This is a genomic window from Pseudorhodoferax aquiterrae, from assembly GCF_014652235.1.
Classification (GTDB): Bacteria; Pseudomonadota; Gammaproteobacteria; order Burkholderiales; family Burkholderiaceae_C; genus Pseudorhodoferax; species Pseudorhodoferax aquiterrae.
This window is the reverse complement of the sequence record NZ_BMYK01000009.1, coordinates 56480-168212: the sequence shown is the minus strand read 5'-3', so window position 1 is coordinate 168212 and position 111733 is coordinate 56480. Positions and strand designations below refer to the sequence as shown.

Here is a 111733-nt window from a genome sequence, read left to right as displayed (position 1 = left end):
GCTCTCGCGCAACGCCTCGGTCAAGCTCATGACCGACGGCATCCTGCTGGCCGAGACGCAGACCGACCCGCTGCTCAGGGCCTACGACACGCTGATCATCGACGAGGCGCACGAGCGCAGCCTCAACATCGATTTCCTGCTCGGCTATCTGCGCCAGATCCTGCCGCGCCGGCCCGACCTCAAGGTGATTGTCACGTCAGCCACGATCGATGCGGACCGCTTCGCCCAGCATTTCAAGAGCGAGCAGGGCCCGGCGCCCGTGCTGTACGTGTCCGGCCGCATGTTCCCGGTGGAGCAGCGTTACCGGCCTTACGAGGAATCGCGCGACTATGGCTTGAACGAGGCCATCGCCGACGCCGTGGACGAGTTGTGGCGCGACCCGCGCCAGGGCGGCGACATCCTGATCTTCCTGCCCGGCGAGCGCGAGATCCGCGAGGCCGCGGATCATTTGCGCGGCCACCTGCAGCACCAGCCCGTGCTGCGCGACGCCCAGGTGCTGCCGCTGTTCGCGCGCCTCTCGCAGGCCGAGCAAGACGAGATCTTCGTGCTGCGCGGCAAGCGCCGCATCGTGCTGGCCACCAACGTGGCCGAGACCTCGCTGACCGTGCCCGGCATCCGCTACGTGATCGACGCGGGCACGGCCCGCGTCAAGCGCTACAGCCTGCGCAGCAAGGTCGAGCAGTTGCTGGTCGAGCCCATCAGTCAGGCGGCCGCCAACCAGCGTGCCGGCCGCTGCGGCCGCGTGGCCGACGGCATCTGCATCCGGCTCTATGGCGAGGACGACTTCAACGGCCGGCCGCGCTTCACCGACCCCGAGATCCTGCGCAGCTCGCTGGCCGGCGTGATCCTGCGCATGAAGTCGCTGCACCTGGGCGAGGTGGAAGACTTCCCGTTCGTCGAAGCACCATCGAAGCGCGCCATCACCGACGGCTACCAGCTGCTCAACGAACTCGGCGCGGTGGACGACAACCACGTGCTGACGCCCGTCGGGGCCGAACTGGCCCGGCTGCCGCTGGACCCGCGCGTGGGCCGCATCATCCTGGCCGGCCGCGAGCGCCAGGCCTTGAGCGAGGTGCTGGTCATCGCCTCGGCCCTGTCGGTGCAGGACGTGCGCGACCGGCCCATGGACCAGCAGACCCAGGCCGACCAGCAGCACGCCAAGTTCGACGACGAGAAGAGCGAGTTCAGCGGCTACCTGCGGCTGTGGGACTGGCTGGCGCAAGCGCGCGGCGGGCATGCGGGGCCGGATGGCGCGGCCGTGCACAAGCTCAGCAACCGCCAGTACGAGCAGCTGCTGCGCCAGAACTTCATCAGCATGCGCCGCGTGCGCGAATGGCGCGACATCCACAGCCAGCTGCTGACCGTGGTGACCGAGCACCGCTGGAAGCTCAACGACCAGCCCGCCAGCTACGAGCAGCTGCACAAGGCCATGCTCGCGGGCCTGCTCGGCAACATCGGCTTCAAGCCCGAGGACGAAGACCTCTACCTGGGCGCGCGCGGCATCAAGTTCCACCGCCACCCGGGCGCCCACCTCAAGAAGAAGCCGGGCCGCTGGATCGCCGTGGCCGAACTCGTGGAGACCACGCGCCTGTTCGGCCGCGGCATCGCCAACATCGAGCCCCAATGGCTGGAAGAGGTCGGCGCCCACCTCCTCAAGAAGCAGCTGCTGGACCCGCACTGGGAGAAGAAGGCCGCCGAGGTCGTGGCGCTGGAGCGCGCCACGCTGTATGGCCTGGTCATCTACAACAACCGCCGCGTGCCCTACAGCCGCGTGGACGCGGCCGGTGCGCGCGAGATCTTCATCCGCCAGGGCCTGGTGGCCGGCGAGTGGGAGACCAAGCTGCCGTTCGCGGCCGCCAATGCGCGCACCATCGCCCAGGTCGAGGCGCTGGAGCACAAGTCGCGCCGGCAGGACGTGCTGGTCGACGAAGAGCTCATCTACGCCTTCTACGACGCGCAGATCCCGGCCGAGGTGCACAGTGGCCGCCTGTTCGAGGCCTGGTGGCGCGACGCCTCGCGCACACACCCCAAGCTGCTGCAGCTCACGCGCGAGGAGCTCATGCGGCACGAGGCCGCCGGCATCACCACCGAGACCTTCCCGCGCACGGTGCGCCTGGGCGGCGTGGACTGCGCGGCCAATTACCTGCACGAGCCCGGCAACCCGCGCGATGGGGTCACCGTCACCGTGCCGCTGTTCGTGCTGAACCAGGTGGCCGAGGAGCGCTGCGAGTGGCTGGTGCCGGGCATGCTCAAGGACAAGATCCAGGCCCTGCTCAAGAGCCTGCCGCAGCGCCCGCGCTCGCGCTTCGTGCCGCTTCCCGAATCGGCCGCGCGCCTCGCGGCCGAGCTGCCGTTCGGCCAGGGCGGCCTGGTCGACGTGCTGCTCAAGGCCGTGCGCGACCAGACCGGGCTGGACGTCAAGAAGGCCGACTTCAAGCTCGACATGCTGAGCCCGCATTTGTTCATGAACCTGCAGGTGGTGGACGAGCACGGCCGCCAGCGCGGCATGGGCCGCAACCTGGGTGCGCTCAAGGCCGAACTCGGCACGCAGGCGCGCGGCGCCTTCCAGGCCCTGGCCGCGCTGAAAACCACCGCAGCGTCCGCGCCGGCCCCCGCCGCCGCCAAGGCCGCACCGGCCCAGAAGGCCGCCCCCGCCGCGCCGGCGGCGCCCACGCTGCCCGCCAACCAGCGCCACACGCAGTGGGACTTCGGCGAGCTGCCCGAACTGCTGGAGATCCGCAAGGGCGGCCAGAGCGTGGTCGGCTTCCCGGCCTTGGTCGACGATGGCGATGCCGTGCGCATCGAGGTCTTCGACGAGCCCGACGTCGCGGCGGCAAAACACCGCGCCGGCCTGCGCCGGCTGTTCGCGCTGCAGATCCGCGACGCGCTCAAGTACCTGGAAAAGAACATCCCCGACCTGCAGAAGATGGCCGTGGCCTACATGCCGCTGGGCACGCAGGAGATGCTGCGCACGCAGATCATCGACGTGGCGCTGGACCGCGCCTTCCTGCTGGATCCCTTGCCCACCGACGCCCAGGCCTTCAAGCGCCGCATCGACGAGGGCCGTGGCCGGCTGACGCTGATCGCCAACGAGGTGGCGCGGCTGTCCGGCGCCATCCTCGTCGAGTACGCCGCCGCGCTGCGCAAGCTCAAGGACGCGCGCCCCAACGCCGACGTGGCCGCCGACGTGCAGCAGCAGCTGCAGCGCCTGGTGCCCAAGGACTTCCTGGCCACGACGCCCTGGGCGCAGCTGCAGCACTTCGCGCGCTACCTCAAGGCCGTGGTGCTGCGGCTGGACAAGCTGCGCGCCGACCCCGCGCGCGACGCCACGCGCCTGGCGGAACTGAGGCCCCAGGAGCAGCGCTATTGGCGTCTGGTGGCCGAGCGCAAGGGCCAGGTCGACAGCCGCATGCAGGAACTGCGCTGGCTGCTGGAGGAACTGCGCGTGAGCTTCTTCGCCCAAGAGCTGCGCACGCCGCAGCCGGTCAGCGTGAAGCGGCTGGACAAGACCTGGGCGCAGCTGAACCAGTAAGGCCTACAGGTCCGCCAGCGCCTGCTGCCACGTGGCCCGTTGCCGGGCCCGCCGCGCCGGCAGGTCCTTGGGTTTGCTGAGCACCAGCTTGTAGGGCGAGCCTTCGCGCAGTGTCGTGGCAGCGATGGGCGCGGCCGCGGCCTCCAGCCTTAGTTGCACATGGGTCCGGCGTTGCTCGGCCATGGCCAGCGCCAGGGGCTGGGCGGACGCGCTGGCGGCCCAGCGGATCACCGGGCTGCAATCGGCGCAACGGCAGGTCCATTCGATCTCGAAGGCGCCCAGGCTGTGGTCGTCCGCGCCCGGCTCCGCGCGGCCCAGGGCCTGCTTGAGCGCCTGCCGCGCCGCTTCGCGCAGGCTGTCGATCTCGGGCGCGGCCGCCCGGCCCCGCGGCAGCAACTTCCACAACGCCGTGAGCGCGCGCAGCGGGTAGAGCGAGGGGTGTTTGGCGACATGGCCAAGCAGCTGCAGCTGCAGGCTGGTGGCACTTTGGGTCCAGGGTTGCAGGGCCTGCACCAGTTCGCACACCGCCGCCAGTCTGGCGGCCAGCAGGCCCTGCCGCTCGCGCGGGCTGGCATTGCCGACCGGGGCGTCGGCGCGCACCAGCAGCGCGAGCCCATGCGCGACCATGGCTGCGCGCAGGGCCGGCGTGGTGCCCGCGGCGTCACAGGCAGCGAGGAAGGCGGGCAAGGGCGCCGGCCAGAACGTCGGGGCAGGCGATCCGGCATCCGAATGCCTCCACCAGGTCGCCCGCGGTACCGGCGCCCAGGCCTCCTGCAGCAGCGCAAGCACCCAGTCGGTGCCACGGCAGGCCTCCAGCCGGGCCAGGGCGGGTGCATCCTCGGACTGCAGGGCGGCCCACGCGAAGCCCTCGCACAGGCTGCGCGCCTGCGCTGCAGCGGGCACGGCGCAGGCCAGCTCCGCGCAGGCCTGGAACAGCGCACGCCCCTGCGCGCGGCAGGCGGACTGCAACGCCGGCATGGCGGCGGCCAGCAGGCGGCCCAACGCCACGCCGCTGCCGGGGCGGCGGGCCAGTGCCAGTGCGTCGGCCAACGCCGCGTCGAAGTCGGTGACGAAGCGGCTGGCCTCTGCGGCTGCCGGCGTCTGCAGCACCAGGGCCGCGCGCCGGTACCAGAAGTCCAGCGTCTCGCCGTAGTTGCCCATGTAGCCTTCGTACTCCTCGTCGACGAGGTAGCGCTCGCCGGTGTCGGCGAAGCCTTCGGCGCGGTCCAGCGGCACGGCGAGCGTGCGGCCGCGCTGGGGCTGGTCGTCGGCGTCGACCCAGAAGTCCAGCACCATGCCCTCGTCGATCAATTCGTCCGCCTCCGGTGCCTCGGCGCGCCCGCGCCGCCCGGGCCGCTGCACCGCGGTCCAGCTCTCGTGGATCTCCGCGAGTGCGAGGTGCATGCGCAGCCCCAGCGCCTGCGCTGCGGCGCGCAAGGCCTGGACGTGCAAACGGTCCTCGCCCTTGAGCAGGCCCCAGCGCAGCCCATGCTCCGTGTACTCGTGCTCCAGCAGAAACATCCAGGGCCGGGTGTCGGCCGATGGCGCGAAGAGTCGCGTCAACGCTTCCACCACGGGCGCGCGCGCCTGTGGCGGTGCCGCGTCCAGCGCAGTGGGCTGCAGCACCAGGTCCAGCGTCAGCACCACGCGCCAGCCTTCGGAGACGGGCAGCACCTCGTGCCGGCAGTCGGCATAGAAGGCGAACCAGCGCAGGCCGCCGGCCTGCAGGTGCTGCGAGGCGAACTGCGCCTGCGCATCGCCATGGCGCACCTGCAGCGTGCCGCCGATGTGGGCCGATGGCCAGACCAGCACCAGGGTCGCCACCATGCCGGGGTGCTTCTCGGTGTCCTGGTGGGGCTTGAAGAACTGTCCCGGGCCATAGACCAGCAGCTTGTGCGCATGGGCCTGCAAAGGCCCCAGGCCGAGCCGGCTCGCTGCATCGGCCAGCAGCCGGGGCAGGGCGCCCTTGCGCCAGTGCAGCGTCAGGGCGTGGGCGTCGATCTGGCCGGTGTCGCGCACGGTCTTGTCGACCTGCGTGCGCTCGCGCCGCCCGTACGGTGCCGGTGCGCAGGCTGCGTGCAAGGCCTGGGCCGATGCGGCATCGAGCGGCTGTGCGAGCGGCCCCAGCTTGCGCACTTCCACGGCGAGCGCGTCCAGGGCCAGGCTGCCCTCGGCGCTGAAGCCGGGTGCCGCGGTTCGACGGGTCTTGCCCCGCACGCCGCTGAACGCACTTGGCATGTCGTGCAGCGCCTGCAGGATGGGTGAAAGCGGGTTGTCCATGGCGGGAAGGCGGTTGGCGGTCCGGCATTGTCGTGGGGCCCAGACCGTGGCGTCCGCAGGACGGGCCCTGCGCCGACCGGCAGCAGCAGGTACCGCATGCGATCATCCGCCCCCACGCGGCGCATGGCCGCGGTCGTCCACGCTCCATGCGCTCACTGCGTTTTCAGCTCAGCCTCTTCGCTGCCTTGCTTGCCGTCCTGTGCGCCGCGCTCGCGGTGGCCATGGTGGTGATGTACCGCAGCAGCGCCGGCGCCCAGGTCGAGGCCGCGCGCGCCGTGGCCGAGCAGTCCTGCCGCGCCATCGCCGCGCGCTACGCGCAGTCCGTGCCGGCACCGGTGGCCGCCGCGCCACAGCTGGACCTGCTGCAGGTGCTGCTGCAACTCGTGCTGCGCGAGGCGCCGCATGTGGAGGGCGGCATCTGGCAGGCCCGGGGCGGCATGCTGGCCTACGCCTATCCCACCTACGAGGGCAGCGGTGTCAAGCGCGACGTGCCCGAGGCAGAACAGCCATTGATCGTGGAACTCGCGCAGCGCGCCGCCCGCACCCAGCAGCCGCAGGCCGACGTGCTGCGCGGCAGCCGCGAGGCGCTGATCGTCGCGGCCTGCCCGCTGGCCGCGCCGGCCCAGGACCTGGCCGCCTGGACCATGACGCGCACGCACGCTGGTGCGCTGGCCGCGCTCGGCAGCCTGTACACGGGCCTGGCCGTGCTGCTGGCCGTGGTGCTGGTCTCGGCCGTCTGGCTGGGCCTGATCCTGCGCCGCGGCATGCGCCATGTGGCGCAGCTGGAAGCCCAGCTCGTGCAGGCCGACGGCGAGCATGTGCCGGAACTCGCGCGCACCGGCGTGCTGGAACTGGACCGCATCGTCGACAGCTTCAACCGCTACCGCGCCCGCTTCGAACAGGCCCGCGCGCAGCTGCAGCAGGCCGCGCAGCAACGCAGCCGCGACCAGCGCCTGGCCGCGCTGGGCCGCATGACGGGTGGCATCGCGCACGAGATCCGCAACCCCATCGCCGCCATGCGGCTCAAGGCCGAGAACGCGCTGGCCGCCGCGCCTGCGCGCCACGGCGAGGCGCTAGAGGCCATCGTCGGCCAGATCGACCGGCTCGACGGCCTGGTGCAAAGCCTGATCGCGCTGGTGCAGCCCGTGCAGCTGGCGCCTCAGTGCGTGGACCTGCAGCCCTGGCTGGCCGAGCGGCTGGCCGGCGTGGAGCGCCAAGCGGCCCAAGGTGGCGTGCGGCTGGTGCTGGAATGCACTGCGCCGGGCGCGGCCCGCTTCGATCCCGTGCACCTGGCGCGCGCGGTCGACAACCTGCTGGACAACGCGCTGCGCCACGCACCCGCCGGCAGCGCGGTGCAGCTCTCGGCCCGGCGCACGCCCGCCGGCACGCTGCTGATCGCCGTGGACGACGCCGGCCCCGGCGTGCCCGAGGCGCTGCTGCCCCAGCTGTTCGAGCCCTTCGCCACCGGCCGCGCCGATGGCACCGGCCTGGGCCTGGCGCTGGCGCGCGAGGTGGCGCTGGCCCACGGTGGCGAGTTGCGCCATGTGGCCCGCACGCCCGGTGCGCGCTTCGAATTGGAGATGCCATGGCACGCCTGCTGATCGTCGACGACGACGATGCCTTCCGCGAAACCCTGGCCGAGACATTGCAGGGCCTGGGCCACGAGCCGGCCCAGGCCGCCGGCGGCGAGCAGGCGCTGGCGCTGGCCGCGCGCAGCCGTTTCGCCGCCGTGTTCCTGGACCACCGCATGCCCGGCATGGACGGGCTGCAGGTGCTGGCCGCGCTGCGCGCGCGGCTTGCGCATCTGCCGCCGGTCGTCGTGCTGACGGCCTACGCCAGCAGCGGCAACACCATCGAGGCCATGCGCCTGGGCGCCTTCGACCACCTGGCCAAGCCCATCAAGCGGCAGGACGTGGCCGAGGTCCTGGCCCGCGCGCTGCGCAGCGCCGATGCGCTGCAAGCCGTGCCCGCCACCGCGCCGGACAGCGAGGATGACGAACTCGTCGGCCCCAGCGAGGCCATGCGCGAGGTGCACAAGCGCATCGGCCTGGCCGCCGCCAGCGCGGCGCCCGTCCTGGTGCTCGGCGAGACCGGCAGCGGCAAGGAGATGGTGGCGCGCGCGCTGCACCGCCATTCGGACCGGGCCGGCGGCCCCTTCGTAGCCATCAATTGCGCCGCCATTCCCAAGGAACTGCTCGAAAGCGAGCTGTTCGGCCACGTGCGCGGCGCCTTCACGGGCGCCACGTCCGACCGGCCCGGCTGCTTCCGCGCGGCGGACGGCGGCGTGCTGCTGCTCGACGAGATCGGCGACATGGCCGCCGGCGTGCAGGCCAAGATCCTGCGCGTGCTGCAGGAGGGCGAGGTCACGCCGCTGGGCGGCCACCGCACGCACAAGGTGGATGTGCGCGTGGTCGCCGCCACCCACCGCGACCTGGCCCAGGCCGTGCGCGAGGGCAGCTTCCGCGAAGACCTGTTCTACCGGCTCGACGTGCTGACCGTGCGGCTGCCGCCGCTGCGCGAGCGCCTGGCCGACATCATTCCGCTGGCCGAGCACTTCCTGCGCCGCGCCGCGGCGCGGCAGGAGGGCGGGGCGCCCAAGGCCTTGTCGGCCTGCGCCGCCCAGGCCCTGGTGCGCCAGCGCTGGCCCGGCAACGTGCGCGAACTGCGCAACCTCATGGAGCGCTGCCAGGCCCTGGTGCGACACCGCGTGCTCGACGCCGCCGACCTGGGGCTCGATGGCGCCGCGCCCGTGGCGGCCGAGAACGCCGCCGCGCTGCCGGCCGACTGGCTGCAGGCCAGCCTGCCCGAGGCGGTGGAGCGGCTGGAACGCCAATTGATCGCCCACGCGCTCGCGCGCAGCCAGGGCAACCGGGCCGAGGCGGCGCGCGCGCTGGGCATCCATCGGCAGCTGCTGTACCGCAAGATGGCGCAGTACGGCCTGGAATGAGCGTCCGTTTCGCAGACACACGGCTGTCCGCCATGCATCCACCATGCCCACCGGCCCTGCGCCAAGTCCTTGATCTGCCAGGCCGGCCGGCTGGCACGGAAATCGAATCATCCCGGGCTTGCACTGCCATGCGCCCATTTCATTGACCATGTCCGACGCTTCTTCCGCTTCCCCGCCCTCGACCACCGCCGATGCACCGGCCGGCAACACGCTGCTCTGGATCCTGCTGGCCCTGGCCGCCATGTTCGCCGTGTGGCATCCGCGTGCGCCCATGGCCACGCTGGCGCTCGTGGACTGGCAGACCATCGGCGCGCTGGCCGGGCTGCTCGCCGTCACCCAGGCCGTGGAGCGCAGCGGCATGCTGCAGGCCACGGCCCAGCGCTTGCTCGCGCGCGTGCACACCTTGCGCGGCCTGGGGCTGCTGCTGACGGCGGCGGCCGCGCTGCTGTCGGCCCTGATCACCAACGACGTGAGCCTGTTCCTGCTGGTTCCGCTCACGCGCGTGCTGGCCACGCAGGCGCACCTGCCGCTGGCCCGGCTGGTGGTGCTGCAGGCGCTGGCGGTGAACGCGGGCTCGGCCCTCACGCCCATCGGCAACCCGCAGAACCTGTACCTGTGGCACCGCTCGGGCGAGAGCTTCGTGGGCTTCATGGGCATGATGGGCCCCACCGTGGCCGTGATGCTGTTCTGGCTGTTCGCAGCGGCCTGGTGGCTGGTGCCGCGCACGCCCATCGCGCTCAAGCCCGCCGCCGGGACGCAGCCCGTGCAACCGCGCCTGCTGGCCATGGCGGCCGTGCTGTTCGTGGCCTTCGTCGTGGCGCTGGACCGGCATTGGTTGCTGCCGGGCCTGGCCCTGGTCTACGGCGTGTTCCTGCTGGCCGCGCCGCGCGTGCTCAAAGGCGTGGACTGGGCACTGCTCGCCACCATCGCGCTAATGTTCGTGGTGCTGCGCCAGGTGGCCGAGCTGCCGGCCGTCGCCGCGCTGCTGCAGCAGTGGCCCATCGCCGAGGGCTGGCGCGCCTACCTGGCGGCCATCCTGGCCTCGCAGGTCATCAGCAACGTGCCCGCCACCATCCTGCTGGACGGCACGGTGCGCGACCTGCCGGCCCTGGCTGCTGGCGTGAGCGTGGGCGGCTTCGGCTGCGTGCTGGGCTCGCTCGCCAACCTGATCGCGCTGCGGCTCGCGCGCCTGCCGGACGGTCTGCGCGAATTCCACCGCATCAGCATCCCGTTCCTGCTGGTGTGCGCGGCGTCGGCCGCGCTGCTGCGCCTGGGCTGAGAGCCTGTCCCCAAAGCGGACAGGCCCTGTCCCGCCGGCATCCAGGCCGGGCCGGCAGGGCATTCGCAAGTCCTTGTTTTTGAAGGAAGGACGCGCTGGCACGCGGCTTGAGATGCACAAGACATCCCCACCAGGAGTCTTGCCATGCGACCGCTTCACCGTCCCCTCGTCCTCGCCACGCTGCTGATCGGCGCCACAGCGTTCGCCCAGCCGGCGCCCCAGCCGCCTGTCGTGCATCCCTGGGCTGCGGCCCAGTCCAACGCGCCCACCAGCACCGGCCGCCTGCAGCAGTGGCTGGTCAATCCCAACGGCGAGGTCGACGGCTTCCTGCTGGCCGACGGCACGCAGGTGGCGTTCCCGCCCCATCTCTCGGCCGGGCTGCTGCAGGCCGCCAGGCCCGGCGACAGCGTGCAGGTCAGCGGCTGGCGGGCGCCGGGCCTGCCGGTGCTGCGTGCCACCCGCATCACCGCCGGCGGCCGCAGCCTGGAAGACACGCCGCCCGCACCGGGTGCCCGTACGCCCCGTGAGCCGGGTGCACTCACGGCCATGAGCGCCAGCGGGCGCGTGGCGCGCGTGCTCTACAGCGGCCGGGGCGACGCCAACGGCGTGCTGCTCGACGGCGGCAGCATCGTTCGCTTTCCACCGCATGTCGGTGCGGTGCTCATGGCCTGGCTGCAGCCCGGCATGCCGCTGAACGCGCGCGGCTGGGGCAGCCGCAGCGCGCAGGGCATGGCGCTGGAGGCCACGGCCATGGGGCCGACGGCCGAGTCCATGCAGGAGCTGTTCGCCGGCCCCGCGGGCGGGCCCGGCCCCAAAGGCGGCCCGCGCGGCCCCCTGCCGCCCGCGCCCGTGGCCCGCGAGCCGCTGCCGCCGGCGCCGCCTGCTTCGTGAAGCCCCACGATCCGCCCCGAGAACACCATGCCCCGTGCCCAACCCCACCATGCCGCCGACGACCACATCTGGTCCGTCGAAGGCCGCTTCCAGCACCCCGTCCACAGCCCCAGGGGCGGCGTCCAGGGCTTGCTGATCACCAGCGCAGGGCTGACGCGGCCATGCACGGCGTGACTTCCAGCGCGTCCAGCACCTCGCTGCTGGCCCTGACCTGGCTGGCCTTCTTCATGGCCGATGTGCGCGACGGCCTGGGGCCGTTCCTCGCCACCTACCTGCAGGAGAGCGGGCTGCGCCAGGAACTGATCGGCGCCACCATGACGGCCGGTGGCCTGGCCGCCGTCGCCATGACACCGCTGGCCGGCGCCTGGGTCGACAACAGCCAGGCCAAGCGCGCGATGACGCTGGTGGCGGCGCTGGCCGTCACGCTCGCCAGCGCGCTGGCCTTCACCACACTCTCGCCGTCGCTGCTGGTCGCTTCGCAGGTCGTCACCGGCATCGCCGGGGCCGTGCTGGGTGCGACCATGGCCGGGCTCACGCTGGGTCTGGCGCGGGCCGACGGCTTCAAGCACCAGATAGGCCGCAACGAGGCCTTCAGCCACGCCGGCAACATGCTGTCGGCCGTGGCGGCGGGCCTGGCCGCGCACTGGTTCGGCGCGCCCTGGATCCTGGCCGTCATGGCGGCCATGGCCGCGGGCATGCTGCTGTCCGTGGGCGCCATCCGCGCGGCGGACATCGACCACGCCGCAGCCCGGGGCGACGAATCGTCCGATGCGGCGCCGCGCGCGGCCGACGACCCCGATGCCGGCGGCGTCAACGCGCTGCTGCGCAACCGGCCGCTGCTGCTGTTCGCGCTGGCCTGCGCGCTGTTCCACCTGGGCAATGCCGCCATGCTGCCCATGCTGAACCAGAGGCTGGCCGCCACCGTGGCGGATTCGGCACCGCTGCTGTGGACGGGCATCGCCATCGTGGTGGCGCAGGCCACCATGGTGCCGGTGGCGCTGTGGGTCTCGCGCAGCCGGCGGTTCGACATCGCCTGGTTCGTCTACGCCGCCATCCTCGTGCTGCCGCTGCGCGGCCTGCTGGCCTACGCGTTCACGAGTGCCTGGAACAACATCCCCGTGCAGGTGCTGGACGGCCTGGCGGCCGGCGCGATGGGCGTGGCCACGCCGCTGCTGGTGCAGCGCTACAGCGCGGGCAGCGGGCGCTTCAACACTGCGCTGGGCTTCGTCATGGCGCTGCAAGGCGTGGGCGCGGCGCTGAGCCCCGGCGTGGCGAACTGGGTGGTCGGGCCGCAGCTGCGTTTCGGCACCGCCTTCGTGGTGTTGGCGGGAGCGGCGCTGCTGGCGCTGCCGCTGTTCTGGGCGGCGCAGCAGGGCGGCCGGCGCAGCGTGCTGCCGGCCACCGCGTGAGGGCTACAGCGCGGCGACGAGCCCCGGCACGGCGTGGAACAGGTCCGCCTCCAGGCCGTAGTCGGCCACCGAGAAGATCGGTGCCTCGGGGTCCTTGTTGATCGCCACGATGACCTTGCTGTCCTTCATGCCGGCCAGGTGCTGGATCGCACCCGAGATGCCGGCCGCGATGTACAGCTGCGGCGCCACGATCTTGCCGGTCTGGCCGACCTGCAGGTCGTTCGGGGCGTAGCCTGCATCCACCGCCGCGCGGCTTGCGCCGATGGCCGCGCCCAGCTTGTCGGCCAGCGGGGTCATGACTTCGGTGAACTTCTCCGCGCTTCCGAGGGCACGGCCGCCGGAGACGATGATCTTGGCGGCGGTCAGCTCGGGGCGCTCGCTCTTGGCCAGCTCGGCACCCACGAAGCTGCTCTTGCCGCTGTCGGCCACGGCTGCCAGGCTTTCCACGGCGGCCGAGCCACCCGTGGCAGCGGCGGCGTCGAAGCCTGTGCCGCGCACGGTGATGACCTTCACCGCATCGCCGCTCTGCACGGTGGCGATCGCGTTGCCGGCGTAGATCGGGCGCTCGAAGGTGTCGGGGCCAGGCGAACGCTGGGCCGCTCCCGAGCTCGCCTGCTCCCCTTGGGGGACGGCCGAAGGCCCAGGGGCGGAAGGAATCACCTTGGTGATGTCGCTGATCTGGCACACGTCCAGCTTGGCGGCCACGCGCGGCGCGATGTTCTTGCCGCTGGCCGTGGCCGGGAACAGGATGTGGCTGTAGTTCGATGCGATGGCCAGCACCTGGGCGGCCACGTTCTCGGCCAGGCCGTGGCCCAAGCCGGCGCCGTCGGCGTGCAGCACCTTGGCGACGCCAGCGATCTGCGCGGCGGCCTTGGCGGCCTCGCCGGCGTTCTCACCGGCGACCAGCACATGGACATCACCGCCGCAGGCGAGCGCGGCGGTCACGGTGTTCAGGGTCGCGCTCTTGACGGAGGCGTTGTCGTGTTCTGCGATGACGAGGATGGACATGTTCTTGTTCTCCTTCAGATGACCTTGGCTTCGGTCTTGAGCTTGGCGACCAGCGTGGCCACGTCGGGCACCTTGATGCCGGCCGAGCGCTTGGGCGGCTCGCTGACCTTCAGCGTCTTGAGCTTGCTGGCCACGTCCACGCCCAGATCGGCCGGGGTCACGGTGTCCAGCTGCTTCTTCTTGGCCTTCATGATGTTGGGCAGCGTCACGTAGCGCGGCTCGTTCAGGCGCAGGTCGGTGGTCACGACCGCGGGCGTGGACAGCTCCAGCGTCTCCAGGCCGCCGTCGACCTCGCGCGTGACCTTGACCTTGTCACCAGCGACTTCGACCTTGCTCGCGAAGGTGGCCTGCGGCAGGTCGGCCAGGGCCGCCAGCATCTGGCCGGTCTGGTTGGCGTCGTCGTCGATGGCCTGCTTGCCCAGGATCACCAGGCCGGGCTGTTCCTTGTCGACCAGGGCCTTGAGCAGCTTGGCCACGGCCAGGGGCTGCAGCTCGGCATCGGTCTGCACGAGGATGGCGCGGTCGGCGCCGATGGCCATGGCGGTGCGCAGGGTCTCCTGGCACTGCTGCACGCCGCAGGAGACGGCGATCACCTCGGTGACCACGCCCTTTTCCTTCAGACGCACGGCCTCTTCGACGGCGATCTCGTCGAACGGGTTCATGCTCATCTTGACGTTGGCGATGTCCACACCGCTGCCGTCGGACTTCACGCGGACCTTGACGTTGTAGTCGACCACGCGCTTGGCGCACACGAGAACCTTCATGTCTGTTCCTTGTCTGTTCAGGCCGCCACGGCGGCTGCTTGCGGGGGCCGGGCCTGGCGCCGGGCCATGGAGCTGGTCATCACCGTGGCCTCGCCGTCGATGACGACCTTGCCACCGACGCGGCAGACCGTGGAAAGCACGGCCCGTGCGCGCGGCACGTCCACCGACACCACGCTCACGCAGGCGTGCACGGTGTCGCCCGGCCGCACCGGCGCGAGAAAGCGCATCTGCTGCCCCAGGTACACCGTGCCTGGGCCGGGCAGGCGGTTGGCCACGGCGGCCGAGATCACGCTGGCCGTCAGGAAGCCGTGCGCGATGCGCCCGCCGAACGGCGTGCCGGCCGCGAACTCCTCGTTGATGTGCACGGCGTTGTTGTCGCCCGAGACACCGGCGAACAGCACGATGTCGGCCTCGGTGATGGTCTTGGAGAAGGTGGCGCTCATGCCGGGGCGCAGGTCCTCGATGTCGTGGCCGTTCATGGCATTCATGGCGGCTCCTCAGAGTTGGGCGTCGTCCAGCGCCAGCGTGCTGTCCGCGCCGGCCACCACCATGTCGCGCAATGCCGGCGCCTGCACCAGCCAGTGCGTGACGAAGTGGCGCGCCGTGGCCACCTTGGCCTGCAGGAAGGCGCTGTCGCTGCTGCCCGCGGCCAGTTGCGCGGTGGCGGCCTCGGCCATGCGGGCCGACAGCCAGCCGCCCACCACGGTGCCGGCCAGGCGCAGGAAGGGCACGGCACCGGCCGCGCTGCGGGCCGGATGGGCCTGGTGGTTCTCCAGCATCCAGCGCACGCCGTCTTCCAGCGTGGCGGTGGCGCTGTGCAAGGCGTGGCCGATCTGCGTCAGCGCGGCGTCCTGCGATTCCACCAGCCGGCGCGCGTCGGCGTCCATGCGTTCGACCAGTGCCGCCATGGCCTGGCCGCCGTCGCGCGCCAGCTTGCGGCCGACCAGGTCGTTGGCCTGGATGCCGGTCGTGCCCTCGTAGATGGTGGTGATGCGGGCATCGCGCAGGTACTGCGCGGCGCCGGTCTCCTCCACATAGCCCATGCCGCCGTGCACCTGCACGCCGTCCGAGGCGATGTGCAGCGCGTTGTCGGTGCACCAGCCCTTGACGATGGGGATCAGCAGGTCCACGAGCGTGCGTGCGCAGGTGCGCTCGCCCGCGTCGGCATGGCGCGCAGCGCGGTCCATCTGGCCCGCGCAGAAGTAGGCCAGGGCGCGCATGGCCTCGGTGCGGGCCTTCATGTCCATCAGCATGCGGCGCACGTCGGGGTGGCCGGCGATGGTGCCGCTGCCGGCGCGCAGCGTCTTGCCCTGCACGCGCTCCAGCGCGTAGGCGCGCGCATGCTGCCAGGCGCGCTCGGAGATGCCCACGCCTTCCAGGCCGACGTTGAGCCGCGCGTGGTTCATCATCGTGAACATGCAGGCCAGGCCCTGGTGCGGCGCGCCGACCAGGTAGCCGATGGCGCCGTCCTTCTCGCCGAAGCCCATCGAGGCCGTGGGGCTGCCGTGGATGCCCAGCTTGTGCTCGATGGACGTGCAGGCCAGGTCGTTGCGCGCGCCCAGCGTGCCGTCGGCCTCGACCAGGAACTTGGGGCACAGGAACAGCGAGATGCCTTTCACGCCGGGCGGCGCATCGGGCAGGCGGGCCAGCACCAGGTGCACGATGTTCTCGGCCATGTCGTGCTCGCCCCAGGTGATGAAGATCTTGCTGCCGAACACGCGGTAGTGGTCACCCTCGGGCACGGCCCGGCTGCGCAGTGCCGCCAGGTCGGAGCCGGCCTGCGGCTCGGTCAGGTTCATGGTGCCGGTCCAGCGGCCCGCCACCATGTGGGGCAGAAAGCGCCGCTGCAGTTCGGGGCTGCCGTGGTGGGCGATGGCCTCGACCGCGCCCAGCGTCAGCATCTGGCACAGGCTGAAGGCCATGTTGGAGGACTTCCACATCTCCAGCACGGCGGTGGAGACCAGCGTGGGCAGGCCCTGGCCGCCCCAGGCCGTGGCGGCCGGCATGCCGTGCCAGCCGTTGTCGCAGAAGCTCGCGTAGGCGGCGGCGAAGCCGTCGGCCGCGCGCACGGCGCCGTCCTGCCAGCGCGCGCCCTGGGTGTCGCCCTGGCGGTTCAGCGGGTCCAGCACGTCGCCGGCGTAGCGCGCGGCTTCCTCCAGGATGGCCTCGACCAGGTCGGGCGTGGTGTCCTCGTGGCCGGGCAGGGCGCAGACGGCGTCCAGGCCGCCGACTTCGCGCATGGCGAACAGCATGTCGCGCAGTGGCGCGGTGTAGGTGGACATGGTGCGGTTCCTCGGGTTCAGGCGCGCACGCCGGCACCGATGGACGGTGCGGCCTGCGGCGCGGTTGCGGGGGCGGCCACCGAATCGGAGCGGCCGTGGTCGATGAAGGCCAGGGCCAGCGCACCGATCACGCCGGCGGCGCCGATGACCAGGAAGTTCTGCTCCAGCGGTAGGTTCAGCGCGACGATGAGCCCGATCAGCAGCGGCGCGGCGATGGCGCCGAGCCGGCCGATGCCGGCCGCCATGCCGATGCCGGTGGAGCGGATCGCCATCGGGTAGTACTGGCCGCAGTAGGCGTAGGCCACGATCTGCGCGCCGGTGGAGCAGGCGCCCACCATCGCGATGACGAAGTACAGCACCTCGGTCGAACTCTTGTAGGTCATGAGGTACAGGAACACGCCGCCCAGCGCGTACATGCCCACCAGCACCCACTTGATGTGGAAGCGGTCGGCCAGCCAGCCGCCGCCGATGGCGCCCACCATGGCGCCCAGGTTCAGCGCGATCACGAAGGACAGCGCCGAGCCCAGGCTGTAGCCCGACATGGCCATCAGCTTGGTCAGCCAGCTGGACAGCGCATAGATCATGAACAGGCCGGTGAAGAAGGCGATCCAGAACATCACCGTGCTCAGGCCGCGGCCGTCCTGGAACAGCCGCGCCATGGAGGCGCCCTGGGCCACGTCCTTGTGCGCCACCACGAGCCGGTCGTCTGCCGTCAGGTGCAGGCCGGGCTGCATGCGGTTGAGCACCTCGCGCAGCGGCGCCTTGTCGGCGCGCGAACTCAGGAAGGCCAGCGACTCCGGCATGGTCTTGAGGATGAAGGGCAGCAGCACCACCGGCGCGCCGGCCGCGATGAACACGGCCTGCCAGCCGTACTCGCCGATCAGCTGCTTGCCCAGCACCGCGGCCAGGATGCCGCCCAGCGCGTAGCCGGAGAACATGGCGGTGGTCAGCAGGCTGCGGATCTTCCTGGGCGCGTACTCCGTCATCTGCGCCACGATGTTGGGCATCACGCCGCCGATGCCCAGGCCGGCGATGAAGCGCATGACGCTGAACGTGACGGGGTCGCTCGTGAAGCCCGCCGCCGCGGTGAACACGCTGAACAGGAACACGCAGATGGCGATGGTGGGGCGCCGGCCGATGCGGTCGGACAGCGTGCCCAGGAACACCGCGCCGAACATCATGCCGAACAGCGCAGAGCTGGCCATGAAGCCGGCGGTGGAGGCCGTCACGCCCATCTGCTGCATGATGGCCGGCAGGGCCGCGCCGGCCACGGCGATGTCGTAGCCGTCGATGATGATGATGGCCAGGCACCACAGCAGCACCCTGGCGTGGAAGCGGTTGAAGCGGGCCGCGTCGGCCACCTGGTGCACGTCGATGTTGCGCATGTTCTTGTCTCCTGGGGTCATTCGATGGCGCTGGCGGACTGCATGCGCTCGCGCAGCAGGAACTTCTGCACCTTGCCGGTGGAGGTGCGGGGCACCTCGCCGAGCACGATGCGCTTGGGCACCTTGAAGCGCGCGAGGTGTTCGCGGCAGAAGGCCAGCAGCACGGCCTCGTCCAGCTGCGCGCCGGGCTTGGGTTCGACGAAGGCGCAGGGCACCTCGCCCCATTTGGCGTCGGGCAGGGCCACCACGGCGGCCAGCAGCACGGCGGGATGGCGGTGCAGCACGTCCTCCAGCTCGATGGAGCTGATGTTCTCGCCGCCGCTGATGATGATGTCCTTGCTGCGGTCCTTGATCTTCACGTACCCGTCGGGGTGCAGCACGGCCAGGTCGCCGGTGTGGAACCAGCCGCCCGCGAAGGCTTCGGCCGTGGCCTCGGGGTTCTTGAGGTAGCCCTTCATGACCACGTTGCCGCGGAAGAAGATCTCGCCCATGGTCTCGCCGTCGGCCGGCACGGGCTGCAGCGTCAGCGGGTCCAGCACCGCCACGGCCTGCTGCAGTGGGTAGGCCACGCCCTGGCGGCCGTTGAGCCGCGCCTGCTCGTCGGCTGGCAGCGCCAGCCATTCCTCCTGCTTGGCGCAGACGGCGCCGGGGCCGTAGACCTCGGTCAGGCCGTACACATGGGTCAGCGCGATGCCGGCGGCCTCGCAGCCCTCGATCACCGCGGCCGGCGGCGCGGCACCGGCGATCAGGCCCTGCAGCGGCTGCGCCAGCCCCGCGCGCAGTTCGGCCGGCGCGTTGATCAGCATGCTGTAGACGATGGGTGCGCCGCACATGTGGGTCACGCGCTCGCGCCGCACCAGCGGCCAGATGAGGGCGGGGTCCACGCGGCGCAGGCACACGCTGGTGCCGGCGACCAGCGCCATGGTCCAGGGGAAGCACCAGCCGTTGCAGTGGAACATCGGCAGCGTCCACAGGTACACCGGGTGGTGCGGCAGGCTCCAGGCGATCACGTTGTTGGCCGCGTTCAGGTAGGCGCCGCGGTGGTGCGTGACCACGCCCTTGGGGTTGCCGGTGGTGCCCGAGGTGTAGTTCAGCGCGATCGCGTCCCACTCGTCGGCCGGCAACTGCCAGGCGAAGTCCGGGTCGCCGCGCTGCAGCAGCTGCTCGTAGCCGATCTCGCCGAGCCGCGCGCCCCCAGGTGCGCTGTCGTCCTCGACCTCGACCACCAGCGGCCGCTGCCCGCCCAGCCGCTGCAGCGCCGGGCCGACCACGCTGGCGAACTCGCGGTCGGTCAGCAGCACGCGCGCCTCGCCGTGCTGCAGCTGGAATGCGATGGCCTCGGCATCGAGCCGGGTGTTCAGCGTGTTGAGCACCGCGCCGGCCATGGGCACGCCGAAGTGCGCCTCGAACATGGCCGGCACGTTGGGCAGCATCACGGCCACCGTGTCGCCGCTGCGCACGCCCAGGCCGGCCAGCGCGCTGGCCAGGCGGCGGCAGCGCGCATAGGTCGTGCGCCAGTCCTGCACGCGCTCGCCGTAGACGATGGCGCGGCGCTGCGGATAGACGGCGGCGGCGCGCTCGAGAAAGCTCAGCGGCGACAGGGCCACGAAGTTCGCGGCGTTTCTGTCCAGGCCCTGGGCATAGGGGTTGGGTCGGTCCATCGGTCTCCTCCAGGTGGCCCGTGCGGTGGTCGCAGCGGCGCCTGGACGAAGGATGGAACAGCAGTTTTTCCGGCTCTGGCAGCGAATGTGACCAATGATTGCGCCGTTCGCAGCGCTGTTGCACCCCGCCCCCGGCCAACGGTCGGGCGCCTAGAATTTTTGACCTACATGACGACCATCGACGCCACCGAACGCCTGCAGCGCTACGCCTCGCTGCAGGCCGCCCTGGACCTGATCGACCAGGGCTTCACGCTGATGGACGAGCAGCTGCGCCTGGTGGCGTGGAACGCCGCCTTCGGGCGGCTGCTGGATTTTCCGCCGGCCATGCTGCACGCGGGCGCGCCGTTCGCGTCCTTCATCCGCTACAACGCCGAGCGCGGCGACTATGGCCCCGGCGATGTCGAGGCCCAGGTGGCCGAGCGCGTGGCCCAGGCCCGGCGCTTCGAGGCCCACGCCTTCGAGCGAACGCGCCCCGACGGCCAGGTGCTGCAGGTGAGCGGCAGGCCGGTGCCTGGTGTGGGTTTCATCACGCTGTACTCGGACGTGACGGCCCAGCGCCAGGCCGAGCGGCAGATCCGCGAGCACGCCGCCGAACTGGAGCGCCGCGTGGCCGAGCGCACCAGCGAGCTGCGGCTGTCCGAGGCGCAGATGCGGCTGATCACCGACTCGCTGCCCGCGCTGATCGCCTACTTCGACGCGCGCAAGGCCTACCGCTACATCAACCGCGGCTATGTCGAGTGGTTCGGCCTGGACCCGCAGCGGCTGGACGCCATCAGCGCGCGCCAGTACCTGGGCGACGCCGTCTACGACAGCATCCGGCCCAACGTCGCGCGGGCATTCGACGGCGAGCCGGTCAGCTTCGAATACGAGGCGCGCTGCGTCGACGGCCGCGTGCGCACGGCCCGCACCACGCTGATTCCCGAGAAGGCGGCCGACGGCACGGTGGTCGGCTGCTTCGAGCTGACCTTCGACGTGTCGGAGCTGCGCCGCGCGCAGGAGCGGCTCGCGCACACCGAGAAGATGGAGGCGCTGGGCCAGCTGACCAGCGGCATCGCGCACGATTTCAACAACATGCTGACCGTGATCGTCGGCAACCTGGGCGCGATGCGCGAGCGCGGCATCGGCGGCGCGGCGGCGGCCGAGTTCCTGGAACCGACGCTGGCCGCCGCCGGGCGCGGCACCGGGCTGATCCGCTCACTGCTGGGCTTCGCGCGGCGCCAGCCGCTGCAGGCGCAGGCGACCGACGTGGCGGCGCTGGCCGACGCCGTGGCACGCCTGCTGCGCAGCGCCTTGCCGCGCGAACTGGCCATTGCCATCGAAGCCGACGGCGCGCCCGACGCCTGGGTCGACTCGCACCGGCTGCAGGACGCGCTGGTCAACCTGGTGCTGAACGCCCGCGACGCGCGCGCCACCCGGGTGCGCCTGTGCGCGGCCGCGGCCACGCTGGACGCGGCCCGTGCCGCCGAGCTGCAGGCCGCGCCCGGCCGCTATGTGCGCGTGGACCTGCACGACGACGGCCACGGCATGGACGCGGCCACGCGCGCCCATGTCTTCGAGCCCTTCTTCACGACCAAGCGGCCGGGCGCGGGCACGGGCCTGGGCCTGGCCATGGTCTACGGCTTCGTGCGCCAGTCCGGCGGCGGCATCGACCTGGCGAGCAGACCGGGGCTGGGCACCACGGTGTCGCTGTGGCTGCCGCTGGCCGGGCAGCCCGCCGCGCCCGCCCGGGCGGCCGAGGCAGCGCCTGGCCGCATCGCCGCGCAGGCCCTGGCCTTGCTCGTGGAAGACGACGCCGAGGTGCGCCAGGTGGTGTGCCGCGCGCTGGTGGACCTGGGCTACGCGGTGCTGCAGGCCGAGAGCGGTGCGGAGGCGCTGGAGATCCTGGGCCATGCCCAGGGCATCGCGCTGGTGCTGTCCGACGTGGTGATGCCGGGCGAGGTGGACGGCCGCGCCGTGGCCCGCCAGGCCCGCGCGGCCGGCGTGCCGCGCGTGGCGCTCATGAGCGGCTATGCCCCCGCCGCGGCCACGGCCGAGGACGCCGGCTGGCCGCTGTTGCCCAAGCCCTTCACCCAGCGCGAACTGGCGCGCTTCCTGCAGGAACTGCCCGGTGTCTGAGACGGACGCCCCCCAGGTGGTGCTGGTCGAGGACGACCCCGAGGTCGTGCGCGTGGTGCTGCTGGCGCTGGAGGGCTTCGGCTTTCGGGCCGAGGTGTTCCGCGACGGCGCCTCGGCCCAGCGCTTCCTGCGCGCCGGCCGGCCGGCGCTGTGCATCGTCGACCTGGGCCTGCCCGACATGGACGGGCTGGACCTGGTGCACGAGATCGCGCGCCGGCCCGACTGCGGCCTGCTGATCCTGACCGGGCGCGGCCACACGGCCGACCGCGTGATGGGACTGGAGGGCGGCGGCGACGACTACGTGGTCAAGCCCTTCGAGCCGCGCGAACTGGTGGCACGCGTGCGCAGCATCCTGCGCCGGCGCGGCAGTGCGCCAGGTGCGGCGCAGGAGCCGCGCCGCCAGGCCCGGTTCGCCGGCTGGAACCTGGACTGCGCCGCCGGTGTGCTGCGCGGCCCCGACGGCCGCGAGCAGTTGCTGGGCACGGCGGAGAACCTGGTGCTGCAGGCCCTGCTGCGCCAGCCCAACCAGATCCTGGGCCGCGAGCAGCTCACGGGCACACCGGAGCTGGACCTGCCCGAGCGCAGCATCGACGTGCGCATCGCCAAGCTGCGCCGCCGCCTGGAGCTGGACCCGCAGCGCCCGCGCATCATCAAGACCGTGCACGGCGTGGGCTACATGCTGTTGGGGGCGGTGGAGTGGTACTGAGCGTGCATGCCGCGGTCGTCAAACCGCAGGGGCGGCTCCTGGCGTGAAGGTCAGCGCCAGGCCGTTCATGCAATAGCGCAGCCCGGTCGGCTTGGGGCCGTCGTCGAACACATGGCCCAGGTGGCCGCCGCAGCGCGCGCACAGGGTCTCGTCGCGCACCATGCCCCAGCTGCGGTCGCTTTTCTTCTCCACCGCCTCGGGCAGGGCCTGCCAGAAGCTGGGCCAGCCCGTGCCGCTGTCGAACTTGGTGGTGGAGGAGAACAGGGGCTGCTGGCAGCCCGCGCAGGCGAAGGTGCCGGCACGCTTCTCGTGGTTGAGCGGGCTGGAGAAGGGCCGCTCGGTGCCGGCCTGGCGCAGGACCTGGTACTGCGCGGGCGTGAGCTGGGCCTTCCACTCGGCGTCGGTACGCGTCACGGCGTAGGTTTTTGCGGCGCGCGCAGTGGGCGTAAGCTGCCAGCCAACGGCCAGCGCGGCGCTGCCGCCCAGGGTGCGGAGCAGGGTTCTGCGGGCGTGGTCCAAGAGGGTTCTCCAGTTCATGCGCCGGTGCCAACCAGCACCGGCTTGTCGCGGTACAGCGCAGGGAAGACGCGTTTGAGGTTCTCGCGTTTGGGCAGATCGTGGATCGCGATGTAGGGCTGGCTCGGGTGCAGCGTCATGTAGTCCTGGTGGTAGGCCTCGGCCGCGTAGAAGGGCTTGTCCATCTCGATGGTGGTGGCGATGGGCGCGCCGAAGCTGCGGGCCGCGTCGAGCTGGGCGATGTAGGCCTTGGCGATGCGGGCCTGCTCGGCGTTCTGCGCGAACACGGTGGAGCGGTACTGCGTGCCGAAGTCCGGCCCCTGGCGGTTCAGCTGGGTCGGGTCGTGCACCACCGAGAAGTAGATCTGCAGCAGCTGGCCGAAGCCGATCTGCCGCGGGTCGTAGGTGATGCGCACGGCCTCGGCGTGGCCGGTGCGGCCCGAGCCGATGGCCCCGTAGTTGGCCGTGCGCGCGTCGCCACCGGCGTAGCCCGAGACCGCGCTGGTGACGCCCTTGACATGCTGGAACACGCCCTGCACACCCCAGAAGCAGCCGCCGGCCAGCACCGCCGTCTCGGCGGTGGCGGTGGGCGCCGCGCCGGTGTCGGCAGGCGGGGGGATGGCGACCGCGCTCTCGGCGGCCAGTGCGGGCAGGGCCTTGTAGGCCAGCACGCCGCCGCCCAGCAGCAGCGCCATGGCCGTGAGCGCGCCCCGGCGCGGCAGGGCGGGGGCCCGGGGTGGGGCAGATGTCTTCATGCGGTCCTCGTCGATGGGTCGGTCCTGGAAGTGGCGGCGCATCATGGTGCGCCAGCCCGGGGCAGCGGCACCAGCCTCAGGGCTTCATCGCGTCCTTCTTCATGCCGTCCTTGGCCATGCCGTCCTTGGCCATGCCGTCCTTCTTCATGCCGTCCTTGGCCATGGAATCCTTCTTCATCCCATCCTTGGCCATGCTGTCCTTGGCCATGGAGTCCTTCTTCATCTCGTCGGCGGCCATGGCCGAGACGGAGCCGATCGCCAGGAAGGCGGCCAGCACGGTGGTGGTGAGCTTGTTCATTGCAGAGTCCCTTGGGGTCGTTGGTGGGGAATGGGGCCGGTTCGCCATGAACGCGGCCTGGCGTGTCGCAAGCACCTGGGGCGGTCGCCCTCAGCTGCCTCCGAACCAGTTGTAGCCCTGGTCTTCCCAGTAGCCGCCAGGATTCGTGTTGGTCACGAAGATCGCCTGGATGTGTTTGGGGTTCTTGTAGCCCAGCTTGGTGGGCATGCGCAGCTTCACCGGAAAGCCGTACTTCGGCGGCAGCGGCGCGCCGTCCCAGCTCAGCGCCAGCAGCGTCTGCGGGTGCAGCGCGGTCGGCATGTCGATGCTGGTGAAGTAGTCGTCGGCACACTTGAAACCGATGAACTTCGCGCTGGTGTCGGCGCCCACGCGCGCCAGGAAGTCGGAGAAACGCACGCCGCCCCACTTGCCGATGGCGCTCCAGCCCTCCACGCAGATGTGGCGCGTGACCTGGTCGGTCTGCTGCATGGCACGCAGCTCGGCCAGCGTCCAGCGGCGCTTGTCGGCCACCAGGCCCGTGACTTCGAGCCGCCAGCTGGCTTCGTCCACCTGCCGGATCTCGTCTTCGCCGTAGTAGGCGTTGAACGGAAACGGCCGCGCGATCATGGACTCCGGGTAGGTCGGCGCCAGCTGGTTCGGGTCGAAGATCCAGCCCTGCACGCGGTCGTTGAATTGCGAGACACGGGTCAGCGCAGCCTCCACACCCGCGTTGTCGCTGATGCTGCAGCCCGTGAGCATGGACAGGCCGCCCAGCGTCAGCGTGCGCTGCAGGAAGGCCCGGCGTGCCGGCTGTTCGATGCGCCGGCCGAGCAGGCGGCGGGCCTCGGCCAAGGCGGCCTCGGCACCGATGCCCGGCAGCGCGGGACGGCGGAAGATCTTCATGCGGCCTCCTGAGCGTTGGTGTGGTGGCGGCCGGTCAGCATGGCCAGCAGCGTGCGCGGCACCAGGGCCACCATCACGAGGTGCACGGCGACGAAGCCGGCCAGCCCCGCCATGGCGACGAAGTGGATGCGGCGTGCGAACTCGTAGCCGCCCAGCAGCTCGCGCAGCAGGCCGAACTGCACCGACTTCCAGAGCACCAGGCCCGACAGCACCAGCAGCACGGTGTCCAGCCACACGAACAGGTAGGCCGCGCGCTGCACGCTGTTGTAGTGGCGCGGGTCGGCGTGGGCCAGGGCGCCGCGCAACGCCGCTTTCAGATCGCGCCAGATGCCGGCGGGCGTCAGCGGGAAGAACTTGCGCGCCAGGCGCCCGGTGGCCAGGTTCAGGAGCAGGTAGACGAGGCCGTTGGCGGCCAGCAGCCACATGGCCGCGAAGTGCCATTGCAGCGCGCCGCCCAGCCAGCCGCCGAGCGTCAGTGCCTTGGGAAACTCGAACGGGAAGACGGGCGCGGCGTTGTAGATGCGCCAGCCGCTGGCCACCAGCACCAGCACCGCCAGCGCATTGAGCCAGTGGCAGGCGCGCAGCCAGCCGGGGTGGACCGGTCCGTCGGTGGGGTGCAGGTGTTTCGGCATGGGGCGCAGTGTGGGCGGCACGCGCTGGCCGTTTCATCACGGAAACTTCAATTAATCGTGACAACTCGCCGCGCCGCTTGGTCCCACAATCCAGGCCCCATGGACACCCCCAAGCGCGTACTGATCGTCGAGGACGATGCCCACATCGCCGAGCTGATGCGCATGCACCTGGCCGACGAGGGCTATGCCGTCACGCATGCGGCCGATGGCCATGCCGGCCTGCGTGCGCTGCAGGCCGGGCGCTGGGACGCGCTGGTGCTGGACCTCATGCTGCCGGGCGTGGACGGGCTGGAGATCTGCCGCGCCGCGCGCGCCGAGCACGGTGTGGGCCGCTACACGCCCATCATCATCACCAGCGCGCGCTCCAGCGAGGTGCACCGCATCCTGGGCCTGGAGCTGGGGGCGGACGACTACCTGGCCAAGCCCTTCTCGGTGCTGGAACTGGTGGCGCGCGTGCGTGCGCTGCTGCGGCGCAGCGAGGCCATGGCGCGCAGCGCGCGCGTGGAGTCGGGCCGGCTGGAGGTCGGCGCCGTCGGCCTGGACCCGGTCACGCGCGAGGTGCAGGTCGAAGGCAGACCCATCGAGCTGACGCCGCGCGAGTTCGACCTGCTGCACTTCTTTGCGCGGCACCCGGGCCGCGTGTTCTCGCGGCTGGAGCTGCTCAACAAGGTCTGGGGCTACCAGCACGACGGCTACGAGCACACCGTCAACACCCACATCAACCGGCTGCGCACCAAGATCGAGGCCGACCCGGCGCAGCCGCGCCGCATCCTCACGGTCTGGGGCCGCGGCTACCGGCTGGTCGCGGGCGACGCCGATGCGGGGGAGGCCGCGTGAGCGCCGCGCCGGGCCGCCCCAAGCCAGCTCGCTCCCGCTTGGCGGGACAGGCCGCAGGCCGAAGGGTGCACCGGTTTGCGCTGGCCGGCTGGACGCTGTCGCGCCGCCTGTCGCTGGTGTTCGCCGTGTTGCTGCTGGCCTGTTCGGCGGTGTCTGCCTGGCTGCAGATGGCCGCCAACGAACGGCACGAACGCGAGCTGACGCAGCGGCTGTCGCTGGGGCTGGCCGCGCACATCGCCGGCAACACCGAACTGATGCGGCCCGATGGCCTGGATGCCGGCGCCGTGCACCGGCTGTTCGACATGCTGATGGCCGTGAACCCCAGCGTGGAGGTCTACCTGCTCGACCGCGACGGGCGCATCGTCGGGCAGGCGGCCCCGCCGGGCCACCTGAAACTGGACCGGGTCGATCTGGCGCCGGTGCGCCGCCTGCTGGGCGGTGCGCCGCTGCCGGTGCTGGGCGAAGACCCGCGCAACCCGGGGGCCGCCAAGGTCTTCAGCGCCGCGCCGCTGCAGGTGGACGGGCGCGATGCCGGCTATGTCTACGTGGTGCTGTCGGGCGAGGACCGCGACGCGCTCAGCGCCCGCCTGGCCGCCGGCTCGGCCCTGCGCACCACGCTGGGCGCGATCGCGCTGGTGGCGCTGCTGGGCCTGCTGGCCGGGCTGGTGGCGTTCCACGTCATCACGCGGCCGTTGCGCCGGCTCACCGCCGCCGTGCAGGAGGCCGAGCGCGGCGGCGTGGATGCCCTCGGCCAGACGCCGGCGCTGGATGCGGTGGCGGCCCGCGCCGATGAGATCGGCCTGCTGGGCCAGGCCTTCGCCCGCATGGCGCAGCGCGTGCACGCCCAGTGGAAGACGCTGTCGGCCCAGGACCAGCAGCGGCGCGAGCTGTTCGCCAACATCTCGCACGACCTGCGCACGCCGCTGACCTCGCTGCACGGCTACCTGGAAACGCTGCGCATGAAGGCCGACCTGCTCGATGCCGAGGCGCGTGGCCGCTACCTGGACATCGCGCTGGGCCAGAGCCGCAAGGTCGGCCGGCTCGCGCAGGAACTGTTCGAGCTGGCGCGGCTGGAATACGGCGTGGTGCAGCCCGAGAAAGAGCGCTTCGCGCTGGCCGACCTGGTGCAGGACCTGTTCCAGAAGTTCGAGCTGGCCGCCGAGGCGCGCCGCCAGCGCCTGGTGGCCGACATCGCGCCGGGACTGCCCGTGGTGCACGCCGACCTGGCCATGATCGAGCGCGTGCTGACCAACCTGCTGGACAACGCGATCCGCCACACGCCCGAGGGCGGCGAGATCGCCGTGCGGCTGCTGCGCGGAGCGGGTGGGGACCAGGCCGGCGTGCAGGTCGAGGTGGCCGACACCGGCCCCGGCATCCCGCGCGAGCTGCAGCCCGTGCTGTTCACGCGGCCGGCCTTCGCCAGCAGCGGCGAGCGCGGCGGCGGCCTGGGGCTCATGATCGTGCGGCGCATCCTGCTGCTGCACGGCAGCGACATCCGGCTGGAGCCGCGTCCCGGCGCCGGCGCGGTGTTCCGCTTCGCGCTGGAGTAGGGCGTGGCCGCGTCCGGCTCACCGCGCCGGCGGGCGCTGGGCGGCCCACTGCCGCAGCGCGCCCAGCACCTTCTCCACATGCTTGTCCGAATTGAGGCTGGTGTACTGGTAGGCGACCTTGCCGTCCGGCGTGATCAGGTAGGAGACGCGGTTGGCGTACTCGGGCCTGAGCGTCAGCACCGCGTCGTAGGACTTCATGATGGATTGGTCGGGGTCCGCGGCGACCGGAAACTTGCCGCGGCAGGCCGAGACCGAGAAGCGCTTCTGCACGTCGATCTCGTCGCGCGAGACACCGATCACGCTCGCGCCCAGCGCCTTGAACTCGGGGATGGCCTCGGCGAAGTTGTGCGCCTCGATGGAGCAGCCCTCGGAGAAGGCCATCGGAAAGAAGTACAGCACCACGGGGCCCTTGGCCAGTTCCTGGTGCAGCGCGTACTGGAAGACCTGGCCGCCCAAGGCGGCCTGCGCGGTGAAATCGGGGGCCTTCTCGCCCAGGTCCAGCGCAGCGAAGGCGGTGGAGGCGGTGCAGGCCAGGGCCAGGCAGACGGCGAAGCGCATGGGCAGACTCCTCGTGCAGATGCTGCTTGCGCGCCACACAGCATCTGCAAGCTGCAGCGCCGGCACGCGAGCCGGCGCATGATACGGCGCCGGGCGCGGCGCCGCATGCGCCCGGTTTTCGCCGCAACCCCCGTGCTGCCATGAATCCAAGCTTCTTGCCCTGGCGTTCCCTTCTGGTCTGGCTGTGCGCCGCCTGGCTGGTCGGCTGCACCGCCTTGCCGACCAAGCGGCCCGGTGACGCGCCGGCCAGCCAGGCCATCGCCGCCAGCGGCGACACCGTGCTGGGCCGCATCGCGCTGCGCTCCATTCCTTCGCCCGAACTGTCGGGCTTTCGGCTCATGCCGCTGGGCAGTTACTCGCTGGACGCGCGGCTCACGCTGGCCGAACGCGCGCAGAAGACGCTGGACGTGCAGTACTACCACATCCGCAACGACGAGACCGGCCGCCTGCTCATGCGTGCGCTGCGCGACGCGGCCGCGCGCGGCGTGCGCGTGCGCCTGCTGCTGGACGACTGGTACACCTCGGGCGAGGACGAGCTGCTGCTCGCGCTGGCCAGCCACCCCAACGTGGAGCTGCGGCTGTTCAACCCGTTCTGCTGCCTGCGCGGGGCCGGGCAGCTCACGCGCTTCGTGCTCTCGTTCGACTGGAACCGCGTCAACCACCGCATGCACAACAAGCTCATGGTGGCCGACGGCGCGATGGCCGTGATCGGCGGACGCAACGTGGCCAACGAGTACTACCTGCGCGGCGCGCTGGACAACTTCATCGACCTGGATGCCTTCGTCGTCGGCGCGGTCGTCACCGACCTGGCCAGGATCTTCGACGGCTACTGGAACAGCGACCCGGTGTACCCCTTGCAGATGGTGGCTGCGAGCCCGCACTCGCCCGAAGCCCAGCGCAGCATGTTCGAGATCGCCACCAATGCCGCGATGACGAAGTTGCCGGACGCGCTGCCGCCCAACGACGTGCTGGGTTACGGCCCGATCCGCGAGGACCTGGACGCCGGCCAGGTCGGCCTGATCTGGGGCACGGCCATTGCGCTGGCCGACACGCCCAACAAGGTCATGGAGGCCAAGGGCATGCTGCTCATGAACAGCGTGACCTACAACGTGCTGGACGCCATGCGCATGGCGCAGCAGGAGGTGATCGTCTCCTCGCCCTACCTGGTGCCGGGCAAGCCCGGCATGGTCTGGCTGCGCGAGATGGCCGCGCGCGGGCTCAAGCTGCAGATCCTGACCAATTCGCTGGCCTCCACCGACGAGCCCGCGGTGCACATCGGCTACAGCCAGTACCGGCCCGAGATGCTGCGCCTGGGCATCGACCTGTACGAGCTCAGCTCCAGCCGGGTCATGAAGAACAAGCGCCAGTCCATGCTGTTCGGCAGCTCGCAGGCGCGCCTGCATGCCAAGCTCGTGGTGATCGACCGCAAGACCCTGTTCATCGGCTCCATGAACCTGGACCCGCGCTCGGCCCGCATCAACACCGAGATGGGCGTGATCGTGCAGAGCCCGCAGCTCGCGCGCGAACTGCTGCGCGTGATCGACATCGACAAGCTGCAAAGCGCCTACCGCGTGCGCCTGGCGGCCAGCGGCCGCTGCTGCGAATGGCTGACCGTGGACGAGGATCTGGAGGGCGAGATGGTGTTGACGACCGAGCCCGATTCCAGCTTCTCGATGCGCCTGAAGTCCTGGCTGCTGTCGCCCTTCGTGCCTGAGCAGCTGCTGTAGGCCTGCGCCGGCGCTGTGGCAGGATGCGGCGCCATCCCGCCTGCCCCCGGAGACCGTTTTGGACCTGCGCGACCTCCAGTACTTCGAAGTCATCGCCGAGCTCGAGCACATGGGCCGGGCGTCCGAGCGGCTGCACCGCACGCAGCCCGCGCTGACGAGTTGCGTGCGCCGGCTCGAGGAAGCCTGCGGCGCCGCTCTGTTCGAGAAGACCGGCCGTGGCATCAAGCTCACGGCGGCCGGCCACGCGCTGCGCCGCTGGGCCCAGCGCACGCGGCTGGACGTGGAGAGCGCGCGGCGCGAGATCGGCGACATCGGCCGCGGCCTGGTCGGCCATGTCAAGCTGGGCATCGTGCCCACGGCCGCGCAGTTCCTGCTGCCGCCCGTGGCGCGCGACCTGATCGCCGAGGCGCCCGATGTCACGCTGCGCACCCATGTCGCGCTGGTGGACGCGCTCGCGCCGCTGCTGCGCGCCGGCGACATCGACCTCATGGTCGGCACCGAGGGCCCGCGCGAGCCCGGCTTCGCCTCGCAGCTGCTGGCCGAGGACACCATCGTCGTCGCCGCGCATGCCGGCCACCCGCTGTTCGACAAGCCACGGCCCACGCTCAAGGACCTGGCACCCTGGCGCTGGGTGCTGCAGACCCCGGGCGCACCCACGCGCGACTGGCTGGACCAGACCTTCGACCGGCACAACCTGCCGCGGCCCGTGGTGCAGGTGGAGTCCACCATGCTGCTGATGCTGCCCACGCTGATCGGCGAGACCGGCCTGCTGAGCTTCATCTCGCGCCTGCACCTGCAGGCCGGCCGCGCCGGCGCCGGGCTGCGCGAGGTGGAGATTGCAGCCGCCACCATGCGGCGCCGGCTGGTCGCGACCTGGCGCGACAGCGGCTACGTGTCCCCGGCCACGCAGCGGCTCATCGCCTTGCTGGCGCGCCACGCGCAGCACGGCGGGCTTTGACACCAAAAGCAGGATTTATCAGTTCGAAGAAAGTTTCGATTGGACCATTAGGGATCGGCCGCCAATACTTGCCGCCATCGAACACCGGATGCAGCGGTTGCGTCCTGCAAGTTCGGCCACCGGAGACAAGTCCATGCCCGCCATCCGCCAAGGCGCCTCGCGCCGCCTCGTGCTCGCCGCTTCCACCTTCGTCGCCCTGGCCACCGCCTGCGCCAGCCCCATGGCTGCTGCGCAGGCCGCCTGGCCCACGCGCCCCATCCGTCTCGTGGTGCCGTTCCCGGCCGGGGGCGGCACCGACCTGATCGCCCGCGAGGTGGCCAACAAGGTCGCCACCACCCAGGGCTGGTCCATCATCATCGACAACAAGCCCGGCTCGGGCGGCAACCTGGGCGTGGACGCCGCCGCCAAGGCCCCGGCCGACGGCTACACGCTGGTGCTGGGCCAGACCAGCAACCTGGCCATCAACCCGACGCTGTACCCCAAGCTGCCCTACAAGCCCGAGAAGGACCTCGATGCCGTCGGCCTCGTGGCCCAGGCGCCGCTGGTCGTCGTGGTGGCCGCCGATTCGCCCTACAAGACCCTGGCCGACGTGATCGCGGCGGCCAAGGCCAATCCAGGCGCGCTGAACTACGCGAGCTCGGGCAACGGCACGGTGGCGCACCTGGCGGCCGAGCAGCTGCAAAAGGCCGCCGGTGTGAAGTTCACGCACGTGCCCTACAAGGGCGCAGCCCAGGGATCGACCGACCTGATCGGCGGCCAGATCCAGATGTACGTCTCGTCCGTGCCCACGCTGATCGGCTACATCAAGAACGGCAAGATGCGCGCGTTGGCCGTCACCTCGACCCAGCGCACGGATGACCTGCCCGGCGTGCCCACCGTGGCCGAGTCGGGCTACAAGGGCTTCGAGGCCGTCACCTGGTTCGGCGTGGCCGGGCCGGACGGCCTGCCCAAGGACGTCGTCGCCAAGCTCAACAACGCCTTCAACCAGGCGCTCAAGGACCCGGAGATCAAGTCCAAGCTCGCGGCCCAGGGCGCCGAGGTACGCGGCGGCACGCCCGAGCAGTTCGCGGCACTGATCCGCACCGAGATCGTGCGCTGGGGCAAGACGGTCCAGGAATCCGGCGCCAAGGTCGACTGAAGGCCGCCGCCCGCCATCCGCCCGAGCGCGCGATGTCCATCCAGCACGAAGAGACGGCCGTCGCGCCGTTCTCGGCGGGGCAGGGCCGTGCCCGCGTGGCCGTGCCGCCCGCGGCCTGCGACTGCCATGTACACGTTTACGACGCCCGTTGTCCGGCGGTGCCCGGCGCGCGGCTGACACCGTCGGACGCCAGCGTGGCCGACTACCGCGCGCTGCAGCGCCGCACCGGCACCGAGCGCGTGGTGTTCGTCACCCCCTCGACCTACGGCACCGACAACCGCCTGCTGTTGCAGGCCCTGGCCGAGGTCGGGGCGGCGGCCCGCGGCGTGGCCGTGGTCGATGCGCAGGCCAGCGACGCGACGCTGCAGGCCCTGCATGCGGCCGGCGTGCGCGGCGCGCGGCTGAACCTTTCGCTGGGCGTGGTGCACGACGCGAGCGCGCTGGAAACCCTGGCCGCGCGCATCGCGCCGCTGGGCTGGCATCTGCAGCTGCTGGCCCAGCCCGATCTGCTGGCCAGCCTGGGCGAGCGGCTGCTGAAGCTGCCCGTGCGCCTGGTGCTGGACCACTTCGGCCGCATCGCGCCGGCCATGGCCGGCCAGCACCCGGCGCATGCGCTGGTGCTGCGGCTGCTCGCAGCGGGCCGCACCTGGCTCAAGCTGTCGGGCGGCTACATCGTCAGCCCGACCGGCCGGGTCGACGAGCCCGGCGTCGCAGCCCTGGCCCGCGGCTACCTGCGCGCGGCGCCCGAGCGTCTGGTCTGGGGCAGCGACTGGCCCCATGCCTCGGCCTCGGCCGGCCACCAGCCCATGCCCGACGACGCCCAGCAGATCGAGGCGCTGGCCGCCTGGACCGGCGATGCCGCGCTGCTGCGCCGCGTGCTGGTCGACAGCCCGGCTGCGCTGTACGGCTTTCCCACCCACACCGAAGAAGACACATGACCAAGACCCCCGCCCACCTGTCGCGCCGCAGCTTGCTGGGCGCGCTCGCCACGCCCATGCTGTTCCCGGCGCTGCCCGTGCTGGCCCAGGGCGGCTGGCCCGCCGCCAAGCCCATCACCTGGGTCGTGCCGTACCCGCCGGGCGGCACCACCGACATCCTGGGCCGCGCCATCGCCGTGCGTCTGGGCCCGGCCCTGGGCGCCACGGTCATCGTGGAGAACAAGGCCGGTGCGACGGGCACCATCGGTTCGGCCTTCGTCGCCCGCGCCCCGGCGGACGGCTTCACGCTGCTGGGCACCTCCATCGGCCCGCAGGCCATCGTGCCGCACCTGATGCCGCGCATGCCCTACGACCCGGTGGCCGCCTTCGCACCGGTGACGCTGGTGGGCACCATCCCGCACCTGCTGGTGACCGCCGCGGCCCGCCCCTGGAACAGCGTGGCCGATCTGGTGGCCGACGCCAAGGCGCGGCCCGGCGCGCTCACCTTCGCCTCGGGCGGCAACGGCACCATCCTGCAGATGCAGGGCGAACTGCTGCGCCTGCAGGCCGGCGTGCAGACGACGCACGTGCCCTACAAGGGCGACACGCCGGCCATCCAGGATGTGCTGGCCGGCCACGCCGACTTCATGTTCGCGCCCGTGGCGGCGGCCCTGCCGCACGTGCAGGGCGGCAAGCTCAAGGCGCTGGCCGTGACCTCGGCGGCGCGGCTCAAGGCGCTGCCCGCCGTGCCCACCATGGAGCAGGCCGGCTTCAAGGACTTCGTCGTCGAGCAATGGCAGGCGGTCTATGCGCCGGCCGGCACGCCGGCGGCCGTGGTGCAGCGCCTGCAGGCCGAGATCGCCCACATCCTGAAAGACGCCGAAGTGCTGGCCATGGCCGACAAGCTCGGCGTCACGCTGATCGGCGGCACGCCCCAGCAACTGGCCGACACGCAGAAGTCCGACCTGGCCAAGTGGGGCCGGGTCGTCCAGCAGGCCGGCATCAAGGCCGAATGAATCCCTTTCCAACCCCTGACCGAAAGAACGCCATGTCCCTTCCTGACATCATCCGCCACTTCGACCGTGTGCCCGCCGACCTCGTGCGCGAGGCCGCGCAATACCAGCCCGCCATCTTCGCCGACGTGGCCGGCCGCCGCGGCGCGCTGCACGGCCGCATCCGTCCGCTGCACCCGCGCATGAAGCTGGCCGGCACGGCCCTGACCGTGGAAGTGCGTCCCGGCGACAACCTCATGATCCACGCCGCCATCGCGCTGGCCCAGCCCGGCGACGTGCTGGTCGTGGACGGCAAGGGCGACCAGAGCTCCGCGCTGATGGGCACCATCATGATGAACGCCTGTCGCAAGCTGGGCATCGCCGGCGTGGTGCTGGACGGCGCCGCGCGCGACAGCCTGGAGATCGACGAGATGGACTACCCGGTCTTCAGCGTCGGCACCAACCCCAACGGTCCGACCAAGAACGTGGGCGGCCGCATCGGCCACCCGGTCTCGGTCGGCGGCGTGACGGTCTACCCGGGCGACTTCGTGATCGGCGACGCCGACGGCGTGGTGGTGGTCGAGCGCGAGAAGCTGGCCGGCCTGCTGCCGCTGGCGGCCAAGAAGGTCAAGGACGAGGCCGCGCGCATCGCGGCGATCCAGGGCGGCGACACGGCAGCCAAGTGGCTGACCGCCGCGCTGCGCTCGGCCGGCGTGCTCAAGGAAGGGGAGACGCTGTGAGCGCCGTCCTCGTGACCGGCGCCGACCTGGCGCCCCAGGCGCTGGCTTTGCTGGCCGGCCATGAAGTCGTCTACGCCGGCAAGGCGCCGACCGAGGACGACCTCGTCGCGCTGTGCCGCGCCCACGACCCGGTCGCCATCATCGTGCGCTACGGCAAGGTGGGCGCCGCCGTCATGGATGCCGCGCCTTCGCTCAAGGTCATCTCCAAGCACGGCAGCGGCACCGACACCATCGACAAGGTGGCGGCCAAGGCGCGCGGGATCGAGGTCGTCGCGGCGGTGGGTGCGAATGCTGCGGCAGTCGCCGAGCAGGCGCTGGCCTTGCTGCTGGGCTGCGCGAAGTCGCTCGTGGCGCTGGACGCCCGCATGCACGCCGGCCACTGGGATAAGGCTGTTCACAAGAGCCTGGAGCTGGGCGGCCGCACGGTCGGCCTGGTGGGCCTGGGCGCCATCGGGCTGCGCTTCGCGCGCATGGCCGATGCCCTGGGCATGCGCGTGATCGGCTTCGATCCGTTCGCCAAGAACCTGCCGGCCTACGTGCAGAGCGTGGACCTCGCGACGATCTGGCGCGAGTCCGACGCCATCTCCCTGCACTGCCCGCTGACCGAGGAGAACCGCAAGCTGCTCAACGCCGACACGCTGGCGCAGTGCAAGCGCGGCGTGATCGTGGTGAACACCGCGCGCGGCGGTCTCATCGACGAGGATGCGCTGCTGGCGGCGGTGCGTTCGGGCCAGGTCGCCAGCGCCGGCCTGGACAGCTTCGCCGTCGAGCCCATGGTGGCGGGCCACCCGTTCCAGGGCGAGAAGAACATCCTGCTGAGCCCGCACATCGGTGGCGTGACCAGCGACGCCTACGTCAACATGGGCGTGGCGGCCGCGCAGAACCTGCTGGCCGTGCTGGCCAGGCATCCGGTCGCAGCATGAGCCGGCAGGCCCGCACTCTCTGGCGGCTGGGGACAGGCGCCATGCTGCTGGCCGCCGCCGCACTGGCCTCGGCCCAGTCCGCCCCGGCCGCCTGGCCCGGCAAGCCGGTGCGCATCGTGGTCGGCTTCTCGGCCGGCGGCCCGACCGACGTGGTCGCGCGCGCTTTTGCCGACCACGCAGCGCGCCAGCTCGGCCAGCCCGTCATCGTGGACAACAAGCCCGGCGCCAACACCATCCTGGCGGCGGAAGCCGTCGCGAGCGCGCCGGCCGACGGCTACACCTTGCTGCTCGGGGCGACCAACCACACCATGATCCCGGCGCTGTACGCCAGCCGCGTGAAGTTCGATGCGGTGAAGTCCTTCGCTCCGGTGTGCACGCTGGCCGTCAGTCCCACGGTGCTGGCGGTCGGGCCGGCCATGCCCGTCAAGACGCTGGCGGCCTTCTTGCAGCAGGTCAAGGCCGAACCCGGCAAGCGCACCTATGCCACGCCGGGCAGCGGCAGCTCGGGCCATTTCGCGAGCGCGCACTTCACGCGGCTCACGGGCACCAGCATGAACCACATCCCGTACAAGGGTGCGGCACAGGCCGTGACCGACCTGATCGGCGGCCAGGTGGACAGCTCGTTCGCGACGCTGGGCTCGGTGCTGCCGCAGGTGCAATCGGGCAAGCTCACCGCACTGGCCGTGGCCGCGCCGCAGCGCTCCCCCTTGCTGCCGAACGTGCCGACCTTCGAGGAAGCCGGCGTGAAGGGCTACAGCGCCGACGCCTGGTACGGCCTGCTGGCTCCGGCCGGCACGCCGCCCGCCGTGCTGGCGGCGCTGGAGCGCGTGTCGCAGGACTTCACGCGCGCCCCTGCCACCGTCGAGAAGCTGCGCGGCATGGGCATGGAAGCCCAGGGCCACTGTGGCGCGCCGTTCGCCGCCCAGCTGCAGCGCGAAGTGCGCGAGAACACCCAGCTGGCCCGCGACCTCGATCTCAAGGCCGAGTGAACGCCGTCGACCAGAACACCATCGCATCCCAAGGAGACCTCTTCATGAAAAAACTCGTCCGAAGCCTCTTCGCCGCCTGTGCCCTGGTCGCCAGCCTGGCCGCCCACGCCCAGTTCGCCGACAAGACCGTCACCATCGTCGTGCCCTACGCCCCCGGCGGCGCGGCCGATGCGCTGGCCCGCGTGCTGGCCCAGCGCCTCGCCACCAAGCTCGGCACCAGCGTGATCGTGGACAACCGCGCGGGCGCCAGCGGCACCATCGGCGAAAGCTACGTGGCCAAGTCCAAGCCGGATGGCACCACGGTGCTCTACGACGCGACGCCGTATTCCATCAACCCGCACCTGTTCCCCAAGATGCCGTATGCGGCCGATGCGCTGCAGCCGCTCACGCTGGTGGCGCTGGCACCCAACGTGCTGATCGTCAAAGGCGATTCGCCGATCAAGGACGTGAAGGATCTCGTCGCCCGCGCCAAGGCCCAGCCCGGCAAGCTGAACTACGCTTCGGGCGGCAGCGGCACGGTGCAACGCCTGGCCGCGGAACTGCTGCGCCAGCGGCTGGACCTGGACATGGTGCACGTGGGCTACAAGAGCGGTGGCCCGGCCATCGTGGACGTGACGGGCGGGCAGGTGGACTTCATGTTCGCCACCGTGGCCGCGGCCTCGCCGCTGGTGGAGTCCGGCAAGCTGCGCGCATTGGCCGTGTCCTCACCCGAGCGCAGCAAGCGCCTGCCCCATGTGCCCACCGTGGCCGAGACCGTGCTGCCCGGCTACGAGGCCTACGAGTGGCATGGCCTGTTGCTGCCTGCGGGCGTGCCGGCGGCCACCGTCGCTGCGCTCCACAAGGCCGTGGTCGAGGTCATGGCCGAGAACGAGGTCAAGCAGCGCTTCGTCGAGATGGGCACGCAGCCCGTGGGCTCCACGCCGGCCGAGTTCGGCACTTTCCTCAAGAAGGAAGACGCGAAATGGGCCGAGGTGGTGAAGAAGGGCGGCATCAAGCTGGATTGATCCGGTGGTTCCGCACTCGGCTGGCAGCAACCGGCTCGGCCGTGCCGTGCCGGCCGGCGCCTGCGACAGCCACATGCACATCTTCGATCCGCGCTTCGCGCCGTCACCGCATTGGCAGCGCACGCCGCCACGGGCCGAGGTCGGCGCCTACCGGTTGTTGCAGCAGCGTCTGGGCACGCAGCGCTGCGTGGTCGTCACACCGTCCACCTACGGCACCGACAACGCCTGCACGTTGGATGCGCTGGCGCAGCTCGGCGCCGCCGCCTGCGGGGTGGCGGTGGTGGGCGCCGGCGTGGAGGACGCCGAGCTCGACCGGCTGGCCGCGGCAGGCGTGCGCGGCCTGCGCGTGAACTTCGTCTCGCCCCAGTCCTGGGGCCGGACCACACCGCAGATGCTGCAGGCGCTGTCGGAGAAGGCGGCGCGGCTGGGCTGGCACATCCAGCTCCTGGCCGAGCCGGAACAGATCGTCGCCATGCAGGCGCTGCTGGCCGGCCTGGCCACGCCGCTGGTCGTCGACCACTTGGGCCGCATCGATCCGGCCGATGGGCCATCGAGCCCGGCCTTCGCCGTGCTGCGCCGGCTGCTGGACGCGGGCCGTACCTGGATCAAGCTGTCCGGCGTCTACATGCGCTCGCGTGCCGGGGCACCAGCCTATGACGATGTGCAATGCTTGGGTCGCGCCTTCGTGCAGGCCGCGCCCGAGCGCATGCTCTGGGGCAGCGACTGGCCGCACACGACCGAGGCGCCCTGCAGCATCAACGATGCCGACCTGCTGGACGTGCTGCACGGCTGGTGCGGCTCCGACGCTGTGGCGCACGACATCCTGGTCGCCAACCCGGCCCGGCTTTACGGTTTTCCTGGAGATTCCTGATGTTCCTGCTGCAAGCACCCCAGGTCCGCGACCTGGACGTCTTCACCACCATGCCGGCCGCGCTGCGCCGGGCCGAGCGCAGCGACTGGGCCGACGCGAACCGCGGCGGCACGGTCACCGATTCCTTCCTGGAAGGCCCGGTGTTCGACGAGGCCGGCAACCTCTATGTGAGCGACATTCCCTGGGGCCGGGTATTCCGCATCGACAGCGCGGGCCAGTGGTCGCTCGTGGCCGAGTACGACGGCGAGCCCAATGGCCTGAAGTTCCTCGATGCCCGCACGCTGCTGGTCACCGACTACAAGAACGGCCTGATGCGGGTGGACGTGACGACGGGCGCGGTGACGCCCCACCTGCAGCGGCGCAACTCCGAACGCTTCAAGGGCGTCAACGACCTGGTGTTCGACGCCGCCGGCAACCTGTACTTCACCGACCAGGGCCAGACCGGCCTGCACGACCCGACCGGCCGGCTGTACCGGCTGCGTCCGGACGGCCAGCTGGACCTGCTGCTGGCCAACGTGCCCAGCCCCAACGGCGTGGCGCTCTCGCCCGACGGCAAGCTGCTGTACCTGGCCGTCACGCGCGGCAACTGCGTCTGGCGTGTGCCGCTGCTGCCCGACGGCAGCGTGGCCAAGGTGAGTCAGTTCTTCACCTCCTACGGCCCCAGCGGCCCGGACGGCCTGGCCGTGGACGGCGAGGGCAGGGTGCTGGTCGCCAACCCCGGGCTGGGCTATGTGTGGGTGCTCAACCACCGTGCCGAGCCGGTGCAGGTGTTGCGCGGCGCCGCCGGTGCATCCACCACGAACCTGGCCTTCGGCGGGCCGGACCGGCGCACGCTGTACATCACGGATTCCACCCACGGCCAGATCCTGCGTGCGGCGATGGACGTCCCGGGATTGCCGCTGGCGAGGGCCCGGAGCGCGTAAGCTCCGGCCCGCCATGAACACGCTCGCCACCGAACTCCGCCGCCTCTACCTGCCCCGCCCAGCCGCCGACGCAGCCGCACCGCCGGACGGGCTGCTGGGGGCGGACGGCACGGTGCGCGCCCTGGTCATGGAACTGCGGCGTCCGTCCGAATGGGAGGTGCTGGCCCGCGTCTGGCAGGGCGTGCAGGCGGAGCTGGAGCTGCCGGCGCCGGCCATCGCGGTCTCGGGCGACGACGCCATGCAGCTGTGGTTCGCGCTGGCCGAGCCGGTGGCCGCCGCGCAGGGCCACGCCTTCCTGGAGGGCCTGCGGCGCCGCTTCCTGCCCGACGTGGATGCGCGGCGCCTGCGCCTGTTGCCCACGCCGGCGCTGGAACACGCGGCCCTGGTGCCGGCCGAGCAGGCCGGCAGCGGCAACTGGTCGGCCTTCGTCGCGCCGGACCTCGCACCGGTGTTCGGCGACACGCCCTGGCTGGACATCCCGCCCAACGAGGAGGGCCAGGCCAGCCTGCTGCGCGGCCTCGCCCTCGTGAAACCGGCTGCGTTCGACGCGGCCTTGCGTCAGCTGGGCACGCAGGCCCCGGCCGCCGCGCCTGCACCGGCGCCGCAGCCCGCGGCGCGCGCCGAGGCGGCCGGCGACGCCATCGGCTTCCTGCGCCGGGTCATGGACGACGAGGGTGTGCCCATGGCCCTGCGCATCGAGGCCGCCAAGGCCCTGTTGCAGTCAAACGGTTGAAGCTTCCAGCGCCCGCAGGCGCTGGTGTGCCGGGCTGTCCCAGTCGATCTTCTGCTGGTTCCTGGCCTGCAGGTAGTGGTAGCTGAACACGTCCAGCCAGGCGTCCAGCGCCTGGGCTGCTTGTTCCTCGCCCGCCAGCGCCAGGCACATGGCGGCCACCTCGCTGGTGCAGAAGTGGTCGTTGCGGCGCGAGCGGCGCAGCTTGTACTCGGAGGCGCGGTCGGGCTGCAGGCTCAGCACGGGCAGGTGGGCCAGGTAGGGGCTCTTGCCGAACATCTTGCGTGCCTCGGACCAGGTGCCGTCCAGCAGGATGAACAGCGGCCGCCTGCCTGATGCGGCCGGGGCCGGCTGCACGGCGTGCACCACGCGTTCGGGCGCCGCGTATTCGCCCGGAAACACCACGTAGGGCTGCCACTGCGGGTCGGCCAGCAGCGCGAGCAGGGCCGGATCGACGGCGGTGCGGGCCCAGGCGAAGGCGAAGGTGTCGGCCACCAGGTCGGCAATCAGCCAACCCGTGTTGCTGGGCTTGAGCGGTTCGATGTCGGCCATCAGCAGGCACATGCCGGCGTCCGTGGACACCACCGGCCGCAGGCCGCAGATGCAATGGCTGGGCAACAGGCGACAGCCAGCGCAGCGCGGGCTGCGCGAGCCGCGGCGCGCGAGAAAGGGCTTGACGCTGTGCGTGAGCCGGGCGGCGCGCAACAGGGAGACGGCATGGGGCATGCCGTCGATTGTCCCAGGAGGCTAGCGTTCGCCCTTGCGGTACGGCTTCATGAGCGCCTGCGGATAGGCCGCCTTGCGCGCCACCACGACGAGCGCGACGATGGACAACACGTAGGGCAGCATGAGGTACAGCTGGTAGGGCAGCAGCGCGTCGCCCGACTGCTGCAGGCGCAGCTGCAGCGCGTCGAAGAAGGCGAACAGCAGCGCGCCCAGCAGCGCCTTGCCGGGCCGCCAGGAGGCGAACACCACCAGCGCCACGCAGATCCAGCCGCGGCCGTTGACCATGTTGAAGAAGAAGGCGTTGAAGGCCGACAGCGTGAGGAAGCTGCCCGCGATGCCCATCAGCGCCGAACCGGCCACGATGGCGGCCGTGCGCGTGCGCGCGACCGACAGGCCCTGGCCTTCGGCAGCCTGTGGGTTCTCGCCCACCATGCGCAGCGCCAGGCCCGCCGGCGTGCGGTACAGCAGGTAGGCGATCGCAGGCACCAGCAGCAGGGCCAGCAGGGTCAGTGGCGTCTGTGCGCTCAAGATGGGCAGGGGCAGCCAGTCCATGGGCGCGAAGGGCGTGACCGTGGGCGGCGTCGTGACCTTGGGGAAGCTGACGCGGTAACCGTAGTACGACAGCGCCGTGGCCAGCATGGTGATGCCCAGGCCCGAGACGTGTTGCGACAGCGCCAGCCCCACCGTGAAGAAGGCGTGCAGCAGGCCGAAGGCCATGCCGGTCAGCGCGGCCACGGCCACGCCCATCCAGAGCGGCCAGCCCGCGTAGACGGCCAGCCAGCCCGCGAAGGCGCCCGCGACCATGATGCCCTCGATGCCCAGGTTCAGCACGCCGGCGCGTTCGCACAGCAGCACGCCCAGCGTGCCGAGGATCAGCGGCGAGGCGATGCGCAGCACCGCGACCCAAAACGCCGCGTTGCCCAGGATGTCCAGGATCTCGCTCATTTGCGCACGCGGTATTGGGTCAGCAGCGTGGCCACCAGCACCGCGAGCAGCGCGGTGGCCACGATCACGTCGGCGATGTAGGTCGGCACGCCGACGGCGCGGCTCATGCTGTCGGCGCCGACCAGCACGCCGGCCACGAACACGGCGGCGGCCACCACGCCCAGCGGGTGCAGGCCGGCCAGCATGGCGATCACGATGCCCGCGTAGCCATAGTTGGGCGACATGTCCAGCGTCACGTAGCTGGTGCGGCCCGCCACCTCGATGGCGCCGGCCAGGCCGGCCAGCGCGCCCGAGAGCAGGGCGGTGAGCACCACGGTGCGCGTGACCGGCACGCCCGCGAAGGCCGCGGCGCGGGGGCTGGCGCCCAGGGCGCGGATGTCGAAGCCCAGCACGGTGAAGCGGAAGATGGCCCAGACGATCACGGCCAGCGCCAGGCCCCACAGCAGGCCGGTGTGCACGCGGGTCTGCGCGACGAGCTTGGCCAGCTCCAGGTCCGGTTGCAGCGCCACGCTCTGCGGCCAGCCCATGGCCAGCGGGTCCTTCATGGGGCCGTCCAGCAGCGCGCCCACGGCCAGCAGCATGATGAAGTTGAACAACAGCGTGGTGACGACCTCGTCCACGCCGAGCTTGTTCTTCAAGAGGGCCGGGCCCAGCAGCAGCAGGGCGCCGGCCAGCGCGGCCGCCAGCATCATGAGCGGGAACAGCGCCCAGACCGGCCACTGCAGCCCCGTGCCGCCGTGCAGGCCGCCGACGGCCACGGCGGCGATGGCGCCGGCATAGAGCTGGCCCTCGGCGCCGATGTTGAACAGCCGGGCCTTGAAGGCCACCGTGGCGGCCAGGCCGGTGAGGACCAGCGGAATGGCGCGCGTGAGCGTCTCGCTCCAGGCGAACACCGAGCCGAAGCCGCCGGCCAGCAGCAGGCCGTAGGTCTGCAGCACGGGCGCACCGGCCCACAGCACCAGCAGCGCGGCGACCAGCAGCGTGAAGCCGACGGCGCCCAGGGGCGCCAGCAGCAGGGCGCCACGCGAAACCGCGTGGCGGCGTTCCAACCTCATGCAACTTCCTTTTCTGCGCTGCCGGCCATGGCCAGGCCGATGGCTTCGCGCGTCCATTCCTGCGCGGGCCGCGCCGGACCCAGGTGGCCGGCATGCATCACGGCCACGCGGTCGCCCAGTGTGAGCACCTCGTCCAGGTCGTCGGAGATCAGCAGCAGCGCAGCGCCTGCATCGCGCGCGGCGATCAGCTGCTGCTGCACGAAGGCCACGGCGCCGATGTCCAGGCCCCAGGTCGGCTGGTGCACGACGATGAGGGCGGGCACCGCGGTCTGCGCGTCCGCCGTCGGCAGCAGCGCCCGGCCGAGGATCAGCTTTTGCATGTTGCCGCCGGACAGCGACCGGGCGCTGGTCTGCAGGCCGCCGCCGCGCACGTCGAAGGTCTCCACGATGCGCCGGGCCTGCGCCGTGGCGGCACGCCGGCGGATCCAGCGCAGGCCGGCCAGCGCGCGCGAGAAGGCAGGCGTGCGCAGCCGTTCGGAGACGGCGTTCTCCCACTGTGCCAAGTCGCCCACCACGCCCGTGCCGTGCCGGTCCTCCGGGATGCGCGCCACGCCGCGCTGCACCAGCGCGCCCGGCGTGCGGGGCAGGGGCCGGCCCTGCAGCGTGGCGCGGCCGCCGCTGGCCGGGCGCATGCCGGTCAACAGGTCCGCCAGCGCGGCCTGGCCGTTGCCGGAGACGCCCGCGATCGCCATGATCTCGCCCGCGCGCAGGGTCAGCGAGACGTCGCGCAGGCGGTCGTTGCCGTGGCCGGCGGTGCTGACGCGGTCCAGTTCGCAGACCACGGCGCCGACCTGCCGCGCGGGCTGGCGTTCGCGCTGCTGCACGGCGTGGCCGACCATCCAGCGCGCGAGCTGGGCCTGATCGCAGTCGGCCGTGCGGCCTTCGGCCACGCGCTTGCCGTGGCGCAACACGGCCACGCGGTGCGACACGCGCAACACCTCGCCGAGCTTGTGGCTGATGAAGATGACGGCCAGGCCCTGGGCGACCATCTCGGCCAGCGTGTCGAACAGCTGCTCGCTCTCCTGCGGTGTCAGCACGGCCGTGGGCTCGTCCAGGATCAGGATGCGCGCGCCGCGGTACAGGGCCTTGAGGATCTCCACGCGCTGGCGTTCGCCGACCGACAGATCGCCCACGCGCGCGTCCGGGTCCACCGGCAGGCCGAAGCGCCGGGCCACATCGAGCAGGTGCGCGCGCGCCGCGGCACGCCGCGACAGCGGGCGCCACAGCGGCTCGGTGCCCAGGATGACGTTGTCGAGCACGCTGAGGTTGTCGGCCAGCGCAAAGTGCTGGTGCACCATGCCCACGCCGGCGGCCAGTGCCGCGCGCGGGTTGCCCGGTGCCAGCGGCCGGCCGAACACCTCGATGCGGCCCGCGTCGGCGGTGTAGTGGCCGAACAGGATGGACATCAGCGTGGACTTGCCGGCACCGTTCTCGCCCAGCAGGGCCAGCACCTCGCCTTCGCGCAAGTCCAGCGTGATGTCGTCGTTGGCGACCAGGCTGCCGAAGCGCTTGGTGATGCCCTGCAGGCGCAGCACCGTGGGCGCGTGGGCCGTCATGGCGCCACGCTCATTTGGCCGTGGACTTGGGCTGGGCGTCGTCGATCTTGACCGTGAACTTGCCGGCCAGGATCTCGGCCTCGCGTGCGCGCACCTTGGCCACCAGCTCGGCCGGGATCTTCTTCTCGAAGGTGCCGAGCGGCGACAGCGCCGAGCCCTTGTGCTGCATGTGCGAGTACACGCCGTACTCCTCGGGCTTGAACTGGCCTTCGCGCACGAGCTTGAGCGCGCGGTCGATCGAGGGCTCCATGTTCCACAGCGCCGAGACGACCACGGTGTCAGGGTACTGGGCCTGGGTGTCGATCACGTTGCCGATGGCCAGCACCTTGCGCTCCTTGGCCGCGTCGCTGACGCCGAAGCGCTCCGCGTAGAGGATGTCTGCGCCCTTGTCGACCATGGCGAAGGCGGCTTCCTTGGCCTTGGGCGGATCGAACCAGCTGTTGATGAAGCTCACGCTGAACTCCACCTTAGTGTTCACTTCCCTGGCGCCGGCCATGAAGGCGTTCATGAGGCGGTTGACCTCGGGGATCGGGAAGCCGCCGACCAGGCCGATCTTGTTGGACTTGGTCATGCCGCCGGCCACCATGCCCGTGAGGTAGGCCGGCTCCTGGATGTAGTTGTCGAAGACGCTGAAGTTGGGCGCCTGCGGCTTGCCCGAGCTGCCCATCAGGAACATGGTCTTGGGGAAGTCGCGCGCGACCTTGCGCGCTGCCGCCTCGACCGCGAAGGCCTCGCCCACGATGAGCTGGTTGCCGGCCGTGGCGTATTCGCGCAGCACGCGCTCGTAGTCGGCGTTGGCCACGTTCTCGGTGGCCTTGTATTCGATTTCGCCGCGGGCTTCGGCGGCCTTGAGCGCCTTGTGGATGCGGCCCACCCATTGCTGTTCGAAGGGCACGGTGTAGACGGCGGCCACCTTGAGTTTGGCCTGTTGGGCCGGGGCGAGAGTGGGCAGGGCCAGTGTGGCGACGGCGGCGGCAAGAATCAGGGAACGGCGTGGGTGCATGGGGGTGGACTCCTCTTGGGGCAAACGACGGCAGGGTCAGCAATATCGGTGCCACGCGCATTGTGGCGCGGTCCGTCCTGTGTACCGGCGGCGGGCCGGTCAAAAAAATGGCGGGCCAGGCTGGCCTGGCGACGGGGTGCACAGGGGCCGTGCGGTGGTGCACCAAGGCGTGCACTGCGCGCCGCCTAGAATGCCCGGCCTGTCAGGGCGCCCGTGGGGCGCTGCTTCTTGCCCGTCGCGTGAGTCCTCCCCCTTCCTCCCCCTTGGCCCCAGCGCATGTGCTGCGGCATCCCGGCATGCGCGCCTTCATGGCCGCGCGCGTGGCCGCCGTGCTGGCCACCCAGGTGCAGGCCGTGGTCGTGGCCTGGCAGGTCTACGACCTCACGCGCGCGCCGCTGGCCCTGGCCTATGTGGGCCTGGCCCAGTTCATCCCCATGCTGTGCCTGCTGCTGCCGGCTGGCGACCTCATGGACCGCTTCGCGCGCCGGCCCATCCTGGCCGCCAGCTGGGTGGTCTCGGCCCTGTGCAGCGCGCTGCTGTGGTGGCTGTCGGGCCATGGCGTGGCCGGCGTCTCGTCCATCTACGCCGTGCTGGTGTTGTACGGCTGCGCGCGGGCCTTCGCCGGCCCGGCGCTGCAGAGCCTGCTGCCGCAGATCGTGCCGCGCGAGCAGCTGGCCCAGGCCATCGCCGTCAACAGCATGCTCATGCGCAGCGCCACCATCACCGGGCCCTTCCTGGGCGGGCTGCTGTATGCGCTGGGCGGTGGCGAGCTCACTTATCTGGTGTGCCTGGGCTGCTTCGTGCTCGGCGCGCTGCTGCTGCGCTACGTGACGGTGGCCCATGCCGCGCCGCGCGCCGTGGGCGGCACGATCTGGACGCGCTTTGCCGAAGGCATCGGCTTCATCCGCTCGCGGCCCGTGATCCTGGGCTGCATCTCGCTGGACCTGTTCGCCGTGCTACTGGGCGGTGTGGTGGCGCTGCTGCCGATCTACGCGCACGAGGTGCTGCACGTGGGGCCGCAGGGCCTGGGCGCGCTGCGCAGCGCCATGGCCGTGGGGGAGGTCGGCATGGGCCTGTACCTGAGCGCGCGGCCGCTGAACCGGCGCGTGGGCGCGACCATGTTCGGCGCCGTGGCGGTGTTCGGCGTGGCCAACCTGGTGTTCGCGCTGTCCCACTGGTTCTGGCTGTCCTTCGTGGCGCTCCTGGTGGCCGGCATGGCCGACATGGTCAGCGTCTACATCCGCGGTGCGCTGGTGCAGTTCTCCACGCCGGACGCCATGCGCGGGCGCGTGCAGGCCGTCAACATGCTGTTCATCGGCTCGTCCAACGAGCTCGGCGAGTTCCGCGCCGGCACCAGCGCGGCCTGGCTGGGGCCGGTCGGCGCGGCCGTGGCGGGCGGGCTGTGCACGCTGGGCGTGGTTGGCACCTGGGCTGCGGCCTTCGGCGGCCTGCGCCGGCTGGACCGCTTCGAAGAGGCCGGCGCCGGCCCTTGAAGAACCCGGCCCGGGGCGCCAGCTATGGCATACTGTTTCGGCGCAGCAGCGGTGCATCCACCCTCTGCGAAGCCCAAGGGCCCGCCACCGGGCCAGGCAGTGCAACCGCAAGGAGGTCACATGACAGCATTCTTCATGGAAGGCGATGGCTTCGCATAAGGGCGATCCGTCGTTCTGGAGGCCCAGCTTCGTGCTGGGCCTTTTGTTTTTTGCGGCCCTGATGTCCTTGGGCGCCTTCTTCTGGTGGCATACCTGGCTGCGCCGCACGGCGCCCGGCGAGGCGCTGGAAAAGCAGCAGATCGTGGTGCTGCTGGCGGCCTGGCTGGCCGTGATCGGCTGGATCACCACGGCCTGGACCTCGATCCGCAACTCGGTCAAGCAGCACACCGTCAACACGCTGCTGCAGTCGCGCCTGTCGGCCACCTACATGGAGCGCGCCGACCGGGTCAACAAGTTCTTCGGCAGCTACGAGGCGCGCCATCCGCTCGCGACGCGCGACCCCGACGCCGACCCCACGCAGGGAATCAAGGGCGACGACGAGGAGGCGCTGCGCTACATCCTCAACTACTTCGAGTACATCGCCATCGGCGTGCGCCATGGCGACCTGCACGAGGCCATGCTGCGGGCCAGCCTGCGGTCCATCCTGACCAAGACCACCTTCTATTCGCGCGACTGGATCGAGCGGCGCGTGGGCGGCGGGCCCACGCTGGCGCCCAATCCACTGCTGTACCGCAACCTGCGCTGGCTCTACCTGCGCTGGCGCGACGTGGGGCCGGGCCACGACCTGCGCGCGTTCTCCATGGTGCGCAGTTAGCGCTCCAGCGCCTCGCGCACCGCCTGGCCGAGCTCGAGCACCGCCATCGCGTAGTAGCTGGACCAGTTGTAGCGCGTGATCACGTAGAAATTTTCGGTGCCGGCCACGTACTGCGGCGCATCCGCACCGTTCTGCAGTTCGACCAGCGCCAGCGGCCCGGCGTGTTGCAACGCCTCGCCCTGCAGCAGCGCGCCCTTGGCCGTGAAGCTCTCCACGCTGAAGCTGGGCAGGATGTCGGGCGCGAGCAGGGCGTCCATGTCGGCCTGCGGGGCCAGAGCGACCGGGTAGATGGCCGGCATGCCGGTCTTCCAGCCGAAGGCCTTGAAGTAGTTGGCCACCGAGCCGATCACGTCGTCCACGCTGGCCGCCAGGTCGATGCGCCCATCGCCGTCGAAGTCCACCGCGTAGCGCACCCAGCTCGATGGCATGAACTGTGGCATGCCCATGGCGCCCGCATAGCTGCCGCGCCAGGCGTGCGGGTCCACGCCGGTGCGCTGCGACAGGCTCAGCAGCTGCTCAAGCTCGCCAAGGAAGAAGGCGCTGCGCTCGGCCGCGCGCGGGTGGGCCTTCGGAAAGTCGAAGGCCAGTGTGGTCACGGCGTCGATGACGGGAAAGCCGCCCATCTGCTGGCCGTAGATCGACTCCACGCCGACGATGCCCACGATGATCTCGGCCGGCACGCCGTATTCGCGCTCGGCGCGCTCCAGCGCCGTGCGGTGCTCCTGCCAGAAGCGCACGCCGGCGCGGATCCGGATGGGCTCGACGAAGCGGCTGCGGTAGACGCGCCAGTTCTTGGGCGTGCCGCTGGGCGCCGGCGTCATGAGCCGCTGCACCTGGGGCAACAACCGCGCTTGGCCGATGGCCTGGCGGACCCATTCGCGGTCCAGGTCGCGGCGCACGGCGATGTCGTCGGCCATGCGCAGCACCTCGGGGCGCGTGGCGTAGAGCGGGCCGGGGGCCGGTGCGGCCTTGGCGGCGGCGGGGCGTTTCTTGGCGGGCGCAGGGGTCTGGGCGTGGGCGGCGGCGGCGAGCAGGGCGGCGGCCAGGAGTGCGAGGCGCGTGCGGTTCATGCGGACGGGACAGGGGTGGGCCAGGGCAGGCGGCGGTATTCGCGCTGCAGCGTCGCCAGTTCCAGGGCTGGCGCGCGTGCGTAGCGCTGCGCTTCCAGGCGCAGCAGCCAGTCGCGCAGCGGCGCCAGCTGCTGCGGCCCGGCCGCGGCAGCCGGCAACTGTACAAGCAGCTGGGACAGCTGCCGCGGCGCGGCCTGCGGCGGCACGGCCAGGCCGGCGGCGCGCAGGCGCTCGCGCGCCTTGTGCAGCAGGCGCAGCCAGGGATCGTGCTGGCGGCGCTCCCAGGCGGCCCAGGCCACGCCGGCCAGGCTGGCCAGTACCACCAAAGCGGCGAGCAGGCGGCCGAGGTCTTGCCAGTCCGGGCTCTCGATGCCGAGGGCGCGCAACAGGTCCAGCTGGCGGCTTTGCGTGTAGTTCAGCACCCACTGGTTCCAGCGGTTGTTGACGGCCTCCCAGGCCGCGCGCAGCTGCGCCGCGAGGTTGGGGTTGACGTTGCCCACCGCCGTGGCGAACGCGCCCTGGGGCGCGCGCAGCCGCTCCAGGCTGCCGATGCGGCCGGGCATCACGGCGCCCGTGGGGTCCACGCGCACCCAGCCCCGGCCCTCGTGCCAGACCTCGGTCCAGGCGTGGGCATCGCTCTGGCGCACGGTCCAGTAGCCGTCCACCGCATTCATCTCGCCGCCCTGGTAGCCCGTGACGATGCGCGCGGGCACGTCGAGCGCGCGCATCAGCACCACGAAGGCCGAGGCGATGTGCTCGCAGAAGCCGGCCTTGCGGTCGAACCAGAACTCGTCGGCCGTGTGTTCGCCATAGACGCCGGGCTCCAGCGTGTAGCTGTAGCCGCCCGTGCGCAGCCGCTCCAGCGCGGCCGCCACGAGCACGGCGCTGCCGGCTTCCGCGAGGCGCGGGTCGCGCCGCAGTTGCGCGGCCAGCGCCAGCGTGCGCGGGTTGCTGCCGGCGGGCAGCTGCAGCTCGGCCTGCAGTTCGGCCGTGCGGCGCAGCGGGCCGTAGCGGAAATCCGTGTGGCTCTGGGCGCGGTAGCGCACGAGGTCGGTGATGGGCCGGTTCGCCAGCCAGGACAGCTCCTGCGTCTGCAGCGCCGAGAGGCCTGCGAGTTCGGGCCGGCGCGGCGCCACGTCCAGCAGCAACAGCCAGGGGCGGTTGTGCGGCTCCAGCGTGACCTCGTAGTCCGTGGGCACGCCGCCCAGCACGAGGTTGCGCTGTGGCGCCGTGCTGAAGCTGAGGTCACCCCGGCCCTGCCGCCACTGGCGGCCGTCGAACTCGGACAGCACCGGCCCGCGGAAGTACAGCTGGTCCTGCGGCGGCGGCGGGCCGGCGAAGCGGATGCGCATGGCGATGCTGTCGTCCAGCGCCAGGCTGGCCAGGTTGCCGACCTCCATGGTGGACGACAGGCCGCTGCGCCCGCTCATCGCGTCGCTCGGGATGCCCCACAGCGGTGCCAGCCGCGGGAACAGCAGGAACAGCACCAGCATGATGGGCGCGCCGACCAGCGCCATGCGCACGGCGTGCCGGGCCGATGCGGCCAGCGGCGGCCGGCCCACGGGCATGTGGGCGTTGACCAGCGCCGTGAGCAGGCCCAGCAGACCGACCAGCATGGCGGCCGCCGTGGCCAGCGACTGCGAGAAGAAGAAGTTCGTGAGCATCGTGAAGAAGCCCAGGAAGAAGACCACGAAGGCGTCGCGTCGCGCGCGCAGTTCCAGCGTCTTGAGCGCCAGCAGCGAGACCAGCAGCGTGACGCCCGCGTCGCGGCCCAGCAGCGTGCGGTGGCTCATGAGCGTGAGACCGATGGTCAGCGCCAGCAGCGCCGCCAGCCACCAGCGCGAAGGCAGCGGACGGGCGCCCAGCGCGATCCAGCCGCGCCACAGCAGCACGCCTGCGGCCAGCAGACCGCACCACAGCGGCAGCCTTGGCACCTGGGGCAGCAGGATCCAGCCGATCACGGCCAGCAGGAACAACGTGTCGCGGCCGTCGCGCGGCAGTTGTGCCGACAGGCGGGCGGCGAAGCGGTTCAGCACAGGGCCAGGGCCTCCAGGCAACGCCGCTTGTGGGCCTCGCCGCTAGCCGGCGGCAGCTCCACGCCGCGCACGCGCAGGCCGTACTCGAGTTCCAGCCGGTCGGCCTGCAGCACCCAGGCGCACAGCCGCGCCAGGCGCTGCTCGCCATCGGGCAACTGGGCCAGGGCCGGGTCCAGCCAGAGTTCGTGGCGCTGGGCCTGCTGGCTGTCGCGGCTGACCAGCTCGCCGGCCTTGGCGGCCTTCTTCCAGACCACCAGCTTGAGCGGGTCGCCGCGGCGGTAGGCGCGCACGCCGTCGAACTCACCGGTGCTGGCGGCCTGGCGCGCCATGGCGCCTCCGGCGCGCGGCTCGCCCGCGGGCAGCGGCGGCGGATGCGCCTCGGGTTGGGGGTAGACCAGCACCTGGGCGGCCGGGCGCCACAGGGTCCAGACGCGGAAGGCACCCATCGGAAAGCGCGTCTCCAGCGTCAAGGTGGGGATGGCGTGCAGGCCGCGCCGCGCGGGCGCGAAGGCCACGTGCACCTGGCTGCGGCCGCCGGCCGGCACGTCCACGAAGGCCTGCTGCCTGGCCGTGTCCACCAGGCTCGCGGCGATGGCGTGGCGCGGCGTCTTGCGCGTGCTGGCCAGTTCCAGCGTGAGCGTGCTGCCGCTGCCCAGGAACTGCGGCTCGGGCGGCAGCAGATGCAGCTGCAGGCCGCGCAGCGTGGCATGGCCCATGTGCATGCCGACCAGCGCACAGCCGGCCAGCAGGAAGGTCAGCAGATAGCCCAGGTTGAGCTGGTAGTTGATCGAGGCGAGCAACAGCAGCAGCACGGTGGCGCCCAGCATGAGGCCGGCGCGCGTGGGCAGGATGTAGATGTTGCGCTGGGTCAGCAGCAGCTGGTCGCTGCGCGGCAGCCGGGCCTCCCACCAGCGCCGCATGCGGCCGCGCCAGCGGGGCCAGGGGTTCAGGCGCGCCAGGGCGTTCACGGCAAGGGCACGGCCTCGAGCATGGCGCGCACCTGTTCCACGGCGCCGCGGCCCGCGTCGCCCGCGGGCACCAGCCGGTGCGCCACGGTCTGCGGCAGGATGGCCTGCACGTCGTCGGGCGCCACGTAGTCGCGCCCGGCGAGCAGGGCCTGGGCCTTGGCCGCGCGCACCACGGCGATGCCCGCACGCGGCGACAGGCCCTGCAGGAACCAGCGGCCCGAGCGCGTCGCGGCGATCAGGTCCTGCACGTACTCGATCAGCGGCGGTGCCGCGTGCACCTGCAGCACCTGCTGCTGCAACTGCTGCAGCTGTTCGGCCGTCAGCAGCGCAGGAAGCGCGTCGACGAGCTCGCGCCGGTCCTCGCCGGCCAGCAGCAGGCGCTCGGCCGCGCGGTCGGGGTAGCCGATGGAGATGCGCATGAGGAAGCGGTCCAGCTGCGATTCGGGCAGCGCGAAGGTGCCGAGCTGGTCCTGCGGGTTCTGCGTGGCGATCACGAAGAAGGGGCGCGGCAGCGCCCGCGTGGCGCCCTCGACCGTGACCTGCTTTTCCTCCATGGCCTCGAGCAGCGCGCTCTGCGTCTTGGGGCTGGCGCGGTTGATCTCGTCGGCCAGCAGGATCTGCGCGAACAGCGGGCCGGGGTGGAAGACGAAGGCCTCCTTGCCGCGTTCGTAGACCGAGACGCCCGAGAGGTCCGAGGGCATCAGGTCGGAGGTGAACTGCACGCGCGAGAACTGCAGGCCGAAGGTGCGGGCCAGCGCATGGGCCAGCGTGGTCTTGCCCACGCCGGGCACGTCCTCGATGAGCAGATGGCCACCGGCCAGCAGGCAGGCCACGCAGTCCTGGACCTGGGCTTCCTTGCCCACGATGACGCCGTTGAGCTGGCGCAAAAGGTCCTTGACTTTCTCTTGTACGATCATCGCGAGACATTACCCGAAAACGATAGCAAGCGAGACGACAGCCGTGAACCAGACGGGATACTTCAGCCACCGCGATTGTTGGAAGCACGAGATGGGCCCGGGCCATCCGGAATGCCCGGAGCGGCTGGACGCCATCGAGGACCGGCTGCTGGTGTCCGGCGTGGGCGATGCGCTCGAGCGGCGCGAGGCGCCGCTGGCCACGGTCTCCGACCTGGAACTCGCGCACGGCCGCATGCACGTGGCGTCCATCCGCGGCATGACCGACAACCTGCAGGAGCAGATCATCGCGGGCGGCCCCACGCACGCGCAGATCGATCCCGACACCAGCCTGAACGTGCACACCTGGAACGCCGCCCTGCGCGCCGCCGGCGCGGCGCTCGCGGCCACCGACGCCGTGATCCGCGGCGAACTGGAGAACGCGTTCTGCGCGGTGCGCCCGCCGGGCCACCACGCCTGCCGCGACCAGGCCATGGGCTTTTGCTTCTTCAACAACGTGGCGCTGGCGGCGCGCTATGCGCTGGAGCGCCACGGCCTGTCGCGCGTGGCCATCGTCGATTTCGACGTGCACCACGGCAACGGCACCGAGGACATCGTGGCCGGCGACCCGCGCATCCTGATGGCCAGCTTCTACCAGCACCCGTTCTACCCGATGGACTGGCCGCACCGCCAGGCCGACAACCTCGTGAACCTGCCCGTGCCGGCCTACACGCGCGGCATGGACGTGCGCGAGATGATCGACATGCTCTGGCTCCCGCGGCTGGAAGCGCACAAGCCCGAGATGATCTTCATCAGCGCCGGTTTCGATGCGCACCGCGAGGACGACATGGGCCAGCTGGGCCTGGTCGAACAGGACTACGTCTGGATCACCTCCTGCATCAAGGAGGTCGCGCGGCGCCATGCCCAGGGCCGCATCGTGAGCTGCCTGGAAGGCGGCTACCACCTGGGCGCACTGGCGCGCAGCGTGGAGGCGCACATCCGCGTGCTGGCCGACCTCTGACGCGGTCCGCTGCGGCTACCATGGGCTGGTGCACCCCGCCGCGGGTGCACGACAACACAACACCCCAGGGAGTGCACGCATGGCCAACATCCATTTCATCGGCGGCGAGAAGGGCGGCGTCGGCAAGTCGCTGACCGCGCGCCTGCTCGCGCAGTACTGCATCGACCGGCAGCTGCCGTTCACCGCTTTCGACACCGACCGCTCGCACGGCGCGCTGCTGCGCTTTTACGCCGACTACGCTGCGCCCGTGGCCATGGACCGCACCGAGGCGCTGGACGCCATCGTCGAGGCCGCGGTGGAACAGCCCGAGCGCCGCGTGCTCGTGGACCTGGCCGCGCAGACGCACGAGACGCTCGCCCAGTGGATGGAAGAGGCCAGCCTGCTGGCCCTGGCCGCCGACGAAGGCATCACGCTGACCTACTGGCATGTGATGGACGCCGGCAAGGACTCGGCCGACCTGCTCGGCAAGCTGCTGGACCGCTTCGCAGAGGGGCTGCGCTACGTGCTGGTGCGCAACGAGGTGCGCGGCGGCGACTTTTCGGCGCTCGAGCAATCGGGCCAGCAGCAGCGTGCCGAGGCGCTGGGCGCCAAGGTGGTGCAGCTCAAGAAGCTCAGCGAGGGCGCGCTGCTCAAGATCGACGCCGCCAGCAGCAGCTTCTGGAAGGCCGCGACACCGGGCGGCGGCCTGGGCCTCTTGGACCGCCAGCGCGTGAAGACCTGGCTGGCGGACAGCTACCGCGCATTCGACGCGGTCGGTGTGTGATCGACATCCAGGGCCTGCGCTTCGCCTTCGCGGGAGAGGCGCCGCTGATCGCCGACTGGTCGGCCCGCATCGACCCGGGCATCACGCTGCTGTACGGCGACACCGGGGCCGGCAAGAGCGTGCTGCTGCGCCTGCTGGCTGGGGTGCAGGCGGCCGACGCCGGCCGTCTGCAGATCGGCGATGCGGTGCTGGCCGGATCGCCAGCGCGCTACCAGGCGCAGCTGTTCTTCGTCGACCCGGGCACGCAGGATTTCGACCAGATGACGGCACGGAACTGCCTGGCGCAGCTGGCCGGTGCCGATGCCGACATGGGGGTGCGCGATGCGCTGGTCGAGGGTTTCGGGCTGGCGCCGCACCTGGACAAGTCGCTCTACATGCTTTCGACGGGCTCCAAACGCAAGGTCTGGCTGACGGCCGCGCTGGCCGGTCGCCGGCCCGTGGTGCTGCTGGACGAGCCCACGGCCGCGCTGGACCAGGGGTCGGTGCGCTGCCTGTGGGAAGCGCTGACCGTGATCGGCACCGCGCGCCAGCGCACCGTGCTGCTGGCGAGCAGCGAGGCCGTCAACACGCTGCCGCTGGCCGCGCGCATCGACCTTCCGCTGAACTGATTCAGCTGCGCTCGCCCCGCCCCTGGGTGGCCAGCAGCACGCCCAGCGCCACGGCGCCGACCAGCGCCAGGCCCAGGCCGAGCGCGAGCTTGCCTTTGGGCTTGGGCTCGGGCCGAAAGCCGCCGTGCACAGCCGGATGGCGCGAGGCATGGAACAGATTGCCCTGGGAGATGGGCGTGCGTTCGGCGCGCGCCAGCGCGCGGTCGGCCACCCACTTGCCGATGCGGCCGGTGGTTTGTGGCGCGGCGGCCTGGGCCAGCCGGCCCGGCAGCGCGGCCGATCCCAGCCACAGCGTTGGCCGGGGGCGGCGCACCAGGCGAACGATGGCGGCGGCCACGGTGTCGGGGTCGACCAGCGGCGGCGGCGGCGCGAGCTTGCGGCCCGTGAAGTTGGCACCATGGCGCAGGCCCGGCGTGTCGACGAAGGTCGGGCAGACGTCGCAGACATGCACGTCCGGCAGGTCGGACAGCTCGGCGCGCAGCGCGGCCGACCAGCCGCGCAGGCCGAACTTGCTGGCCGTGTAGGCGCCCGCGTAGGGCGTGGCGACCCAGCCGCCCAGCGAGATCATGTTCACGAGCACGCCGCTGCGCTGCGCGCGGAAGTGCGGCAGCACGGCATGGGCGCCATGCATGTGGCCCAGCAAATTGGACTCCACCACGCGGCGGTGCGCCTCCATGGGCGTGGCCTCGAAGCGGCCCACGGCCCCCACGCCCACGTTGTTGATCCAGACATCGATGCCGCCGAAGCGCCGCAGCGCGGCACCGGCCAGGGCCCGCACGGCCTTGGCGTCGGTGACATCGGTGGACACGGCGATGGCCTGGGCGCCCAGGCGGGCGCACTGCGCGGCCACGCGTTCCAGCGTTTCGGCGCCGCGCGCGGCCAGCACCAGGCGCGCGCGCTGCTGTGCGAAGGCCAGCGCCGTGGCGCGGCCGATGCCGCTGGAGGCACCCGTGATGACGATGACGGGGGACGGGGGCAGGGAAGAGCGCATTCTTGTTCGGTGCTGGGTGCTCGGAATGACGGAGCGCACAGCATAGTTGCAATAGCGTCGCTGCGCGGTGAACACGCTGTGACCAAGCGCATCTTCGGCATCGGGCCGACACGCGTCCGGCGCGGCGCCCTACAGGACGCGGCATGGCTGCTGCGTGCCTGCGGGCTGCGCTGGCAGATCGGCCCATGTGCCCACTGTCCCCCCGGTGTCTTTGCGGCGGCGGGGCGGGCAGGGCGGCGCACTAGAATCCGGCAGTTTTGTTCCGGCAGCCTGCGCAAGCAGCACATGAAAGAGGAGTCGCATCAATGAAGGTCCTGGTTCCCGTCAAGCGCGTGGTCGACTACAACGTGAAGGTCCGCGTGAAGTCCGACGGCAGCGGCGTTGACATCGCCAACGTCAAGATGAGCATGAACCCGTTTGACGAAATCGCCGTCGAAGAAGCCGTGCGCCTGAAGGAAAAGGGTGCCGTGACCGAGGTGATCGCCGTCTCCTGCGGTGTGCAGCAATGCCAGGAAACCTTGCGCACGGCCATGGCGATTGGCGCCGACCGCGCCATCCTCGTGCAGACCGATGCCGAGCTGCAGCCGCTGGCCGTGGCCAAGCTTCTGAAGGCGCTGGTCGACAAGGAACAACCCGGCCTCATCATCCTCGGCAAACAGGCCATCGACGACGACGCCAACCAGACCGGCCAGATGCTGGCGGCCCTGGCCGACCTGCCGCAGGCCACCTTCGCGAGCAAGGTCGAAGTCGCTGGTGACAAGGTCAAGGTCACGCGCGAGGTCGACGGCGGCCTGGAGACGCTGGAGCTGTCCACGCCCGCGGTCGTGACCACCGACCTGCGCCTGAACGAGCCGCGCTACGTGACGCTGCCCAACATCATGAAGGCCAAGAAGAAGCAGCTGGACACCGTGACCCCGGCCGATCTGGGCGTGGACGTGGCCAGCAAGCTCAAGACGCTGAAGGTCAGCGAGCCGCCCAAGCGCAGCGCCGGCATCAAGGTGCCCGACGTGGCCACGCTGGTCGCCAAGCTCAAGACCGAAGCCAAGGTCATCTGATTCAGGGAGGAACTACGAACATGACCGCACTCGTCATCGCAGAACACGACAACGCCTCGCTCAAGAGCGCGACCCTGAACACCGTCACCGCGGCCCTGGCCTGCGGTGGTGAGGTCCACGTGCTGGTCGCCGGCGAGAACGCCGCCGAGGCTGCCAAGGCCGCCGCCCAGGTGGCCGGCGTGGCCAAGGTGCTGCACGCCGACGGCGCCGGCCTGGGCCACGGCCTGGCCGAGAACGTCGCCGCCCAGGTGCTGGCCATTGCATCGAACTACAGCCACATCCTGTTCCCGGCCACGGCCAGCGGCAAGAACGTCGCGCCGCGCGTGGCCGCCAAGCTGGACGTGAGCCAGATCAGCGACATCACCAAGGTCGACAGCCCCGACACCTTCGAACGCCCGATCTACGCCGGCAACGCGATCGCCACCGTGCAGAGCGCAGACAGCGTGAAGGTCATCACCGTGCGCGGCACCGGCTTCGACGCTGCCGCTGCCACGGGTGGCTCGGCCGCCGTCGAGAGCCTGTCGGCCGTGGCCGACAGCGGCAAGAGCAGCTTCGTCGGTGCCGAGCTGGCCAAGAGCGAGCGCCCGGAACTGACCGCCGCCAAGATCATCGTCTCCGGTGGCCGTGCCCTCGGAAGCGCCGAGAAGTTCACCGAAGTCATGACGCCGCTGGCCGACAAGCTGGGCGCGGCCATCGGCGCGAGCCGCGCCGCAGTCGACGCAGGCTACGCGCCCAACGACCTGCAGGTCGGCCAGACCGGCAAGATCGTGGCGCCGCAGCTGTACATCGCCGCCGGCATCTCGGGCGCGATCCAGCACCTGGCCGGCATGAAGGACAGCAAGGTGATCGTGGCGATCAACAAGGACCCCGAGGCGCCGATCTTCTCGGTGGCCGACTACGGCCTGGAGGCCGACCTGTTCACGGCCGTGCCGGAACTGGTCAAGGCACTGTGAGGACCTGACCCCCCCCCACGGTTCAGCCACAAGGGCATCGCGGCGCGATGCCCTTTTTCGTTACAGAAGAGAGACGACGAGGAGATTGCGATGGCCTACACCGCACCGCTCAAGGACATGCTGTTCAACATCCGCCATCTGGCGCGCATCGAGCAGATCGCGCAGATGCCGGGCTTCGAGGATGCGGGGCTGGAGACCGCGCAGGCCGTGCTGGAGGAATCCGCCCGCTTCAACCAGGACGTGGTGGCGCCGCTCAACGAGGCCGGCGACCGCAACCCCTCGTCCTGGAAGGATGGCGTGGTCACGACCACGCCGGGCTTCAAGCAGGCGTTCCAGCAGTTCGCCGCGGGCGGCTGGCAGGGGCTGCAGCACCCGGCCGATTTCGGCGGCCAGGGCCTGCCCAAGACCATCGGCGCGGCCTGTGGCGAGATGCTGAACTCGGCCAACCTCTCGTTCGCGCTGTGCCCCTTGCTCACCGACGGCGCCATCGAGGCGCTGCTGACGGCCGGCAGCGACGCGCTCAAGGCCACCTACCTGGAAAAACTCGTCAGCGGCGAGTGGACCGGCACCATGAACCTGACCGAGCCCCAGGCCGGCAGCGACCTGGCCCTGGTGCGCACGCGCGCAGAACCCTTGCCGGACGGGCGCTACAAGCTGTTCGGCACCAAGATCTTCATCACCTACGGTGAACACGACATGGCGGACAACATCGTCCACCTGGTGCTGGCCCGCGTGCAGGGCGCGCCCGAAGGCGTCAAGGGCATCAGCCTGTTCGTGGCGCCCAAGTTCCTCGTCAACGCCGATGGGTCGCTCGGCCAACGCAACGACGTGCGCTGCGTGAGCATCGAGCACAAGCTGGGCATCAAGGCCAGCCCCACGGCGGTGCTGCAGTTCGGCGACGCGGGCGAGGGCGCCATCGGCGAACTCGTGGGCGAGGAGAACCGCGGCCTGGAATACATGTTCATCATGATGAACGCGGCGCGCTACGCGGTCGGCGTGCAAGGCATCGCCGTGGCCGAGACGGCCTACCAGAAGGCCGCCGCCTTCGCCAAGGAGCGCGTGCAGAGCCGCCCCGTGGACGGCAGCGTGGCCGCCAGCGCGCCCATCGTGCACCACCCCGACGTGCGCCGCATGCTCATGACCATGCGCGCGCTGACCGAGGGCTGCCGCGCCATGGCCAGCGTGGCCGCGGCCGCCTACGACGCCGCCCACCACCATCCCGAGGCCCAGGTCCGCAAGGACAACCAGGCCTTCTACGAATTCATGGTGCCGCTCGTGAAGGGCTACAGCACCGAGATGAGCCTGGAGGTGACCTCGCTGGGCGTGCAGGTGCACGGCGGCATGGGCTTCATCGAGGAGACCGGCGCGGCGCAGTTCTACCGCGACGCGCGCATCCTGCCGATCTACGAGGGCACGACCGCGATCCAGGCCAACGACCTGGTGGGCCGCAAGACCGCGCGCGACGGCGGCAAGGGCGCCCGGGCCATCGCCGCCCAGGTCGAGGCCACCGAAGCCGAGCTGGCGAAGAGCGGCAGCGCCGACGCGCAGGCCGTGGGGCGCCGCCTGACGGCAGCGCGCCAGGCCTTCGTCGAGGTGGTGGACTTCATCGCCGGGGCCAGCCGCAGCGACCCGAACGCCGTCTACGCCGGCTCCGTGCCCTACCTGCTGCTGGCCGGCAACCTGGTGGCAGGCTGGCAGCTCGCGCGCAGCCTGCTGGCCGCCGAGCAGCACCGCGCCGAGGACCCGGCCTTCATGCAGGCCAAGATCGCCACGGCGCGCTTTTATGCCGAGCACATCCTGACGCGCGCGCCGGGCCAGCGCGACGCCATCGTCGACGGTGCCGCCAGCGTGACAGCGCTGCCGCTGGAAGCCTTCTAAAAACAGACCGAACCAACGAGGAGACTTATGTCCAGACTGCCCGGCGCCCTGGCGCACCTGCCGCTGCCCATCATCGGCTCGCCGCTGTTCATCATCAGCAACCCCAAGCTCGTCATCGCCCAGTGCACGTCCGGTGTGGTCGGCTCCATGCCGGCGCTCAACGCGCGCCCGGCCGAGCAGCTGGAAGAGTGGCTGATCGAGATCACCGAGGGGCTGGCGGCCTGGAACCGCGACCATCCGGACCAGCCGGCCGCCCCGTACGCGATCAACCAGATCGTGCACAAGTCCAACGAGCGGCTCGAGCACGACATGGCGCTGTGCGTGAAGTACAAGGTGCCCATCATCATCACCTCGCTGGGCGCGCGCGAGGACATCAACGCGGCGGCCCACAGCTACGGCGGCGTGGTGCTGCACGACATCATCAACAACAAGTTCGCGCGCAAGGCGATCGAGAAGGGCGCCGACGGCCTGATCGCGGTGGCGGCCGGCGCCGGCGGCCATGCCGGCATCAAGAGCCCGTTCGCGCTCGTGCAGGAGATCCGCCAGTGGTTCGACGGCCCCGTCGCGCTGTCGGGCAGCATCGCCACGGGCGGCGCCGTGCTGGCAGCGCAGGCCATGGGGGCCGACTTCGCCTACATCGGCTCGGCCTTCATCGCCACCGAAGAGGCGCGCGCGGCCGAGGGCTACAAGCATGCCATCGTGGCCGGCAGCTCCGACGACATCGTCTACAGCAACCTGTTCACGGGCGTGCACGGCAACTACCTGGCGGCCAGCATCCGCGCGGCCGGGCTCGACCCGGAGAACCTGCCCGTCAGCGATCCCAGCGCCATGAACTTCTCCAGCGGCAGCAGCAAGCCCAAGGCCTGGAAGGAGATCTGGGGCAGCGGCCAGGGCATCGGCGTGATCGACAAGGTGCGCCCGGCGGCCGAGTTCATCGCGCAGCTGCGCCGCGAGTACGACGAGGCGCGCCGCCGCCTGCTCGCCTGACGCGCCTGTTTTCATGAACGATCGGCTCGGGCCGGTCGACGCACTCAAGGCCCTGGCCTGCGTGCTGATCGTCTGGCACCACCTGGCCTTCTACGGGCCCATGTCCGACCTCGCCCGGCCGCTGGCGCCGGCCGTGGTCGACTGGCTGTTCGCCTATGGCCGCATGGCCGTGCAGGTGTTCCTCGTGGTCTCGGGCTTTCTGCTGGCACGCGGCATGCCGCCGGGCCGTGCACCGTCCACGCCCTGGGCCCAGCAGGTGGGCCGGCGCTACCTGCGCCTGCTGGTGCCCTACGCGGGCGCGCTGGTGCTGGCCATCCTGGTGTCCGATGCGGTGCGCGCCAGCCTGGGCCATCCCGACGCGCCGGCCACCCCGACCTGGACGCAACTGCTCGCCCATCTGCTGATGGTGCAGGACCTGCTGGGCGAGGAGTCGCTGTCGGCAGGCGTCTGGTATGTGGCGATCGACCTGCAGCTGTTCGCGCTGGCGACGCTGCTGTGCCGGCTGCCCGGCAGCTGGGCCGTGGCGGCCGTCGCGGCGCTGACGGCCTTGTCGCTGCTGTGGTGCAACCTCGAACCGCAGCTGGATGCGACCGCGCTGTATTTCTTCGGCGCCTATGGCATGGGCCTGCTGGCCGGCTGGGCGGCACGGGCCACGCGACCCTGGGCCGCTCTGGCGGGCGTGGCGCTGCTGGGTGCCGCGGCGCTGGCCGTGGGCTGGCGCGACCGCATCGCCGTGGCTTGGGCCTGCGCGCTGCTGCTGGGCCTGCTGCAGGCCACGGGGGCGATGGGCTGGCAGCCGCCGCGCTGGATGGCCTGGCTGGCGGCCGTCTCCTACCCGGTCTTCCTCGTGCATTTCGCCGTGCTGCTGGCGGTCGGCGCGCTATGGGGATGGCTGTGGCCCGACGGCGGCACCGTGCACTTATTGGGCATGGCACTCGTGTTCGTGCTGTCGCTGCTGGCCGGCGCCGGCCTGCACCGGCTCGAGCGGCGCATCGTGCGGCCGCGCACCGCGCTGGGATGGCAGGTGGCGGTGCTGGCCGCCGGCATGCTGGCGATGACCGTCTGAGCCGCCGCGTTCAGGGCTGCGGAAAAAGCTGCGGCGCGTCGCCCGGCTGCCAGGGCGCGAACTTCTGCATCGCGCGCGCGAACAGCGTCGTGGACTGCCAGTCCAGCAACCATTGCTGCAGCCGAGGCCAGGGCTGTTGCGCGAACCAGTCCGGGTCCACGCCCGCGAACTGGCGCACGAAGGGGAACAGGGCCGCATCGGCCAGCGTGGCGTGGCCTCCGCACAGGAACGGCGTCTGCGCCAGCCGCTGTTCCAGCCCTGCGAGAAAGGGCGCGCAAGCGATGCGCGGTGCCAGCGGGTCCGCGAGGCCGAAGCGCTGCGGGTACTTGGCGCGGTCCAGCAGCGGCTTGAAGCCCGTGTCGCTCTCGGTCACCAGCGCCAGCATCTGCGCCGGCGCGCCGTGCGTGGGGCGGCACCAGCCCAGCGGATCGTGGCGCGCCAGCGCCCATTGCATGATGGCCAGGCTTTCGTCGATGACCTGGCCATCGGCGAGCACCAGCACGGGCACGGTGGCCTTGGGCGAGGCCTCGCGCAGGGCCTGCGGCTTGTCGCGCAGCACCACCTCGCGCAGTTCGCAGGTCTGGCCGGCCACGAGCAGCGCCAGCCGCGCACGCATGGCATAGGGGCAGCGGCGAAAGGAATAGAGCAGCGGCAGCGTCATGCCGGGTCGGGCAGGCCCAGATGGGTGGCGCCGCGCGCGGCGGCCAGGTCCATCTGGCGCTGGCGCTCGCGGTAGCCGGCGCGCTGGCCCTCGTCGCGCCGCGCCGCGCAATGCGCGCACTGCACGCCCTCGACGAACAGCGGCGACGCCCGGTCCGCTGCCGACAGCGGCTGGCGGCAGGAGCGGCACAGGCTGTGGCTGCCGGCCGCCAGGCCATGGCCCACGGCCACGCGTTCGTCGAACACGAAGCACTCGCCCTGCCAGAGGCTCTGCGCGGGCGGCACCTGCTCCAGGTAGTTCAGGATGCCGCCTTCGAGTTGGTAGACCTCGCCGAAGCCTTGGGCACGCAGCAGGGCGGAGGCCTTCTCGCAGCGGATGCCGCCGGTGCAGAACATTGCCACGGGCGGCTGGCCTTGCAGCAGACCGCCAGGTCCGGACTGCTCCGCGATCCAGGCGGGCCAGTCGGTGAAGGCCGCGGTGTGCGGATCGACGGCGCCGGCAAAGCTGCCGATGGCCACCTCGTAGCCGTTGCGCACGTCCAGCAGCACGAGGCCGGGGAGCTCGAGCAGCGTGTTCCACTGCGCAGGCGGCACGTGCGTGCCGGTCTGGCCGACCGGATCCAGGCCCGCCACGCCCAGGGTCACGATCTCGCGCTTGCAGCGCACCTTGAGGCGGTGCAGGGGCACGCTGGTGCATTCGGCGCTGCGCACCGCCAGTCGGGCGAGCCGCGCATCGGCACGCAAATGGTCCAGCACCTGCTGCACGGCCTCGGCCGGGCCGGCGATGCTGCCATTGACGCCTTCGGGCGCCAGCAGGATGTTGCCGCGCACGTCCAGCGCCGTGCACAGCGCGCGCAACGGCGCCACCAGCGTTGCGCAGTCCGGCAGCGCGGTGAAGCAGTAGAACGAGGCGGTGCGCGGCATGCGGCTTGGGCGGTCAGTCTCCGCGCTCGGCTTCCAGCGGCTGCGAATGGCTGGCGTGCGGCAGGTCCACGCCTTTCTGGCGGTCGCGGAACAGCGCCGCGCGCATCAGGAAGATCGTGGTGACCGGCGCCGTCAGCGCCACGAACAGCGCGATCAGCACGGCGTGCAGGAACAGGTTGGTGCCCTGCACCGAGAAATAGACGACGGTCGCCAGCATCACGCACCAGGCGCCCGCGGTCGCGCCCAGCGTGGGCGCGTGGATGCGGTTGTAGAAGCTGGGCAGGCGCACCAGGCCGAAGGAGCCGATGGCGGCGAAGGCCGCTCCGGCCACGGCGAACAGCGCGGTCAGGATCTCGGCCCAGATGGGCAGGGGATTCATGACAAGGCCCCCACGCTCGGCACTGCGTGTCCTCGCTGCCCCCCGAGGGGGCGCTTCGCTTGCTTGGGGCGGCCCGGCGCGGCGCTCATTCAATGACCTCCCCGCGCAACAGGAACTTGGCCAGCACCGTGGAGCCGACGAAGCCGAACAGCGCGATCAGCATCGCGGCCTCGAAGTAGACGTTGCTGGTGTAGGTGATGCCCAGCACCAGCATGGTCAGCATGCCGTTGATGTACAGGCAGTCCAGCGCCATCACGCGGTCCTGTGCGGCCGGGCCGACCAGCAGCCGGAACAGCGCGCACAGCATGGCCACGGCCAGCAGGAACAGGGCGATCTTGAGGCCCCAGAACAGGATGGGGGTCATGGCGTGGTCCCTTCCGGTTGAAAGATTTCCAGCAGCGGACGCTCGTAGCGCAGCTTGATGCGGGCGATGAAGTCGTCCTCGTCCACGAGGTCGAACACGTGGATCAGCAGCTTGCTGCGGTCCAGCGAGAGCTCGCCCCAGGCCGTGCCCGGCGTCAGGCACATGATCATGGCCAGCACCGCCAGGCCGTTGGGGTCGCGCAGTTCCAGCGGAACGACGACGAAGTAGCTGCTCAGCCGCACGTTGCGCCGCGTGAGCACGAGCCAGGCCACGTTCTTGGCCGAGACCAGCATGTCGGCGATGGCGGCGAATGCCAGGTGCAGCGCCACGCGCGGCTTGCGCATGCGCACGGTGGCAGGGCGCAGGCTTTGCGTGAGCAAGGGCACGACCAGACCGAGCAGGGCCGCGGACAGCAGCGTGGTGGCATCGACCGACTGGTGCAGGAGCAGCCAGACCACGAACAGCGTGGCCGACAGCGGGGGCGATGGCAGCAGGCGCTTCATGGCGTCTTCTCCTTGAACGGCGGCGCCGGCACGGGGCTGGCGGCCATCACGGCCTGGCGGTAGTGCTGGCCCGAATGCAGCACCTCGGCCGTGGCCTGGGCATGCTGCATGACCGGGCCGGCGCCGATGGTCAGTCCGATGGCGGCCAGCAGCAGGCCGGCCACCGGCAGCACCTCCAGCGCGGGCAGGGCGGGCAGGTTGGCGTGCGGCTGGTTCCAGAAGTAGCGGATGCCGGCGCGGCACAGCGCCAACAGCGTCAGGAAGCCGCCGCCGATCAGCAGCGCCATCACGGCGATGCCGGCGTTGCCCAGCTGCGACGCCTGCAGCAGGCCGGCCAGCATGGCGAACTTGCCGACGAAACCCGACAGCGGCGGCAGGCCCGCGAGCAGCAGCGTGCACAGGATGAAGGCCAGGCCCAGAAAGGCCACGCCGGCCGGGATGGCGCGGCCGTACAAGGCCTGGGCGTCGTCGTCCAGGTTCACGTCGGACAAGAGGCGCAGGTCTTCGCTCAGGAAGGGCGCGTCGTCCTCGGCGGCGTGCGGTGCCACGCTGGAGCCGTTGCGCCAGCGTTCGACGATGTCCACCAGCAGGAACAGCGCGCTGACGGCCAGCGTGGAGCTCATGAGGTAGTACAGCGCGCCGGCCCAGACGGACGCCCGGCCCAGGCCCACGGCAGCCAGCAGCGTGCCGGCCGAGACCAGCACGCTGTAGCTGGCCAGCAGGGCCAGCCGCTGTGTGCCCAGCACCCCGAGCGCACCGACGAACAGCGTGACCAATCCGAGCGCCAGGATCACGGTCTGGCCGAACTGCGCCGAAGCGCCGCCGTCCACGCCGAACAGCACGCTCCACAGCCGCAGCACGGTGTAGACGCCCAGCTTGGTCAGCAGCGCGAACACGGCGCCGACCGGGGCCACCACGCTGCCATAGGCCGGCACCAGCCAGAAGTTGAGCGGCCAGGCGCCGGCCTTGGCGAAGAAGGCCGTGGCCAGGATGGCGGCCGCCGCATGCACGAGGCCGCGGTCGGCCGGATCGAGCTGTGCGATGCGCTGACCCAGGTCGGCCATGTTCAGCGTACCGGTCAGGCCGTAGAGCATGGCCGCGCCGATCAGGAACATGGAGGAGGCCGCCAGGTTGATCGCGATGTAGTGCAACCCGGCCCGCACGCGCTGGCGGCCCGAGCCGTGCAGCAGGAGGCCGTAGGAGGCGGCCAGCATGACCTCGAAGAACACGAACAGGTTGAACAGGTCGCCGGTCAGGAAGGCGCCGTTCAGGCCCATCAGCTGCAACTGCAGCATGGGGTGGAAGTGCACGCCGGCGCGGTCCCAGCGCGAGGTGGAATAGATCGAGGCGGCGAATGCGATCACACCGGTCAGCGCGACCAGCATGGTCGAGAGCCGGTCGGCCACCAGCACGATGCCGAACGGCGCCATCCAGTTGCCGGCCAGGTAGACGCCGATGGAGCCCGGCCCGTCGCCGGTGGCGGCGGCGTTGACCCAGCGCAGCAGCGCCAGCGAGACCAGCATGCCCAGCAGGCCCGAGACCACGGTCAGCGTGGCCTTGGTGCGGCGTTGCCGCTCGTCCAGCAGCAGCATCAGTGCGGCCGTCAGCATGGGCAGCAGGATGGGCACCGCGATCAGGTGCGGCATGCTGAATTCCAGCAGCCGGTCGAGCAGGTGCATGGCCTGGTCGAAGAGTTCGTGCAGGCTGCTCACTCCTGCCCCCCTTCGCTCTTCTCGGTGCCGTCCACATGGTCGGTGCCCGTCAGCCCGCGCGAGGCCAGCATCACGACGAGAAACAGCGCCGTCATGGCGAAGCCGATCACGATGGCCGTCAGCACCAGGGCCTGGGGCATGGGGTCGGCCGTGTTGGCCAGCGTGGCGATCACGCCGGGCACGAGCACAGGCTCGCTGTCGACCTTGAGCCGGCCCATGCTGAAGATGAACAGGTTCACCGCGTAGGAGATCAGCGTCAGGCCCATGATGACCTGGAAGGTGCGCGGGCGCAGCAGCAGGTAGACACCCGAGCTCGTGAGCACGCCGATGGCGATGGCGAGGACGGCTTCCATGTCAGTGGTCTCCGTCGTGGCCCGACAGGGCGGCGCGTGCTTCGGCCAGGCGCTGCTCCTGCTCCTCGGACCAGCGGTGGCTGCGCACGCTCTGGTGCGCCAGGCTCGTCAGGATCAGCATGGTGGAACCCAGCACGAGCGCGAACACGCCGGTGTCGAAGAACAGCGCGCTGGGGATGTGCAGTTCGCCCAGCACCGGCAAGGTGACATGGGCCGTGTGCGTGGTCAGGAAGGGGTAGTGCAGCACGATCGCGCCGGCGCCCGTGGCCAGCGCCAGCAGCAGGCCGACCGCGATCCAGCGGCGCGGGTAGATGCGCAGGTGCTCCTCCACCCATTCGGTGCCCGAGACGATGTACTGCAACAGCAGCGCGACCGACATCACGAGGCCGGCGACGAAGCCGCCGCCGGGCGCGTTGTGGCCGCGCAGGAAGAAGTAGACCGAAACCAGCACGGCCAGCGGCAGCAGCAGGCGCACCAGCACGGCCGGCACCATGAGGTAGCCGACGGCGGTGTCCTTGGCCAGGCGCGGGTTGAACACGTCGCTGCTGCCGTCGTCGGACTGGGCCAGCTGCTGCGGTGGCAGCGCCATGGACTCGGGCGCAGGGCGGAAGCGCCGCAGCAGCGCATAGACCGTCAGCGCGACGATGCCCAGCACCGTGATCTCGCCGAAGGTGTCGAAGCCGCGGAAGTCCACCAGCATCACGTTGACCACGTTGGTGCCGCCGCCCTCGGTCAGGGCGCGGTCCAGGAAGAAGGGCGAGATGCTTCCCAGGGAATCGCGCGTCATGACCAGCCAGGCCAGCGCCGCCATGCCGCAGCCTGCGGCGATCGCGATCAACAGATCGCGGCCGCGCCGGCCCCAGGGCAGGATGCGCTCGCGCGCCGACTGCACGACGAACTTGCTGCGCATGGGCAGCCAGCGCAGGCCCAGCAGGATGAGCACGGTGGTGACGGCTTCGACCACCAGTTGCGTGAGCGCGAGGTCGGGCGCGGAAAACCAGATGAAGGTCAGGCAGCAGGTCAGGCCGGCGCCGGAGGCCAGCATCAACGAGGCCAGCCGGTGGAACTTGGCCTGCCAGGCCGCGCCGATGGCGCAGATGCAGCCGATCACCCAGGTCATCGCGAACATGGGTGAGAAGGGCAGCGGCGAACGCTCGCCAGCCTGGGCCGGCGCGAACCACAGCGAGGCGCCGGCGCCGGCCAGCGCCATGCAGACCATCAGCAGCAGCTGGGTCTGCAGGCGCTGGGTGGCCAGCAGGCGGCGGCTGCGGCGGCCGGCCTCGGAGGCGCGCGCCAGCAGGTGCTCGAACACGCGCTGACCGTCCAGGCGGTGCAGCAGCGGCGTGCGCGTGAGGCGGCCGGCCTCGCGCTGGCGGCGCTGCACGAGGTACAGCGCGGCGCCGCCGGCCAGCGCTACGAAGCTCATGGCCAGCGGCAGGTTGAAGCCGTGCCAGACCGCCAGGCTGTACTCGGGCAGCTGGCCGCCGACCACGGGGGCGGCGGCGGCCGCGAGCAGCGGGCCGACCGACCATTCGGGGGCCACACCCACGACCAGACAGGCCAGCACCAGCAGCTCGACCGGCACGCGCATCCAGTGCGGCGGCTCGTGCGGCGGCTTGGGCACGACCCCGATGCACGAGGGGCCGAAGAACACGTCGAACACGAAGCGCGCCGAATAGGCCACGCTGAACAGCCCGGCAACCGTGGCCAGCACCGGCAGCGCGCGGTCGACCCAGGGCGTGGATTGCAGGAATACGGTCTCGGCGAAGAACATCTCCTTGGACAGGAAACCGTTCAGCAGCGGCACGCCGGCCATGGAGGCACTCGCGATGATGGCCAGAAGGCCCGTGATGGGCATGAGCCTGGCCAGGCCCGAGAGCTTGCGGATGTCGCGCGTGCCGGTCTCGTGGTCGATGATGCCGGCGGCCATGAACAGCGAGGCCTTGAAGGTCGCATGGTTCATGATGTGAAAGACCGCGGCCACGGCGGCCATGGGGCTGTTCATGCCCAGCAGCAGCGTGATGAGGCCCAGGTGCGAGATCGTCGAGTAGGCCAGCAGTCCCTTGAGGTCGTTCTGGAACATGGCCACGAAGGCGCCCAGCAGCAGCGTGATCGCACCGGCGCCGCCGACCAGCCAGAACCACTGCTCGGTGCCGGCCAGCGCCGGCCACAGCCGCGCGAGCAGGAATACGCCGAGCTTGACCATGGTGGCCGAATGCAGGTAAGCGGAGATCGGCGTGGGCGCGGCCATGGCGCGCGGCAGCCAGAAATGGAACGGGAACTGCGCGCTCTTGGTGAAGGCGCCCAGCAGGATCAGCACCAGCGCGGCGGGGTAGCGCGGATCGGCCTTGATGGCGGAACTGGCGGCCAGCACGGCGTCCAGTTCGTAGCTGCCCGCGATGCGGCCCAGCAGCAGCACGCCGGCGAACAGGCACAGCCCGCCCGCGCCCGTGACCGTGAGCGCCATGCGCGCGCCGCGGCGTGCGTCCTTGCGGTGGTGCCAATAGCCGATCAAGAGGAACGAGAACAGGCTCGTGAGTTCCCAGAACAGCACCATCTGCACGAGGTTGCCCGACAGCACCACGCCCATCATGGAGCCCATGAAGGCCAGGAAGAACGAGAAGAAGCGCGGCACCGGGTCGGAGGCCGACAGGTAGTAGCGCGCGTACAGCACAACCAGCGTGCCAATGCCCGTGACCAGCATGCCGAACAGCCAGGCGAAGCCGTCGAGCCGCAGCTGCAGGTTCACGCCCAGCGTGGGCAGCCAGAGGTATTCCTCGCGCAGCACGTTGCCACCGGCCAGCTGCGGGAACTGCATGCCCAGGTGGATCGCGCAGCCCAGCGCGATCAGGCCTGCCAGCGTCGCCTCGCGGTTGCGCGCGGTCGACGGCATGAACATCGCGAGCACACTGCCGAGGAAGGGGACGAGGACGAGCAGGGCCAGGGACATCGCGATCAATTTTATCGATGGACCACGCCCATCCCTTTGGCCTTTCCCTGACGGCGCAAGCCTTTTCGGCCCCTGCGCCCGCGGTCAGCCACCGGTCAGCCCGGCTCGGGCGTGATGGCGGTTTCCGCGCCGACCCATTGTGCGTAGGGCGGATGGACGTCGGCCAGCGGCATGGCGTAGACCGCGGGCACCGAGTACGGGTGCAGTTCGACGATGGCCTCGCGCAGCGCGGCCGCGGCCGCGGCGCTGGTCTTGCAGAGCAGGCGCACCTCGGGCGCGTGTTGCACGGCCCCGTCCCAGCGGTAGAAGCTCTCGATGGCCGACAGCTGCACGCAGGCGGCGAGCCGGCGCTCGACCAAGCTGCGCGCGAGCGTGCGCGCCGCCGCCATGTCGCCGACGGTGGTCAGGACGGCCACGGTGTCCGGCGTGTTCATACCGGTGTGCCCCAGGGGTCGTAGTTGCCGAAGTTCCAGATATGGCCTTCGGGGTCGGCGCAGGTGAAGCCACGCGCGCCGTAATCCTCGTCCTGGATCTCCAGCAGGATCTTCGCGCCGGCGGCCTTGGCGCGTGCGTAGACCGCATCGGGGTCCGACACCACGATGAAGGCGCTTTGCGTCTCGGCGCCGCCGATCTCGTCGGGCTGGCGGATCAGGCGGCCCCAGGGCGTGGGCTCGTCGCGCACCGAGCCCAGCATGACCATGCCGTTGCCGAACACGAGTTGCGCATGGGCGACCTGGCCCTTGTCGTCCAGGTGGACCGCCTGGCGCTCGAAGCCGAAGCTGCTGCAGAGCCAGTCGATCGCGGCCAGCGCGTCGCGGTAGCGCAGGCAGGGGATCACGCTGGAGCGGCCGGGGAGGGAAGAGCCGGTCATGTCAGGGCTTGTCCGCGCAGTGGCAGGCCAGTTCGGCCGGACGGTGGAGGGGCGGATCGGTGCTGAGACGGGCCATGAGGCGCTCCTGAAGGGAAGGGAACAGTACGACGAAGCAATGGTGGGGAATGGACAAAGCCGCTTGCCGCGCGCGGGACCTCTCAATATACTGTTTAAAAAAACAGTATTCAAGCCATGGCCACCGAGACCACCATCCCCCTCACGGCGCTCAAGGGCCGCGGCGCCGCCACGCGCATCGCGCACCGTTTCTCCAAGGATGCGCGCGACGCCTTCGACGATGGCTGGGGCACGTTGCAGGCCGATGACGGCGAGCCCGCAGCCCCTTTGCAGACCGAGGTCATCTTCGAGGATGCCAAGAGTGCCATCGTGCAGCAGCAGTCGCCCGACATCTATTTCGAGCAGTCCGTCAATCCCTACCGCGGCTGCGAGCATGGCTGCATCTACTGCTTCGCGCGTCCCACGCACAGCTACCTGAACCTCTCGCCCGGCCTGGACTTCGAGACCAAGATCATCGCCAAACGCAACATCGCGCAGCTGCTGCGGGCCGAACTCGCACGGCCGCGTTATGTGCCGCAGGGCCTCGTGATCGGCGTGGCGACCGACTGCTACCAGCCCGTGGAGCGCGAGCTGCGGCTCACGCGCGGCCTCATCGAAGTGCTGCACGAGGCGCGCCATGCGTTCTCGCTGATCACCAAGTCCAGCGGCGTGGAGCGCGACCTGGACCTCATCGCCCCCATGGCGGCGCAGCAGCTGGCCGCCGTCTACGTGACCATCACCACGCTGGACCAGCGCATCGCCCGCACGCTGGAGCCGCGCGCGGCCTCGCCGCAGCGCCGGCTGCGCACCATCCGCACGTTGGCCGAGGCGGGCGTGCCGGTGGGCGTGAGCGTGGCGCCGCAGATCCCGTTCGTCACCGACGACATGGAGCAGGTGCTGGCTGCTGCGTGGGACGCCGGCGCGCGCAGTGCCTTCTACACCGTGCTGCGCCTGCCCTGGGAGGTGGCGCCGCTGTTCCGCGAATGGCTGGCCCTGCACCTGCCGGACCGGGCCGAGCGCGTCATGGCGCGCGTGCAGGAGATGCGCGGCGGCAAGGATTACGACAGCGACTTCGCCACGCGCATGAAGGGCAGTGGCATCTGGGCCGAGCTGATCGGCCAGCGCTTCGAGAAGGCTTGTGCAAGGCTGGGCTTCAACCGTGTGCGCGAGGCCGCCGACTTGGGCCTGTTCCGCCGCCCGGCGCTGGACGGGCAGACCAGCCTGTTCTGAGTCCCCAAAGAAAACGCGGGCCGGGGCCCGCGTCGTCATCAAGCGCTGAAGAACTTCTTCAGCCGGTCGGTCCAGCTGTCGCCCGACGGCGAATGCTTGCCGCCGCCCTTGCGCAGCGACTCTTCCAGCTCGCGCAGCAGCTTGCGCTGGTGCTCGGTCAGCTTGACGGGCGTCTCCACGGCGATGTGGCAGTACAGGTCGCCCGGGTAACTCTCCCGCACGCCCTTGATGCCCTTGCCGCGCAGGCGGAACTGCTTGCCGGCCTGCGTGCCCTCGGGGATGTCGATGGCCGCCTTGCCCGACAGCGTGGGCACCTCGATCTCGCCGCCCAGCGCGGCCGTGATGAAGCTCACGGGCACGGTGCAGTGCAGGTCGCCGCCGTCGCGCTCGAAGATGTCGTGCTTCTTGATGCGCATCTCGATGTACAGGTCGCCCGGCGGGCCGCCGTTGGAACCGGGCTCGCCGTTGCCGACCGAGCGGATGCGCATGCCGTCGTCGATGCCGGCGGGGATCTTCACCTCCAGCGTCTTCTGCTTCTTGATCTTGCCCTGGCCGTGGCAGGTGCTGCAGGGCTCGGGAATGATCTTGCCCGTGCCGCGGCAGGTCGGGCAGGTCTGCTGCACGCTGAAGAAGCCCTGGCGCATCTGCACCGCGCCCTGGCCGTTGCAGGTGGTGCAGGTCTTGGGCTGGGTGCCGGGCTTGGCGCCGCTGCCGTGGCAGGTGTCGCAGGACTCCCAGCTCGGGATGCGGATCTGCGCATCCTTGCCGCGGGCCGCCTCTTCCAGCGTGATCTCCATCGCATAGGACAGATCGCTGCCGCGGAACACCTGGCGCCCGCCGGCGCCACGCCCGCGCTGCTGCCCGAACATGTCGCCGAAGATGTCGCCGAAGGCCTCGGCGAAGCCGCCGAAACCTTCCGCGCCACCGCCGGGGCCGCGCATGTTCGGATCCACGCCGGCATGGCCGAACTGGTCGTAGGCCGCGCGCTTCTGCGCGTCGGTCAGCATCTCGTAGGCCTCCTTGGCCTCCTTGAATTTCTCTTCGGCGTTCTTGGCGGAGTCCCCCTGGTTGCGGTCCGGGTGGTACTTCATCGCCAGCTTGCGATAGGCCTTCTTGACCTCGTCCTCCGTGGCGTTCTTGGGCACCCCGAGGACTTCGTAGTAATCGCGTTTGGACATGGTGCGTTCGGCTGGGCTCTGGCTTGCAAATCAAAAGGAACGCCGCGCGCAACCTTCAGCTGCGCGCGGCGGGCCGGGGAGGGCGATCAGCCCTTCTTGACTTCCTTCACCTCGGCGTCGACCACGTCGTCGTCGGACGGCTTGGCCGAGGCCTGCTGCTCGGCACCCGGGGCCGCGCCGGCGGCGCCAGCCGCGGCACCGGCTGCGGCGCCTTCGGCCGCCTGCTTGGCCTGCATGTCGGCATAGACCTTCTCGCCGAGCTTGGCCGAGGCGGTCATGAGCGCCGTGGTCTTCTCGTCGATGGCGGCCTTGTCGTCGCCCTTCAAGGCCTCGTCCAGTGCCTTCAGCGCCGTCTCGATGGCTTCCTTCTCGGCCGCCTCGAGCTTGTCGCCGTGCTCCGCCAGGCTCTTCTTCACGCTGTGGGCGGACGCTTCACCCTGGTTGCGGGCCTGGATCAGTTCCAGCTTCTTCTTGTCCTCGGCGGCGTTGAGCTCGGCGTCCTTGACCATCTGCTGGATCTCGGCTTCGGACAGGCCCGAGTTCGCCTTGATGGTGATCTTGTTTTCCTTGCCCGTGCCCTTGTCCTTGGCGCCCACGTGCAGGATGCCGTTGGCGTCGATGTCGAAGGACACCTCGATCTGCGGCGTGCCGCGGGCTGCCGGCGGGATGCCTTCCAGGTTGAACTCGCCCAAGAGCTTGTTGCCCGAAGCCATCTCGCGTTCGCCCTGGAACACCTTGATCGTCACGGCCGGCTGGTTGTCGTCGGCGGTCGAGAAGGTCTGCGCGAACTTGGTCGGGATGGTCGTGTTCTTGGTGATCATCTTGGTCATCACGCCACCCAGCGTCTCGATGCCCAGCGACAGCGGCGTCACGTCCAGCAGCAGCACGTCCTTGCGGTCGCCCGACAGCACCTGGCCCTGGATGGCCGCGCCCACGGCGACGGCTTCATCGGGGTTCACGTCCTTGCGCGGATCGCGGCCGAAGAACTCCTTGACCTTCTCCTGCACCTTGGGCATGCGGGTCTGGCCGCCGACCAGGATCACGTCGTGGATGTCGGAGACCGACACGCCGGCGTCCTTGATGGCCGTGCGGCAGGGCGCGATGGTGCGCTCGATCAGGTCCTCGACCAGGGCTTCGAGCTTGGCACGGCTGAGCTTGATGTTCAGGTGCTTGGGGCCCGAAGCGTCGGCCGTGATGTAGGGCAGGTTGATGTCGGTCGAAGCGCTGTTGGACAGCTCGATCTTGGCCTTCTCGGCAGCTTCCTTCAGGCGCTGCAGGGCCAGCACGTCCTTGGACAGGTCGACACCTTGCTCCTTCTTGAACTCGGAGATGATGTAGTCGATCACGCGCTGGTCGAAGTCTTCGCCGCCCAGGAAGGTGTCGCCGTTGGTGGACAGCACCTCGAACTGCTTCTCGCCGTCGACGTCGGCGATCTCGATGATGGACACGTCGAAGGTGCCGCCACCCAGGTCGTAGACGGCGATCTTGCGGTCGCCCTTTTCCTGCTTGTCCATGCCGAAGGCCAGCGCGGCGGCGGTCGGCTCGTTGATGATGCGCTTGACTTCCAGGCCGGCGATGCGGCCGGCGTCCTTGGTGGCCTGGCGCTGGGCGTCGTTAAAGTAGGCCGGCACCGTGATCACGGCCTCGGTCACAGGCTCGCCCAGGTAGTCCTCGGCGGTCTTCTTCATCTTGCGCAGGATGTCGGCGGAGACCTGCTGGGCCGACAGCTTGTTGCCGCGGACCTCGACCCAGGCGTCGCCGTTGTCGGCGGCCACGATCTTGTAGGGCATCAGGTCGATGTCCTTCTGCACTTCCTTCTCGGTGAACTTGCGGCCGATCAGGCGCTTCACCGCGTACAGCGTGTTCTTGGGGTTGGTCACGGCCTGGCGCTTGGCCGAGGCGCCGACCAGCACTTCACCGTCTTCCTGGTAGGCGACGATGGACGGCGTGGTGCGCGCGCCCTCGGAGTTCTCGATCACCTTGGGGGTGTTGCCCTCGATGACGGACACGCAGCTGTTGGTGGTGCCGAGGTCGATGCCGATGATTCTTGCCATGTTGCTTCTCCTGCTCTTCCTGAAATATGGGATGACGGTGGGCGCTGGTCCGAAGGGATGCTCGCCGACTGTTGCTAACGTGTGGATAACCGTGGGGGTTTCAAGGGGACGCGGTGTGGATCGCCGGTGCAGATCACTGCGTCACTGGGGCGAGGCCACCGTCACCAGGGCCGGGCGCAGCACGCGCTCGGCGATCAGGTAGCCTTTTTGCAGCACGCTCACCACGGTGTTGGGTTCCTGGCCCGTGCCGGGCACCATGCTGATGGCCTGGTGCTGGTGCGGGTCGAACTTCTCGCCGGCCGGCGGGTTGATCTGGATGACCTTGTTGCGCTCCAGCGCGCTCTTGAGCTGGCGCAGCGTGGCCTCGGCGCCCTCGCGCACCTGGGCCACGGTCGCATCGGTGTGGGACAGGCCGGTCTCCAGGCTGTCCATCACGGGCAGCAGGCTCTCGGCGAAGCTCTCCACCGCGAACTTGCGCGACTTGGCGATTTCTTCCTCGGCGCGGCGGCGGGCGTTCTCGGCCTCGGCCTTGGCGCGCAGGAACTGGTCGGCCAGCTCGGCGCTCTTGGCCTTGAGCGTGGCCAGCTCGGCCTGCGTCTGGGCCAGCACATCGGCCTCGGTGGCAAACGCCGCGGCCTCACGCTCCTCAGGGCTCATGGGAGCGGGCTCGGCGGATTTGTCGGTCGGTTGGGTCGGGTCTGTCATGCGCTTGAATGGCTTGAAAAAGGTCACAACGGCTAACAGCTAGGGATTGCCCCTGTCGTTTCAAGGGTCGCTCCGCACAAAAAGGCGAAAAAAAGCCGGCGTGTTGCCGGCCCCAGCTGTGCGGCGCGCGCTCAGGCGACGCCCAGCAGCTCCACGTCGAACTTGAGCGTGGCGTTCGGCGGGATCACGCCGCCGGCGCCGCGCGCGCCGTAGCCCAGTTCGGGCGGAATGATCAGCGTGCGCTGGCCGCCGACCTTCATGCCGGCGACACCCTCGTCCCAGCCGCGGATGACCATGCCGGCGCCCAGGCCGAACTCGAAGGGGTCGTTGCGGTCGCGGCTGGAGTCGAACTTGGCGCCTTGCTGGCCGTCCTGGTAGAGCCAGCCCGTGTAGTGCACGGTGACGTGCTGGCCGGCCTTGGCTTCGGCGCCGGAGCCCACGGTGGTGTCCTCGTACTGCAGGCCGGATGCGGTGGTGGTCATAAGGGCTCCTGAAAGTGCAGGCGCCCCGAGGAGGGGCGCCGAAAAGCGGCGAATTATGCCAGCAGGCCCCGGCGGCCCAGGTCGCGCATCAGGGCTCCCGCGCCATAGGTCCAGGGCGCGATCTTGTCGCTGTGGTTGACGCGGTTGGCCAGCAGGCCCAGGCGCGGTGTGGCCACCGTGACCACATCGCCGATGGCATGCGTGAAGCCCTGGCCCGGGCCGTGGCGGTCCTGCGTGGGCGCAAACATGGTGCCCAGGAACAGCACCAGGCCGTCGGGGTACTGGTGGTTCTTGCCGATGGCCTGGCCCGCGAGGTCCAGCGGGTCGCGGCTGATCTTCGTGAGGCTGCTCGCGCCGTCCATCGCAAACCCGTCCTCGCCAACGACGCGCATGGACAGGTCCGTGCGGCGCAGGTCGTCGATGCCGAAGTTCGCGTCGAACAGCCGGATGAAGGGGCCGATCGCGCAGGAGCCGTTGTTGTCCTTGGCCTTGCCCAGCAGCAGTGCGCTGCGGCCCTCGAAGTCGCGCAGGTTCACGTCGTTGCCCAGCGCCGCGCCCTTGACGCGGCCGTTGCTGTCGATGGCCAGCACGACCTCGGGCTCGGGATTGTTCCAGGCGCTGCCGGGGTGGATGCCGACCTCTGCGCCCGTGCCCACGGCACTCATGGGCTGCGACTTCGTGAAGATCTCGGCGTCCGGGCCGATGCCGACCTCCAGGTACTGCGACCAGGCGCCCTGGGCGATCAGCACCTCCTTGAGCCGCATGGCCTCGTCCGAGCCCGGCCGGATGCTTGCCAGGTTGTCGCCGATCACGCCGACCACGGCGCGGCGCACGGCCTCGGCGCGGCCCGCGTCGCCGCGGGCCTGCTCCTCGATCACGCGCTCGAGCATGGAAGCCACGAAGGTCACGCCCGCAGCCTTGACGGCCTGCAGGTCGCAGGGCGCCAGCAGCCAGGGCAGGGCGGGGTCGCGCGCGTCCCAGGCCGAATTGGCCAGCACGGCCGCCGTGTCGGCGATGCGCTCGCCGCCGTGTTCGCGCACGGCCGCGGCCGGGTCGTCGTGCTCGAGCAGCGCGCTGCAGGTGGGATCGAGGCGCGACAGGTCGTACACGCCGTCGGCGCGCACCTCGACCAGCACGGCGCCCAGGCCCTCCTGCCAGACGCGGCCGATCAGCACGGCGTCTTCGTGGTCCTGGGGCAGGACGGCTTCAGGCCGCAGGTGGGGTTGCATCGGTGTCTTCTCCGTGGGGGGGAACAGGGGGTTCGGGGGCGCGGCGCGGGCGTCTGGCAGCCCACTTGTGGGCGAAGGCCGGGAGTTCTCCGAGCCGCCGCACGAGGTCCGTGCCGGCGGGTGTGAGCAGGTAGCCCTCGGCGCCGTGCGTGAGCAGGCCGGCCTCGCGCAGTTCCTTGATGCGCGTGTTCAGCGTGTTGGGCGTGACGCCGCCCACGCTGTCCTGCAGCAGCCGGAAGGTCTGGGCATGGCCGTCACGCAGGGCCCACAGCACGCGCACGGCATACCGGGCCTCGAGAAGCGCGAGCAGCTGGAAGATGGCCGGTTTGTCTCGCGGGCTCACGTCCGCGCCCCCGGGCCTGGGGCGGTGGCAAGGCGGACGGCGGCGGGCATCGGCAAATTGTGCCAGCGGCGTATCCGAGTGCAACACCCGATTGCGTGGGCCGGGCCGGGCCGGGCATGCTGCGCCCGCCCGCACTCCACCATCCTGAGGAAACATGTCCGCCTACGCCGAGTTCTACCGCCGTTCGATCGAAGACCGCGATGCCTTCTGGGCCGAGCAGGCACGGCTCATCGACTGGCAGCAGGCGCCCCAGACCATCTGCGACGACAGCCGCGCACCGTTCACGCGCTGGTTCGCCGGCGGCACCACCAACCTGTGCCACAACGCGGTGGACCGGCACCTGGCCACGCGCGCCGAACAGGCCGCGCTGATCCATGTCTCGACCGAGACCGGCGTCGAGAAAACCTACAGCTTCGCCGAACTGCACGCCGAGGTGCAGCGCATGGCCGCCACGCTGCGCGCGCTGGGCGTGGGGCAGGGCGACCGCGTGCAGATCTACATGCCCATGGTGCCCGAGGCCGTGTTCGCGATGCTGGCCTGTGCGCGCATCGGCGCGATCCACTCCGTGGTGTTCGGCGGCTTCGCGTCGGGCTCTCTGGCCTCGCGCATCGAGGACGCCGAACCCAAGCTCATCGTGAGCGCCGACGCCGGTTCGCGCGGCGGCAAGGTCATCCCCTACAAGCCCCTGCTGGACGAGGCCATCCGCCTGTCGCGCCACAAGCCGCCGGCCGTGCTGCTGGTCGACCGCGGCCTGGCCCCGATGGAGCGCACGGCAGGCCGGGACCACGACTACGCGACGCTGCGCGCGCAGCATCTCCACACCGTGGTGCCCTGCACCTGGGTCGATGCCACGCACACCAGCTACACGCTGTACACGAGCGGCACCACGGGCAAACCCAAGGGCGTGCAGCGCGACACCGGCGGCTATGCCGTGGCGCTGGCCGCCAGCCTGCCGCACATCTTCATGGGCAAGCCGGGCGAAACCTTCTTCTGCACCAGCGACATCGGCTGGGTCGTGGGCCACAGCTACATCGTCTACGGGCCGCTGATCGGCGGCATGGCCACCATCCTCTACGAAGGGCTGCCCACGCGCGGGCTGGACGGCGGCAACGACCCCGGCATCTGGTGGTCGCTGGTCGAGAAATACAAGGCCACGGTGATGTTCAGCGCGCCCACGGCCGTGCGCGTGCTCAAGAAGCAGGACCCGGCCTACCTCAAGAAATACGATGTCTCCAGCCTCAAGGCCTTGTTCCTGGCCGGCGAGCCGCTGGACGAGCCCACGGGCCGCTGGATCGCCGATGCGCTGGGCGTGCCCATCATCGACAACTACTGGCAGACCGAGACCGGCTGGCCGCTCATGACCATCGCCAACGGCGTGGAAAGCAGGCCCAGCAAGTTCGGCAGCCCGGGCGTGCCCATGTACGGTTTCGACGTGCGACTGCTCGACGAGGCCACGGGCGACGAGCTCACGGGGCCCGACCAGAAAGGCGTGGTGGTCGTCCAGGGGCCGACGCCACCGGGCTTCATGCAGACCGTCTGGCGCGACGATGCGCGCTTCGTCAAGACCTACTGGGACAGCATCCCGGGCAAGCGCGTCTACAGCACCTTCGACTGGGGCGTGCGCGATGCCGACGGTTACTACTACATCCTGGGCCGCACCGACGACGTGATCAACGTGGCCGGCCACCGCCTGGGCACGCGCGAGATCGAAGAGAGCATCTCCGGCCACCCGAACGTGGCGGAGGTGGCGGTGGTGGGTGTGGCCGATGCGCTCAAGGGCCAGGTGGCGATGGCCTTCGTCGTCGCGCGCGATGCGAGCGGGCTCGTGGACGATGCCGCCAGATTGAAGCTCGAGGGCGAGATCATGAAGGTCGTCGATGCCCAGCTCGGCGCACTGGCGCGGCCGGCGCGCGTGCAGTTCGTCGGCGTGCTGCCCAAGACGCGCAGCGGCAAGCTGCTGCGCCGCGCGATCCAGGCTGTGTGCGAGGGGCGCGACACGGGCGATCTCACGACCATGGAAGATCCCGGCGCGCTGCAGCAGATCCGCGACCTGGTGGTCCGTTGAAGCGCGCGCCGCGGGCGTGAGATCGGCGCAACAGCCCGCCGCGTTCCACACGCCCCCGCGCGGATGGTGTGATAATCGCCGGCCGAACTTAGGCCCTTCCCAGCCACAGTCGCATCCGCCAACCGGTTCAGCCGTGTCGCGGAAGGTCATGCAAACCAGCTAATGTTCCCCCAAGGGGAACGGAGGTCAGCGCAATGAGTGCAACGCCACCGTCGATCTACACGGCGTACCTGAACAACACCTATCTCTTCGGGGGCAACGCGCCCTACGTCGAAGAGCTCTACGAGAACTACCTCGCCAACCCCGGCAGCGTGCCCGACAACTGGCGCGAATACTTCGACGCGCTGCAGCACGTGCCGGCCGTCGATGGCTCCAACATGCGCGACGTGCCGCACCTGCCGGTCGTCAACGCCTTCGCCGAGCGTGCCAAGCAGGGCCAGACCCAGGTCGTCGTGGCCAGCGGTGCCGACTCCGAGATGGGCCGCAAGCGCACGGCCGTGCAGCAGCTGATCGCCGCCTACCGCAACGTGGGCGCCCGCTGGGCCGATCTGGACCCCTTGAAGCGCGACGTGCGCGACGACATCCCCGAGCTGGAACTGTCGTTCTACGGCTTCTCCGACGCCGACCAGCAGCTCGTGTTCAACACCAGCAACACGTTCTTCCCCGGCGAGACCATGTCGCTGCGCGATCTGACGAACGCGCTGCGCGAAACCTACTGCGGCACCATCGGCGCCGAGTACATGCACACCACCAGCCAGACCGAGAAGCGCTGGTGGCAGCAGCGGCTGGAAAGCATCCGCAGCAAGCCCAACTTCGACGCGCAGAAGAAGAAGGACATCCTGGACCGCCTGACGGCGGCCGAAGGCCTGGAGCGCTTCCTGCACACCAAGTACGTGGGCCAGAAGCGCTTCTCTCTGGAAGGCGGCGAGAGCTTCATCGCCTCCATGGACGAGCTCGTGCAGGAAGCCGGCAAGCGCGGTGTGCAGGAGGTCGTGATCGGCATGGCCCACCGCGGCCGCCTGAACGTGCTGGTCAACATCCTGGGCAAGCGCCCGGCCGACCTGTTCGCCGAGTTCGACCACACCGCGCCGGAAGACCTGCCGGCCGGCGACGTGAAGTACCACCAGGGCTTCTCGAGCGACGTGTCCACGCCTGGCGGCCCGGTCCACCTGTCGCTGGCCTTCAACCCCTCGCACCTGGAGATCGTGAACCCGGTGGTCGAAGGCTCGGTCAAGGCCCGCCTGGACCGCCGCGGCGACACCGAAGGCGACACCGTGCTGCCCGTGCTGGTGCACGGCGACGCGGCCTTCGCCGGCCAGGGCGTGATCATGGAAACGCTGGCACTGGCCCAGACGCGCGGCTACTACACCGGCGGTACGGTCCACATCGTCATCAACAACCAGATCGGCTTCACGACCAGCGACCCGCGCGACACGCGCTCCACGCTGTACTGCACCGACGTGGTCAAGATGGTCGAGGCCCCCGTGCTGCACGTGAACGGCGACGACCCCGAAGCCGTCGTGCTGTGCACGCAGCTCGCACTGGACTACCGCCAGGAGTTCAACAAGGACGTGGTCGTCGACATCGTCTGCTTCCGCAAGCTGGGCCACAACGAGCAGGACACGCCCAGCCTGACGCAGCCGCTGATGTACAAGAAGATCGCGGCCCACCCCGGCACGCGCAAGCTGTACGCAGACAAGCTGGCCGCGCAAGGCCTGGGCGACACGCTGGGCGACGACATGGTGAAGGCCTACCGCGCCGCCATGGACGCCGGCAAGCACGCCGAAGACATCACGATCAGCAACTTCAAGAGCAAGTACGCGGTCGACTGGGCACCGTTCCTGAACAAGCGCTGGACCGATGCCGCCGACACGGCCATTCCGCTGACCGAGTGGAAGCGCCTGGCCGAGCGCATCACCACCATCCCGGACAGCATCACGCCGCACCAGCTGGTCAAGAAGGTCTATGCCGACCGTGCCGCCATGGGCCGCGGCGAGATCAACGTAGACTGGGGCATGGGCGAGCACATGGCCTTCGCCTCGCTGGTGGCCAGCGGCTACCCGGTGCGCCTGTCGGGCGAGGACTGCGGCCGCGGCACGTTCACGCACCGCCATGCCGTGATCCACGACCAGAACCGCGAGAAGTGGGACACCGGCACCTACACGCCGCTGCACCACGCGGCCGACGGCCAGGCGCCCTTCGTCGTGATCGACTCCATCCTGTCCGAAGAGGCGGTGCTGGGCTTCGAATACGGCTACGCTTCCAACGACCCGAACACCCTGGTGATCTGGGAAGCGCAGTTCGGCGACTTCGCCAACGGCGCGCAGGTCGTGATCGACCAGTTCATCGCCTCCGGCGAAGTGAAGTGGGGCCGTGTCAACGGCATCACGCTGATGCTGCCGCACGGCTACGAAGGCCAGGGCCCCGAGCACAGTTCGGCCCGCCTGGAGCGCTTCATGCAGCTGGCGGCCGACACCAACATGCAGATCGTGCAGCCGACCACGGCCAGCCAGATCTTCCATGTGCTGCGTCGCCAGCAGATCCGCAATCTGCGCAAGCCGCTCATCATCATGACGCCCAAGTCGCTGCTGCGGAACAAGGACGCGACCTCGCCGCTGTCCGAGTTCACCAAGGGCGGCTTCCAGACCGTGATCCCGGACCAGAGCGACGCCGTGGCCAAGAACGCGGCCAAGGTCAAGCGCGTGATCGCCTGCTCGGGCAAGGTCTACTACGACCTGGTCAAGAAGCGCGAGGAAAAGGGCGCCGACGACGTGGCCATCATCCGCGTCGAGCAGCTCTACCCGTTCCCGCACAAGGCCTTCGGGGCCGAGCTCAAGAAGTACCCCAGCCTGGTGGACGTGGTGTGGTGCCAGGACGAGCCGCAGAACCAGGGCGCCTGGTTCTTCGTGCAGCACTACATCCACGAGAACATGAGCGAAGGCCAGAAGCTGGGTTACGCCGGCCGCGCAGCCTCCGCATCGCCCGCGGTGGGCTACGCCCACCTGCACCAGGAGCAACAGAAGGCGCTGGTCGATGCCGCCTTCGCCAAGCTCAAGGGCTTCGTGCTGACCAAGTGATCCTTGTCTGAACAGAACAAACCGGAAACAGAAAAATGGCGATCGTTGAAGTGAAGGTTCCGCAACTGTCGGAATCGGTGGCAGAAGCCACGATGTTGCAGTGGAAGAAGAAGGCCGGCGAGGCCGTGGCAGCCGATGAGATCCTGATCGAGATCGAAACCGACAAGGTCGTGCTCGAAGTGCCGGCACCCGCCGCCGGCGTGCTGGCCGAGATCGTGCAAGGCGACGGCGCCACCGTCGTGGCCGACCAGCTGATCGCGAAGATCGACACCGAAGGCAAGGCCGGCGCCGCTGCGCCCGCACCGGCGGCTGCGGCCGCCGCTCCCGCCCCCGCCGCTGCGAGCGCTCCTGCGGCCGCTCCGGCCGCCGGCGGCAGCAAGGGCGACGTGGCCATGCCGGCCGCCGCCAAGCTGCTGGCCGAGAACAACCTGTCCGCCGGCGACGTGGCCGGCACGGGCAAGGACGGCCGCGTGACCAAGGGCGACGTGCTGGGTGCCGTGGCCGGCGGTGCCAAGCCTGCCGTCGCCGCACCCGTGGCGATCCCGACCGGCGCGCCCAAGAGCGTGCTGCCGCAGGTCGCCGCCCCCGCGGCGCAGAACCTGGGCGACCGCCCCGAGCAGCGCGTGCCCATGAGCCGCCTGCGCGCCCGCGTGGCCGAGCGTCTGCTGCAATCGCAGTCCACCAACGCCATCCTGACGACCTTCAACGAAGTCAACATGGCCCCGGTCATGGAGATGCGCAAGAAGTTCCAGGACCAGTTCACCAAGGAGCATGGCGTCAAGATCGGCTTCATGAGCTTCTTCGTGAAGGCGGCCGTGCACGCGCTCAAGAAGTTCCCCGTGCTGAACGCTTCGGTCGATGGCAACGACATCGTCTACCACGGCTACTTCGACATCGGCATCGCCGTCGGTTCGCCGCGTGGCCTGGTCGTGCCCATCCTGCGCAACGCCGACCAGATGAGCTTCGCCGCGATCGAGAAGAAGATCGCCGAGTTCGGCAAGAAGGCCCAGGAAGGCAAGCTCGGCATCGAAGAGATGACCGGCGGCACCTTCTCCATCTCCAATGGCGGCACCTTCGGCTCCATGCTCTCCACTCCCATCATCAACCCGCCGCAGTCGGCCATCCTGGGCGTGCACGCGACCAAGGACCGCGCGGTGGTGGAGAACGGCCAGATCGTGATCCGCCCGATGAACTACCTGGCCATGAGCTACGACCACCGCATCATCGACGGCCGCGAAGCCGTGCTGGGCCTGGTCGCCATGAAGGAAGCGCTGGAAGATCCGTCGCGCCTGCTGTTCGACATCTGATCGCAGCCAAGCCTCGCGCAACGCCCCGCCCTCGGGGCGTTGTGCCATTGAATTCAGGAATTTCTCACCATGTCCCAAGCATTTGACGTCGTCGTCATCGGCGGTGGCCCCGGCGGCTACATCGCCGCCATCCGCGCTGCGCAACTCGGTTTCCAGGTCGCCTGCATCGACGAATGGAAGAACGGCAAGGGCGGCCCGGCGCCGGGCGGCACCTGCACCAACGTGGGCTGCATCCCCTCCAAGGCGCTGCTGCAGTCTTCCGAGCATTTCGAGCACGCCAACAAGCACTTCGCCGAGCACGGCATCACCGCGTCCGACGTGAAGATCGACGTGGCCAAGATGCTGGCCCGCAAGGACACCGTCGTGAAGCAGAACAACGACGGCATCCTGTACCTGTTCAAGAAGAACAAGGTCACCTTCTTCCACGGCCGCGGTTCCTTCGTGAAGGCCGATGGCGGTGCCTACGAGATCAAGGTCGCAGGCGCCAAGGAAGAGTCCATCACGGGCAAGCACGTCATCGTGGCCACGGGCTCGAACGCCCGCGCGCTGCCGGGCGTGCCCTTCGACGAAGAGACCGTGCTGTCCAACGACGGCGCGCTGCGCGTCGGTGCCGTGCCCAAGAAGCTGGCGCTGATCGGCTCCGGTGTGATCGGCCTGGAAATGGGCTCGGTCTGGCGCCGCCTGGGCGCCGAGGTCACCATCCTCGAAGGCCTGCCGACCTTCCTGGGCGCTGTGGACGAGCAGATCGCCAAGGAAGCCAAGAAGGCCTTCGACAAGCAGGGCCTGAAGATCGAGCTGGGCGTGAAGGTCGGCGAGGTCAAGGCCGGAAAGGATGGCGTGTCCGTGGCCTACACCAACGCCAAGGGCGAGGCCCAGCAGCTGGACGTGGACAAGCTGATCGTCTCGATCGGCCGCGTGCCCAACACCATCGGCCTGAACACCGAAGCCGTGGGCCTCAAGCTCGACGAGCGCGGCGCCGTGGTGGTCGACGAAGACTGCAAGACCAGCCTGCCCAACGTCTGGGCCATCGGCGACGTGGTGCGCGGCCCCATGCTGGCGCACAAGGCCGAGGAAGAGGGCGTGGCCGTGGCCGAGCGCATCGCCGGCCAGCACGGGCATGTCAACTTCAACACCATTCCCTGGGTCATCTACACCAGCCCGGAGATCGCCTGGGTCGGCCGCACCGAGCAGCAGCTCAAGGCCGATGGCGTGGCCTACAAGGCCGGCACCTTCCCGTTCCTGGCCAACGGCCGCGCGCGCGCGCTGGGCGACACGACCGGCATGGTCAAGTTCCTGGCCGACGCCAAGACCGACGAGATCCTGGGCGTGCACATCGTCGGCCCCATGGCCAGCGAACTGATCTCCGAAGCCGTGGTGGCCATGGAGTTCAAGGCCAGCGCCGAAGACATCGCGCGCATTTGCCACGCCCACCCCTCGCTGTCCGAGGCGACCAAGGAAGCCGCGCTGGCGGTGGACAAGCGCACGCTGAACTTCTGAGGCATGACGGGACCGGTCCGGGCGGCCTACGACGCGGAGCTGGCCGCCCGCGGTTACCAGAGCGACCCCGCGCAGCTGCGCGCGGTCGCCGCGCTGGAGCGTTGTGCCGCCGAATGGGCGGCCTACAAGGACAAGCGCTCCAACGCGTTCAAGAAGCTGATCAACCGCCTGCCCATTCCCAAGGGCGTCTACATGTACGGCGGGGTGGGGCGCGGCAAGAGCTTCCTGATGGACTGCTTCTTCAATGCCGTGCCGATCAAGCGCAAGACGCGGCTGCACTTCCACGAATTCATGCGCGAGGTGCACCGCGAACTGGTGGACCTGCAGGGCACGGTCAACCCGCTGGACGAGCTCGGCCGACGCATCGCCAAGCGCTACAAGCTGATCTGCTTCGACGAATTCCACGTCGCCGACATCACCGACGCGATGATCCTGCACCGGCTGCTGCAGGCACTGTTCGACAACGACGTGGGCTTCGTCACTACGTCCAACTTCATTCCCGACGGGCTGTACCCCGACGGCCTGCACCGCGACCGCATCCTGCCCGCCATCGCGCTGCTCAACGCGCAGATGGAGGTGGTCAACGTGGACAACGGCACCGACTACCGGCGCCGCACCATGGAGCAGGTCAAGCTCTACCACACGCCGCTCGGCCCCGAAGCCGACGCGCAGATGACCGAGGCCTTCAACCGGCTGGCCGACCACAAGGACGAAGACCCGCTGCTGCACATCGAGGCGCGCGAGCTGCGCGCACGGCGCAAGGCCGGTGGCGTGGTCTGGTTCGACTTCCGCACGCTGTGCGGCGGGCCGCGCTCGCAGAACGACTACCTGGAACTGGCCAGCCGCTTCCATACCCTGCTGCTGTCCGACGTGCCGGCCATGCCGGTGCGCATGGCCTCCGAGGCGCGGCGCTTCACTTGGCTCGTGGACGTGCTGTACGACCGCCGCGTGAAGCTGATCATGTCGGCCGCCACGCCGCCCGAAGAGCTGTATACCGAAGGCCCTCTGGCGCACGAGTTTCCGCGGACCGTGTCACGCTTGAACGAAATGCAATCGGTCGAATTCCTCGCGCTGGAGCACCGCACCGTGGACACGGGGCTCACATGAAAGACGCCCGCCTGTGCGCAGCCGCCGTGCTGCTCGTGGCCTGCAGCGCCTTCGGCCAGAGTTCCACGCCCATGGCACCGGAGCAGGTGGCGGCGGAGCGTGCGCGCATCGCCAGCGAGCGCGCCGCCATCGCCACGCGCTTCGCCGAGGAGGAACGCGCCTGCCACCAGCGTTTCGCGGTGAACGACTGCTTGAACCGCAACCTGGCCTGGCAGCGCGAGGCCTTAGGCGCATTGCGCCGCCAGGAGATCCTGATCAACGACAGCGAACGCCAGCGGCGCGCGGCCGAGCGCCTGGACAGCCTGGAGGAGAAGAGCCGGGCGCAGGCCACCGACCAGGCCGAGCGCCCCGTGGCGGAGCCCCGCGCGCCCAACGCCGCACCGCGGCCTGGCGGCGGCAAGCTGCCCCAGGCCGGCGCGCCCGCGCCGCGCGTGCCGGACGAGGCCGCGATCCGCGAGCACCAGGAACGCATGGAGCACAAGCAGCAGCGCCATGCCGAGGCCGAGGCGCAACGCGCGGACAAGGCTGCGCAGGCGGACGATGAAGCGCGCCGCCGCGCGGCCCGTGTGCGCGAGGCCGAGGAGCGCAAGGCCAGCGTGCTGCGGCGCAATGCGGCCGAGCCCAGCAAGGCCAAGCCGCTGCCGGATCCGGCGCCCTGAACCGCGTCAGGCCAGGTCTTCGATGACCAGCCGGCGGTACTTCTCGGCGAACGAGAACGGCGCCTGGCGCACCACGCGCATCACGGCCTCGGTGTCGTCGGCGTCCGGCGCGTGGACCATCACGGCCCAGTGGCCCTGGCCGGCAAGGGCGGCGTACTGGCGCACCGTGGCGGCCTCGGTGCCGGCCGACGGAAGGGGAATGTCGGCGCTGCCCACGGTGCGCACCACCTTCTCCAGGATCTGCTGCGGCGACAGCAGCATGACGGGCTTTTCCGACAGGCCTTCCCTTTCCAGGGTTTCCCCAACCCCGCGGGCATCCTGCTCGGTCGGGAACATCGCGAACACGTAGCCGGTGGGATAGAAGACGCCCGCCAGCGTCAGCATGTCGGGGTCGAGTGCGAAGGGCTGCATGGGAACTCCTTGTCGTGTTCTCCGCATTGCAGTGCACCGCAGGCGCGGCCGCTGTCGGCCGCAGCGGCTGCGCGCTGTAGGACGGCCTCAGAAGGCGCCGGCCGGCAGCGGCTCCAGCCGCATCGTGGGTTCGCCGACCACGCGGGCCTGGCTCTGCAGCGCATCGACCACGCGGTTGGCGAAGAAGCTGTTCTGCGTATCCGGCTCCAGCGCGGCCACGACCAGATTGGCCAGCGGCTGCGACAGCGGCACGTAGTAGCTGCCCATGGGCGTGTCGAGCACGCCACGCGCGAGCGCCACCTCGACCCGCACGATGGGCGCGGCGTCGGCGATGCTGCCGCGCACGTCGCTGCGCTCGCCGCTCGTGCGCGCGGTCTCGCGGTAGCTCTCGCCGAGCACGGCGCCCGGCTCCGCCACGCGCATGACCTGCACGCCGAGCTGCTGCAGGCGCTCCACGGCTTGCGTGGCGGATGCCGCGAGCCAGTAGCCGCAGGGGCGCCCACGCGTCTTGAGCGCACGCAGTTCGAGCGCGGAGTTCCAGTCCACCTCGATCGGGCGGTCGGCTCCCGTGGCCGGGTCCAGCATCACGAGCGCGCGGCGCTGGAGCGTGGGACCGGCGCTCGTCACCATCTCGCCGCGGCAGGCGTTGCCGGCCGCCTCCCGGTCCATGTAGGAACGCACCTTGCCGAGGTCCTCGGCGCGCTGGGAGGCGCTCTGCAGCACGCTGGTCATGGCCACCACGTGGGTGTGCACGCGGCGCTGGATGTGCAGCCGCCCGATGCCGACGCCGCGCGTCTCGAGCAGCAGGCTGACCGAGTTGCGCAGGCCGTAGACGTTGCGGCCGGTGTCGGGCTGGGTGCCGCCCATGGAGATGCGCAGGTCGTTCGGGTCGGTCGAGGTGGTGTAGTACCACTCGCTGGACAGGCCTTCGCGGTTCAGCGCCGCCACCAGCGGGCGGCGGAACCATTCCTCCGAGGCGCGCGGCATGAACTCGGACAGGTTCGCCGTGGTCGCGTACTGCAGCAGCGCGTCGAACTTCTGGACCGCGCCGTACTTTTCGAGGAAGCGGCCGACCACGGTGTACTCGTGCGCGTCCACGGTCACGGCGGGCTGGTAGTCGCGCTGCAGGCGTGCCAGCGCGCGCGCCTCCGGCGTGCGCAGCAGCAGGTGGTCGCGGTTCATGTCGATGCCGCCGGCCGTCACGCGCTTGCCGGCGGCCGCGCCGTCGGGGTTGGCGCGCGGCACCAGCACCACGTTGATGCGGTCCAGCAGCGGCTCGAGCCGGCCCCGGGCGAGTTCCCGCGCGAGCACCAGCAGGGCTTCGGCCGGGGCCGGCTCGTCGCCATGCTGCTGGCCGACCAGCAGCACCGTGGGTTTGCCGCTGGCCAGCAGCGCGGCCGGGTCGGTGGACGCCGCGCGCGTGAGCACCAGGGCCTCGAGCGGCGTGCCGCTCTGCGAGGCGCCCAGGCCCAGCAGGCCGACGCGGCTGCGCCCCCCGCTGGCCGCCGCCAGGTCGCGCAGCCAGCCGGAGATCTCGCTGTTGCTGCTGAACTGCTCGCGCCCAGGCGTCAGGCCCGGCGTGTCGTAGACGGTGGATGGGTCGGGGAAGCGCGCGGCCACCTCCGGACCGTAGGGGGCTGCAGGTGCTGCGGGCGACGCCTCGGGCGCCGTGGCGGCACTGGCCGCGCCGGGCGGCGGCACGGCCTCGACCACGACCGCAGGGGCCGGGCCCGTCGGCATGGGCGCACTGGCGGCAGCGGCTGGCGCAGCGGCGCGGCCCATGTCGACGACGGCCGGTGCGGTGCGCGTGGTGGGGCGGTCGGCCGGCCAGGGCGGCAGCGGCGTGCTGCCGCAGGCGGTGAGCAGCGCCAGCGCGGCCGGGGCCAGCGTGCGCAGGGCAAGGGGGCGGAGCTTCATGGGGCGGTCGGGCAGGAGCATCAATACTGGCTTTGGCTGGGCGGTGCCAGCACCGACATCAGCGCCTCGGCGGTGACTTCGAAGGACAGCAGCTTGCGCTCGGTGCCGGGCAGCGAGGCCAGCAGTTCGCGCGTGCTATCCAGCTCATGGCGCAGGCCCTTGATGGCGTCCAGATCGCCCCGGTGCGGTGCCAGCAGCAGCTTGACCGCGGCCAGCAAGGCCAACTGCGAGCCGGCCGAGTCTTCGTAGTTCAGGTGCATGGGGTCTCCGTCGCTCCTTGCATGAGGCGCACAGTATGCCTTGCACTTTCCGACGGACGGCCAAGGGCACAATGCCGCTCCGATTGGAACGACATGGGACCTGCGACCGCGCTTTCTCGCCCGCATGCCCGCCGCCTGCGCGAGGTCTACCGGTCTGCCGGCTGGCCCTGGCAGGACGTGGTGGAGCTCGAACTGCTGGCGCTGGGTCTGCTGGAGCGCCTGCATGCCGACGGGCGCGACAGCGTGCGTCTGACCGAAGCCGGCATCCAGGCCGTGGCGCAGGCGGCCGTGCGCAACCAGCGGGCGCGTTCGGCGCACGAAACGCTGGTCGAGCGTGTCGCGCGCGAACAGGGGCGGGCAGGGCGCATCGCCTGGCGTGGCCTGGCGCTGCGTGCGCTGCTGCCGCCGGCCGCCGAGGGCGCAGACCCCAGCTGGTGCATGGCCTGCCCGGACGTGTTCTCGATCCGCAACACCTCGGTGGCCGCCTACGTGGACCCGGTGGTGCACGAGATCAAGGTGAGTCGCGCCGACCTGCTGGGCGACCTGCGCAAGCCGGCCAAGCGCCAGGCCTACCTGGACCTGGGCGGCCAGTGCTGGTATGTGCTGGGCCGCGACGCGCGCGGGCGGGCCATCGGCGATGCGGACGACGTGCCGGCCGAATGCGGCGTGCTTGTCCTGCAGGAAGATGGCCAGTTGTCGGTGCAGCGCAATGCGCAGCGGCGCGAGCGGCTGGCCTTGCCACACCATGTCTGGATGGCCCTGGCCCGCGCCACGCCCTGCGCCGGCCTGGACGAGGACGCCCAGCAGCTCTTGCGCGGCGACTGAGAGATGCCCTTGCCGCGCGTGCGGCGGCCGGGAACTTCTTGCCATTGGCGTGGCCTACACTTTCGCGCAGCCCTGCCTTCCCAATCCATGATCCACCGGTCTTTTCGCATCCTTGCTCTGGGCGCCCTGTCGCTCGCGCTGCTGAGCGGCTGCCAGTTGCCGCGGCAGAAGCTGGCACCGCAGGAGCACTTCGATTCGAGTTCCACCTATTCGCGCAGCTTCGGCGCCACGCCGTCGGAGACCTGCGAGGCCGCGCGCCGCGCGCTGCTGAGCCAGGGCTACCTGATCAACACGGCCACCAAGGACCTGGTGGACGGACGCAAGAATTTCCAGCCGGCCGTGGACACGCACGTGCAGATGGAGATCCGCATCGTCTGTGCGCCCGAGACGCGCAGCGGCAAGAGCACGCTGGGGTTCGTGACCGCGCAGCAGGACCGGTTCTCGCTCAAGAAGAGCGCCACCGCGGCCAGCCTGGGCGTGGGCGCGGTGGGCTCGGTGTCGCTGCCCTTCGCGGCGAGCGACGATTCGCTGGTGCGCATCGGCAGCGAGACCATCGCGACACAGGAGTTCTACGACCGCCTGTTCCAGCTCATCAACCGCTTCCTGCTCGACGAGGAAGAGGAAGAAGGGCAGCAGGACGGGGGTGGCCGCCCACCCCATCCGGACCAGCCCGCGGCCTGAGCGGCTGTGGTCATCGGCGCTGTGGCGCTGTAGGCCTTTTTCCTACAAGAACGGCCGACGGGAGAGACGCGGCGTCCATCCAACCCCCGACTCAAAAGCTTTTGGGTGGCAACCACAATCCATTTCAACGGATCACGACCCTTCGCCTGCAGTAGATGCAGTGCCCTCGGATCCGCTGACATGCAAAGGAGTGCCGCCATGAACACCGACCAGATCATTGCCGAGATCCGCGAAGCCAACCTCACCTACCTGATGCTGGCGCAGAACCTGATCCGCCAGGACAAGGCCGCGGCGCTGTTCCGCCTGGGCATCCAGGAAGAGGCGGCCGACATCCTGGGCGCGCTGTCGGCGGCGCAGATCCTGAAGCTGGCGTCCAGCAACATGCTGCTGTGCCACTTCCGCGTGGACGACAACCTGGTCTGGAAGCTGCTGACCAACCACGACGTGAAGAAGGTCGGCAACGAGGCCACCAACAAGCTGCACGCCAACATCCTGATGGCCGGCCGCCTGGCCGAAGTCATCTGAGCATCCACCGCCTGCAGGAGCAAAGCCATGGCCGCCGCCTCGACCAAGAGTGTGCTGAACGATTCGCGCCAGATCGAGCGCGCCGCGATGCTGATCCAGATGGGCGCCCGCATGCAGGTGCTGGAGTCCGAGACCGACCTGTCCTACGAGCGGCTGCTGCGGCTGTACAAGGAAGTGGCGGGCAAGTCGCCGTCCAAGGGGCAGCTGCCGTTCTCCACGGACTGGTTCCTGTCCTGGCAGGAGAACATACACTCCTCGCTGTTCCTGAACATCTACGAGTACCTGTCCAAGAGCATGGACATGGACCCGATCGACATGCTGACCAAGGCCTACCGGCTGTACCTGGAGCAGGTCGAGGCGGCCGAGATCGACCCGCTGCTCTCGTTCACGCGGGCCTGGCGCCTGGTGAAGTTCGTCGATGCCAACATGCTCAACATGACGGCCTGCAGCAGCTGCGCCGGCAAGTTCGTCTCCGAGCTCTACGAGAACCCGCGCACCTACCTGTGCGGCCTGTGCAACCCGCCGGCGCGCGCGGGCAAGTGCAAGGGCGAACGCTCGCTGATGCTGCAGTGACGCGGTAGATCAGCTCCACAGGTCCAGCGGCGGCTCGTGTGCCACGGCGCGCACGATGTCGCCGCGCGAAACGAAGCCGACCACGGCGCCCGCATCGTCCACCACGGGCAGGCCGGGCAGGCCGTCCTCGTGCAGCACGGCGGCCACGCGGCGGATTTCGTTGTCGGCCGAGGTGCTGGGCACGGGCGTCCACATCAGCTCGGACACCGGCTGCGCCATCAGCGCGGCCCAGCTCTCCTGCGGCATCTCGGCCACGGCCATGCGCTCGGCCGGGAACAGGTCCGCACGCAGCAGCAGGCCCACCAGCATGCCGGAGGCGCTGACCACCGGGGCCTGCGCGTGGCCGTGGTAGGCCAGCAGCTTCCAGGCCTGCAGCACCGGCGTGCTCTCGGGCAGCGTGAGCACCGGCTGGCGCATGATCTCGGCCACGCGCGTGAGCGGCTGGCGCTGGGTCTCGGGCGCGCTGCTCTGGGCGTAGGCCGCCAGCGCGGTGCGCCGCGCCACGCTGGTGCCGGCGGCCGGCTCCAGTGGCGTCGTCAGCGCGGGGTCGGCCGAGACGCGCTCGGGCAGCACTTCCTCGTTGGAATCGATGCGGCGCGTCCGCGCAGCCGCGTTGACGCGCTCGATCTGGCGCAATTGCTCGGCCGAGCCGGTGAACTGGCGCCCGCTGACGCCGTAGATGGAAAACATGGGAGCCTCCTGGTCGCGTCGCGTGGGGCCGTACTGCGGCGGAAATTACCACAGCGGCCGCTTTCTACAATCGCGGCATGCTTCCTTTCGATCCTCCGGCGGCCGATGGCGCGTCGCCTTTGCTGCGCCAGCTCAACCCCGAACAGCTGGCCGCCGTCACGCTGCCGCAGGAGCACGCGCTGATTCTGGCCGGTGCCGGTTCCGGCAAGACCCGGGTGCTGACCACGCGCATCGCCTGGCTCATGGCCACGGGCCAGGTCTCGCCCGGTGGCATCCTGGCCGTGACCTTCACCAACAAGGCGGCCAAGGAGATGATGACGCGCCTGGGCGCGATGCTGCCCGTGAACGTGCGCGGCATGTGGATCGGCACCTTCCATGGCCTGTGCAACCGCTTCCTGCGCGCCCACTACAAGCTGGCGGCGCTGCCGCAGAGCTTCCAGATCCTGGACACGCAGGACCAGCTCTCGGCCATCAAGCGGCTGCTCAAGCAACTGAACATCGACGACGAGCGCTTTCCGCCCAAGCAGCTGCAGTGGTACATCAGCGGCAACAAGGAGGAGGGCCTGCGGCCGCACAACCTCACGGGCCGCGACGAGGACACGCGCAAGAAGATCGAGCTGTACCGCCTGTACGACGAGCAGTGCCAGCGCGAGGGCGTGGTCGATTTCGCCGAGCTGCTGCTGCGCAGCTACGAGCTGCTGCGCGACAACGACCCGATCCGCGAGCACTACCAACGCCGCTTTCGCCACATCCTGATCGACGAGTTCCAGGATACCAACACCTTGCAGTACGCCTGGATCAAGATGCTGGCCGGCAAGGCCGAAGTGGACCAGGGCCTGCCGCCGGGACACGCCGGCAGCGTGCTGGCCGTGGGCGACGACGACCAGAGCATCTACGCCTTCCGCGGCGCACGCGTGGGCAACATGGCCGACTTCGTGCGCGAGTTCGAGGTGCGCCAGCAGATCAAGCTGGAGCAGAACTACCGCAGCCACGGCAACATCCTCGATTCGGCCAATGCGCTGATCGAGCACAACAGCCGCCGGCTGGGCAAGAACCTGCGCACCGACCAGGGGCCTGGCGAGCCCGTGCGCGTGGTCGAGCAGGCCAGCGATTTCGCCGAGGCGCAGTGGATGGTGGACGAGATCCGCCAGCTCGTCCGCGACGGCGTGCCGCGCAAGGAAATCGCGATCCTGTACCGCAGCAACGCCCAGAGCCGCGTGATCGAGACTGCGCTGTTCAATGCCGGCATGCCCTACCGCGTCTACGGCGGCCTGCGCTTCTTCGAGCGGGCCGAGATCAAGCACGCGCTGGCCTACCTGCGGCTGCTGGAGAACCGGCACGACGACACCAGTTTCCTGCGCGTCGTGAACTTCCCGCCGCGCGGCATCGGCGCACGCAGCATCGAGCAGCTGCAGGACGCGGCACGCACGCACGGCTGCTCGCTGCACGACGCCGTGAGCAGCCTGTCCGGCAAGGCCGGCAGCAACCTCACGGCCTTCGTCGCGCGCGTGGACGTGCTGCGCGAGCAGACCGCGGGCCTCACGCTGCGCGAGATCATCGAGCAGGTGCTCGAGGGCAGTGGGCTGCTGGAGCACTACAAGGCCGACCGCGAGGGCGCCGACCGGGTGGAGAACCTGGAGGAACTCGTCAACGCGGCCGAGAGCTTCGTGACGCAGGAGGGCTTCGGCCGCGATGCGGTGGCCTTGCCGCTGGACGAGCATGGGCTGTCGCAGTCGCCTGCCAGCCAGGGCCTGGACCCGAACGCACCGCTCGTCGACACGCCGCTGCCCGATGTCGCGCCCGACACCGGCGAGACCCTGTCGCCGCTGGCCGCCTTCCTGACCCATGCGGCGCTGGAGGCCGGCGACAACCAGGCCCAGGCCGGCCAGGACGCGGTGCAGCTCATGACCGTGCACTCGGCCAAGGGCCTGGAGTTCGACTGCGTGTTCATCGGCGGCATGGAGGAGGGCCTGTTTCCGCACGAGAACAGCATGACCGAGCGCGACGGGCTGGAGGAGGAGCGCCGGCTGATGTATGTGGCCATCACGCGCGCACGCGACCGGCTGTACCTGAGCTTCTCGCAGACCCGGTTGCTGCATGGCCAGACCCGCTACAACCTGCGCAGCCGCTTCTTCGAGGAGCTGCCCGAGGACGCGCTCAAGTGGATCACGCCGCGCCAGTCGGGCTTCGGCATGGGCAGCCGCGGCACGGCGCCAGGTCGCTTCGGCATCGAGGCGGGCAACTTCCCTTCGGCCGCCGCCCCGCTGCCACCGCAGAAGGCCGCGCCGTCGCACGGCCTGCGCGCCGGCATGAAGGTGTTCCACACCAAATTCGGCGAGGGCACCGTCAATCTGCTCGAAGGCAACGGCGACGACGCGCGCGCGCAGATCGACTTTCCGCGCCATGGCGTCAAGTGGTTGGCGCTGGCCGTGGCGAAACTGACACCGGTGCCCTGAGGACGGGTTTCGCTCTATTTTCGAACTAATAAGTTCGGATATTGTGGGTGCATTCAGAGCTTTGGCGGCCCAAAGCGGCCGATTTCGCCATGGATGCAGCACCCGCTCCGCGTTCTCTCCGCACCGCCCAGCGCCTGGGCATCCTGATCGGCTGTGCGCTGGCCGGCGTGCTGGCGCTGTCGGCCGCCTTCCTGTGGTCCGAGCGCAGTCTCATCATGGAGGAGCGTCAGGCCAGCGTGCGCCAGAACGTGGAGTCTGCGCACAGCGTGCTCGTGCACTACCAGCGCGAAGCGGCTGCGGGCCGGTTGACCGAGGCCGAAGCCAAGCGCCGGGCCATGGACACCGTCAAGGCCATGCGCTACAGCGGCGCGGAGTACTTCTGGATCAACGACTTCACGCCGACCATGGTGATGCACCCGATCCGGCCCGAGCTGGACGGCAAGAACCTCTCGGAGAACAAGGACCCCACGGGCAAGCGGTTGTTCGTGGAGTTCGTCAACGTGGCGCGCGCGTCGGGCGCCGGCCACGTGCCCTACCTGTGGCCCAAGCCTGGCAGCGACAAGCCCGTGCCCAAGACCTCCTACGTGCAGGCCTTCCAGCCCTGGGGCTGGATCATCGGCTCGGGGGTGTACGTGGACACCGTGGATGCCGCCTTCCACCAGCGCCTGCTGCGCTTCGGCCTGGCGGCGCTGCTGCTCGGCGCCGTGCTGGTCGGCATCGGCCTGCTGGTCGCCCGCGGCCTGCTGCGCCAGCTGGGCGGGGAGCCGGCCTACGCAGCGCAGGTCGCGCAGCGCATCGCCCAGGGCGAGCTCGACATGGCGATCGCCGTGCCGGCCCGGGCCGAGGGCAGCCTGCTGCATGCCATGCGTGCGATGCGCGACAGCATCGCCGGCATCGTGGGCGGCGTGCGCCAGGGCGCAGACGCGATCGCGGCGGCCTCCAGCGAGATTGCGGCGGGCAACCATGATCTGTCCTCGCGCACGGAGCGCCAGGCCAGCGCGCTGCAGCAGACCGCGGCTTCGATGGAGCAGCTGACCGGAACCGTCAAGCAGAACGCCGACAACGCGCGCCAGGCCAGCCAGCTCTCGGCCACGGCCTCGCAGGTCGCCGGCAAGGGCGGGGCGGTGGTGAGCGAAGTGGTGGCGACGATGGAGACGCTGACCGCGTCCTCGCGCAAGATCGTGGACATCATCGGCGTGATCGACGGCATCGCCTTCCAGACCAACATCTTGGCCCTCAACGCGGCGGTGGAGGCGGCGCGCGCCGGTGAGCAGGGCCGCGGTTTCGCCGTGGTGGCCGGGGAGGTGCGCCATCTGGCGCAACGCTCGGCCGAAGCGGCCAAGGAGGTGCGCACGCTGATCCAGGCGTCGGTGCAGAACGCCGAGCACAGCAGCAGCCTGGTGCACCAGGCCGGCGCGACCATGCAGGACATCGTAGAGAGCGTGCAGCGCGTTTCGGCCATCGTGGCCGAGATCGCCGCTGCCAGCCAGGAGCAGTCGCAGGGCATCGACCAGATCAACCAGGCGATCGCCGACATGGACGCCGTGACACAGCAGAACGCAGCCCTGGTCGAGCAGTCCGCGGCATCGGCCGCCGCGATGCGCAGCCAGGCCGACCAGCTGGCGCAACAGGTGGGAATTTTCCGCATCGGCATGGCTTGAAGCGCGGCGCGACACGATTGCGCCACATTCGGGCCAGGGGGCAGCGCCACAGTCCAGGTACCGCCACAGGAGCCTGACACCGCGATGAGCCTGTTCCCCAAGCTGTTTCCCGAGATGAGCATCCGGCTCAAGCTGCTGGGCGCGTTTCTCGTGATGCTGGCGGGCTTCATCGTGCTGGCCGGCGCGGCGGTGGTGCTGCAGCTTGTCGGCGCGCAGCGTGCGGCGCTGCAGGAGGCCCAGCATGTGGCCATGGCGGTGGCGCGCATGTCCGATCAACCGGGCCCGGCGCAGCGCGACCGGCAAAGCTACTTCGACAGCATGGGCGTGCTGTTCGACCGCAACATCTTCCTGGTCGATGGCAACAGTGTCGTGGTCGCTGCCACCGACCGCCGCGTCATCGGCCAGACCTACCATGCGCCCGAGATCGCGCAGGCGGTGACAGAGGGCCGGCCGCGCGACTTCATCGGCCAAGACGTGTCCGACGGCAGCGAGGCGCACCAGGTCGTGGTTCCGCTGCGCGAAGGCGGCTCCGGTCTGCATGGCGGCGATGCCGTGGTGTTCGAGTACACCCAGGTCTACGACACGCTGATGGCCGAGGCCAAGCAGGCTGCGCTGCTGACCGTGGTGGCAACGTTGATCCTGGCGGTGCTGGGCTGGATCATGGCCTTTCGCGTCACGCATGCGCTGGTGCAGCCTCTGGCCGAGCTGGAACGCGCCGTGGCCCTGGTGGCAGCCGGCAACCACGGCGCGCGCCTGCGCGTGCGCTCCAGGGACGAGGTTGGCCGGCTGGCCACGGCCGTCAACCGCATGTCGGCCGACCTGCAGCGCCAGCACGACGCGCTGCAGGAACGCAATGCCGACCTGGCGCGCAGCAACGCGCTGCTGCACGACGGCATCGCGCGCCAGCAGGAGGCGGCCGAGCGCATCGAGTACCTGGCCTACCACGACAGCCTGACCGGCCTGCCCAATCGCAACCGTTTCGGCGCACTGCTGGCCGAAGCGGTGGCGCGCGCGGAAGAGGGCACGCATCCCTTCGGTCTGTTCTTCGTCGACCTGGACCGCTTCAAGCAGATCAACGACACGCTGGGCCATGGCGTGGGCGACGCGCTCCTGCTGGAGGTGGCGCAGCGGCTGCGCCAGACCTTGCGTGCAGGCGACGCGATCGCGCGCCTAGGCGGCGACGAGTTCGTGGTTCTCGTCGAAGAGCTGCGCAGCGACCGCCATGCCGAGGCCGTGGCGCAGAAGATCCTGCAGGCCATCTCCAAGCCATTCGCGATTCCCGGCTACGAACTGCGGGTGACAGCCAGCGTGGGCATCAGCCGCCATGGGCGCGACGGCAGCGACGGCCAGACGCTCATGAAGCATGCCGACATCGCCATGTACCAAGCCAAGGGCGCCGGCAAGAACAGCTTCGCCTTCTACTCGCCCGCCGACGACGACAACTCGATCGCACGGCTGGAGCTCGAATCGGCGCTGCGCTGTGCGCTGGAGCATGGCGAGCTGGAACTGCACTACCAGCCCAAGCTGGACCTGCGCGATGGCCGCATCCGGGGCATGGAAGCCCTGTTGCGGTGGCCCAGCCCCGGCCTCGGCATGGTTTCGCCGCAGCAGTTCATTCCCGTGGCCGAGGAAACCGGGCTGATCGTGCCGCTGGGCAAATGGGCTCTGCGCCAGGCCTGCCTGCAGAACATGGCCTGGCAGGCGCAGGGCCTCGCGGGGCTGACGGTGGCCGTGAACCTCTCGCCGCGCCAGTTCAGCGACGCCGACCTGCTGGGCGACATCGTGTCCATCCTGCACGAGACCGGCATGGACGGCCGCCAGCTGGAGCTGGAGATCACGGAGAGCGCGATCATGCAGGACGCCGAGGCCGGCCGCCGTTTGCTGCGCTCGCTCAAGTCGATCGGCGTGCGGATCGCCATCGACGACTTCGGCACCGGCTATTCCTCGCTGTCCACGCTCAAGCAGTTCCCGATCGACACGCTCAAGATCGACCGCTCGTTCATCGCCGACCTGGCCAGCGATCCGGAAGACCGCGGCTTGACCGAGGCCATCTTGCAGATGGCGCGCACGCTCAAGCTGCACGTGGTCGCCGAAGGCGTGGAGAACGCAGTGCAGCAGACCTTCCTGCGCGAGCGCGGCTGCGACGAGGTGCAGGGTTTCCTGTTCAGCAAGCCGCTTGCGGCCGACGCGTTCGCCGCCTTCGTGCAGCGCCGGCGCCAGGCCATCGCGGCCTGAAAGCCGCGCCGGCGCGCGTCCTACAGCCATATCGCCGCTCTCCGACAGCGCGATGGCAGCGCATTGCGTACGCTGAACCGATCCATCCAACACACAGGAGTTCAGCATGCACAACGACACCGCAGCGTTCAACCCTTCCCTGGACGAAGGCAAGTTGCAGCGTGGCCTGCACGAGGTCGGCGAGAACCTGCATTCGACGATCGACCGGGTCGCCCAGCCCGTGCACCACGCGTTGGACCGCGCCTCCGCCGGTGCGCACCAGACCGTGGACCGCATGGCCAGCGGCGTGGCTGGGGCCGCCCAGCGCCTGGACCAACGCATCGACCGTGTGCGCGCCGCACCGAACCAACTGCTCGAGGGCGCATGTGCCTACGTGGCGGCGCGCCCGCTCAAGGCGGTGGCCACCGCGCTGGTGGTCGGCTGGATTCTGGGGCGCACCGGCGCGCACCGCTGAGCGCAGCGGCGCCGGCCCGCTGCCGCTGTCAGGGCGCCGGCGTGCCCACCGCGATGGTGCCGACCATCCGGTCGGCACTTTGGCCCATGACCATCAGCACCGGCTGACCATCCTCCACGACGACGATGGCGACGCCGCTGGCAGCAAGATCAGGCTGCGCACACGCACTGCCAAAGCGCAGGACTGCGTTAAAGACGTTCTTGCCGGAGGGGCGCGGCGTGAGGCTGCCGGTGAGCGTGCAACCGGTGAGGCCGGTCCCGGACAGGGTCCCGTCGGCAGCGACCTGCAGGCGCATGGACTGGTCTGCCGAGGAAACGAGCGCCCAGCTTCCGGTGACGCTGGCCAGGTTGGCCGGCGTGTCGTAGCGGTAGCCTTGCGTCGGCTTGCTGGCCGTGAACGGGACCACGTTCTGGCCGAAGACGTACTGGCCTTGCATGGTGCCCGCGGAAGCACTGTAGCTGGCGGAAATCCTGCCTGCGGAGGGGGGCGCCGTGCCGTAGTCCAGCACGTCGCTGGCGGTGTAGGAACCATCGTGGGAAGTGCCGCGGGCCTGCAGGAAGCCGGCGCCGCCCGTGAAGCTGTAGAGCGCCCAGGACTCGCCGTTCTCCAGCACGATCGCAGCGTACTGTCCGGTGACGGCAGCACCCAGGCTGCCCTCGTAGACGCCCTCCGCAGTCACGGCAACTTCGTTGTCCGCGTCCCCGTCACCTCCGCCGCCACCGCATGCGGAAAGGGCGGCGGCAGCAGCCACCGTCATGAGGAATGGGCAGAACCGGGGGCGGAGCAAAGCCATGAAGATCTTTCGAAAGTGGGGGATTGGGTACCAAAACGGCCTTTTGCATACGCCGCCGGCGGGCGAGTTTACGTTCGGTTTCAAATGCCCCGGGCTCCGACATGCCCCGGCATCCGCTGTTCTGTGGAAGAGCGCGTTTGCACCTCTTGCAAGCTGCGGGCAATGGCCGCAGGCCCCGGTGCGAGGCGGCCGGCACAATGTGTGGCCATGAAATCCAAAGTGCAGTTCCGCCTGCGCATCTACCGCGACGACAGCATCGCCATCGGCCCCGGCAAGGTGGCGCTGCTGGAGGCGGTGGCCGAAACCGGCTCCATCTCGGCGGCGGCGCGCCACCTCGGCATGTCCTACCGCCGGGCCTGGGTGCTCGTCGCCGAGACCAACAAGGCCCTGGCCACGCCGGCCGTCAACACCGCGGCCGGCGGCGCGCACGGAGGGGGTACGGCACTGACCGAGGTCGGCATGGAACTGGTCAGGCGCTACCGCGCCATCGAGAACACCGCACGCCTGGCCGCCGCGGCCGACATCGCGGCGCTGAACCGGCTGCTCGCACCCTAGGAGCGGGGGCCGGATTTCTGCCGCCCAGGCTCCTCGCCGCGGCGCCGGCGGCGCGGGGTCGGGTGGCTGTGCCAGAATCCTCGCTGTATCTTCATGGACACGACGCGCGCGCTCCTGGCCGGCATGGACTGGCACCCCCTGATCCTGTCGCTGCAGGTGGCGGCCTGGGCCACGGCCGTGGCGCTGGTGCTGGGCATGGCGCTGGGCTGGCTGGTGGGGCGATGCCGCTTTCCGGGCCGCCAGCTGCTCGAGGCCGCCTGCATGCTGCCCATGGTGCTGCCGCCCACCGTGGTGGGCTACGGCATCCTCGTGTTGGCAGGGCGGCGCAGCCCGCTCGGAGCCTGGCTGCGGGAGCACTTCGACTACGCCATCATCTTCAGCTGGCATGGCGCCGTGGTCGCTTCGGCCATCGTGGCGCTGCCGCTGGTGCTCAAGTCGGCCAGCGCGGCGTTCGCGGGCGTGGACCGCTCGCTCGAGGCGGCCGCCGCCACGCTGCGCCAGTCGCCGTTGTCGGTGTTCCTGCGCGTCACGCTGCCGCTGGCCTGGCCGGGCATTCTGGCGGGCACGCTGCTGGCCTACGCGCGCGCAATGGGCGAGTTCGGCGCCTCGTTGATGGTGGCCGGCTCCATCCCGCAACAGACGCAGACGCTGTCCATGGCCATCTACGACGCCAGCCAGGCCGGGCAGGACGATCTTGCGCTGGTGCTGGTCGTCATCACCTCGCTGCTGTCCATGGCCGTGCTGGTGCTGTCCAACCGCCTGCTGGCGCCGCGCTGACCATGGCCGCACGCATCGACGTCGATCTGCAGCTGGGCGTGGCCGACGGCCGGCGCAGCTTCGCACTGTCGGCGACCTTCGCCTCGGACGCCGGCTTCGTTGCGCTGTACGGGCCCTCGGGCTCGGGCAAGACGCTCACGCTGCAGGCCATGGCGGGCCTGCTGCGGCCGGCCGCCGGCCATGTGCGCGTGGCGGGCCGCACGCTGTTCGACGCGGCCACCGGTGTGGACCTGCCACCGGCCGCGCGCCGCATCGGCTACCTGTTCCAGGACTACGCGCTGTTTCCGCACCTCACGGTGCGCCAGAACATCGGCTTCGGCCTGACCTCTTGGCACCGCCGGCGACTGGCACCGGTGCAGCAGCAGCGCATCGACATGCTGTTGCACGACTTCGGCCTGTCGGCCATGGCCGAGAGCCGGCCGCAGACCTTGTCGGGCGGCCAGCGCCAGCGCGTGGCGCTGGCCCGCGCACTGGCCTGCGAGCCCCAGTTGCTGCTGCTGGACGAACCCTTCGCGGCCCTGAATCCCATGCTGCGCGAGGAGCTGCGGGCCGGACTCGCGGCGGCCTGCCGGCAGGCCGGCATCCCCGCACTCATGATCACGCACGATGTGGACGATGCGCTGGCGCTGGCCGACGAGGCCTTCGTCTACGAGGACGGGCGCATCGTCCGCCGCGTGGATCTGCGCGCCGGCGTGCAGCAGGACCTGCGGCGCGAAGCCCTGACCGGCGCGCCCGCGCCGACTGCGACGCCCCTGCGCGCCAGGTTGCAGCGCATGCTGCTGGGCGGCTGAATCAGGCCTGGTGGGGCAACGCCGGCGTTTCGCTTTCCACGAAGCAATCGCGGAAGCTGAAGTAGATCGAGGTCGACATCATGGCCGCCATCAGGAAGGCGAAGGGCATCATGACCATGCTGGCCGCTTCGGCGCTGCCGACCAGCGAGGCGAAGATCGCGATGACCATGCCCATGGCCATCACCAGGCCGGCCCAGGCCAGGCCGTAGACCAGGAAGGCGCGCGCATTGCGCAGGCAGGCCACGATGCTGAAAAACAGGCTCTTGGCCGGCGTGATGCCGTGCCAGTGCACGAGCGCGGGCGCGTGCCAGAACATCAGGAAGATCGGCAGGTGCAGCAGCAGCGTGAGCAGCACGGCGCCGCTGACCTGCTGCGCCGCCGGGGTGCCGGCCGGTGCCGGCGCCTCGGGCGTGGGCAGCAGGGCCGACACCAGCAGCGAGACCAGCGTGGACAGCACGGCATAGACCAGGCCCAGCGCCAGCATGGCCTTCATGCGCTGCTGGCCGGCGCGGAACGCGCTGGCCAGCACGGTCGGCATCGGGAAGCGCCCCTGCGCCGCCTCGCGCGTGGCGGCCATCAGGCCCAGCGTGCTGGCCGGCACCAGCACGCCGGCCAGCAGCACGCCGATGCCCGGCAGCTGCGAGACGATCAGCATGACCGCCATGTACATGAAGAACAGGCCGACCAGGGCCAGCGGCTGGCGGAAGAAGGTCTGGATGCCCTCACGCACCCATTGGACGCCGGTGCGGGCGGGGACGATGTGGAGGTTCATGCGAAAGCGGGCGCAAGGCGCGTCGCGCGGGCGCGCAGCACGCGCTCGAAGTGGCCGGGGTCGTGCGGGGTCAGCAGCGCGGCTTCGCGCGGCAGGTGGAAATCCCACAGCCGAGAGATCCAGAAGCGCAGCGCACCGGCACGCAGCATGGCGGGCAGCAGTTCGCGCTCGGGGCCGGTCAGCGCGCGCTCGGACCCGTAGGCATCGAGGAACGCGGCCTGCCGTTCGTCATCGGCCTGGCCGTCCGCCAGCGTGATGCACCAGTCGTTCAGGCACACGGCGATGTCGAACAGCCAGGTGTCCACACCCGCGAAGTAGAAGTCGAAGAAGCCGGTCAGCACCGGGGCCTGGCCCGGCCGCTGCTCGAACATCACGTTGTCGCGGAACAGGTCGGCGTGCACCGGCCCGCGCGGCAGCGCGGCGTAGGCGGCCGAGGCCGCCACGTGGTTCTGGTAGGCCAGTTCGCTCTGCAGCAGCGCCGCCTGCCCGGGTTCCAGATAAGGCAGGACCACGGGTGCGGTCTCGTTCCACCAGGGCAGGCCGCGCAGGTTGGGCTGGTGCCGGTCGTAGTCGCGCCCGGCCAGGTGCATGCGCGCCAGCATGGCGCCCACGGCGGCGCAGTGCGCCGGGCCCGGGGCCAGTTCGCTCGCGCCGCGCAGCCGGTTGACCAATGCGGCGGGCTTGCCGCTCACGCTGTGCAGGATGGCGCCGTCGGCATCGGCGGCCGGGTCTGGCACGGGAATGCCGCGGCGTGCCAGGTGCTGCATCAGGTGCAGGTAGAAGGGCAACTGCGCGAACGACAGGCGCTCGAACAGCGTCAGCACATGCTGGCCGCGCTCGCTGTCGACGAAGTAGTTGGTGTTCTCGATGCCGCCCTGGATGCCGCGCAAGCCGCGCAGCGCGCCCAACCCCAGGGTGTTCAGCAGGGCCTGGGCATCGTGTTCTGTGACCTCGGTGAAGACTGCCACGATCTCAGAAACCGAGCACTTTCCAGACGCGCTGCCCGGCATTGCCCTGGGCGTTGTCGCGTTCGTTGCCGGGCCGCACGCGCGCGCCGTTGTGCGGCACGATCTCGTAGGCCGGCATGGCGCTGTTCAGCGGCTGCACGGTGATGCTTTGCGGTTCGCCGCCGTAGCGCAGTTCGTCGATGCGCGCACCCTTGTCCTCGATGCGGATGTGCTCGATCCGCTTTTCGGTGCCGGGCTGGCCCGGGTTGTCGGCCACCAGCGGCGGCGGGGCCGCAGCCGGGGCCTGGCCGAAGGCCGAAGCCGTGGCCGCCAGGCTGAAACAGAGGAGGGCGAGTGCGCGCATGGACGGCATTGTAGGTGGCCGCAACGCCCTGGGCACCGAAGGCACAATGCCCCGATGAGCGACACGAATACCCTGCTGCTGGTCGACGGTTCCAGCTATCTGTACCGGGCCTACCACGCGCTGCCGGACCTGCGCGGCCCCGACCAGTTCCCGACCGGCGCGCTCCATGGCATGGTCGCCATGCTGACCAAGCTGCGGGCGCAGTTTCCGTCCGCCCATGCGGTCTGCGTGTTCGACGCGCCGGGCAAGACCTTCCGCGACGATTGGTACCCTGAATACAAGGCCAACCGCGCCGCCATGCCCGAGCCGCTGGTGCAGCAGATCGGTCCCATCCACGAGGTCGTGCGCCTGCTCGGCTGGCCGGTGCTGTCGATCGCCGGCATCGAGGCCGACGACGTGATCGGCACGCTGGCACGCGCCATGGCAGCGCGCGGCGGCAAGGTCGTCGTGTCGACCGGCGACAAGGACATGGCGCAACTCGTCGACGACCACGTCACGCTGATCAACACCATGAGCAACGAGACGCTGGACCCGCCCGGCGTGCTGGCCAAGTTCGGCGTGCCGCCCGAGCGCATCGTGGACTACCTGTCCCTGATCGGCGATACCGTGGACAACGTGCCCGGCGTGGACAAGGTCGGCCCCAAGACCGCCGTGAAATGGCTGACCGAGCACGGCTCGCTCGACGGCGTGATGGCTGCGGCGGGTGCCATCAAGGGCGTGGCCGGCGAGAACCTGCGCAAGGCGCTGGACTGGCTGCCCATGGGCCGCAAGCTCGTGACCATCCGCACCGATTGCGACCTGGCCGAGCATGTGGCCGGCTGGCCGGCCGAGGCCGCCTTCGAGGCGCTCAGGTTCGCCGAGCCCGATCCGGCGCAGCTGCTGGACTTCTACACGCGCTACGGCTTCAAGACCTTCCGGCGCGAGCTGGAAGCGCGCATGGCCGCGACCACGCCGGCGGCCACGCCGGACGAGCCCTTCGCAGACGGCCCCGGCGCGGCTGCCGAGCCCGCGGCCGAAGTCTGCGTGCCGACGCCGCCCGCCGGCGACTACCAGACGATTGCCAGCTGGGAAGAGCTCGATGCCTGGATCGCCCGGCTGCGCAGCGCGCCGCTGGCCGCGCTGGACACCGAAACCGATTCGCTGGACCCGATGCGCGCGCGCATCGTCGGCATCTCCTTCGCGCTGCAGCCGCGCGAGGCCGCCTACATCCCGCTCGCCCACAACTATGCCGATGTGCCCGACCAGCTGCCGCTGGACGCGGTGCTGGACAAGCTCAAGCCCTGGCTGGAGGACGAAGCCGCCGGCAAGATGGGCCAGAACATCAAGTACGACAGCCACGTGTTCGCCAACCACGGCATCACGGTGCGTGGCTGGCGCCACGACACCTTGCTGCAGAGCTATGTGATCGAGGCGCACAAGCCGCACAGCCTGGAAAGCCTCGCGGACCGCCACCTGGGCCGCAAGGGCCTGTCCTACGAGGACATTTGCGGCAAGGGCGCCAAGCAGATCCCGTTCGCCCAGGTCGACGTGCAGACCGCCACCACCTACTCCGGCGAGGACAGCGAAATGGTGCTGGACGTGCACCGCGTGCTGTGGCCCGAGCTCGAGGCCGAGCCCGCCGCCGCGCCGAGCCGCCGCTACGTCTACGAGCAGATCGAACTGCCGACCAGCGCCGTGCTGCAACGCGTGGAGCGCCATGGCGTGTTGGTCGATGCGGCCGTGCTGCAAAAGCAGAGCCAGGCCCTGGCCGAACGCATGGTGGCACTCGAGCAGGAGGCCTACGACCTGGCGGGCCAACCGTTCAACATGGGCAGCCCCAAGCAGATCGGCGAGATCCTGTTCAACAAGCTCGGCATCCCGGTGCAGAAGAAGACCGCCACGGGCGCGCCGTCCACCGACGAGGAGGTGCTGGAGAAGCTCGCGGCCGACTACCCGTTGCCGGCGCGGCTGCTCGAACACCGCGGCCTGTCCAAGCTCAAGAGCACCTACACCGACAAGCTGCCGCTCATGGTCAACCCGATCACGGGCCGCGTGCACACCAACTACGCCCAGGCCGTGGCCGTCACGGGCCGGCTCTCCAGCAACGAGCCCAACCTGCAGAACATTCCGATCCGCACGCCTGAGGGCCGGCGCGTGCGCGAGGCCTTCATCGCGCCGCCCGGCCACCAGATCGCCAGTGCCGACTACTCGCAGATCGAGCTGCGCATCATGGCCCACATCAGCGAGGACCCGGGCCTGCTGGCCGCCTTCGCCGAAGGCCGCGACGTGCACCGCGCCACCGCGGCCGAGGTCTTCGGCGTGGCCGTGGACGAGGTCAGCAGCGAGCAGCGCCGCTACGCCAAGGTCATCAACTTCGGCCTGATCTACGGCATGGGCGCCTTCGGGCTGGCCAGCAACCTCAACATCGATCAGAAGGCTGCCAAGAACTACATCGACCGCTACTTCGACCGCTTCGCAGGCGTCAAGCGCTACATGGACGAGACCCGCGCCCAAGCAGCGGCCCAGGGCTATGTGGAGACGCTGTTCGGCCGGCGCATCGTGCTGCCCGAGATCCAGGGTGGCAGCGGCCCGCGCCGCGCCGCGGCCGAGCGCCAGGCCATCAATGCGCCCATGCAGGGCACGGCGGCCGACCTCATCAAGCTGGCCATGATCGCCGTGCAGGCCGAGCTCGACCGCCAGGCCAAGTCCACGCGCATCGTGATGCAGGTGCACGACGAGCTGGTGTTCGAGCTGCCCGAGGAGGAGGCCGAGTGGGTGCGCACCGAGGTGCCGCGCCTCATGGCCGGCGTCGCCAGCCTCAAGGTGCCGCTGCTGGCCGAGGTCGGCTTCGGCGCGAACTGGGACCAGGCCCACTGAAGCCTGGGGCTTCGCCTGGTCCTGGCTGCCACCGCGGCCTGCGCCTACGGGCGGCTTCGCACCCGGACGACGCCTTGGACACGGCGCCGCCCGGACCATGACGGCATGTCCCGCGACGGGACCTTGTTCAACCTCAGCGAAGGAGCACGACCATGGCAGCAGCCGACGAGCGCGATTTGCGCGATCAACGCAATCTGGACCCCATCACCGAAGCGCCCGGTGCGCACCCCGTGGGCACCGGGGTCGGTGCCGCGGGCGGCGGCGTGGCCGGCGCGGCCATCGGCGCCGTCGGCGGTCCGGTCGGCGCAGCCGTCGGCCTGGTGGCTGGCGCGCTGGTGGGCGGCCTGGCTGGCAAGGCCACGGCCGAGCGCATCAACCCCACGGTCGAAGAGGCCTACTGGCGCGAGAGCTACACGCGCGAGCCCTACTACGAAGCCGGCCGCAGCTTCGACGACTACGGTCCGGCCTACGCCTATGGCTGGGGCGCGACCACCACGTACCCGGCCGATTCGTTCGAGGCCGCCGAACCGGCGCTGGCCCGCGACTGGGAGAGCCGGCGCGGCAGCTCGTCGCTGGACTGGCAGCAGGCCCGCCCGGCCACGCGCGCGGCCTGGGACCGCGTGCAGACGCAGACGGCGACCACGGGCGCGTTCGACCGGGACGATGTGCTGGAAACCCTGGACGACCTGCTCAAGACCTGCCGCGATGGCGAAAAGGGCTTCCGTGAAGCGGCCGAGCACACCCGCACCGAGAGCCTGGCCACGCTGTTGCGCGACCGCGCCCAGACCTGTGCGCGCGGAGCCGAGGAGATCGTGGCCGCGATCGGACGCCTGGGCGGCGAAGCCAACGACCGTGGCAGCGCCACGGGCGCGCTGCACCGCGGCTGGGTCAGCGCGCGCGGCAGTGTCGGCGCGCTGAGCGACCTGGACATGCTGGAAGAATGCGAGCGCGGTGAGGATGCGGCGCTGGCGCGCTACCGCAAGGCGCTGCAGCAGCCCCTGCCGGCCGATGTGCGCACGCTGGTGGAGCAGCAGATGGCCGGTGCCCAGCGCAACCACGACGAGATCAAGCGCCTGCGCGACATCGAACGCGCCCGCAAGACCTGATCGGCGGCGCTCAGCCGCCCGTGGCGACCGGCCGGCTCCGGTCGCTGCACCAGTCGCTCCAGCTGCCGGCATAGAGGGCGGTGGGCGGGTAGCCCGCCACCTGCATGGCCAGCAGGTTGGGAATGGCACTGACGCCGCTGCCACATTGGTGCACCACGCTGGCCGGGTCGCGTCCGGCCAGCAGTGCGTCGAATTCGGCGCGCAGCTGCTCGGCCGGCTTGAAGCGGCCATCCGTGCCGATGTTCAGGCCGAACGGGCGGTTCAGCGCGCCAGGAATGTGGCCGGCCACCGGATCGAGCGGTTCCGTCTCGCCCCGAAAGCGCGGGCCGGCGCGCGCGTCCAGCACCGTCTGCGCAGGGCTGTCCAGCTGCGCCAGCACCGCATCGGCATCGACCAGGCGCACCAGCGGCGCGCGCAACGCGAAGTTGCTGCGGAAATGGCTGGTCTCTTCACCACCCACCACCTCGCCGCCATCGGACTGCCAGGCCTGCAGGCCGCCGTCGAGCACGGCCACAGCCTCGTGGCCGGCCCACTTGAGCATCCACCAGAGCCGGCCGCAGTAATTGGCGCCCTGGCGGTCGTAGACCACGGCCTGCATGTCGTTGGCAAAACCGACGCTGGACAGCCAGATCGCGAACTTCTCGCGGTTGGGCAGCGGATGGCGGCCGCCGGAGGCCGGCGCATCGGCCGCTTGCGCGGTCACCACGCCATGCCGGCCCGGCGCGCCGTGCATGGCGCTCAGATGGCGGTCCAGGTCGGCACGCACGGCGCCGGGAATGTGGGCTTCGCGGTACTGGGCATCGCCGGCCTTCGGCTGCAGGAGCTCGAAGCTGCAGTCGAACAACATCTGCGGCTGGCCGCTGGCGCGCAATGCGCGCAGCTGCGCGGGCGTGATCAGGGTGGTGTACATGGGCACTCGGCGTCGTGTTGGACGCGCCATTGTGGCGCGCCCGGCGCCTCAGAACGTGTGAAGGGACCGATCGCGCCCACGACGGGGTGCGGCGGGCCGCAGGCGTAGGCGCGGGCCGCGGCCCGGGCTCGTGCCCGGGCAAGGACCGCAACGCTCGCATGCGGCCTGGCGCGCCCCGGCCCGAAGGGCGAGGCCCCTGGCGCGACGGTCATGATGGAAACAGGTGCTCATTGGGGGGCCTCGCGTGGGTGTGAGCGGTTCGTTCACACGTTCTCAGTGCTCTTCGGCAGGCGCCTTGGGCACGGCGCGCTCGCGCAGCACCGTGGCCACGACGCCGCTGGCGATGACCAGGCCCATGCCCGCGACGCCCGTGGCGTCGATCACATCGTCGAACAACAGCACGCTGAAGATGGATGCGAACACGATGCCCGAGTACTGCAGGTTGGCCACCACCAGCGTGCCGGCCTCCGTCTTCGCCTGGGCATAGGCCCGCGTCATGCACAGCTGGCCCAGCGCGGCCAGCACGCCGATCGGCAGCAGCCACAGCGCATGCAGCCAGTTCCAGGGCGAGACACCGGCGAACAGCATCCAGAGCCCGCCCATGACGGCCGCGCCCAGCGCGAAGTAGAACACCGTGCGTGTTTCCGGCTCACCGATGCGCGACAGCGCGATGACCTGCAGATAGGCGAAGGCGGCCGTGAGGCCGGAGATCAGGCCCACCATGCTGGCGAAGCCCTGGCCGGGGTTCACGTCGGGCTTCAGGATCATGACCACGCCCGCGAAGCCGACCAGCACCGTGAGCGCCAGCACGCCCTGCAGCGGTGGCAGCGGCACGCGCCCATCACGCCCGGGGATCGGCACCCACGCCAGTAGCGCGCCACCGACCAGGAAGGTCGCGATCCAGATGCTGCTCATGTAGTTCAGCGTCATGGCCGCGGACAGCGGAATGTGGGCGATGGCGTAGAACCAGCAGCCCAGCGAGAAGGTACCGATCACGCTGCGCCAGACATGCATGCCCGGATAGCGCGTGGCCAGTGGCACGCCCTGGCGCCGGGCCAGAACGCCGAGAAAGACCACGCCGACGAGGCCGCGCCAGAACACCAGTTCGGCGCTGTTGAACGAGGCCGATGCGAACTTGACGCACACGCCCATGGTGGCGAACAGGAACGCCGACGCCACCATCCAGAAACCTTGCATGACCGCTCTTGCTTGTTGTTGTGGGGTGAAAAGAAAAAGGGGCACGAGGCCCCTTGGCACAAGCGCGCAGCCTCAGCGCTCCCGTGTCTGGAACGGGCGCGCCAGCGGCACGTCCAGCAGCTGGCGCCGGTACCACTCGTGGAAGTGCTGCATGCCGTCTTCCATCGGGCTCTGGTAGGGGCCGGCTTCGTCGT

103 protein-coding genes (2 of these 103 cut by a window edge) are annotated in these 111733 nt (G+C 70.4%); 53 read left to right on the top strand and 50 right to left on the bottom strand.

The window, feature by feature from the left end:
* Nucleotides 1-3532 carry the 3' portion of an ATP-dependent RNA helicase HrpA gene (gene hrpA / locus IE209_RS16415; protein ID WP_189688025.1) on the top strand. 326 nt of this gene lie to the left of the window's left edge, so the window shows 3532 of its 3858 coding nt (coding positions 327-3858); its start codon lies beyond the left edge, outside the window; its stop codon occupies nt 3530-3532.
* 3 nt (nt 3533-3535) lie between these two features.
* On the opposite strand, the gene IE209_RS16410 is transcribed toward hrpA, so the two are convergent.
* Nucleotides 3536-5812 (bottom strand): 2OG-Fe(II) oxygenase, encoded by a 2277-nt coding sequence (locus IE209_RS16410; protein ID WP_189688024.1) that lies wholly within the window; start codon nt 5810-5812, stop codon nt 3536-3538.
* Between the two features lie 185 nt (nt 5813-5997).
* On the opposite strand from IE209_RS16410, the gene IE209_RS16405 reads away from it, so the two are divergent.
* The 6 genes from IE209_RS16405 to IE209_RS16380 all read left to right on the top strand — a co-directional run bounded on the left by IE209_RS16405 (nt 5998) and on the right by IE209_RS16380 (nt 12338).
* A complete protein-coding gene (locus IE209_RS16405) occupies nt 5998-7413 on the top strand; it encodes a sensor histidine kinase (protein WP_229882889.1) in 1416 nt (471 codons plus the stop codon).
* A complete protein-coding gene (locus IE209_RS16400) occupies nt 7398-8759 on the top strand; it encodes a sigma-54-dependent transcriptional regulator (RefSeq protein ID WP_189688022.1) in 1362 nt (453 codons plus the stop codon). Before IE209_RS16405 ends, IE209_RS16400 begins: the two co-directional genes overlap by 16 nt.
* Nucleotides 8760-8907: 148 nt before the next feature.
* A complete protein-coding gene (locus IE209_RS16395) occupies nt 8908-10038 on the top strand; it encodes an SLC13 family permease (protein WP_189688021.1) in 1131 nt (376 codons plus the stop codon).
* A gap of 144 nt (nt 10039-10182) precedes the next feature.
* The gene (locus IE209_RS16390) at nt 10183-10929 is read left to right on the top strand and encodes a hypothetical protein (protein ID WP_189688020.1); all 747 of its coding nucleotides are present in this window, start codon (nt 10183-10185) and stop codon (nt 10927-10929) included.
* A 27-nt stretch (nt 10930-10956) separates the two neighbouring features.
* On the top strand, nt 10957-11103 hold the full coding sequence (locus IE209_RS16385; protein WP_189688019.1) for a hypothetical protein: 147 nt from the start codon (nt 10957-10959) through the stop codon (nt 11101-11103).
* Nucleotides 11091-12338: an MFS transporter gene (locus IE209_RS16380; RefSeq protein WP_189688018.1), complete on the top strand. Its 1248-nt coding sequence runs from the start codon at nt 11091-11093 to the stop codon at nt 12336-12338. Before IE209_RS16385 ends, IE209_RS16380 begins: the two co-directional genes overlap by 13 nt.
* 3 nt (nt 12339-12341) lie before the next feature.
* Here the strand turns inward: IE209_RS16380 and IE209_RS16375 are convergent, their stop codons facing one another.
* Genes IE209_RS16375 through IE209_RS16350 form a run of 6 tightly spaced genes read right to left on the bottom strand, consistent with a single transcriptional unit; the run spans nt 12342 to nt 19438 of the window.
* Nucleotides 12342-13346, bottom strand: coding sequence for an electron transfer flavoprotein subunit alpha/FixB family protein (locus IE209_RS16375; protein WP_189688017.1), 1005 nt, complete (start codon nt 13344-13346; stop codon nt 12342-12344).
* Nucleotides 13347-13360: 14 nt separating this feature from the next.
* Complete coding sequence (locus IE209_RS16370; RefSeq protein ID WP_189688016.1) at nt 13361-14110, bottom strand: electron transfer flavoprotein subunit beta/FixA family protein; 750 nt, start codon at nt 14108-14110, stop codon at nt 13361-13363.
* A 17-nt stretch (nt 14111-14127) separates the two neighbouring features.
* Nucleotides 14128-14598 carry a MaoC family dehydratase gene (locus tag IE209_RS16365; RefSeq protein WP_189688015.1) on the bottom strand — a complete coding sequence of 157 codons (471 nt, stop codon included), beginning with the start codon at nt 14596-14598 and terminating at the stop codon, nt 14128-14130.
* Nucleotides 14599-14607: 9 nt separating this feature from the next.
* Complete coding sequence (locus IE209_RS16360) at nt 14608-16392, bottom strand: acyl-CoA dehydrogenase (RefSeq protein ID WP_189688014.1); 1785 nt, start codon at nt 16390-16392, stop codon at nt 14608-14610.
* 17 nt (nt 16393-16409) lie between these two features.
* A complete protein-coding gene (locus IE209_RS16355) occupies nt 16410-17777 on the bottom strand; it encodes an MFS transporter (RefSeq protein WP_189688013.1) in 1368 nt (455 codons plus the stop codon).
* Nucleotides 17778-17794: 17 nt separating this feature from the next.
* Nucleotides 17795-19438, bottom strand: coding sequence for an acyl-CoA synthetase (locus IE209_RS16350; protein ID WP_189688012.1), 1644 nt, complete (start codon nt 19436-19438; stop codon nt 17795-17797).
* Nucleotides 19439-19606: 168 nt separating this feature from the next.
* Between IE209_RS16350 and IE209_RS16345 the strand changes: the two genes are divergently transcribed.
* Nucleotides 19607-21553 (top strand): PAS-domain containing protein, encoded by a 1947-nt coding sequence (locus tag IE209_RS16345; protein WP_189688011.1) that lies wholly within the window; start codon nt 19607-19609, stop codon nt 21551-21553.
* A complete protein-coding gene (locus IE209_RS16340) occupies nt 21546-22259 on the top strand; it encodes a response regulator transcription factor (RefSeq protein ID WP_229882888.1) in 714 nt (237 codons plus the stop codon). The genes IE209_RS16345 and IE209_RS16340 overlap by 8 nt, the downstream gene beginning before the upstream one ends.
* Nucleotides 22260-22277: 18 nt before the next feature.
* Here the strand turns inward: IE209_RS16340 and msrB are convergent, their stop codons facing one another.
* The 5 genes from msrB to IE209_RS16315 all read right to left on the bottom strand — a co-directional run bounded on the left by msrB (nt 22278) and on the right by IE209_RS16315 (nt 25342).
* Nucleotides 22278-22796, bottom strand: coding sequence for a peptide-methionine (R)-S-oxide reductase MsrB (gene msrB / locus IE209_RS16335; protein WP_189688009.1), 519 nt, complete (start codon nt 22794-22796; stop codon nt 22278-22280).
* Nucleotides 22793-23530 (bottom strand): peptide-methionine (S)-S-oxide reductase MsrA, encoded by a 738-nt coding sequence (gene msrA, locus IE209_RS16330; protein ID WP_189688008.1) that lies wholly within the window; start codon nt 23528-23530, stop codon nt 22793-22795. The genes msrB and msrA overlap by 4 nt, the downstream gene beginning before the upstream one ends.
* 76 nt (nt 23531-23606) lie before the next feature.
* Nucleotides 23607-23828 (bottom strand): pentapeptide MXKDX repeat protein, encoded by a 222-nt coding sequence (locus IE209_RS16325; RefSeq protein ID WP_189688007.1) that lies wholly within the window; start codon nt 23826-23828, stop codon nt 23607-23609.
* A 90-nt stretch (nt 23829-23918) separates the two neighbouring features.
* A complete protein-coding gene (locus IE209_RS16320) occupies nt 23919-24710 on the bottom strand; it encodes a molybdopterin-dependent oxidoreductase (RefSeq protein WP_189688006.1) in 792 nt (263 codons plus the stop codon).
* Nucleotides 24707-25342 (bottom strand): cytochrome b/b6 domain-containing protein, encoded by a 636-nt coding sequence (locus IE209_RS16315; protein ID WP_189688005.1) that lies wholly within the window; start codon nt 25340-25342, stop codon nt 24707-24709. Before IE209_RS16315 ends, IE209_RS16320 begins: the two co-directional genes overlap by 4 nt.
* A 99-nt stretch (nt 25343-25441) precedes the next feature.
* Here IE209_RS16315 and IE209_RS16310 point away from each other — a divergent pair, with 99 nt between their 5' ends.
* Together IE209_RS16310 and IE209_RS16305 are read left to right on the top strand one after the other, a co-directional pair.
* The gene (locus tag IE209_RS16310) at nt 25442-26179 is read left to right on the top strand and encodes a response regulator transcription factor (protein ID WP_189688004.1); all 738 of its coding nucleotides are present in this window, start codon (nt 25442-25444) and stop codon (nt 26177-26179) included.
* 65 nt (nt 26180-26244) lie between these two features.
* Nucleotides 26245-27729 carry a sensor histidine kinase gene (locus IE209_RS16305; protein ID WP_229882887.1) on the top strand — a complete coding sequence of 495 codons (1485 nt, stop codon included), beginning with the start codon at nt 26245-26247 and terminating at the stop codon, nt 27727-27729.
* An 18-nt stretch (nt 27730-27747) separates the two neighbouring features.
* Here IE209_RS16305 and IE209_RS16300 read toward each other — a convergent pair whose 3' ends face one another.
* Nucleotides 27748-28287 (bottom strand): peroxiredoxin, encoded by a 540-nt coding sequence (locus IE209_RS16300; RefSeq protein ID WP_189688003.1) that lies wholly within the window; start codon nt 28285-28287, stop codon nt 27748-27750.
* 140 nt (nt 28288-28427) lie between these two features.
* Between IE209_RS16300 and IE209_RS16295 the strand changes: the two genes are divergently transcribed.
* The 12 genes from IE209_RS16295 to IE209_RS16240 all read left to right on the top strand — a co-directional run bounded on the left by IE209_RS16295 (nt 28428) and on the right by IE209_RS16240 (nt 40202).
* Entirely contained in the window at nt 28428-30014 is a 1587-nt protein-coding gene (locus IE209_RS16295) for a phospholipase D family protein (RefSeq protein WP_189688002.1), read from the top strand.
* A 58-nt stretch (nt 30015-30072) separates the two neighbouring features.
* Nucleotides 30073-30972 carry a LysR family transcriptional regulator gene (locus tag IE209_RS16290; RefSeq protein ID WP_189688001.1) on the top strand — a complete coding sequence of 300 codons (900 nt, stop codon included), beginning with the start codon at nt 30073-30075 and terminating at the stop codon, nt 30970-30972.
* Between the two features lie 133 nt (nt 30973-31105).
* Nucleotides 31106-32110: a Bug family tripartite tricarboxylate transporter substrate binding protein gene (locus tag IE209_RS16285; RefSeq protein WP_189688000.1), complete on the top strand. Its 1005-nt coding sequence runs from the start codon at nt 31106-31108 to the stop codon at nt 32108-32110.
* A gap of 32 nt (nt 32111-32142) precedes the next feature.
* Complete coding sequence (locus IE209_RS16280; RefSeq protein WP_189687999.1) at nt 32143-33048, top strand: amidohydrolase family protein; 906 nt, start codon at nt 32143-32145, stop codon at nt 33046-33048.
* Complete coding sequence (locus IE209_RS16275; RefSeq protein WP_189687998.1) at nt 33045-34043, top strand: Bug family tripartite tricarboxylate transporter substrate binding protein; 999 nt, start codon at nt 33045-33047, stop codon at nt 34041-34043. Before IE209_RS16280 ends, IE209_RS16275 begins: the two co-directional genes overlap by 4 nt.
* Nucleotides 34044-34075: 32 nt before the next feature.
* A complete protein-coding gene (locus tag IE209_RS16270; protein ID WP_189687997.1) occupies nt 34076-34759 on the top strand; it encodes an RraA family protein in 684 nt (227 codons plus the stop codon).
* Entirely contained in the window at nt 34756-35682 is a 927-nt protein-coding gene (locus tag IE209_RS16265; protein ID WP_189687996.1) for an NAD(P)-dependent oxidoreductase, read from the top strand. Before IE209_RS16270 ends, IE209_RS16265 begins: the two co-directional genes overlap by 4 nt.
* The gene (locus IE209_RS16260; protein ID WP_189687995.1) at nt 35679-36671 is read left to right on the top strand and encodes a tripartite tricarboxylate transporter substrate binding protein; all 993 of its coding nucleotides are present in this window, start codon (nt 35679-35681) and stop codon (nt 36669-36671) included. The genes IE209_RS16265 and IE209_RS16260 overlap by 4 nt, the downstream gene beginning before the upstream one ends.
* A gap of 44 nt (nt 36672-36715) precedes the next feature.
* Entirely contained in the window at nt 36716-37675 is a 960-nt protein-coding gene (locus tag IE209_RS16255) for a Bug family tripartite tricarboxylate transporter substrate binding protein (RefSeq protein WP_189687994.1), read from the top strand.
* Between the two features lie 4 nt (nt 37676-37679).
* Nucleotides 37680-38546 carry an amidohydrolase family protein gene (locus tag IE209_RS16250; protein ID WP_373305357.1) on the top strand — a complete coding sequence of 289 codons (867 nt, stop codon included), beginning with the start codon at nt 37680-37682 and terminating at the stop codon, nt 38544-38546.
* Nucleotides 38546-39469, top strand: a complete 924-nt coding sequence (locus IE209_RS16245; RefSeq protein ID WP_189687993.1) for an SMP-30/gluconolactonase/LRE family protein — start codon at nt 38546-38548, stop codon at nt 39467-39469. Before IE209_RS16250 ends, IE209_RS16245 begins: the two co-directional genes overlap by 1 nt.
* A 13-nt stretch (nt 39470-39482) precedes the next feature.
* Nucleotides 39483-40202, top strand: a complete 720-nt coding sequence (locus tag IE209_RS16240; protein WP_189687992.1) for a hypothetical protein — start codon at nt 39483-39485, stop codon at nt 40200-40202.
* Here the strand turns inward: IE209_RS16240 and IE209_RS16235 are convergent.
* From IE209_RS16235 to IE209_RS16215, 5 genes are read right to left on the bottom strand one after another with little or no spacing between them, the layout of a single operon-like run.
* Nucleotides 40191-40925: a tRNA-uridine aminocarboxypropyltransferase gene (locus IE209_RS16235; protein ID WP_189687991.1), complete on the bottom strand. Its 735-nt coding sequence runs from the start codon at nt 40923-40925 to the stop codon at nt 40191-40193. The two genes, IE209_RS16240 and IE209_RS16235, sit on opposite strands and share 12 nt — an antisense overlap.
* Before the next feature lie 21 nt (nt 40926-40946).
* Nucleotides 40947-41870, bottom strand: a complete 924-nt coding sequence (locus IE209_RS16230) for an ABC transporter permease (protein WP_189687990.1) — start codon at nt 41868-41870, stop codon at nt 40947-40949.
* Nucleotides 41867-42925 (bottom strand): ABC transporter permease, encoded by a 1059-nt coding sequence (locus IE209_RS16225; protein WP_189687989.1) that lies wholly within the window; start codon nt 42923-42925, stop codon nt 41867-41869. Before IE209_RS16225 ends, IE209_RS16230 begins: the two co-directional genes overlap by 4 nt.
* Nucleotides 42922-44481 (bottom strand): ABC transporter ATP-binding protein, encoded by a 1560-nt coding sequence (locus tag IE209_RS16220; protein WP_189687988.1) that lies wholly within the window; start codon nt 44479-44481, stop codon nt 42922-42924. The genes IE209_RS16225 and IE209_RS16220 overlap by 4 nt, the downstream gene beginning before the upstream one ends.
* Before the next feature lie 10 nt (nt 44482-44491).
* Nucleotides 44492-45484 carry a BMP family protein gene (locus IE209_RS16215; RefSeq protein ID WP_189687987.1) on the bottom strand — a complete coding sequence of 331 codons (993 nt, stop codon included), beginning with the start codon at nt 45482-45484 and terminating at the stop codon, nt 44492-44494.
* A gap of 239 nt (nt 45485-45723) precedes the next feature.
* On the opposite strand from IE209_RS16215, the gene IE209_RS16210 reads away from it, so the two are divergent.
* Together IE209_RS16210 and IE209_RS16205 are read left to right on the top strand one after the other, a co-directional pair.
* Complete coding sequence (locus IE209_RS16210; protein WP_373305356.1) at nt 45724-46977, top strand: MFS transporter; 1254 nt, start codon at nt 45724-45726, stop codon at nt 46975-46977.
* A gap of 220 nt (nt 46978-47197) precedes the next feature.
* On the top strand, nt 47198-47791 hold the full coding sequence (locus IE209_RS16205; RefSeq protein ID WP_189687985.1) for a DUF4760 domain-containing protein: 594 nt from the start codon (nt 47198-47200) through the stop codon (nt 47789-47791).
* Here IE209_RS16205 and mltB read toward each other — a convergent pair.
* Genes mltB through IE209_RS16185 form a run of 4 tightly spaced genes read right to left on the bottom strand, consistent with a single transcriptional unit; the run spans nt 47788 to nt 52782 of the window.
* The gene (gene mltB / locus IE209_RS16200; protein ID WP_189687984.1) at nt 47788-48861 is read right to left on the bottom strand and encodes a lytic murein transglycosylase B; all 1074 of its coding nucleotides are present in this window, start codon (nt 48859-48861) and stop codon (nt 47788-47790) included. The two genes, IE209_RS16205 and mltB, sit on opposite strands and share 4 nt — an antisense overlap.
* The gene (locus IE209_RS16195) at nt 48858-50894 is read right to left on the bottom strand and encodes a transglutaminaseTgpA domain-containing protein (protein ID WP_189688080.1); all 2037 of its coding nucleotides are present in this window, start codon (nt 50892-50894) and stop codon (nt 48858-48860) included. The genes mltB and IE209_RS16195 overlap by 4 nt, the downstream gene beginning before the upstream one ends.
* On the bottom strand, nt 50891-51817 hold the full coding sequence (locus IE209_RS16190) for a DUF58 domain-containing protein (protein WP_189688079.1): 927 nt from the start codon (nt 51815-51817) through the stop codon (nt 50891-50893). The genes IE209_RS16195 and IE209_RS16190 overlap by 4 nt, the downstream gene beginning before the upstream one ends.
* A gap of 44 nt (nt 51818-51861) precedes the next feature.
* Nucleotides 51862-52782, bottom strand: coding sequence for an AAA family ATPase (locus IE209_RS16185; RefSeq protein WP_189687983.1), 921 nt, complete (start codon nt 52780-52782; stop codon nt 51862-51864).
* A gap of 43 nt (nt 52783-52825) precedes the next feature.
* On the opposite strand from IE209_RS16185, the gene IE209_RS16180 reads away from it, so the two are divergent.
* The 3 genes from IE209_RS16180 (at nt 52826) to IE209_RS16170 (ending at nt 55150) form a co-directional block, all read left to right on the top strand.
* The gene (locus tag IE209_RS16180) at nt 52826-53779 is read left to right on the top strand and encodes a histone deacetylase family protein (RefSeq protein ID WP_229882884.1); all 954 of its coding nucleotides are present in this window, start codon (nt 52826-52828) and stop codon (nt 53777-53779) included.
* 79 nt (nt 53780-53858) lie between these two features.
* A complete protein-coding gene (locus IE209_RS16175) occupies nt 53859-54542 on the top strand; it encodes a P-loop NTPase family protein (RefSeq protein ID WP_189687981.1) in 684 nt (227 codons plus the stop codon).
* Entirely contained in the window at nt 54539-55150 is a 612-nt protein-coding gene (locus tag IE209_RS16170; protein WP_229882883.1) for an ABC transporter ATP-binding protein, read from the top strand. Before IE209_RS16175 ends, IE209_RS16170 begins: the two co-directional genes overlap by 4 nt.
* 1 nt (nt 55151) lies before the next feature.
* Here IE209_RS16170 and IE209_RS16165 read toward each other — a convergent pair whose 3' ends face one another.
* The gene (locus IE209_RS16165; RefSeq protein WP_189687980.1) at nt 55152-56141 is read right to left on the bottom strand and encodes an SDR family oxidoreductase; all 990 of its coding nucleotides are present in this window, start codon (nt 56139-56141) and stop codon (nt 55152-55154) included.
* A 305-nt stretch (nt 56142-56446) separates the two neighbouring features.
* Here IE209_RS16165 and IE209_RS16160 point away from each other — a divergent pair, with 305 nt between their 5' ends.
* From IE209_RS16160 to IE209_RS16140, 5 genes are all read left to right on the top strand, one after another.
* Nucleotides 56447-57196 carry an electron transfer flavoprotein subunit beta/FixA family protein gene (locus tag IE209_RS16160; RefSeq protein WP_189687979.1) on the top strand — a complete coding sequence of 250 codons (750 nt, stop codon included), beginning with the start codon at nt 56447-56449 and terminating at the stop codon, nt 57194-57196.
* Nucleotides 57197-57216: 20 nt separating this feature from the next.
* Nucleotides 57217-58149 carry an electron transfer flavoprotein subunit alpha/FixB family protein gene (locus IE209_RS16155; protein ID WP_189687978.1) on the top strand — a complete coding sequence of 311 codons (933 nt, stop codon included), beginning with the start codon at nt 57217-57219 and terminating at the stop codon, nt 58147-58149.
* Nucleotides 58150-58239: 90 nt separating this feature from the next.
* A complete protein-coding gene (locus IE209_RS16150; RefSeq protein WP_189687977.1) occupies nt 58240-60027 on the top strand; it encodes an acyl-CoA dehydrogenase in 1788 nt (595 codons plus the stop codon).
* 27 nt (nt 60028-60054) lie between these two features.
* Nucleotides 60055-61014 (top strand): NAD(P)H-dependent flavin oxidoreductase, encoded by a 960-nt coding sequence (locus IE209_RS16145; RefSeq protein ID WP_189687976.1) that lies wholly within the window; start codon nt 60055-60057, stop codon nt 61012-61014.
* Between the two features lie 13 nt (nt 61015-61027).
* A complete protein-coding gene (locus IE209_RS16140) occupies nt 61028-62080 on the top strand; it encodes an acyltransferase family protein (protein WP_189687975.1) in 1053 nt (350 codons plus the stop codon).
* A gap of 10 nt (nt 62081-62090) precedes the next feature.
* Here IE209_RS16140 and IE209_RS16135 read toward each other — a convergent pair whose 3' ends face one another.
* The 10 genes from IE209_RS16135 to IE209_RS16090 all read right to left on the bottom strand — a co-directional run bounded on the left by IE209_RS16135 (nt 62091) and on the right by IE209_RS16090 (nt 70796).
* Entirely contained in the window at nt 62091-62741 is a 651-nt protein-coding gene (locus IE209_RS16135) for a glutathione S-transferase (protein WP_189687974.1), read from the bottom strand.
* Entirely contained in the window at nt 62738-63664 is a 927-nt protein-coding gene (trhO, locus tag IE209_RS16130; RefSeq protein WP_189687973.1) for an oxygen-dependent tRNA uridine(34) hydroxylase TrhO, read from the bottom strand. The genes IE209_RS16135 and trhO overlap by 4 nt, the downstream gene beginning before the upstream one ends.
* Nucleotides 63665-63677: 13 nt before the next feature.
* Nucleotides 63678-64043, bottom strand: coding sequence for a monovalent cation/H(+) antiporter subunit G (mnhG, locus tag IE209_RS16125; RefSeq protein ID WP_189687972.1), 366 nt, complete (start codon nt 64041-64043; stop codon nt 63678-63680).
* An 85-nt stretch (nt 64044-64128) separates the two neighbouring features.
* Nucleotides 64129-64407 (bottom strand): K+/H+ antiporter subunit F, encoded by a 279-nt coding sequence (locus IE209_RS16120; protein WP_056902739.1) that lies wholly within the window; start codon nt 64405-64407, stop codon nt 64129-64131.
* Complete coding sequence (locus tag IE209_RS16115) at nt 64404-64910, bottom strand: Na+/H+ antiporter subunit E (RefSeq protein ID WP_189687971.1); 507 nt, start codon at nt 64908-64910, stop codon at nt 64404-64406. The genes IE209_RS16120 and IE209_RS16115 overlap by 4 nt, the downstream gene beginning before the upstream one ends.
* Nucleotides 64907-66589, bottom strand: a complete 1683-nt coding sequence (locus IE209_RS16110; protein WP_229882898.1) for a monovalent cation/H+ antiporter subunit D — start codon at nt 66587-66589, stop codon at nt 64907-64909. Before IE209_RS16110 ends, IE209_RS16115 begins: the two co-directional genes overlap by 4 nt.
* 29 nt (nt 66590-66618) lie before the next feature.
* Nucleotides 66619-66975 (bottom strand): Na+/H+ antiporter subunit C, encoded by a 357-nt coding sequence (locus IE209_RS16105; protein ID WP_145546005.1) that lies wholly within the window; start codon nt 66973-66975, stop codon nt 66619-66621.
* A gap of 1 nt (nt 66976) precedes the next feature.
* Nucleotides 66977-69925: a monovalent cation/H+ antiporter subunit A gene (locus tag IE209_RS16100; RefSeq protein WP_189687970.1), complete on the bottom strand. Its 2949-nt coding sequence runs from the start codon at nt 69923-69925 to the stop codon at nt 66977-66979.
* A 95-nt stretch (nt 69926-70020) separates the two neighbouring features.
* Complete coding sequence (gene cutA / locus IE209_RS16095; RefSeq protein WP_189687969.1) at nt 70021-70359, bottom strand: divalent-cation tolerance protein CutA; 339 nt, start codon at nt 70357-70359, stop codon at nt 70021-70023.
* Entirely contained in the window at nt 70356-70796 is a 441-nt protein-coding gene (locus IE209_RS16090) for a VOC family protein (protein ID WP_189687968.1), read from the bottom strand. Before IE209_RS16090 ends, cutA begins: the two co-directional genes overlap by 4 nt.
* 192 nt (nt 70797-70988) lie before the next feature.
* On the opposite strand from IE209_RS16090, the gene IE209_RS16085 reads away from it, so the two are divergent.
* Nucleotides 70989-72080 (top strand): PA0069 family radical SAM protein, encoded by a 1092-nt coding sequence (locus IE209_RS16085; protein WP_189687967.1) that lies wholly within the window; start codon nt 70989-70991, stop codon nt 72078-72080.
* Between the two features lie 38 nt (nt 72081-72118).
* On the opposite strand, the gene dnaJ is transcribed toward IE209_RS16085, so the two are convergent.
* The 6 genes from dnaJ to IE209_RS16055 all read right to left on the bottom strand — a co-directional run bounded on the left by dnaJ (nt 72119) and on the right by IE209_RS16055 (nt 78071).
* Entirely contained in the window at nt 72119-73258 is a 1140-nt protein-coding gene (gene dnaJ, locus IE209_RS16080; protein WP_189687966.1) for a molecular chaperone DnaJ, read from the bottom strand.
* Between the two features lie 86 nt (nt 73259-73344).
* Nucleotides 73345-75312 (bottom strand): molecular chaperone DnaK, encoded by a 1968-nt coding sequence (dnaK, locus tag IE209_RS16075; RefSeq protein ID WP_189687965.1) that lies wholly within the window; start codon nt 75310-75312, stop codon nt 73345-73347.
* A gap of 141 nt (nt 75313-75453) precedes the next feature.
* Nucleotides 75454-76017, bottom strand: a complete 564-nt coding sequence (grpE, locus tag IE209_RS16070) for a nucleotide exchange factor GrpE (RefSeq protein ID WP_189687964.1) — start codon at nt 76015-76017, stop codon at nt 75454-75456.
* A gap of 131 nt (nt 76018-76148) precedes the next feature.
* Nucleotides 76149-76499 carry an FKBP-type peptidyl-prolyl cis-trans isomerase gene (locus IE209_RS16065; RefSeq protein WP_145546013.1) on the bottom strand — a complete coding sequence of 117 codons (351 nt, stop codon included), beginning with the start codon at nt 76497-76499 and terminating at the stop codon, nt 76149-76151.
* A gap of 53 nt (nt 76500-76552) precedes the next feature.
* Complete coding sequence (locus IE209_RS16060; RefSeq protein ID WP_145546014.1) at nt 76553-77728, bottom strand: fumarylacetoacetate hydrolase family protein; 1176 nt, start codon at nt 77726-77728, stop codon at nt 76553-76555.
* Complete coding sequence (locus IE209_RS16055; protein WP_229882882.1) at nt 77706-78071, bottom strand: winged helix-turn-helix transcriptional regulator; 366 nt, start codon at nt 78069-78071, stop codon at nt 77706-77708. Before IE209_RS16055 ends, IE209_RS16060 begins: the two co-directional genes overlap by 23 nt.
* A gap of 154 nt (nt 78072-78225) precedes the next feature.
* Here IE209_RS16055 and IE209_RS16050 point away from each other — a divergent pair, with 154 nt between their 5' ends.
* The 6 genes from IE209_RS16050 (at nt 78226) to IE209_RS16025 (ending at nt 87783) form a co-directional block, all read left to right on the top strand.
* Nucleotides 78226-80136: a propionate--CoA ligase gene (locus IE209_RS16050; RefSeq protein WP_189687962.1), complete on the top strand. Its 1911-nt coding sequence runs from the start codon at nt 78226-78228 to the stop codon at nt 80134-80136.
* A gap of 194 nt (nt 80137-80330) precedes the next feature.
* Entirely contained in the window at nt 80331-83213 is a 2883-nt protein-coding gene (locus tag IE209_RS16045) for a 2-oxoglutarate dehydrogenase E1 component (RefSeq protein WP_189687961.1), read from the top strand.
* Between the two features lie 35 nt (nt 83214-83248).
* The gene (odhB, locus tag IE209_RS16040; protein ID WP_189687960.1) at nt 83249-84520 is read left to right on the top strand and encodes a 2-oxoglutarate dehydrogenase complex dihydrolipoyllysine-residue succinyltransferase; all 1272 of its coding nucleotides are present in this window, start codon (nt 83249-83251) and stop codon (nt 84518-84520) included.
* Nucleotides 84521-84589: 69 nt separating this feature from the next.
* Nucleotides 84590-86017, top strand: a complete 1428-nt coding sequence (gene lpdA, locus IE209_RS16035; protein ID WP_189687959.1) for a dihydrolipoyl dehydrogenase — start codon at nt 84590-84592, stop codon at nt 86015-86017.
* A 3-nt stretch (nt 86018-86020) separates the two neighbouring features.
* Nucleotides 86021-87124 carry a cell division protein ZapE gene (gene zapE / locus IE209_RS16030; RefSeq protein ID WP_189687958.1) on the top strand — a complete coding sequence of 368 codons (1104 nt, stop codon included), beginning with the start codon at nt 86021-86023 and terminating at the stop codon, nt 87122-87124.
* Nucleotides 87121-87783, top strand: coding sequence for a hypothetical protein (locus IE209_RS16025; protein ID WP_189687957.1), 663 nt, complete (start codon nt 87121-87123; stop codon nt 87781-87783). Before zapE ends, IE209_RS16025 begins: the two co-directional genes overlap by 4 nt.
* A gap of 6 nt (nt 87784-87789) precedes the next feature.
* Here the strand turns inward: IE209_RS16025 and IE209_RS16020 are convergent, their stop codons facing one another.
* From IE209_RS16020 to IE209_RS16010, 3 genes are all read right to left on the bottom strand, one after another.
* Nucleotides 87790-88194: an RNA-binding protein gene (locus tag IE209_RS16020; protein WP_189687956.1), complete on the bottom strand. Its 405-nt coding sequence runs from the start codon at nt 88192-88194 to the stop codon at nt 87790-87792.
* 87 nt (nt 88195-88281) lie between these two features.
* Entirely contained in the window at nt 88282-90111 is a 1830-nt protein-coding gene (locus IE209_RS16015) for a M14 family metallopeptidase (RefSeq protein WP_229882881.1), read from the bottom strand.
* A 20-nt stretch (nt 90112-90131) separates the two neighbouring features.
* On the bottom strand, nt 90132-90371 hold the full coding sequence (locus IE209_RS16010; protein WP_189687954.1) for a hypothetical protein: 240 nt from the start codon (nt 90369-90371) through the stop codon (nt 90132-90134).
* 93 nt (nt 90372-90464) lie between these two features.
* Between IE209_RS16010 and IE209_RS16005 the strand changes: the two genes are divergently transcribed.
* The 4 genes from IE209_RS16005 (at nt 90465) to flhC (ending at nt 92975) form a co-directional block, all read left to right on the top strand.
* The gene (locus IE209_RS16005; protein ID WP_189687953.1) at nt 90465-91196 is read left to right on the top strand and encodes a hypothetical protein; all 732 of its coding nucleotides are present in this window, start codon (nt 90465-90467) and stop codon (nt 91194-91196) included.
* 87 nt (nt 91197-91283) lie between these two features.
* Nucleotides 91284-91877: a DUF2242 domain-containing protein gene (locus IE209_RS16000; protein WP_186329649.1), complete on the top strand. Its 594-nt coding sequence runs from the start codon at nt 91284-91286 to the stop codon at nt 91875-91877.
* A gap of 198 nt (nt 91878-92075) precedes the next feature.
* Nucleotides 92076-92402, top strand: a complete 327-nt coding sequence (gene flhD, locus IE209_RS15995; RefSeq protein WP_145546026.1) for a flagellar transcriptional regulator FlhD — start codon at nt 92076-92078, stop codon at nt 92400-92402.
* A 27-nt stretch (nt 92403-92429) separates the two neighbouring features.
* Complete coding sequence (flhC, locus tag IE209_RS15990; RefSeq protein ID WP_189687952.1) at nt 92430-92975, top strand: flagellar transcriptional regulator FlhC; 546 nt, start codon at nt 92430-92432, stop codon at nt 92973-92975.
* 9 nt (nt 92976-92984) lie between these two features.
* Here flhC and IE209_RS15985 read toward each other — a convergent pair whose 3' ends face one another.
* Nucleotides 92985-93665, bottom strand: coding sequence for a CBS domain-containing protein (locus tag IE209_RS15985; RefSeq protein WP_189687951.1), 681 nt, complete (start codon nt 93663-93665; stop codon nt 92985-92987).
* A 77-nt stretch (nt 93666-93742) separates the two neighbouring features.
* Here IE209_RS15985 and IE209_RS15980 point away from each other — a divergent pair, with 77 nt between their 5' ends.
* The 4 genes from IE209_RS15980 to IE209_RS15965 all read left to right on the top strand — a co-directional run bounded on the left by IE209_RS15980 (nt 93743) and on the right by IE209_RS15965 (nt 100471).
* On the top strand, nt 93743-96121 hold the full coding sequence (locus tag IE209_RS15980; RefSeq protein WP_189687950.1) for a UvrD-helicase domain-containing protein: 2379 nt from the start codon (nt 93743-93745) through the stop codon (nt 96119-96121).
* 89 nt (nt 96122-96210) lie between these two features.
* Nucleotides 96211-97782, top strand: coding sequence for a methyl-accepting chemotaxis protein (locus IE209_RS15975; RefSeq protein WP_189687949.1), 1572 nt, complete (start codon nt 96211-96213; stop codon nt 97780-97782).
* 84 nt (nt 97783-97866) lie between these two features.
* Nucleotides 97867-100017 carry a putative bifunctional diguanylate cyclase/phosphodiesterase gene (locus IE209_RS15970; protein ID WP_189687948.1) on the top strand — a complete coding sequence of 717 codons (2151 nt, stop codon included), beginning with the start codon at nt 97867-97869 and terminating at the stop codon, nt 100015-100017.
* A gap of 106 nt (nt 100018-100123) precedes the next feature.
* Entirely contained in the window at nt 100124-100471 is a 348-nt protein-coding gene (locus IE209_RS15965; protein ID WP_189687947.1) for a hypothetical protein, read from the top strand.
* Nucleotides 100472-100499: 28 nt separating this feature from the next.
* Here the strand turns inward: IE209_RS15965 and IE209_RS15960 are convergent, their stop codons facing one another.
* Nucleotides 100500-101264, bottom strand: coding sequence for a hypothetical protein (locus tag IE209_RS15960; RefSeq protein WP_189687946.1), 765 nt, complete (start codon nt 101262-101264; stop codon nt 100500-100502).
* Between the two features lie 207 nt (nt 101265-101471).
* Between IE209_RS15960 and IE209_RS15955 the strand changes: the two genes are divergently transcribed.
* The 3 genes from IE209_RS15955 to IE209_RS15945 all read left to right on the top strand — a co-directional run bounded on the left by IE209_RS15955 (nt 101472) and on the right by IE209_RS15945 (nt 103387).
* Nucleotides 101472-101819, top strand: coding sequence for a winged helix-turn-helix domain-containing protein (locus IE209_RS15955; protein WP_189687945.1), 348 nt, complete (start codon nt 101472-101474; stop codon nt 101817-101819).
* A 93-nt stretch (nt 101820-101912) separates the two neighbouring features.
* Nucleotides 101913-102596 carry a molybdate ABC transporter permease subunit gene (gene modB, locus IE209_RS15950; protein WP_189687944.1) on the top strand — a complete coding sequence of 228 codons (684 nt, stop codon included), beginning with the start codon at nt 101913-101915 and terminating at the stop codon, nt 102594-102596.
* Nucleotides 102597-102598: 2 nt separating this feature from the next.
* Nucleotides 102599-103387, top strand: a complete 789-nt coding sequence (locus IE209_RS15945; protein ID WP_189687943.1) for an ABC transporter ATP-binding protein — start codon at nt 102599-102601, stop codon at nt 103385-103387.
* Nucleotide 103388: 1 nt separating this feature from the next.
* Here IE209_RS15945 and IE209_RS15940 read toward each other — a convergent pair whose 3' ends face one another.
* The 3 genes from IE209_RS15940 to IE209_RS15930 are packed head-to-tail and all read right to left on the bottom strand — an operon-like array spanning nt 103389 to nt 105470.
* Nucleotides 103389-104159 carry a BPSS1780 family membrane protein gene (locus IE209_RS15940; RefSeq protein ID WP_189687942.1) on the bottom strand — a complete coding sequence of 257 codons (771 nt, stop codon included), beginning with the start codon at nt 104157-104159 and terminating at the stop codon, nt 103389-103391.
* Nucleotides 104156-105127 (bottom strand): homoserine kinase, encoded by a 972-nt coding sequence (locus IE209_RS15935; RefSeq protein WP_189687941.1) that lies wholly within the window; start codon nt 105125-105127, stop codon nt 104156-104158. Before IE209_RS15935 ends, IE209_RS15940 begins: the two co-directional genes overlap by 4 nt.
* 4 nt (nt 105128-105131) lie before the next feature.
* Nucleotides 105132-105470, bottom strand: coding sequence for a hypothetical protein (locus tag IE209_RS15930; protein WP_229882880.1), 339 nt, complete (start codon nt 105468-105470; stop codon nt 105132-105134).
* Between the two features lie 54 nt (nt 105471-105524).
* On the opposite strand from IE209_RS15930, the gene polA reads away from it, so the two are divergent.
* Both polA and IE209_RS15920 read left to right on the top strand, forming a co-directional pair.
* Nucleotides 105525-108326, top strand: coding sequence for a DNA polymerase I (gene polA / locus IE209_RS15925; protein ID WP_189687940.1), 2802 nt, complete (start codon nt 105525-105527; stop codon nt 108324-108326).
* Between the two features lie 152 nt (nt 108327-108478).
* Nucleotides 108479-109432 carry a ferritin-like domain-containing protein gene (locus tag IE209_RS15920; protein WP_189687939.1) on the top strand — a complete coding sequence of 318 codons (954 nt, stop codon included), beginning with the start codon at nt 108479-108481 and terminating at the stop codon, nt 109430-109432.
* 10 nt (nt 109433-109442) lie between these two features.
* Here IE209_RS15920 and IE209_RS15915 read toward each other — a convergent pair whose 3' ends face one another.
* The 3 genes from IE209_RS15915 to IE209_RS15905 all read right to left on the bottom strand — a co-directional run.
* A complete protein-coding gene (locus tag IE209_RS15915) occupies nt 109443-110342 on the bottom strand; it encodes a sulfurtransferase (RefSeq protein ID WP_373305355.1) in 900 nt (299 codons plus the stop codon).
* Between the two features lie 273 nt (nt 110343-110615).
* Complete coding sequence (locus IE209_RS15910) at nt 110616-111539, bottom strand: DMT family transporter (protein ID WP_189687937.1); 924 nt, start codon at nt 111537-111539, stop codon at nt 110616-110618.
* A gap of 72 nt (nt 111540-111611) precedes the next feature.
* Nucleotides 111612-111733, bottom strand: the final stretch of a protein-coding gene (locus tag IE209_RS15905; RefSeq protein ID WP_189687936.1) for an aromatic ring-hydroxylating oxygenase subunit alpha. 1054 nt of this gene lie beyond the right edge of the window; 122 of the gene's 1176 nt are visible here — the last part of the coding sequence; the start codon falls outside the window, past its right edge — the gene reads right to left on this strand; its stop codon occupies nt 111612-111614.

What these genes read in the sequence shown, in the direction of transcription:
- dnaK (WP_189687965.1), bottom strand. Translation starts at nt 75,312, where the DNA reads ATGGCAAGAATCATCGGCATCGACCTCGGCACCACCAACAGCTGCGTG.
- IE209_RS15970 (WP_189687948.1), top strand. Translation starts at nt 97,867, where the DNA reads ATGAGCCTGTTCCCCAAGCTGTTTCCCGAGATGAGCATCCGGCTCAAG.
- IE209_RS16350 (WP_189688012.1), bottom strand. Translation starts at nt 19,438, where the DNA reads ATGGACCGACCCAACCCCTATGCCCAGGGCCTGGACAGAAACGCCGCG.
- IE209_RS16050 (WP_189687962.1), top strand. Translation starts at nt 78,226, where the DNA reads ATGTCCGCCTACGCCGAGTTCTACCGCCGTTCGATCGAAGACCGCGAT.
- IE209_RS16385 (WP_189688019.1), top strand. Translation starts at nt 10,957, where the DNA reads ATGCCCCGTGCCCAACCCCACCATGCCGCCGACGACCACATCTGGTCC.
- IE209_RS16085 (WP_189687967.1), top strand. Translation starts at nt 70,989, where the DNA reads ATGGCCACCGAGACCACCATCCCCCTCACGGCGCTCAAGGGCCGCGGC.
- IE209_RS16110 (WP_229882898.1), bottom strand. Translation starts at nt 66,589, where the DNA reads ATGCACCTGCTCGACCGGCTGCTGGAATTCAGCATGCCGCACCTGATC.
- IE209_RS15920 (WP_189687939.1), top strand. Translation starts at nt 108,479, where the DNA reads ATGGCAGCAGCCGACGAGCGCGATTTGCGCGATCAACGCAATCTGGAC.
- cutA (WP_189687969.1), bottom strand. Translation starts at nt 70,359, where the DNA reads ATGAACACGCCGGACACCGTGGCCGTCCTGACCACCGTCGGCGACATG.
- flhC (WP_189687952.1), top strand. Translation starts at nt 92,430, where the DNA reads ATGGCCGCCGCCTCGACCAAGAGTGTGCTGAACGATTCGCGCCAGATC.
- IE209_RS15945 (WP_189687943.1), top strand. Translation starts at nt 102,599, where the DNA reads ATGGCCGCACGCATCGACGTCGATCTGCAGCTGGGCGTGGCCGACGGC.
- IE209_RS16280 (WP_189687999.1), top strand. Translation starts at nt 32,143, where the DNA reads ATGTCCATCCAGCACGAAGAGACGGCCGTCGCGCCGTTCTCGGCGGGG.
- trhO (WP_189687973.1), bottom strand. Translation starts at nt 63,664, where the DNA reads ATGCCGCGCACCGCCTCGTTCTACTGCTTCACCGCGCTGCCGGACTGC.
- IE209_RS16395 (WP_189688021.1), top strand. Translation starts at nt 8,908, where the DNA reads ATGTCCGACGCTTCTTCCGCTTCCCCGCCCTCGACCACCGCCGATGCA.
- IE209_RS16295 (WP_189688002.1), top strand. Translation starts at nt 28,428, where the DNA reads ATGAATCCAAGCTTCTTGCCCTGGCGTTCCCTTCTGGTCTGGCTGTGC.
- IE209_RS16190 (WP_189688079.1), bottom strand. Translation starts at nt 51,817, where the DNA reads ATGCGGCGCTGGTGGGAGGCCCGGCTGCCGCGCAGCGACCAGCTGCTG.
- IE209_RS16285 (WP_189688000.1), top strand. Translation starts at nt 31,106, where the DNA reads ATGCCCGCCATCCGCCAAGGCGCCTCGCGCCGCCTCGTGCTCGCCGCT.
- IE209_RS16010 (WP_189687954.1), bottom strand. Translation starts at nt 90,371, where the DNA reads ATGCACCTGAACTACGAAGACTCGGCCGGCTCGCAGTTGGCCTTGCTG.
- IE209_RS15985 (WP_189687951.1), bottom strand. Translation starts at nt 93,665, where the DNA reads ATGTTTTCCATCTACGGCGTCAGCGGGCGCCAGTTCACCGGCTCGGCC.
- IE209_RS16245 (WP_189687993.1), top strand. Translation starts at nt 38,546, where the DNA reads ATGTTCCTGCTGCAAGCACCCCAGGTCCGCGACCTGGACGTCTTCACC.
- IE209_RS16005 (WP_189687953.1), top strand. Translation starts at nt 90,465, where the DNA reads ATGGGACCTGCGACCGCGCTTTCTCGCCCGCATGCCCGCCGCCTGCGC.
- IE209_RS16185 (WP_189687983.1), bottom strand. Translation starts at nt 52,782, where the DNA reads ATGATCGTACAAGAGAAAGTCAAGGACCTTTTGCGCCAGCTCAACGGC.
- odhB (WP_189687960.1), top strand. Translation starts at nt 83,249, where the DNA reads ATGGCGATCGTTGAAGTGAAGGTTCCGCAACTGTCGGAATCGGTGGCA.
- IE209_RS16015 (WP_229882881.1), bottom strand. Translation starts at nt 90,111, where the DNA reads ATGAAGCTCCGCCCCCTTGCCCTGCGCACGCTGGCCCCGGCCGCGCTG.
- IE209_RS16165 (WP_189687980.1), bottom strand. Translation starts at nt 56,141, where the DNA reads ATGCGCTCTTCCCTGCCCCCGTCCCCCGTCATCGTCATCACGGGTGCC.
- IE209_RS16120 (WP_056902739.1), bottom strand. Translation starts at nt 64,407, where the DNA reads ATGACCCCCATCCTGTTCTGGGGCCTCAAGATCGCCCTGTTCCTGCTG.
- IE209_RS15975 (WP_189687949.1), top strand. Translation starts at nt 96,211, where the DNA reads ATGGATGCAGCACCCGCTCCGCGTTCTCTCCGCACCGCCCAGCGCCTG.
- polA (WP_189687940.1), top strand. Translation starts at nt 105,525, where the DNA reads ATGAGCGACACGAATACCCTGCTGCTGGTCGACGGTTCCAGCTATCTG.
- zapE (WP_189687958.1), top strand. Translation starts at nt 86,021, where the DNA reads ATGACGGGACCGGTCCGGGCGGCCTACGACGCGGAGCTGGCCGCCCGC.
- IE209_RS16090 (WP_189687968.1), bottom strand. Translation starts at nt 70,796, where the DNA reads ATGACCGGCTCTTCCCTCCCCGGCCGCTCCAGCGTGATCCCCTGCCTG.
- IE209_RS16260 (WP_189687995.1), top strand. Translation starts at nt 35,679, where the DNA reads ATGAGCCGGCAGGCCCGCACTCTCTGGCGGCTGGGGACAGGCGCCATG.
- grpE (WP_189687964.1), bottom strand. Translation starts at nt 76,017, where the DNA reads ATGACAGACCCGACCCAACCGACCGACAAATCCGCCGAGCCCGCTCCC.
- IE209_RS16140 (WP_189687975.1), top strand. Translation starts at nt 61,028, where the DNA reads ATGAACGATCGGCTCGGGCCGGTCGACGCACTCAAGGCCCTGGCCTGC.
- IE209_RS16155 (WP_189687978.1), top strand. Translation starts at nt 57,217, where the DNA reads ATGACCGCACTCGTCATCGCAGAACACGACAACGCCTCGCTCAAGAGC.
- IE209_RS15965 (WP_189687947.1), top strand. Translation starts at nt 100,124, where the DNA reads ATGCACAACGACACCGCAGCGTTCAACCCTTCCCTGGACGAAGGCAAG.
- IE209_RS16150 (WP_189687977.1), top strand. Translation starts at nt 58,240, where the DNA reads ATGGCCTACACCGCACCGCTCAAGGACATGCTGTTCAACATCCGCCAT.
- IE209_RS16045 (WP_189687961.1), top strand. Translation starts at nt 80,331, where the DNA reads ATGAGTGCAACGCCACCGTCGATCTACACGGCGTACCTGAACAACACC.
- IE209_RS15980 (WP_189687950.1), top strand. Translation starts at nt 93,743, where the DNA reads ATGCTTCCTTTCGATCCTCCGGCGGCCGATGGCGCGTCGCCTTTGCTG.
- IE209_RS16105 (WP_145546005.1), bottom strand. Translation starts at nt 66,975, where the DNA reads ATGGAAGCCGTCCTCGCCATCGCCATCGGCGTGCTCACGAGCTCGGGT.
- IE209_RS16315 (WP_189688005.1), bottom strand. Translation starts at nt 25,342, where the DNA reads ATGCCGAAACACCTGCACCCCACCGACGGACCGGTCCACCCCGGCTGG.
- IE209_RS16225 (WP_189687989.1), bottom strand. Translation starts at nt 42,925, where the DNA reads ATGAGGTTGGAACGCCGCCACGCGGTTTCGCGTGGCGCCCTGCTGCTG.
- IE209_RS16270 (WP_189687997.1), top strand. Translation starts at nt 34,076, where the DNA reads ATGTCCCTTCCTGACATCATCCGCCACTTCGACCGTGTGCCCGCCGAC.
- dnaJ (WP_189687966.1), bottom strand. Translation starts at nt 73,258, where the DNA reads ATGTCCAAACGCGATTACTACGAAGTCCTCGGGGTGCCCAAGAACGCC.
- IE209_RS16370 (WP_189688016.1), bottom strand. Translation starts at nt 14,110, where the DNA reads ATGAAGGTTCTCGTGTGCGCCAAGCGCGTGGTCGACTACAACGTCAAG.
- IE209_RS16175 (WP_189687981.1), top strand. Translation starts at nt 53,859, where the DNA reads ATGGCCAACATCCATTTCATCGGCGGCGAGAAGGGCGGCGTCGGCAAG.
- IE209_RS15915 (WP_373305355.1), bottom strand. Translation starts at nt 110,342, where the DNA reads ATGTACACCACCCTGATCACGCCCGCGCAGCTGCGCGCATTGCGCGCC.
- IE209_RS16375 (WP_189688017.1), bottom strand. Translation starts at nt 13,346, where the DNA reads ATGTCCATCCTCGTCATCGCAGAACACGACAACGCCTCCGTCAAGAGC.
- IE209_RS16255 (WP_189687994.1), top strand. Translation starts at nt 36,716, where the DNA reads ATGAAAAAACTCGTCCGAAGCCTCTTCGCCGCCTGTGCCCTGGTCGCC.
- IE209_RS16410 (WP_189688024.1), bottom strand. Translation starts at nt 5,812, where the DNA reads ATGGACAACCCGCTTTCACCCATCCTGCAGGCGCTGCACGACATGCCA.
- IE209_RS16145 (WP_189687976.1), top strand. Translation starts at nt 60,055, where the DNA reads ATGTCCAGACTGCCCGGCGCCCTGGCGCACCTGCCGCTGCCCATCATC.
- IE209_RS16300 (WP_189688003.1), bottom strand. Translation starts at nt 28,287, where the DNA reads ATGCGCTTCGCCGTCTGCCTGGCCCTGGCCTGCACCGCCTCCACCGCC.
- IE209_RS16230 (WP_189687990.1), bottom strand. Translation starts at nt 41,870, where the DNA reads ATGAGCGAGATCCTGGACATCCTGGGCAACGCGGCGTTTTGGGTCGCG.
- IE209_RS16365 (WP_189688015.1), bottom strand. Translation starts at nt 14,598, where the DNA reads ATGAATGCCATGAACGGCCACGACATCGAGGACCTGCGCCCCGGCATG.
- IE209_RS16100 (WP_189687970.1), bottom strand. Translation starts at nt 69,925, where the DNA reads ATGTCCCTGGCCCTGCTCGTCCTCGTCCCCTTCCTCGGCAGTGTGCTC.
- IE209_RS16310 (WP_189688004.1), top strand. Translation starts at nt 25,442, where the DNA reads ATGGACACCCCCAAGCGCGTACTGATCGTCGAGGACGATGCCCACATC.
- IE209_RS16000 (WP_186329649.1), top strand. Translation starts at nt 91,284, where the DNA reads ATGATCCACCGGTCTTTTCGCATCCTTGCTCTGGGCGCCCTGTCGCTC.
- IE209_RS16135 (WP_189687974.1), bottom strand. Translation starts at nt 62,741, where the DNA reads ATGACGCTGCCGCTGCTCTATTCCTTTCGCCGCTGCCCCTATGCCATG.
- IE209_RS16240 (WP_189687992.1), top strand. Translation starts at nt 39,483, where the DNA reads ATGAACACGCTCGCCACCGAACTCCGCCGCCTCTACCTGCCCCGCCCA.
- msrA (WP_189688008.1), bottom strand. Translation starts at nt 23,530, where the DNA reads ATGAAGACATCTGCCCCACCCCGGGCCCCCGCCCTGCCGCGCCGGGGC.
- IE209_RS16325 (WP_189688007.1), bottom strand. Translation starts at nt 23,828, where the DNA reads ATGAACAAGCTCACCACCACCGTGCTGGCCGCCTTCCTGGCGATCGGC.
- IE209_RS16020 (WP_189687956.1), bottom strand. Translation starts at nt 88,194, where the DNA reads ATGCAGCCCTTCGCACTCGACCCCGACATGCTGACGCTGGCGGGCGTC.
- IE209_RS16275 (WP_189687998.1), top strand. Translation starts at nt 33,045, where the DNA reads ATGACCAAGACCCCCGCCCACCTGTCGCGCCGCAGCTTGCTGGGCGCG.
- lpdA (WP_189687959.1), top strand. Translation starts at nt 84,590, where the DNA reads ATGTCCCAAGCATTTGACGTCGTCGTCATCGGCGGTGGCCCCGGCGGC.
- IE209_RS16115 (WP_189687971.1), bottom strand. Translation starts at nt 64,910, where the DNA reads ATGAAGCGCCTGCTGCCATCGCCCCCGCTGTCGGCCACGCTGTTCGTG.
- IE209_RS15955 (WP_189687945.1), top strand. Translation starts at nt 101,472, where the DNA reads ATGAAATCCAAAGTGCAGTTCCGCCTGCGCATCTACCGCGACGACAGC.
- IE209_RS15940 (WP_189687942.1), bottom strand. Translation starts at nt 104,159, where the DNA reads ATGAACCTCCACATCGTCCCCGCCCGCACCGGCGTCCAATGGGTGCGT.
- flhD (WP_145546026.1), top strand. Translation starts at nt 92,076, where the DNA reads ATGAACACCGACCAGATCATTGCCGAGATCCGCGAAGCCAACCTCACC.
- IE209_RS16160 (WP_189687979.1), top strand. Translation starts at nt 56,447, where the DNA reads ATGAAGGTCCTGGTTCCCGTCAAGCGCGTGGTCGACTACAACGTGAAG.
- IE209_RS15960 (WP_189687946.1), bottom strand. Translation starts at nt 101,264, where the DNA reads ATGGCTTTGCTCCGCCCCCGGTTCTGCCCATTCCTCATGACGGTGGCT.
- mltB (WP_189687984.1), bottom strand. Translation starts at nt 48,861, where the DNA reads ATGAACCGCACGCGCCTCGCACTCCTGGCCGCCGCCCTGCTCGCCGCC.
- IE209_RS15930 (WP_229882880.1), bottom strand. Translation starts at nt 105,470, where the DNA reads ATGCGCGCACTCGCCCTCCTCTGTTTCAGCCTGGCGGCCACGGCTTCG.
- IE209_RS16065 (WP_145546013.1), bottom strand. Translation starts at nt 76,499, where the DNA reads ATGACCACCACCGCATCCGGCCTGCAGTACGAGGACACCACCGTGGGC.
- modB (WP_189687944.1), top strand. Translation starts at nt 101,913, where the DNA reads ATGGACACGACGCGCGCGCTCCTGGCCGGCATGGACTGGCACCCCCTG.
- IE209_RS16060 (WP_145546014.1), bottom strand. Translation starts at nt 77,728, where the DNA reads ATGCAACCCCACCTGCGGCCTGAAGCCGTCCTGCCCCAGGACCACGAA.
- IE209_RS16235 (WP_189687991.1), bottom strand. Translation starts at nt 40,925, where the DNA reads ATGCCCCATGCCGTCTCCCTGTTGCGCGCCGCCCGGCTCACGCACAGC.
- IE209_RS16215 (WP_189687987.1), bottom strand. Translation starts at nt 45,484, where the DNA reads ATGCACCCACGCCGTTCCCTGATTCTTGCCGCCGCCGTCGCCACACTG.
- IE209_RS16390 (WP_189688020.1), top strand. Translation starts at nt 10,183, where the DNA reads ATGCGACCGCTTCACCGTCCCCTCGTCCTCGCCACGCTGCTGATCGGC.
- msrB (WP_189688009.1), bottom strand. Translation starts at nt 22,796, where the DNA reads ATGAACTGGAGAACCCTCTTGGACCACGCCCGCAGAACCCTGCTCCGC.
- IE209_RS16320 (WP_189688006.1), bottom strand. Translation starts at nt 24,710, where the DNA reads ATGAAGATCTTCCGCCGTCCCGCGCTGCCGGGCATCGGTGCCGAGGCC.
- IE209_RS16025 (WP_189687957.1), top strand. Translation starts at nt 87,121, where the DNA reads ATGAAAGACGCCCGCCTGTGCGCAGCCGCCGTGCTGCTCGTGGCCTGC.
- IE209_RS15910 (WP_189687937.1), bottom strand. Translation starts at nt 111,539, where the DNA reads ATGCAAGGTTTCTGGATGGTGGCGTCGGCGTTCCTGTTCGCCACCATG.
- mnhG (WP_189687972.1), bottom strand. Translation starts at nt 64,043, where the DNA reads ATGAATCCCCTGCCCATCTGGGCCGAGATCCTGACCGCGCTGTTCGCC.
- IE209_RS16400 (WP_189688022.1), top strand. Translation starts at nt 7,398, where the DNA reads ATGGCACGCCTGCTGATCGTCGACGACGACGATGCCTTCCGCGAAACC.
- IE209_RS16355 (WP_189688013.1), bottom strand. Translation starts at nt 17,777, where the DNA reads ATGCGCAACATCGACGTGCACCAGGTGGCCGACGCGGCCCGCTTCAAC.
- IE209_RS16220 (WP_189687988.1), bottom strand. Translation starts at nt 44,481, where the DNA reads ATGACGGCCCACGCGCCCACGGTGCTGCGCCTGCAGGGCATCACCAAG.
- IE209_RS16380 (WP_189688018.1), top strand. Translation starts at nt 11,091, where the DNA reads ATGCACGGCGTGACTTCCAGCGCGTCCAGCACCTCGCTGCTGGCCCTG.
- IE209_RS16360 (WP_189688014.1), bottom strand. Translation starts at nt 16,392, where the DNA reads ATGTCCACCTACACCGCGCCACTGCGCGACATGCTGTTCGCCATGCGC.
- IE209_RS16205 (WP_189687985.1), top strand. Translation starts at nt 47,198, where the DNA reads ATGTCCTTGGGCGCCTTCTTCTGGTGGCATACCTGGCTGCGCCGCACG.
- IE209_RS16345 (WP_189688011.1), top strand. Translation starts at nt 19,607, where the DNA reads ATGACGACCATCGACGCCACCGAACGCCTGCAGCGCTACGCCTCGCTG.